This is a genomic window from Paraburkholderia kirstenboschensis (assembly GCF_904848585.1).
GTDB lineage: Bacteria > Pseudomonadota > Gammaproteobacteria > Burkholderiales > Burkholderiaceae > Paraburkholderia > Paraburkholderia kirstenboschensis.
The window spans coordinates 1-113,160 of sequence record NZ_CAJHCR010000014.1; the positions used below are offsets into that span (position 1 = coordinate 1).

General features: G+C 60.7%; 109 protein-coding genes and 4 pseudogenes (1 of these 113 only partly in view). 52 read left to right on the forward strand and 61 right to left on the reverse strand.

The annotated features are described in order from the left end of the window. From JMY24_RS27460 to JMY24_RS27470, 3 genes are all read left to right on the forward strand, one after another. Positions 1-399, forward strand: a 399-nt coding sequence (locus JMY24_RS27460) for an SRPBCC family protein (RefSeq protein ID WP_459564430.1), incomplete at its 5' end; no start/stop codon positions are given. Between the two features lie 159 nt (positions 400-558). Beyond that, positions 559-1,353 (forward strand): SDR family NAD(P)-dependent oxidoreductase, encoded by a 795-nt coding sequence (locus JMY24_RS27465; RefSeq protein WP_128598773.1) that lies wholly within the window; start codon positions 559-561, stop codon positions 1,351-1,353. A gap of 97 nt (positions 1,354-1,450) precedes the next feature. Beyond that, entirely contained in the window at positions 1,451-1,972 is a 522-nt protein-coding gene (locus tag JMY24_RS27470) for an SRPBCC domain-containing protein (RefSeq protein ID WP_236597535.1), read from the forward strand. A gap of 156 nt (positions 1,973-2,128) precedes the next feature. Here JMY24_RS27470 and JMY24_RS27475 read toward each other — a convergent pair whose 3' ends face one another. The 3 genes and pseudogenes from JMY24_RS27475 to JMY24_RS27485 form a co-directional block, all read right to left on the reverse strand. After that, positions 2,129-2,449, reverse strand: a complete 321-nt coding sequence (locus JMY24_RS27475) for a hypothetical protein (protein ID WP_201703281.1) — start codon at positions 2,447-2,449, stop codon at positions 2,129-2,131. 85 nt (positions 2,450-2,534) lie between these two features. Then, positions 2,535-2,887 (reverse strand): annotated as a pseudogene (locus tag JMY24_RS27480) (ester cyclase); the annotation flags it as partial. Positions 2,888-3,126: 239 nt separating this feature from the next. Next, positions 3,127-3,711, reverse strand: a complete 585-nt coding sequence (locus tag JMY24_RS27485) for a hypothetical protein (protein ID WP_128591398.1) — start codon at positions 3,709-3,711, stop codon at positions 3,127-3,129. A gap of 804 nt (positions 3,712-4,515) precedes the next feature. Here JMY24_RS27485 and JMY24_RS39645 point away from each other — a divergent pair. The 7 genes and pseudogenes from JMY24_RS39645 (at position 4,516) to JMY24_RS27520 (ending at position 9,111) form a co-directional block, all read left to right on the forward strand. Next, positions 4,516-4,656, forward strand: coding sequence for a DUF1524 domain-containing protein (locus JMY24_RS39645; protein WP_201703283.1), 141 nt, complete (start codon positions 4,516-4,518; stop codon positions 4,654-4,656). Between the two features lie 39 nt (positions 4,657-4,695). Continuing rightward, positions 4,696-4,914, forward strand: a pseudogene (locus tag JMY24_RS27495) (erythritol/L-threitol dehydrogenase); the annotation flags it as partial. A 333-nt stretch (positions 4,915-5,247) separates the two neighbouring features. Beyond that, positions 5,248-6,081 carry an ABC transporter substrate-binding protein gene (locus JMY24_RS27500; protein ID WP_128598155.1) on the forward strand — a complete coding sequence of 278 codons (834 nt, stop codon included), beginning with the start codon at positions 5,248-5,250 and terminating at the stop codon, positions 6,079-6,081. A 49-nt stretch (positions 6,082-6,130) separates the two neighbouring features. After that, entirely contained in the window at positions 6,131-6,850 is a 720-nt protein-coding gene (locus JMY24_RS27505; protein ID WP_128598154.1) for an amino acid ABC transporter permease, read from the forward strand. Between the two features lie 22 nt (positions 6,851-6,872). Beyond that, positions 6,873-7,520: an amino acid ABC transporter permease gene (locus JMY24_RS27510; protein ID WP_128598153.1), complete on the forward strand. Its 648-nt coding sequence runs from the start codon at positions 6,873-6,875 to the stop codon at positions 7,518-7,520. Further along, complete coding sequence (locus JMY24_RS27515) at positions 7,517-8,269, forward strand: amino acid ABC transporter ATP-binding protein (RefSeq protein ID WP_128598152.1); 753 nt, start codon at positions 7,517-7,519, stop codon at positions 8,267-8,269. Before JMY24_RS27510 ends, JMY24_RS27515 begins: the two co-directional genes overlap by 4 nt. Positions 8,270-8,349: 80 nt before the next feature. Beyond that, entirely contained in the window at positions 8,350-9,111 is a 762-nt protein-coding gene (locus JMY24_RS27520; RefSeq protein ID WP_128598151.1) for an IclR family transcriptional regulator, read from the forward strand. Between the two features lie 100 nt (positions 9,112-9,211). Here JMY24_RS27520 and JMY24_RS27525 read toward each other — a convergent pair whose 3' ends face one another. Genes JMY24_RS27525 through JMY24_RS27535 form a run of 3 tightly spaced genes read right to left on the reverse strand, consistent with a single transcriptional unit; the run spans position 9,212 to position 13,288 of the window. Next, entirely contained in the window at positions 9,212-10,864 is a 1,653-nt protein-coding gene (locus JMY24_RS27525) for a tannase/feruloyl esterase family alpha/beta hydrolase (protein ID WP_128598150.1), read from the reverse strand. 25 nt (positions 10,865-10,889) lie between these two features. Continuing rightward, a complete protein-coding gene (locus tag JMY24_RS27530) occupies positions 10,890-11,930 on the reverse strand; it encodes a hypothetical protein (protein ID WP_193425397.1) in 1,041 nt (346 codons plus the stop codon). 8 nt (positions 11,931-11,938) lie between these two features. After that, the gene (locus JMY24_RS27535; RefSeq protein WP_201703285.1) at positions 11,939-13,288 is read right to left on the reverse strand and encodes an MFS transporter; all 1,350 of its coding nucleotides are present in this window, start codon (positions 13,286-13,288) and stop codon (positions 11,939-11,941) included. 119 nt (positions 13,289-13,407) lie between these two features. Between JMY24_RS27535 and JMY24_RS27540 the strand changes: the two genes are divergently transcribed. Further along, entirely contained in the window at positions 13,408-14,316 is a 909-nt protein-coding gene (locus JMY24_RS27540; protein ID WP_128598148.1) for a LysR family transcriptional regulator, read from the forward strand. Between the two features lie 351 nt (positions 14,317-14,667). Here JMY24_RS27540 and JMY24_RS27545 read toward each other — a convergent pair whose 3' ends face one another. Beyond that, positions 14,668-15,564 carry a LysR family transcriptional regulator gene (locus tag JMY24_RS27545; protein ID WP_128598147.1) on the reverse strand — a complete coding sequence of 299 codons (897 nt, stop codon included), beginning with the start codon at positions 15,562-15,564 and terminating at the stop codon, positions 14,668-14,670. A 16-nt stretch (positions 15,565-15,580) separates the two neighbouring features. Next, the gene (locus tag JMY24_RS27550) at positions 15,581-16,474 is read right to left on the reverse strand and encodes a LysR family transcriptional regulator (RefSeq protein ID WP_128598146.1); all 894 of its coding nucleotides are present in this window, start codon (positions 16,472-16,474) and stop codon (positions 15,581-15,583) included. Positions 16,475-16,710: 236 nt separating this feature from the next. Here JMY24_RS27550 and JMY24_RS27555 point away from each other — a divergent pair, with 236 nt between their 5' ends. The 3 genes from JMY24_RS27555 (at position 16,711) to JMY24_RS27565 (ending at position 18,272) form a co-directional block, all read left to right on the forward strand. Beyond that, positions 16,711-17,475 carry an SDR family NAD(P)-dependent oxidoreductase gene (locus JMY24_RS27555; RefSeq protein ID WP_128585200.1) on the forward strand — a complete coding sequence of 255 codons (765 nt, stop codon included), beginning with the start codon at positions 16,711-16,713 and terminating at the stop codon, positions 17,473-17,475. A gap of 114 nt (positions 17,476-17,589) precedes the next feature. Then, the gene (locus tag JMY24_RS39650) at positions 17,590-17,799 is read left to right on the forward strand and encodes a CcdB family protein (RefSeq protein ID WP_164853827.1); all 210 of its coding nucleotides are present in this window, start codon (positions 17,590-17,592) and stop codon (positions 17,797-17,799) included. 197 nt (positions 17,800-17,996) lie between these two features. Continuing rightward, positions 17,997-18,272 carry a M48 family metallopeptidase gene (locus JMY24_RS27565; RefSeq protein WP_236597536.1) on the forward strand — a complete coding sequence of 92 codons (276 nt, stop codon included), beginning with the start codon at positions 17,997-17,999 and terminating at the stop codon, positions 18,270-18,272. 380 nt (positions 18,273-18,652) lie between these two features. On the opposite strand, the gene JMY24_RS27570 is transcribed toward JMY24_RS27565, so the two are convergent. From JMY24_RS27570 to JMY24_RS27580, 3 genes are all read right to left on the reverse strand, one after another. Beyond that, positions 18,653-20,110, reverse strand: coding sequence for a DEAD/DEAH box helicase (locus JMY24_RS27570; protein WP_128598143.1), 1,458 nt, complete (start codon positions 20,108-20,110; stop codon positions 18,653-18,655). Between the two features lie 394 nt (positions 20,111-20,504). Continuing rightward, positions 20,505-20,849: a DoxX family protein gene (locus tag JMY24_RS27575; protein ID WP_128598160.1), complete on the reverse strand. Its 345-nt coding sequence runs from the start codon at positions 20,847-20,849 to the stop codon at positions 20,505-20,507. Between the two features lie 2 nt (positions 20,850-20,851). Then, on the reverse strand, positions 20,852-21,775 hold the full coding sequence (locus JMY24_RS27580; RefSeq protein ID WP_128598142.1) for an NAD-dependent epimerase/dehydratase family protein: 924 nt from the start codon (positions 21,773-21,775) through the stop codon (positions 20,852-20,854). A gap of 95 nt (positions 21,776-21,870) precedes the next feature. Here JMY24_RS27580 and JMY24_RS27585 point away from each other — a divergent pair, with 95 nt between their 5' ends. After that, positions 21,871-22,512, forward strand: coding sequence for a TetR/AcrR family transcriptional regulator (locus JMY24_RS27585; RefSeq protein ID WP_236597537.1), 642 nt, complete (start codon positions 21,871-21,873; stop codon positions 22,510-22,512). A 336-nt stretch (positions 22,513-22,848) separates the two neighbouring features. Beyond that, positions 22,849-23,700, forward strand: a complete 852-nt coding sequence (locus JMY24_RS27590) for a beta-keto acid cleavage family enzyme (RefSeq protein ID WP_128598140.1) — start codon at positions 22,849-22,851, stop codon at positions 23,698-23,700. Positions 23,701-23,726: 26 nt separating this feature from the next. Here JMY24_RS27590 and JMY24_RS27595 read toward each other — a convergent pair whose 3' ends face one another. From JMY24_RS27595 to JMY24_RS27605, 3 genes are all read right to left on the reverse strand, one after another. Beyond that, complete coding sequence (locus tag JMY24_RS27595; protein WP_128598139.1) at positions 23,727-24,800, reverse strand: porin; 1,074 nt, start codon at positions 24,798-24,800, stop codon at positions 23,727-23,729. A 187-nt stretch (positions 24,801-24,987) separates the two neighbouring features. After that, complete coding sequence (locus JMY24_RS27600) at positions 24,988-26,430, reverse strand: MFS transporter (protein WP_201703287.1); 1,443 nt, start codon at positions 26,428-26,430, stop codon at positions 24,988-24,990. 236 nt (positions 26,431-26,666) lie between these two features. Then, entirely contained in the window at positions 26,667-27,590 is a 924-nt protein-coding gene (locus tag JMY24_RS27605) for a dihydrodipicolinate synthase family protein (RefSeq protein WP_128598138.1), read from the reverse strand. 186 nt (positions 27,591-27,776) lie between these two features. Here JMY24_RS27605 and JMY24_RS27610 point away from each other — a divergent pair, with 186 nt between their 5' ends. The 3 genes from JMY24_RS27610 to JMY24_RS27620 all read left to right on the forward strand — a co-directional run bounded on the left by JMY24_RS27610 (position 27,777) and on the right by JMY24_RS27620 (position 30,551). Further along, a complete protein-coding gene (locus JMY24_RS27610; RefSeq protein ID WP_128585190.1) occupies positions 27,777-28,721 on the forward strand; it encodes a LysR family transcriptional regulator in 945 nt (314 codons plus the stop codon). Further along, entirely contained in the window at positions 28,712-29,011 is a 300-nt protein-coding gene (locus tag JMY24_RS27615; RefSeq protein WP_128598159.1) for a DUF4148 domain-containing protein, read from the forward strand. The genes JMY24_RS27610 and JMY24_RS27615 overlap by 10 nt, the downstream gene beginning before the upstream one ends. 223 nt (positions 29,012-29,234) lie before the next feature. Next, positions 29,235-30,551 (forward strand): oligosaccharide flippase family protein, encoded by a 1,317-nt coding sequence (locus JMY24_RS27620; RefSeq protein ID WP_128598158.1) that lies wholly within the window; start codon positions 29,235-29,237, stop codon positions 30,549-30,551. A 693-nt stretch (positions 30,552-31,244) separates the two neighbouring features. Here the strand turns inward: JMY24_RS27620 and JMY24_RS27625 are convergent. After that, a complete protein-coding gene (locus tag JMY24_RS27625) occupies positions 31,245-32,030 on the reverse strand; it encodes a methyltransferase domain-containing protein (RefSeq protein WP_128598137.1) in 786 nt (261 codons plus the stop codon). A gap of 868 nt (positions 32,031-32,898) precedes the next feature. Here JMY24_RS27625 and JMY24_RS27630 point away from each other — a divergent pair. Further along, a complete protein-coding gene (locus tag JMY24_RS27630; protein WP_201703288.1) occupies positions 32,899-34,680 on the forward strand; it encodes a Rieske (2Fe-2S) protein in 1,782 nt (593 codons plus the stop codon). A gap of 284 nt (positions 34,681-34,964) precedes the next feature. On the opposite strand, the gene JMY24_RS27635 is transcribed toward JMY24_RS27630, so the two are convergent. Both JMY24_RS27635 and JMY24_RS27640 read right to left on the reverse strand, forming a co-directional pair. Continuing rightward, positions 34,965-35,270, reverse strand: a complete 306-nt coding sequence (locus tag JMY24_RS27635; RefSeq protein ID WP_236597539.1) for a cytochrome c — start codon at positions 35,268-35,270, stop codon at positions 34,965-34,967. Continuing rightward, positions 35,267-36,520: a molybdopterin-dependent oxidoreductase gene (locus JMY24_RS27640; RefSeq protein ID WP_201703289.1), complete on the reverse strand. Its 1,254-nt coding sequence runs from the start codon at positions 36,518-36,520 to the stop codon at positions 35,267-35,269. Before JMY24_RS27640 ends, JMY24_RS27635 begins: the two co-directional genes overlap by 4 nt. Before the next feature lie 573 nt (positions 36,521-37,093). On the opposite strand from JMY24_RS27640, the gene JMY24_RS27645 reads away from it, so the two are divergent. From JMY24_RS27645 to JMY24_RS27665, 5 genes are all read left to right on the forward strand, one after another. Further along, positions 37,094-37,966: an endonuclease/exonuclease/phosphatase family protein gene (locus JMY24_RS27645; RefSeq protein ID WP_201703290.1), complete on the forward strand. Its 873-nt coding sequence runs from the start codon at positions 37,094-37,096 to the stop codon at positions 37,964-37,966. Between the two features lie 229 nt (positions 37,967-38,195). Further along, a complete protein-coding gene (locus JMY24_RS27650) occupies positions 38,196-38,549 on the forward strand; it encodes a BON domain-containing protein (RefSeq protein ID WP_128597608.1) in 354 nt (117 codons plus the stop codon). 114 nt (positions 38,550-38,663) lie between these two features. Further along, the gene (locus JMY24_RS27655; protein ID WP_201703291.1) at positions 38,664-39,125 is read left to right on the forward strand and encodes a lysozyme inhibitor LprI family protein; all 462 of its coding nucleotides are present in this window, start codon (positions 38,664-38,666) and stop codon (positions 39,123-39,125) included. Positions 39,126-40,462: 1,337 nt separating this feature from the next. Beyond that, entirely contained in the window at positions 40,463-41,410 is a 948-nt protein-coding gene (locus JMY24_RS27660; protein WP_236597553.1) for a Vgb family protein, read from the forward strand. A 590-nt stretch (positions 41,411-42,000) separates the two neighbouring features. Continuing rightward, entirely contained in the window at positions 42,001-42,906 is a 906-nt protein-coding gene (locus tag JMY24_RS27665) for a glutamate/aspartate ABC transporter substrate-binding protein (protein WP_128588871.1), read from the forward strand. Positions 42,907-42,924: 18 nt separating this feature from the next. Here the strand turns inward: JMY24_RS27665 and JMY24_RS27670 are convergent, their stop codons facing one another. From JMY24_RS27670 to JMY24_RS27685, 4 genes are all read right to left on the reverse strand, one after another. Continuing rightward, positions 42,925-43,479, reverse strand: a complete 555-nt coding sequence (locus JMY24_RS27670; protein WP_128597611.1) for a carboxymuconolactone decarboxylase family protein — start codon at positions 43,477-43,479, stop codon at positions 42,925-42,927. Then, a complete protein-coding gene (locus JMY24_RS38525) occupies positions 43,382-44,029 on the reverse strand; it encodes an amidase family protein (protein ID WP_201703292.1) in 648 nt (215 codons plus the stop codon). The genes JMY24_RS27670 and JMY24_RS38525 overlap by 98 nt, the downstream gene beginning before the upstream one ends. A 5-nt stretch (positions 44,030-44,034) precedes the next feature. After that, positions 44,035-45,369, reverse strand: coding sequence for an aspartate aminotransferase family protein (locus tag JMY24_RS27680; RefSeq protein WP_128597127.1), 1,335 nt, complete (start codon positions 45,367-45,369; stop codon positions 44,035-44,037). A 538-nt stretch (positions 45,370-45,907) separates the two neighbouring features. Then, positions 45,908-46,768, reverse strand: a complete 861-nt coding sequence (locus JMY24_RS27685) for a MurR/RpiR family transcriptional regulator (RefSeq protein ID WP_128597129.1) — start codon at positions 46,766-46,768, stop codon at positions 45,908-45,910. Between the two features lie 386 nt (positions 46,769-47,154). Between JMY24_RS27685 and glnH the strand changes: the two genes are divergently transcribed. The 5 genes from glnH to JMY24_RS27710 are packed head-to-tail and all read left to right on the forward strand — an operon-like array spanning position 47,155 to position 51,324. After that, the gene (gene glnH / locus JMY24_RS27690) at positions 47,155-47,901 is read left to right on the forward strand and encodes a glutamine ABC transporter substrate-binding protein GlnH (RefSeq protein ID WP_128588862.1); all 747 of its coding nucleotides are present in this window, start codon (positions 47,155-47,157) and stop codon (positions 47,899-47,901) included. Between the two features lie 24 nt (positions 47,902-47,925). Then, positions 47,926-48,582, forward strand: a complete 657-nt coding sequence (gene glnP, locus JMY24_RS27695) for a glutamine ABC transporter permease GlnP (protein ID WP_128597131.1) — start codon at positions 47,926-47,928, stop codon at positions 48,580-48,582. Further along, positions 48,579-49,328 carry a glutamine ABC transporter ATP-binding protein GlnQ gene (gene glnQ / locus JMY24_RS27700; protein ID WP_128597134.1) on the forward strand — a complete coding sequence of 250 codons (750 nt, stop codon included), beginning with the start codon at positions 48,579-48,581 and terminating at the stop codon, positions 49,326-49,328. The genes glnP and glnQ overlap by 4 nt, the downstream gene beginning before the upstream one ends. 21 nt (positions 49,329-49,349) lie before the next feature. Beyond that, positions 49,350-50,402, forward strand: coding sequence for a C45 family autoproteolytic acyltransferase/hydolase (locus JMY24_RS27705; protein WP_128597136.1), 1,053 nt, complete (start codon positions 49,350-49,352; stop codon positions 50,400-50,402). After that, on the forward strand, positions 50,359-51,324 hold the full coding sequence (locus tag JMY24_RS27710; protein ID WP_128597138.1) for a MurR/RpiR family transcriptional regulator: 966 nt from the start codon (positions 50,359-50,361) through the stop codon (positions 51,322-51,324). Before JMY24_RS27705 ends, JMY24_RS27710 begins: the two co-directional genes overlap by 44 nt. 148 nt (positions 51,325-51,472) lie before the next feature. Here the strand turns inward: JMY24_RS27710 and dhaK are convergent, their stop codons facing one another. The 12 genes from dhaK to JMY24_RS27770 form a co-directional block, all read right to left on the reverse strand. Next, entirely contained in the window at positions 51,473-52,462 is a 990-nt protein-coding gene (gene dhaK / locus JMY24_RS27715) for a dihydroxyacetone kinase subunit DhaK (protein WP_201703293.1), read from the reverse strand. A 2-nt stretch (positions 52,463-52,464) separates the two neighbouring features. Further along, positions 52,465-53,106, reverse strand: a complete 642-nt coding sequence (gene dhaL, locus JMY24_RS27720) for a dihydroxyacetone kinase subunit DhaL (RefSeq protein ID WP_128597142.1) — start codon at positions 53,104-53,106, stop codon at positions 52,465-52,467. Then, positions 53,103-54,140, reverse strand: coding sequence for an ABC transporter ATP-binding protein (locus tag JMY24_RS27725; protein WP_128597144.1), 1,038 nt, complete (start codon positions 54,138-54,140; stop codon positions 53,103-53,105). The genes dhaL and JMY24_RS27725 overlap by 4 nt, the downstream gene beginning before the upstream one ends. After that, positions 54,133-55,236 carry an ABC transporter ATP-binding protein gene (locus JMY24_RS27730; RefSeq protein WP_128585349.1) on the reverse strand — a complete coding sequence of 368 codons (1,104 nt, stop codon included), beginning with the start codon at positions 55,234-55,236 and terminating at the stop codon, positions 54,133-54,135. Before JMY24_RS27730 ends, JMY24_RS27725 begins: the two co-directional genes overlap by 8 nt. A gap of 4 nt (positions 55,237-55,240) precedes the next feature. Next, on the reverse strand, positions 55,241-55,435 hold the full coding sequence (locus JMY24_RS27735) for a hypothetical protein (RefSeq protein WP_128585348.1): 195 nt from the start codon (positions 55,433-55,435) through the stop codon (positions 55,241-55,243). Continuing rightward, a complete protein-coding gene (locus tag JMY24_RS27740) occupies positions 55,432-56,385 on the reverse strand; it encodes a carbohydrate ABC transporter permease (RefSeq protein WP_128585347.1) in 954 nt (317 codons plus the stop codon). The genes JMY24_RS27735 and JMY24_RS27740 overlap by 4 nt, the downstream gene beginning before the upstream one ends. Further along, positions 56,382-57,338, reverse strand: a complete 957-nt coding sequence (locus tag JMY24_RS27745) for a carbohydrate ABC transporter permease (protein ID WP_128585346.1) — start codon at positions 57,336-57,338, stop codon at positions 56,382-56,384. Before JMY24_RS27745 ends, JMY24_RS27740 begins: the two co-directional genes overlap by 4 nt. A gap of 66 nt (positions 57,339-57,404) precedes the next feature. Further along, positions 57,405-58,736 carry an ABC transporter substrate-binding protein gene (locus JMY24_RS27750; RefSeq protein WP_128585345.1) on the reverse strand — a complete coding sequence of 444 codons (1,332 nt, stop codon included), beginning with the start codon at positions 58,734-58,736 and terminating at the stop codon, positions 57,405-57,407. Positions 58,737-58,849: 113 nt separating this feature from the next. Further along, complete coding sequence (locus JMY24_RS27755) at positions 58,850-59,869, reverse strand: LacI family DNA-binding transcriptional regulator (protein ID WP_193425311.1); 1,020 nt, start codon at positions 59,867-59,869, stop codon at positions 58,850-58,852. Between the two features lie 206 nt (positions 59,870-60,075). After that, positions 60,076-60,252: a hypothetical protein gene (locus JMY24_RS27760; RefSeq protein ID WP_164853748.1), complete on the reverse strand. Its 177-nt coding sequence runs from the start codon at positions 60,250-60,252 to the stop codon at positions 60,076-60,078. After that, positions 60,249-61,082, reverse strand: a complete 834-nt coding sequence (locus tag JMY24_RS27765) for a class I SAM-dependent methyltransferase (protein ID WP_128597146.1) — start codon at positions 61,080-61,082, stop codon at positions 60,249-60,251. Before JMY24_RS27765 ends, JMY24_RS27760 begins: the two co-directional genes overlap by 4 nt. Positions 61,083-61,220: 138 nt before the next feature. Continuing rightward, positions 61,221-61,655, reverse strand: a complete 435-nt coding sequence (locus JMY24_RS27770; RefSeq protein WP_128597148.1) for a GFA family protein — start codon at positions 61,653-61,655, stop codon at positions 61,221-61,223. A 146-nt stretch (positions 61,656-61,801) separates the two neighbouring features. On the opposite strand from JMY24_RS27770, the gene JMY24_RS27775 reads away from it, so the two are divergent. Then, positions 61,802-62,884 carry an AraC family transcriptional regulator gene (locus JMY24_RS27775; protein ID WP_236597540.1) on the forward strand — a complete coding sequence of 361 codons (1,083 nt, stop codon included), beginning with the start codon at positions 61,802-61,804 and terminating at the stop codon, positions 62,882-62,884. 107 nt (positions 62,885-62,991) lie between these two features. On the opposite strand, the gene JMY24_RS27780 is transcribed toward JMY24_RS27775, so the two are convergent. Both JMY24_RS27780 and JMY24_RS27785 read right to left on the reverse strand, forming a co-directional pair. Further along, the gene (locus JMY24_RS27780; RefSeq protein ID WP_128597153.1) at positions 62,992-63,567 is read right to left on the reverse strand and encodes a DUF308 domain-containing protein; all 576 of its coding nucleotides are present in this window, start codon (positions 63,565-63,567) and stop codon (positions 62,992-62,994) included. 79 nt (positions 63,568-63,646) lie between these two features. Then, the gene (locus JMY24_RS27785) at positions 63,647-64,261 is read right to left on the reverse strand and encodes a hypothetical protein (protein WP_128597156.1); all 615 of its coding nucleotides are present in this window, start codon (positions 64,259-64,261) and stop codon (positions 63,647-63,649) included. Positions 64,262-64,423: 162 nt separating this feature from the next. On the opposite strand from JMY24_RS27785, the gene JMY24_RS27790 reads away from it, so the two are divergent. Beyond that, positions 64,424-65,905 carry an HD domain-containing phosphohydrolase gene (locus JMY24_RS27790; protein ID WP_201703294.1) on the forward strand — a complete coding sequence of 494 codons (1,482 nt, stop codon included), beginning with the start codon at positions 64,424-64,426 and terminating at the stop codon, positions 65,903-65,905. 29 nt (positions 65,906-65,934) lie between these two features. Here JMY24_RS27790 and JMY24_RS27795 read toward each other — a convergent pair whose 3' ends face one another. The 12 genes and pseudogenes from JMY24_RS27795 to JMY24_RS27850 all read right to left on the reverse strand — a co-directional run bounded on the left by JMY24_RS27795 (position 65,935) and on the right by JMY24_RS27850 (position 75,335). Next, positions 65,935-66,276 (reverse strand): cupin domain-containing protein, encoded by a 342-nt coding sequence (locus tag JMY24_RS27795; RefSeq protein ID WP_128597701.1) that lies wholly within the window; start codon positions 66,274-66,276, stop codon positions 65,935-65,937. A 388-nt stretch (positions 66,277-66,664) separates the two neighbouring features. Next, entirely contained in the window at positions 66,665-67,513 is an 849-nt protein-coding gene (locus JMY24_RS27800) for an isocitrate lyase/PEP mutase family protein (RefSeq protein ID WP_201703296.1), read from the reverse strand. 129 nt (positions 67,514-67,642) lie between these two features. Beyond that, the gene (locus JMY24_RS27805; RefSeq protein WP_020070885.1) at positions 67,643-68,068 is read right to left on the reverse strand and encodes an OsmC family protein; all 426 of its coding nucleotides are present in this window, start codon (positions 68,066-68,068) and stop codon (positions 67,643-67,645) included. 212 nt (positions 68,069-68,280) lie between these two features. After that, positions 68,281-68,424: pseudogene (locus tag JMY24_RS39655) on the reverse strand (carboxymuconolactone decarboxylase family protein); the annotation flags it as partial. Positions 68,425-68,602: 178 nt separating this feature from the next. Then, a complete protein-coding gene (locus JMY24_RS27815; protein ID WP_128597702.1) occupies positions 68,603-69,457 on the reverse strand; it encodes a MurR/RpiR family transcriptional regulator in 855 nt (284 codons plus the stop codon). A gap of 512 nt (positions 69,458-69,969) precedes the next feature. Then, positions 69,970-70,911: a copper resistance D family protein gene (locus JMY24_RS27820; RefSeq protein ID WP_128597703.1), complete on the reverse strand. Its 942-nt coding sequence runs from the start codon at positions 70,909-70,911 to the stop codon at positions 69,970-69,972. After that, positions 70,911-71,285 carry a copper homeostasis periplasmic binding protein CopC gene (gene copC, locus JMY24_RS27825; protein ID WP_128597704.1) on the reverse strand — a complete coding sequence of 125 codons (375 nt, stop codon included), beginning with the start codon at positions 71,283-71,285 and terminating at the stop codon, positions 70,911-70,913. Before copC ends, JMY24_RS27820 begins: the two co-directional genes overlap by 1 nt. A gap of 67 nt (positions 71,286-71,352) precedes the next feature. Then, positions 71,353-71,700 (reverse strand): copper-binding protein, encoded by a 348-nt coding sequence (locus JMY24_RS27830; RefSeq protein ID WP_128597708.1) that lies wholly within the window; start codon positions 71,698-71,700, stop codon positions 71,353-71,355. Between the two features lie 64 nt (positions 71,701-71,764). After that, a complete protein-coding gene (locus tag JMY24_RS27835) occupies positions 71,765-73,060 on the reverse strand; it encodes a copper oxidase (protein ID WP_128597705.1) in 1,296 nt (431 codons plus the stop codon). Between the two features lie 2 nt (positions 73,061-73,062). Further along, the gene (locus JMY24_RS27840; RefSeq protein ID WP_128597706.1) at positions 73,063-74,565 is read right to left on the reverse strand and encodes a TolC family protein; all 1,503 of its coding nucleotides are present in this window, start codon (positions 74,563-74,565) and stop codon (positions 73,063-73,065) included. Continuing rightward, a complete protein-coding gene (locus tag JMY24_RS27845) occupies positions 74,562-74,855 on the reverse strand; it encodes a hypothetical protein (RefSeq protein WP_201703298.1) in 294 nt (97 codons plus the stop codon). The genes JMY24_RS27840 and JMY24_RS27845 overlap by 4 nt, the downstream gene beginning before the upstream one ends. Before the next feature lie 87 nt (positions 74,856-74,942). Beyond that, positions 74,943-75,335 carry a hypothetical protein gene (locus tag JMY24_RS27850; protein WP_128597707.1) on the reverse strand — a complete coding sequence of 131 codons (393 nt, stop codon included), beginning with the start codon at positions 75,333-75,335 and terminating at the stop codon, positions 74,943-74,945. A 239-nt stretch (positions 75,336-75,574) separates the two neighbouring features. On the opposite strand from JMY24_RS27850, the pseudogene JMY24_RS38535 reads away from it, so the two are divergent. From JMY24_RS38535 to JMY24_RS27860, 3 genes and pseudogenes are all read left to right on the forward strand, one after another. After that, positions 75,575-75,774, forward strand: a pseudogene (locus tag JMY24_RS38535) (YncE family protein); the annotation flags it as partial. A gap of 20 nt (positions 75,775-75,794) precedes the next feature. Then, on the forward strand, positions 75,795-77,003 hold the full coding sequence (locus JMY24_RS27855; protein ID WP_201703300.1) for a permease: 1,209 nt from the start codon (positions 75,795-75,797) through the stop codon (positions 77,001-77,003). Positions 77,004-77,184: 181 nt separating this feature from the next. After that, entirely contained in the window at positions 77,185-77,463 is a 279-nt protein-coding gene (locus JMY24_RS27860; RefSeq protein ID WP_164853787.1) for a hypothetical protein, read from the forward strand. A gap of 179 nt (positions 77,464-77,642) precedes the next feature. On the opposite strand, the gene phoU is transcribed toward JMY24_RS27860, so the two are convergent. Next, positions 77,643-78,350, reverse strand: coding sequence for a phosphate signaling complex protein PhoU (gene phoU / locus JMY24_RS27865; protein WP_201703302.1), 708 nt, complete (start codon positions 78,348-78,350; stop codon positions 77,643-77,645). A gap of 164 nt (positions 78,351-78,514) precedes the next feature. Then, entirely contained in the window at positions 78,515-78,961 is a 447-nt protein-coding gene (locus tag JMY24_RS27870) for a hypothetical protein (protein ID WP_128597845.1), read from the reverse strand. Positions 78,962-79,475: 514 nt separating this feature from the next. On the opposite strand from JMY24_RS27870, the gene JMY24_RS27875 reads away from it, so the two are divergent. Both JMY24_RS27875 and JMY24_RS27880 read left to right on the forward strand, forming a co-directional pair. After that, complete coding sequence (locus JMY24_RS27875) at positions 79,476-79,874, forward strand: (R)-mandelonitrile lyase (protein WP_128597846.1); 399 nt, start codon at positions 79,476-79,478, stop codon at positions 79,872-79,874. A 91-nt stretch (positions 79,875-79,965) separates the two neighbouring features. Continuing rightward, positions 79,966-80,664 carry a carboxymuconolactone decarboxylase family protein gene (locus JMY24_RS27880; RefSeq protein ID WP_341538026.1) on the forward strand — a complete coding sequence of 233 codons (699 nt, stop codon included), beginning with the start codon at positions 79,966-79,968 and terminating at the stop codon, positions 80,662-80,664. Positions 80,665-81,223: 559 nt separating this feature from the next. Here JMY24_RS27880 and JMY24_RS27885 read toward each other — a convergent pair. Both JMY24_RS27885 and JMY24_RS27890 read right to left on the reverse strand, forming a co-directional pair. Continuing rightward, positions 81,224-81,901, reverse strand: a complete 678-nt coding sequence (locus JMY24_RS27885; protein WP_164853803.1) for a lysozyme inhibitor LprI family protein — start codon at positions 81,899-81,901, stop codon at positions 81,224-81,226. Positions 81,902-81,981: 80 nt separating this feature from the next. Then, on the reverse strand, positions 81,982-82,320 hold the full coding sequence (locus JMY24_RS27890) for a hypothetical protein (protein ID WP_128597849.1): 339 nt from the start codon (positions 82,318-82,320) through the stop codon (positions 81,982-81,984). Between the two features lie 265 nt (positions 82,321-82,585). Between JMY24_RS27890 and JMY24_RS27895 the strand changes: the two genes are divergently transcribed. Continuing rightward, a complete protein-coding gene (locus JMY24_RS27895; protein ID WP_128586205.1) occupies positions 82,586-82,897 on the forward strand; it encodes a hypothetical protein in 312 nt (103 codons plus the stop codon). Between the two features lie 89 nt (positions 82,898-82,986). Beyond that, positions 82,987-83,235, forward strand: a complete 249-nt coding sequence (locus tag JMY24_RS27900) for a hypothetical protein (RefSeq protein WP_128597850.1) — start codon at positions 82,987-82,989, stop codon at positions 83,233-83,235. 35 nt (positions 83,236-83,270) lie between these two features. Here the strand turns inward: JMY24_RS27900 and JMY24_RS27905 are convergent, their stop codons facing one another. The 3 genes from JMY24_RS27905 to JMY24_RS27915 all read right to left on the reverse strand — a co-directional run bounded on the left by JMY24_RS27905 (position 83,271) and on the right by JMY24_RS27915 (position 87,561). Then, positions 83,271-84,449, reverse strand: coding sequence for a fumarylacetoacetate hydrolase family protein (locus tag JMY24_RS27905; protein WP_128597851.1), 1,179 nt, complete (start codon positions 84,447-84,449; stop codon positions 83,271-83,273). An 80-nt stretch (positions 84,450-84,529) separates the two neighbouring features. Next, positions 84,530-86,314, reverse strand: coding sequence for an IlvD/Edd family dehydratase (locus JMY24_RS27910; protein WP_128597852.1), 1,785 nt, complete (start codon positions 86,312-86,314; stop codon positions 84,530-84,532). Between the two features lie 191 nt (positions 86,315-86,505). After that, positions 86,506-87,561 (reverse strand): LacI family DNA-binding transcriptional regulator, encoded by a 1,056-nt coding sequence (locus JMY24_RS27915; protein ID WP_193425367.1) that lies wholly within the window; start codon positions 87,559-87,561, stop codon positions 86,506-86,508. Positions 87,562-87,815: 254 nt separating this feature from the next. On the opposite strand from JMY24_RS27915, the gene JMY24_RS27920 reads away from it, so the two are divergent. Then, positions 87,816-89,168 carry an MFS transporter gene (locus JMY24_RS27920; RefSeq protein WP_128597853.1) on the forward strand — a complete coding sequence of 451 codons (1,353 nt, stop codon included), beginning with the start codon at positions 87,816-87,818 and terminating at the stop codon, positions 89,166-89,168. A gap of 130 nt (positions 89,169-89,298) precedes the next feature. Here the strand turns inward: JMY24_RS27920 and JMY24_RS27925 are convergent, their stop codons facing one another. Both JMY24_RS27925 and JMY24_RS27930 read right to left on the reverse strand, forming a co-directional pair. Beyond that, complete coding sequence (locus JMY24_RS27925; protein WP_128586209.1) at positions 89,299-89,640, reverse strand: hypothetical protein; 342 nt, start codon at positions 89,638-89,640, stop codon at positions 89,299-89,301. 394 nt (positions 89,641-90,034) lie between these two features. Next, complete coding sequence (locus JMY24_RS27930; protein ID WP_128597854.1) at positions 90,035-90,820, reverse strand: EAL domain-containing protein; 786 nt, start codon at positions 90,818-90,820, stop codon at positions 90,035-90,037. Between the two features lie 617 nt (positions 90,821-91,437). On the opposite strand from JMY24_RS27930, the gene JMY24_RS27935 reads away from it, so the two are divergent. The 3 genes from JMY24_RS27935 (at position 91,438) to JMY24_RS27945 (ending at position 96,003) form a co-directional block, all read left to right on the forward strand. Further along, a complete protein-coding gene (locus JMY24_RS27935; RefSeq protein WP_236597541.1) occupies positions 91,438-93,648 on the forward strand; it encodes a putative bifunctional diguanylate cyclase/phosphodiesterase in 2,211 nt (736 codons plus the stop codon). A 198-nt stretch (positions 93,649-93,846) separates the two neighbouring features. Continuing rightward, on the forward strand, positions 93,847-95,415 hold the full coding sequence (locus JMY24_RS27940) for a sensor domain-containing diguanylate cyclase (protein WP_128597856.1): 1,569 nt from the start codon (positions 93,847-93,849) through the stop codon (positions 95,413-95,415). Between the two features lie 300 nt (positions 95,416-95,715). Continuing rightward, positions 95,716-96,003, forward strand: coding sequence for a hypothetical protein (locus tag JMY24_RS27945; RefSeq protein WP_201703304.1), 288 nt, complete (start codon positions 95,716-95,718; stop codon positions 96,001-96,003). A gap of 109 nt (positions 96,004-96,112) precedes the next feature. Here JMY24_RS27945 and JMY24_RS27950 read toward each other — a convergent pair whose 3' ends face one another. Continuing rightward, entirely contained in the window at positions 96,113-98,395 is a 2,283-nt protein-coding gene (locus tag JMY24_RS27950; protein ID WP_201703305.1) for an amylo-alpha-1,6-glucosidase, read from the reverse strand. A gap of 400 nt (positions 98,396-98,795) precedes the next feature. Here JMY24_RS27950 and JMY24_RS27955 point away from each other — a divergent pair, with 400 nt between their 5' ends. Then, the gene (locus tag JMY24_RS27955) at positions 98,796-99,197 is read left to right on the forward strand and encodes a hypothetical protein (RefSeq protein WP_128597091.1); all 402 of its coding nucleotides are present in this window, start codon (positions 98,796-98,798) and stop codon (positions 99,195-99,197) included. A 25-nt stretch (positions 99,198-99,222) separates the two neighbouring features. Here JMY24_RS27955 and JMY24_RS27960 read toward each other — a convergent pair whose 3' ends face one another. From JMY24_RS27960 to JMY24_RS27970, 3 genes are all read right to left on the reverse strand, one after another. Beyond that, complete coding sequence (locus tag JMY24_RS27960) at positions 99,223-100,080, reverse strand: alpha/beta fold hydrolase (protein ID WP_413231274.1); 858 nt, start codon at positions 100,078-100,080, stop codon at positions 99,223-99,225. A 198-nt stretch (positions 100,081-100,278) separates the two neighbouring features. Next, positions 100,279-101,331 carry a rod shape-determining protein gene (mreB, locus tag JMY24_RS27965; RefSeq protein WP_201703306.1) on the reverse strand — a complete coding sequence of 351 codons (1,053 nt, stop codon included), beginning with the start codon at positions 101,329-101,331 and terminating at the stop codon, positions 100,279-100,281. A gap of 224 nt (positions 101,332-101,555) precedes the next feature. Then, positions 101,556-102,215: an alpha/beta hydrolase gene (locus JMY24_RS27970; RefSeq protein ID WP_128587607.1), complete on the reverse strand. Its 660-nt coding sequence runs from the start codon at positions 102,213-102,215 to the stop codon at positions 101,556-101,558. Between the two features lie 366 nt (positions 102,216-102,581). On the opposite strand from JMY24_RS27970, the gene JMY24_RS27975 reads away from it, so the two are divergent. Both JMY24_RS27975 and JMY24_RS27980 read left to right on the forward strand, forming a co-directional pair. After that, on the forward strand, positions 102,582-104,168 hold the full coding sequence (locus JMY24_RS27975) for a DHA2 family efflux MFS transporter permease subunit (protein ID WP_128597093.1): 1,587 nt from the start codon (positions 102,582-102,584) through the stop codon (positions 104,166-104,168). Between the two features lie 105 nt (positions 104,169-104,273). Then, positions 104,274-105,188 (forward strand): glutaminase, encoded by a 915-nt coding sequence (locus tag JMY24_RS27980; protein ID WP_128597094.1) that lies wholly within the window; start codon positions 104,274-104,276, stop codon positions 105,186-105,188. Between the two features lie 126 nt (positions 105,189-105,314). Here the strand turns inward: JMY24_RS27980 and JMY24_RS27985 are convergent, their stop codons facing one another. Next, complete coding sequence (locus tag JMY24_RS27985; protein ID WP_128597095.1) at positions 105,315-106,184, reverse strand: NmrA family NAD(P)-binding protein; 870 nt, start codon at positions 106,182-106,184, stop codon at positions 105,315-105,317. A 284-nt stretch (positions 106,185-106,468) separates the two neighbouring features. On the opposite strand from JMY24_RS27985, the gene glmS reads away from it, so the two are divergent. From glmS to JMY24_RS28015, 6 genes are all read left to right on the forward strand, one after another. Beyond that, positions 106,469-108,298 carry a glutamine--fructose-6-phosphate transaminase (isomerizing) gene (gene glmS, locus JMY24_RS27990; protein ID WP_128597096.1) on the forward strand — a complete coding sequence of 610 codons (1,830 nt, stop codon included), beginning with the start codon at positions 106,469-106,471 and terminating at the stop codon, positions 108,296-108,298. Between the two features lie 133 nt (positions 108,299-108,431). Further along, on the forward strand, positions 108,432-109,964 hold the full coding sequence (locus JMY24_RS27995) for a N,N-dimethylformamidase beta subunit family domain-containing protein (RefSeq protein WP_128597097.1): 1,533 nt from the start codon (positions 108,432-108,434) through the stop codon (positions 109,962-109,964). Positions 109,965-110,438: 474 nt separating this feature from the next. Beyond that, complete coding sequence (locus tag JMY24_RS28000) at positions 110,439-111,179, forward strand: helix-turn-helix domain-containing protein (protein ID WP_201703307.1); 741 nt, start codon at positions 110,439-110,441, stop codon at positions 111,177-111,179. A 12-nt stretch (positions 111,180-111,191) separates the two neighbouring features. Beyond that, positions 111,192-111,404, forward strand: a complete 213-nt coding sequence (locus tag JMY24_RS28005; protein WP_128587592.1) for a hypothetical protein — start codon at positions 111,192-111,194, stop codon at positions 111,402-111,404. Positions 111,405-111,562: 158 nt separating this feature from the next. Then, positions 111,563-112,516 carry a GlxA family transcriptional regulator gene (locus tag JMY24_RS28010; RefSeq protein WP_201703328.1) on the forward strand — a complete coding sequence of 318 codons (954 nt, stop codon included), beginning with the start codon at positions 111,563-111,565 and terminating at the stop codon, positions 112,514-112,516. A gap of 46 nt (positions 112,517-112,562) precedes the next feature. After that, positions 112,563-113,160 carry the 5' portion of a flippase gene (locus tag JMY24_RS28015; protein WP_128597098.1) on the forward strand. The gene runs 707 nt beyond the window's last position, so only the first 598 of its 1,305 coding nucleotides appear in the window; the start codon lies at positions 112,563-112,565; its stop codon lies off the right edge, out of view.

Consider the following 113,160-nt stretch of genomic DNA (forward strand, 5'->3'; position numbering starts at 1 on the left):
GTTATCACTCCGTTCTCCTGCTTGGCGTCCAAGCAGGCAGTTGAACATGTGGGTCAATTTTCGATGCAAATTTCTAGCGGAAGTGGGTCAGTTCTATGCGCGTATCAACAGGTCGGCTTCCCGATGAGCCTCGTGGTGACCGAATACGTGCCGAACCAAAGGCTCGCCTGGGCGACCACCGTCGACGGCGACGAGACTGGTTCCAGTGCTTACCACGGGTGGGTAATCACGCCGACGGACGAAGGTTGCCACCTGCTAACGGAAGAGACGCAACAAGGTCCCTGGTTTCTCGATGTGCTCGGCCGGCAACATCCCGGTGGGCTCTATCGCTATCACCAGGATTGGGTCGAGCGCCTCGCACGAGCCGCAGAGGCGGAAGTCGCGAAGATCGCCGGGTGATGCGTCAGTTTCAACGCGCCGGTGCGTTGTGCGTTTGACTGTTTGCGTGCGGAAGCGGCAAGCCGGCTTGCTCTCAATCGAAGTCTGGTTTCGCGCGTGCCCGTATCGAAGAATCGTAACGGCGGATCTGTCTGCCATTCCTACGCGGAGAAAAAAACTATGAAGATCGAACTCAAGGGTCGCAAGGCCATCGTTACCGGCTCGACGGCGGGCATCGGCCGCGCGATCGCCGAGGGCCTCGCCCGCGCAGGCGCATCGGTCGTGATCAACGGGCGCGGAGAGCAGCGAGTAGCCGCCGCGCTAGATGAGATCCGGGCTCTCGTGCCCGACGCGGAACTGACCGGCATTGCCGCCGATCTTTCCACCGCGGAGGGATCGGCCGCCCTCGTGGCGCAGGTGCCGGATGCCGACATCCTCGTCAATAACCTCGGTACCGCCCATCTGAATGGTTTCTTCGAGCAGAGCGATAGCGAATGGCTCGACCTCTTCCAGCTCAATGTGATGAGCGGCGTGCGCGCTGCACGGCACTATCTGCCGGCCATGGCCAGGCGCGGTTGGGGACGGGTCGTGTTCATCAGCAGCGAGTCCGCGATCATGATCCCCAAGGAGATGATCGATTACGGTGTGACCAAGACGGCGCAACTCGCCGTATCGAGGGGACTTGCCGAGTTGGTGAGTGGCACCGGGGTGACCGTCAACGCGGTGCTGCCGGGGCCGACCCGCTCCGAAATTCTGGGCAACTGGATGAAAGCTACCGCTCAGGAGCAGGGCATCACGCAGGAGGAAGCTGAGCAGAACTTCCTGAAAACGATGCGACCGACCACCCTACTCAACCGGTTCACGACGACCGAAGAAATTGCCAACATGGTGGTGTATGTCTGCTCCGAGCAGGCCTCCGGTACGAGCGGCGCGGCATTACGCGTTGATGGCGGTGTCATTCGCGCGATCTGCTGAACCAACGCGTGACAGGCCTGCGCTGCGCCGTGAGCCCTGACGGCAACCGAGATTTCTGCAGTCTCGGCAAACTTCAAATCCGACCCAAATTCCAACCATGAATAGTATTTTCGAAGCGATCCATTGGCCTGCGGACATGGCGCCAAGCCGCTCACCCATCCATTTCACTAATGAGCTTGAGGTTGCCGTTTCGCCTGAAACTATCTGGTCTCTTCTCATTGATCCCAAGGCTTGGCCCCGTTTCTATCCAGGCGTCAAGGATGTCCAGCTGTTAGACGGACACGAGCTGTTGCAAGCCGACACGCGCTTTGAAACTAATCTGGCTGGCCAGGACGTCTTCGCGTCGGTACAGGAGTTCATTCCGAACGCCCGCATCGCCTGGGGCGGCGGCCCGAAGGCTTCGAAAGAATCCAGGGCCTATCACGCCTGGATCATCACCCCGACACCCCGCGGCTGCCACCTCTGGACTGAAGAGACGATGCAAGGGCCGCTCTGGATCGAGTTGGCGAAGGAAGCGCCAGATATCTTCTGGCGCACGCATGAAAAGCTTCTGGATGACCTTGCGAAGGTTGCGCTCGAGCTCGAAACACGAGCGCCGCTAGAAGCTGCCGATAGATGACGGCTGTGGAGTATCTGAAAAGGAGCCTTAGGGTCTGCTGGGGTGTCGCCGCTATACGACTCGCTCGCAACGATTGACCCCTAACGGTGCGATCAAAGATCTGCGTATTTTCGTATCGACGGGCACTCCCGCATTGCCTGACGGCATCGTCGTCGGTCAAAAACCGCCTGTGACGAGGGGCAGCACGGTGAGATCGGGATGCGTGCCGTCGACGATGCTGCGTCCCACGTGCACGCCTTCGTAAAGGGCGTCGTCCTTGCTGCCGAAATATTCTTCGCCGTCTGCGTGAAACGGCACCGCATGTCCCGGAATCGTCGGGTCTGCGCCCGGATGACAGACGTAGCCCACATACGTGTAGCGGTTCTCCACCGCGTTGGACGCATTAACTTCGCCCGGCGCATTTTTCACGAATGGCGCCACGTGAATCTCGAAGCCCTCGTACTCGACCATTTCCCAAGGTGCGGTTTCGTCGGGCATACCTGCCTCCGTCTTCGTCGCGCATATCAAAAAGTCTAGGTGATTTCATCGCGTAGCGCGCTGATGGACGGCTCGGGCAAAACCACTACGGCTTGATCGCGCCGAGTTGCCCAAGCATCGTCAGATTGTGTTCGAGATGCGAGTTTCGACCATGCGTCCATCCTTCACGCGATAAAGGTCGAATGACGGGAAGTCGACGCTCCGAACGTCGCCTTTCAGATTCTGGAACTGGCCTGTGAAATGCCCACGGAAATGCAGATGGACAGAAGCGCGGCCGCCGGATCCGAGATGGTCGTCGATTTCCGCGCGCAGGTCGGGTACCGCCGCGCGAGAGCCCTTCGACGCCGCGAGCGGACCTTCCGGACCTTGGGGCCGTCCATCGGGCAAGGTGCGGTCGACGAACGCGGGAGAGAGCGCGAGCTCAGCGTAAGACTCGTCCTCGAGGTCGCGTCTTGGCCAGCTGCGGTCACTGGCCTATCCGACAAAGCGGCCACTGAAAGGGCCGGTTCGCTCAAAAAGCAGCCCGTCGACCGGCGCCTGTGTGGGACGTTGCTAGCGTCGAAGAGTTCGAACTTGTTGCCGGCCAGTGCGCGGCAAGTGTTGCACGCCACTTCATAGTGCTTCGTGGTGACCTGGAAGCAGAGACAGGCCGCCGGAGTTGTAGCTGGGCATTGCTTTTATTTGCCGGTCACGTTTGGCATCGGACACCCCGATGCGGGCTTTTTTTGTTTAGGAGAACGAGTGCAGGTGGAAGGCATGATTCGAATCCCGCCATTCGAACAGTCGCATTGTGAACCCTCAACAACGATCTTCTCGGGTGAAGATGCGGAGGGAGTGAGATTGGGAATCCAATAGAACGGATACCGGCTAACTGTCTCTTTAGATTGATCATCCTTGGACGCCGGCAAAGCAAAAACACCCACCAACATCATAAGAAAAACCCCAACGACAAATGCAATTGCTGAGAGAGCGCTAGGCCACTTTATCTCCGGCTCATATATATCCTCCTTTTTGGGATCGTCCGGATGTCGCCCTAGACGACCTGCCATACTAAAAAGGCTCCCGACACCCATCAGAATCGCGAAGAAAAGAATGAACCATGATAACTTTACAACGGTGGCCCATCCGGCGCTTAGTTTCACCAGGAGGCTTGTTCCGAAGGTTACCTCGAAGCCCAGTATCGCAGTCGCGAGGGTAAGAATCGCCTTAATGCTCTCCAGGGCGGTTGTGTAGGCGGCCTTGGTTCTATCGTTGGCGTCCATTTTCGTTAGAAAAAAGGCCAAACATGAATGCGACGGCCTTTTATAATCAGTAATACGTTAACGTCTATTTCTCGTCGGTTCTGAAATATCGACTCTCGATGGGCATCTTCTAGAAACGATTGAAAATCTCGAAGGGCGCCTTGATACACACCGCCGCCAGGAACGACATTCCTCGCGTATAACTCCTGCAGTCCAGCATCTGCCAGTTGGTACACCTCGACCGAAGCGTCATGGCTAAAATGGAAACCACCGATAACGTGTTCATAGTCGGGAGTGGGCATGATTTTTTAGGTGCGCTTCATTTAAGTTCATCTTCCGCCGAGAACTGCGTCGGGGCTCAGACCGCTGTATCTGTGCTAACTAGGGTCGCCCCGACACAAATGAATATAGGCAATCTTCAGCAATACGCAATGACCATTCTGTGTCGCAGCTGCTCTGTCTCAGAGGCAAGATAACCTACCAACCCCGTGACTCGACGCATGACCGCTGCGCGTTTGAAAGCAGTCTTAGATCGTAAGCGCCACCGAGCGGCAGCTCCGGGTCGTCAAGACTCGTTCGCCGCTCCCGGAAGCCGACGTTCGACAACATCCCATCGCGAACCGCCGCAGGCCGCCGTAGTCACCCCACAAGGAACGGTCGATCGCGCCCGAAGCGTCCCTTCGATCGATTCGCTCGTTATTGTTAAACGATGGTTTCGCCGGTCCCGTACGGTCGGCGCTTTACTCGGTACTTGCTTCTCCAGTTGGACTTTCAGTACCGCGATCACGCCGACCGTATGCCTTTCGATCGCCGTCGGTCGAACACGTGCTTCCACAAAAACCTGCCGCAGGCAGAAAATGGCGTGCAGACTTCTCCGACGAGCAGCGCAAGGAATTGACTAACCGAATCCAGAACTCGGCGCTGACCACCGCGAAGAAGAAGAAGAAGAAGAAGCCGGCGATATAGTTCGTGACGCCGAACTGCCGGTTCGACAGCGACACGACGCCGAACAGGTCCATCATCGGCGACCGCAAGGAACTCGACGTGCGCGGCGCGCATCTCGGCCGGTATTGCTATCCGATCGCAATCGATCCGCTCGCCCGCGGGCTCGTCACGTCGAGAAGCATCGTGACGCATGGCTTCTCACTCGAAGAATGGGACAAGGCGATCAGGATCGCGAATTCGCCGGACTCGATCAAGGTGCTGCTGAAGCCACGCGTGTAATGGGCTGCAGCCGATCGCGCCGCAATCACTCCATCCGTCGACTACAGATCTCCTCCCTGCAAATCCTCGCGGCCGCAATGACGGCGCTTGGGTGCCCCTCCTCCACGAGACTTCCTCCGCGCCTCCGCACGACCACACGACGCGCGCGTATACCCGCTTGTCATCCGATTTTTTCCATGGAACACTGGGTCGCATCTGCTGTACCGGATTCGATTCCGATATACCGGACACACAGCCAGGGCTGCGATCTATCGGTTTTCACGCCGGCGTGCGGCCACAACCGCTCAGGTCGCGACTTCCGTCCAGCATGGGATTCCTTTCACAGGGTCGAAAATGAGACTGTCCAGAAAAAGCATAGGGTTCGCGTGTTTGTCCGCTGTCGTCGGCCTGCTGGCACTCACCGGTTGTACCAAGGTCGCGACGACCGGCCAGGATGTCGCTGCGGGTTCGACCTTGCAGGCCGTCCTGCAACGCGGCACGCTGCGCGTCGGCGATTGTCTGACCTTCGCGCCATTCGGCTTTTACGACAAGGCCGGGCAGCCGGACGGCTACGACGTCGATCTCGCGAAAGAACTGGCAAAGCAGATGGGCGTGAAGCTCGAAATGGTCAACACCACGAGCGCAAACCGCATTCCGAATCTGCAGACCGCCAAGGTCGACGTGGTCTTCTGCAACTTCACGCGCAACCTCGAGCGTGCCAAGGAAATTGCGTTCACAACGCCGTATGTCGTCGCAAGCGAGGCGCTGCTCGTCAAGAAGAGCAGCGGCATCCAGTCGGTCAAGGACATGGCGGGCCATACGATCGCGACCGTGAAGGGCTCGACGAACGGCGACGAAGTACGCGCGCTGGGCATCCCCGTGAAGATCCAGGAATACGACAGTTCGGAAGCCGCGATCCTCGCTGTCAAGCAGGGTCAAGCCGACGCGATGATCGAGGACAACAACTTCCTTGCCTATCAGGCGAAGCTGGACCCCGAGCTGACCGTGACCAACGAAGCCCTCGTGCCGCTCGAATACAACGCGTTCGGTGTGAAGGCGGGCGATCAGGTCTGGCTGAACTACCTGAACCTGTTTCTGTTCAACATCAACGCGTCGAAACAGAACGCGCAGCTGTACACGAAGTGGTTCGGCACCCCGCCCCGCTATCCGCTCAACCCGCAGTTCTGAACACGAACGCGCGGCGCCCGCGACGGTACGGCTTTGCGAAGGAATGGCGATGAGTTATCAATGGCTGACACTGTGGGGCTATGTGCCTGATTTCTTTCAGGCCGCGTGGCTCACGTTGCAGATCACGCTGCTCGCATTTTGCGTCGCGCTGATCCTCGGACTGCTGACGGCGCTCGCAGGCGGTTCGCATCTCGCGCCGCTTCGTGTCGTCGCGCGCGGCTATATCGAGCTGATCCGCAATACGCCCGTTTTGCTGCAGATATTCATCGTGTTCTTCGGGCTGCCGTCGCTGGGCTTGAATCTGACCGCGTACACGGCAGGCGTGATTGCGCTCGGCGTGAATGTGGGTGCGTATATGGCGGAGGTTTTCCGCGCCGGCATTCAGTCGGTGCCGCGCGGACAGATCGAAGCGGCCGGCATTCTCGGCCTGGGCCGTTCGCAGGTTTTTATCGAAGTCGTATTGCCTCAAGCGGCACGCGCCGTCTATCCCGCGATCGTCAACAACCTGATTCAACTGCTGCTCGGCACGTCGCTGCTGTCCGCCATTGCGTTGCCTGAACTGACGGGCACGGCGACCGTGATCAATGCACGCACCCTTCTCTATATCCAGACGTTCTCGGTTACGTTGATCGCGTATCTGATCTTGAGCAACTGCCTGTCATGGATCGCGGAACAGATCGGCGCGCGCGTGTTCCACCCTCCCCTCATGCTCAAGCAACACACGCGCCGCCGGCTTCTGCTGATCCCGCGTCAGGCGAACCGCACCTGAATCATCGAAGGGGAAACTGCCCATGTCAATCGAACTGCTGACCACCAGCCTGTCGATCCTGCTTCACGGACTGGTCGCGACCTTGCTGCTCTCCGCGGCATCGATTGCCGGCGGCACGCTGATCGGCCTGCTCGCCGCCGTATTGCGCACGTTCGGACCGTGGGGCAGCGCGCGCGTCGCAAAGCTCTACACCGAACTGTTTCGAGGCACACCCGTGCTCATCACGCTGATGTTCATCTATTTCGGCGTGTCGTACTTCGGCTATGCGATCGATGTGTTCGCGGCGGGAGTCGTCGGCCTAAGCGTGTACCAGGGCGCCTATATCGCCGAAGTGTTCCGCTCGGGCATCGAAGCCGTGCCTAAAGGGCAATGGGAAGTCTCGCAGATTCTCGGCCTCGGCAAGATACAGACGTTCTTCTCGGTCGTGCTGCCGCAGACGGGGAAGATTGTATTGCCGCCGCTGATCGGTCAGTACCTGTCGCTGATCAAGGATACGTCGATCGTCAGCATGATCGGCATGTCGGAATTGATGCATGGCGGACAGGCCATTGTCGATCGCGTCGGCAAGCCGGTCGAAATCTATGGACTCGTCGCCGTACTGTATTTCGTCGTGTGTTTCCCGCTGTCGCAGTGGGTGCGCCACCATGATCGTAGGAGCCTGTTGTCATGACCACATCCATCGGGTCGAAGCCGGTCATCAATCTGAACGGCGTCAGCAAGTCTTTCGGCGACACGAAGGTGCTGAAGGAAATCAATCTCGAAGTGCGCCCCGGCGAAGTGCTCGTGCTGATCGGCGCATCCGGTTCTGGAAAGAGCACGGTGCTGCGCATCATGGCCGGTCTCGAAACGGCCGATTCGGGCGAAGTCTGGGTCAACGAAGTTCCGCTGCACGATGTGCGCCGCGCGAAGGAGATCCGCGGTCATGTCGGCATGGTGTTCCAGCAGTTCAATCTGTTTCCGCACAAGACTGCGCTCGGCAACGTGACGCTCGCGCTGATCAAGGCGCGCAAGATGAGTCCCGCCGACGCGCGCAAACGCGCGATGGACGTGCTCGACCGCGTGGGCCTCGCCGATCGCGCCGAACACTATCCGAGCCAGTTGTCGGGCGGCCAGCAGCAGCGTGTAGCCATCGCGCGGGCGCTGGCTGTCGAGCCCGGCATCATGTTCTTCGACGAAGCGACCTCCGCGCTCGACCCGGAACTGGTCGGCGAGGTCACAGAGGTCATGCGTGGACTCGCGCGCGACGGCATGACGATGGTCGTCGTCACGCATGAAATGGGTTTCGCGCGCAAGACGGCAGACCGCGTCGTGTTCATGGACAAAGGCGTGATCGCCGAACAGGGCGTGCCGGAGGAGATCTTCGTCACGCCGCAGAACGAGCGGACCAGGCAGTTCCTGCACCGCGTGCTCGATCATTGATCGCGTCGCCTGTCGCGCAAGAACAAATGACAACAACACAAGAACGAACTGAGATCCCTATCGCCGACGGAGTCTACGGAATGTCTGCATCAGAATCGACACGGGCCCGGGGCGTGGACCGCGTGATCGGCATTTTCAGGGAACTGCATACTGCGCGGCGTCCACTGACGATGCGCGAACTGATCGAGGCCACGCGTGCGCCGCGATCGAGCGTCTACGAGCTGGTCACGATTCTCACGGAGGCAGGTTGGCTCGACACGGCGGCGGACGGCAGCGTGTTTTTCGGGCGCGAGATGCACTACTACGGCGCCGATTACGCTATGCACAACGATCTGATCAGTCGCGCGCATCAAACCATACTCGGTCTCGTGCGCAAGTACGACGAGACGACGCAACTGTGCATGCTGGAAGGCAACAAGTACACGGTAGTACTGTCGGAGAACAGCACGCGCCCGTTCAACATCACCTCCGATATCGGCGTGAAGGTGCCGATTCCGTGGACAGCAACGGGGCGCCTGTTGCTCGGACATCTGACGGATGACGACGTCCATGCGCTGATTCCAGACGAAGACTACGTACTGGATGACGGTCGCCGCATTGCATGCGACGACTTCATACGCGACGTTCGCGACGCGGCAGCGCGAGGCTATTGCTGCACGGAGGGTCTTTCGATGTCATTCCGGCTTTGCATGGCCGCGCCTGTGCGCGATCGTACCGGCCTGCCCATCGCAGCGCTGTGCTTCATGACGGGGCGCGACACCGACCCCGGCAAGCGTGCCGCAATGCTCAACGATCTGATTGCCTCCGCAAGATCGTTGTCGCAGCCATCCATGCGCACCTGAATCCGTCCGTCGGATCGGGTGCCTAAATGTCCCTCTCCGAGACGCTTCCCATCACGCGTAGTGGTTTCACAGGCAGCTCCACTGAAGGCACCACCCTCCATCAGCTAGTGCACTGGAAGCTCGCTGCCGCGTTCACATCGCCGCCGGTGTACTTCGGCCACAGTGGATAGCGGCACAATGGGCGCGTCCTCCCGAGCGTTGCCGCGTTAAGGTCGCTCATCGCCAGCGTTTCAGGCGCTTTGCCACTTTCCACCCATTGATCGAGTGCGGAGAGCGAATCGATGGCGGGATGAAACGGCCCCGTACCATGGCCGACGCCCGGCATCAGATAAAACCGCGCGAAGCCGTCGACCGTTCCTTGCCCGAATCGTTGCACCAGGCCGGTGTAATAGTCGGTGCTTGAATCGGTGCTCACGATCTCGTCGGCAAGACCGTGCGTCATGATCAGCTTGCCTCCTTTCGCGACATAGGCGCTCAGGTCGGTGCTCGTTGCATCGGTCAGCGCCGACACAGCCTGCACGCGCGACTCATACGCACCAGGATTGACTGGATCGAACGTCAACGAGTCGAACGTGGGCACGCGCGTGACAAAGTACTTGACCCATTGATCGCCCGTCACCCATTGGTTCGCGTCCTTCTTGCCCGCAGGATTCGCAGGCACTTTTGACTCGCCGAGATCCCGCGTCGTGTACGGCCCCGCGAACACCGAACCAGCGAGGATGTTGTACCCAGCGTAATGCGTCACGCCGTTCGCAAGCGGATAAGGCAACTGCAACGGTGCCGCGATGGTCTGAACAGTCGCGATCTGCGCATCCGACAGACACGTGTCGCCCGAGTCCGCACCGTTCGCGCAACGCACGGACGCGAGCACCGTCGCCGATTGCGCCTTGCACGCTGCCACATTTGAAACGATGCCGTCGGCGACGCCGTCGAGCGCATCACACGCGCTCATCACGGCGTTCTGCAGCAGCACCGTTTTTGCGACGTCGAGCCAGCCCGCACCGCTGTTCAGGTAAAGCGCGCGGCCCAGCACGACATTGCTCAAACGCAAGCCCGTATAGTTGAGCGCCGGGCGATTCACAACGATGCCGTCATAGTCCGCGGGCCAGCGTTGCGCTTCGCTCAATCCGTCGCGGCCGCCTGTCGAACTGCCGAAGAAATAGGTCTTGTCGGGCGCGCTCGCGTAACGCTTCCTGATGAGCGCCATCGCAACGTCGTGCGTCTTCTTCAGGCTCAGGCCGCCATAGTTCGCGAGCGATTCGTCGTTCGCGGCGAACTTACCGTCAGTGATGCTGGAACTCTGATGCCCGGAATCGTCGCCGAACGTGGCGTAGCCGCTGGCAAGCGGCGTCGGTGTGCCGGTTGGGGCCATGTCGAGCGGATCGACGCCGGTAATCAAGGCGCCGTCGAAACCGCCGCCGCCATAATGCAGCGCCTTGTGGTTCCAGTTGGTCGGCAGATTGACCTGGAACCTGATCGATGGGGCCGCCGGATCGACGGGTGCGATGGCGCCATTCACCTGGCAATATTCACCGCTGGTCTGCGCCAGCGTCGTGCTGGTGATCGTGGCGCCGCTGGTCGGCTCGGCAATCGAAGATGCCGGAATCGACAGGCCGTTCAATGCCGCGCATTGCGTTGCCGCTGAGGGCGGGGGCGGCGAGCTTGCCGAAGCGCCGCCGCCCGAACCATTGCCGCCGCAGGCGCTGATGCAAAAGCTGAGGGCGAGCGCCCACCACAACGGTCTGTTGTTCATCGTCGTCTCCTGGTTGATTTGATTGCTATTCGAGTGCGCCGCCTTGCTGCTCGATGCGACATTCGGCGAGCCGCACAGCGGGGCCGAACAATGCGCGCACACCGGCCTGCGACACGAACATCGCGTCGCCACTGTGCGCCGCGCCTTGAACTTCATGTAGCTCATGCCGCAACTGCGGATGCCGTGCGCGCAGATACGCGTAGTAGGCTCGGCCGCGCGCGAGACGGTGCGGGCCTTGCATCATTGCCTCGCACGAGCGGTCGAGAGCCGGATGCGCCGGGTCGTTGTCGTGCGTGCCGAGCAGATAGGTCACGTCGTGATCCACATAACGACGTTCGAGCGATTGCGCGTCGAGTCTGTCGGCATAACGAGGAAGTTGTTCGGTGCCGTATTTCCATTCATTGAATCGGGCGCACGCAGCTTGATCGAACGCGCCCGGCAGGTCCTCACGATGCGGCCGCCAGGCGTCGAAGTACACATACGACGAAGGATTCGCAATGACATAACGCACCTTCACACCGCGCGCGCGACTGCCTGCTGCGGCGTTGCTGAGTATCGCGTGCCGATGCGCGACCTGCGCACCACCGGAATGCCCTGCGATCACAATCTCCCGCAACTTCGGATAGCGGCCGCCCTGCACGTTCTGCACGTAATGTTCGATGAGCGCATCGAGCACATCGAATGAACTGAGCGGTGCCGGGCCGATTGCGTCGAGTCCGCCCATCCACGCGGTCCATTCCCAATGCAGACAGTCGTCTGCCAACCGATGCCGCTCGACGTCTGCCGTTGCGAGGAACTGCGGCACGGCGAGTATCACGTTGTGAGCATCGAGTGTGGACGAGCTGAGCGCATGCTGCGTCGACCGGAGGTAAGCGTCGGCGTCCCGCAGTCTGCCGTGCAACATCACGACGACCTGCGTCGCCTCCGCCGGCTCCGCGCTGCCGCCCGTGAACAGCGGCACTTTTGCTTTGCCTCGTGACGTGGAAACGATAAACCGCTCACTGGCCACAATCGTCACGGGCACTTCGTTACGTGGCCGCACCTCATGATTCAAGGAAAGATTCATCGCGACACTCACGCTCCGTCACCCGGCCACAACTCGGGTTCGCGGCACAAGCGCCGCCCGGACGCCGTCAACCCGACCAGCAGCAAGGAGACGATGCCGGCAAAGATCAGATACCACGCCGGCACGATGCGCGAGCCAGTGACGTCGATCAATGTCGAAACCGTGAGCGGCGCGAGGCCGCCGAACAGCGTGACGGCCGCGTTGTACGACAGCGCCACACCCATCGAACGCGTGGCCGTCGGAAACAGCTGCGTGAGCATGCCGGGGTGCGCACCTGACATGAAGCTGAGCACGACAGTCGCGATCATCTGCGCGGCGAAGACGCGTTCGGGCGTCGGTGCTGCAAGCACCCATGCGAAGAGCGGATACGCAGCGCATACCCAGACGATCGTCACTGGAAAGAACAGTCGATATGCGCCGAAACGGTCGGCGAGACGCCCTGCCAATGGATAACCGACAATGCCGATCAATCCGGAGATGGCCGTGCCGAACAGCGCATTCTTGAGCGGCAGATGCAACTGGTGCTCGACATAGAGCGGCATGTACGAATGCCACAAATAATTGGTTGCGGCCCCAACGATGATGACGCCCATCGCGCACAGCGCCGCATCGCCACGCTCGCGAATGAACGTTCGCAGCGACTGGCGTGGCGCATGCCCGAGCCGCTCCCGTAGCTGCACGAATTCCGGCGACTCCCCGACTTTGTGCCGGATGTAGAAACCCACTGGCCCGACCAGCGCGCCGAGCAGAAACGGCACGCGCCAGCCCCACGACACGAGCGACTCGTGCGACAGACGCGTGGTGAGCACAAACGAGCATAGGGACGACAGAAGCAGCGCGACGGCCTGCGACGTCATCTGAAAACTGCCGAAGAACATTTTGCGTCCGGGCGGCGCGAATTCCGTCAGCATTGCGGCCGCCGTCGCGAACTCGCCGCCGACTGAGAGCCCTTGCAGAATGCGCGCGCCGATCACCAGAAGCGGCGCCGCAATGCCGATAGCCGCGTAGCCAGGAGTCAGTCCCATCATCAGAGTACTTGCTGCCATTAGAAGAATCAGCAGCGACAACGTCTTGCGCCGCCCATAGCGATCCGCGCACGCACCGATTATGACGCCGCCCACCGGCCTCACCACGAAGCCGACGGCAAATGTCGCGAGCGTCAGCGTGATCGACACAAAGCCGTTGCCGACAGGAAAAAACACCTGTGCGATGGTCCGCGCAAAGTAGCCGTAGATGAGAAAGTCGAACCACTCGAGGCCATTACCGATGACCGACGCAAGCACCGCGCGGCGCAATTGCGAACGGCTTAGCGGCGTTTCAGCCAAGGCGGGCAAGGCGGGTTGCAGAACGGATTGCATGTGTCTCCCTTGGTCGTCTTCTGCCTTTTAGAGGAAGCGTACGTGCCGGTCCGGCAAATGTAAAATACATGTGAGACACGGTCGCCATATTCATTACATATACCAGAGAGAGAGAGACGATGGAACTTAGACATCTACGCTATTTTCTTGCCGTCGCCGAAGAAGGCCAGTTCACGCGCGCCGCCGCGCGGCTGCACATCCAGCAGCCGCCGTTGTCGCAACAGATTCAGGAACTCGAACAGGAACTGGGCTTCGCGCTTTTCATGCGGCAGCCGCGCGGCGTCGTGTTGACGGCGCCCGGCGAGACCTTCGCCGCGCGTGCGCGTTCGGTACTGCTCGAACTGGACAACGCCGTCGTCCATGCGCGCCGGGTGGCACAAGGACAGATCGGCACGGTGCGAGTTGCGCTTACGAGTTCGGCGGCGTTTCACCCGCTCACCCCTACCGCTATTCGCAATTTTCGGGGAATGTACCCGGAGGTCGCGATCGAGATGAACGAGGTCAATGCGGCGGAGATCATCGAAATGATGTTGAACGGCCGCGCGGATGCGGCCATTCTCCGCAAACCGGTCGAAACGCCTACTGGGTTGCGCTTCGAACTGCTCGCCGAAGAACGCATGTTGCTGGTGCTGCCCTTGGGGCACCGGCTGATCAGCAGCCGTGCTGTGCCGCTCAAACAGCTGGCGAACGAGTCATTCATCTTCGTGCGCCGGCCCGGCGCGCCCGGCATGTATGCGGATTTCATCCGGGCTTGCCAGTCGAAGGGATTCGAGCCGAACGTCGTGGAAGAGGTGCCGCGCATGGTGACGGCGATCAACCTTGTGGCAGCGGGTGGCGGCGTATCGCTCGTTCCCGCGTCGATGCATCGTTACCATCAGGAAAGCGTGCGCTACTGCCGTGTTACCGGCGATCAGGCATTCCACGCGCCGTTGCATCTCGTCACCCGGCATGATTTGCAAAGCCCTGCTGCGTCGCACTTCCGTGAAGCGTTGTTGACGTTCGTCCACCAGCACCCGTATCGCGAGTGAGTGTGAGTTGGGCAAGTACCTGTCCATCCCGTGGCAGTCGGCCCTTGGGGATCGCCATTCGTTGGGCGCGCCGGCCTGCATTTTGAAGGGGCGGCGAGCGTGCTTTCCGCGCGCCACTGCGTCTCGTCACCCGCGGTAACTCGCAGAGCTCGGCGGCTTTGCACTTCCGTCAGACGCTGCTCGTTTTCGTGCACCAGCATCCGAGCCGCGATTGTGTGTTGGACTGAGTCTCCAGCGAAATCATTTCCGGGGCCGCGGGTTATCGGGCTCGACTCCGTCAGGCTCGGGTCCTTAGGCGGTACCGGTGGGTAGTCGCCTGGGTCGTGAAAGGGCCCGCGATATTTGTGCATGTCAGTTGCGCCGATAGCGAAGCGCCTCGACGACGAGCGAAAGTGCCGGCGACGATCGACGCTGACTGGCGAAGAACAAATGAAGCCCTGGGAAGGTCGGGTACCAGTCCTTCAACACCGTTTGAAGTCGGCCGCTCCGGATATGGGGAAGCGCGAGTTCTTCGGGCATGTAGGCGAGTCCGAATCCCGCCAGAGCAGCTTCAATAACCGGATAGATGCTGTTGAAAGTCCATGAACCTTGAACCCGCACCTGCAGATTTCGCTTGCCTTTCCTGAGTTCCCACGCGTACACGCCGCCACGCGCCGAGAAGCGCGTATTGATGCACTCGTGCTCGGTGAGGTCCGACGGGCTCCTGGGCAGCGGACGCCCTTCCAGGTAGGAAGGCGCACCGACAATCACCATGCGAATGTCCGGCGAAATACGAACGGCCGTCATACCTTTGGAAATCTGGTCCCCGAAGCGAACGCCCGCATCGAAGCGCTCGGCCACGATGTCGGTAAGTCCCGGCTCGATCGCCACCTCGATTTTGAGTTGGGGATACTTCGGCTGTAGCCTGGACAACTTGGGCCAAAGGATCGTGTTCGCCGCGAAATCAGGGGCCGTGATGCGTACCGTCCCTGCAGGTTTGTCGCGTAGCTCTTCGAACGCCGCCAGTTCCTCGGCGATCGCTTCAAATCGAGGGGCTACTTTCTGGATCAGGCGTTCTCCCGCCTCCGTTGGCGCGACACTTCGGGTCGTGCGTGTCAATAAACGCAGCCCCAACCGCGCCTCCAGAGCTCGAATGGTGTGGCTGAGCGCTGACTGAGATACGCCCAACTGAGCGGCTGCGCGGGTAAAGCTACGTTCACGAGCGACTTCGAGGAAAGCCCGGATGTCGCTAAGGTTGTCACCAGACATGCGAGGTACTCCGCGGCTATGGTTGGTAGCGTAATGCTTCGACCAGCAAGGTCATCGCGCGTGAAGGCTGGCGCCGGTTCGGATAGTAGAGATGGAATCCGGGCCACACCGGGCACCAATCCTCGAGTACCGAAATGAGCTGCCCCCGCGAGACCCAGGAGCGGACCATCTCCTCTGGCAGGTAAGCCAGTCCGAAGCCCGCCTTGGCCGCCTCGAAGATGTCATAGGCGTTGTTGAAGGTGACCGTTCCCTCCACCCGGGCATTCAGCCTGCGCTTGCCCTTGGAGAACTCCCACTCGTAGAGGCCACCGTAGGTGGATGTGCGCAGATTGATGCAGACGTGCTCTGTGAGGTCGCCGGGTGTCTCGGGTCGCGGCCGCGCTGCGAAGTAGGACTTCGATCCCACCACCATGTTGCGAAGGTCCGGGCCGATCTGCACTGAAATCATGTCCTGTGCCAATTCCTGGCCGAACCGCACACCGGCGTCGTAACCGCGCGCGACAATATCGACGCGCTCATATTCGTTGATCAACTCGACCTTGATCTTGGGGAACTTCGGCAGGAACGTCGCCAGCTTGGGCCAAAGCGTGCTCCTGATGGCGTAGTCGATGGCGGTGATCCGGATCGTTCCCATGGGCTCGTCCCGAAGTTCGGCAAGCGATTGGATCTCGGCCTCGATCTCGTCGAATTCGGGAGCCAGACGATTCAAGAGACGTTGACCCGCCTCAGTCGGCGAGACGCCGCGCGCACTCCGGATGAGCAGACTAACGCCCAGCCTTTCCTCCAACGCCCGGATGGTGTAGCTCAAGGCTGGTTGCGTCACCCGAAGCTGGGCCGCCGCGCGCGTGAAGCTGCGCGCACGGGCAACGGCGATGAAGGCCAGAAGATCGCTGAAACTGTCGCGCGACATTGATGAGACCACTTTATAGGACTTCCATATTCGACGGACCGTCTCCCAAGGTTACTGCATTCATGAACGAATTTTATGCAGCCATGCGAATTCTGCCGTCTACCGCATATTCGAGCGGCCATCTAAAGTTCTCACATGCCAGGTGCGGCAGATCATCTGCCACCAGACCCACAGGCAAGGCTCCGAAAAAAAGCCCGGCAGTGGGCCATCGACATCTCCACCAGGGAAATGACATCATGAAAATCTCCTTTGAAAACCAGGTCGCACTAGTGACCGGCGCTGCGTCGGGCATTGGCCTCGCGACCGCCAAGGCATTCGCGCAGGCAGGCGCTGCTGTCGCTTTGGCTGATGTGAATGAAGACGGTGCGCGCGCAGCCGCCGATCAGATCGTAGCCGCCGGATACAAGGCCATCGGTATCGGTTGCAACGTGGCAGATCTCGAACAGGTCGAGGCGATGGTCAAGGAAACGGTCTCCGCTTTCGGTCGCCTCGATCTGGCATTCAACAACGCGGGTATCCAGAATGCCCTCGCGGAAACCGCTGACGCCACGGCCGAAGACTTCGACCGCGTGAACTCGGTCAACCTGCGCGGTCTCTGGGCTTGTATGAAGTACGAGTTGACGCAGATGCGTCAGCAGGGAAGCGGCGCCATCGTCAATTGCTCTTCGCTCGGCGGCTTGGTGGGCGGTGCGCAACGAGGCACTTATCACGCAGCCAAGCATGGCGTTCTCGGTCTGACCAAAAGTGCCGCGCTGGAATACGCTACGCGCGGTATCCGCGTCAACGCCGTGTGCCCTGGCCTGATCTGGACCCCGATGGTGCAACAAATGGTCGACTCTGGCCAGAAGGAGGCACTGGACGCGATGGTGGAAGGCATCCCAATGCGTCGACATGGCCGCCCGGATGAGATCGCCGACGCCGTGCTGTGGCTGTGCAGTTCGGCGGCAAGCTACGTGACGGGGCAATCCATATCGGTGGATGGCGGGTTCATCATGCGCTAAGCGCGCGGCGCGGGCGGATTCGCTTCCCAAGCAGCTTCTCGCTTCGACACTGCGTCGGCGAATTGAACAGTCGTTCTCAAGGATTCAACGTGACGGTAAAAGCATATGGTGCCTATGCCGGCGACAAACCACACGCATCTATCGCGCAAACCAACCGACCTGCTTCCCGTTTTCGCTGTCGACGGCGAAGAATGTTTCCTTGATACGCCCGGCATGAGCGCGGTCCCCTTGAACGTTTTCGGCAAGTGCATCGGTTCTCTTTCAGATCGACGTGAGGCCATTCTCCCGGCGCTCGACCGGATCTTCGGCCATACTGAGCGATAACAGGGCGGCTTGGTGCGAAAGGGACGACCCTCGTATCAGCGAATCAACCTCAAACCTCCAGGCATTGATCTCGCTGTTGCGCGTCACCCTTGAAACCGCCCGGGAAAACCGCGATCGGAGATGCGATGCAATTTGACAAGCAACAGGAGAGGCTCGGGCAGAGTGGCGCAACTATGCGTCCTGGTCCGCGGAGCTTATTGGCGAAGGTACTAGCCGTGGTAATAGGCGCTGCGCTGCTGGTCGTGGGGTTCGCCGTTTCGCTTGTGATGCTGGCAGTGGTGCTTGGAGCAGGGGTTGTGATCGGCGCTTTCGTCTGGTGGAAAACACGCGATCTGCGCAAACAACTTCGTGAGCAGGCAATGCGCGCACAGCAGATGCACGAACAACAGGTGCGCGAGCGCACGGGCCAGCGTATGGATAACGGCGACGTGATCGAGGATGTCGAGTTCCACGACGAGACTCGACAGAAATAAGCGCTGCATCCTGACCGCGCATGCGCCGCGGCGTTACTGCCCGCGAGAGGGGCCTCAATTTGGCTGTCGCGCAAATTATCGAATCGGGGGCGAGCGAAGTGTTGTCAGCCGATGCGTCACGATTGCAACGCTGGTGGCCCACTTCTGGCTCGAGCCGCGGCCCGGCGACGCCCGGATCCTCAGGACCTCGCCAGAGCCGACCACGATCGGACGCTCGCTACGCACGTCTTCGGCGTCCGTTCGCGCCCGAAGTCGATATTGATCTTGAACTCGGTGCGTCGTAATCCTCTGACCTCATTCACGCCGAAGCCGCGCCGCTGCCTGCCAACGGGGCCAAATCGACAGCCAGTTCGAAGGCTAGCGTTATTCACCCCTACGAATCAGGGTTGGCGTTTGCCTCGACCACCAGCTGGTCTGTCAGCCGGTTTACGCGAAGCCGCAGCTGGCTTGTTGGCTGGCTTGCTGGCTGGTTTGCTGCGTGGCTTTTGCACGCCGAACGGACTAGCGCTGGACACACTTGTGCCTTTACCCCCGGCCACAGCGCGCTGCGCCGCAGACTTGCGTTTGTTCTCGCCACTTTGCGGGCGCGGTTTTTTGCTGGGGACCTGCATGGCGCCCGACGCAGCTTGTGACACTTTGGGCTTCTTCGGCTTTTTGGGCTTTTTGATGATCTCGCCCGTCGCGCTAGTTTGCGGCACGCGGTGTTCGGCTTCAAAGCCCGGCTCTTCTTCACGGGGCAGCGTTCGCCGGATCAGCGCTTCAATCGCGGCCAGTTGCGGCGCTTCATCGGCACACACAAGTGACACCGCCACGCCGCTAGCGCCCGCGCGGCCGGTACGGCCAATACGGTGCACATAGTCTTGCGGCACGATCGGCAGATCAACGTTGATCACCAGCGGCAGGTCGTCGATATCCAGCCCGCGCGCAGCCACATCGGTGGCTACCAGCATATTTACTTCGCGCTTCTTGAAGCGCTCCAGCGCACGAAGGCGCGCGGGTTGCGGTTTGTCGCCATGGATGGTGTCGACCGCATAGCCCGCTTCATCCAGCATGGCGGCCAGGTAATCCACGCCATTGCGGGTTTTGACGAACACCAGCGCGTGCTCCCATCTGTTCTGAGCCACAAGATGCATAAAGAGGTCAGGCTTGTTCTTTTTATCCACCGGCACCACCCACTGCTTGATCCTGCTAGCAGTAGCATTGGGCGGGCTGACGCTGATATTGACCGGGTCGCGCAGAATGTTCGCCACCATGGCGCGAATATCATCGGTAAAGGTGGCAGAGAACAGCAGGGTCTGGCGCTGAGCGGGCAAGGCAGCAAAGACGGCGTTGAGTTCGCGCTCAAAGCCCAGATCCAGCATGCGGTCGGCTTCATCCAGCACCAGTGTTTGTACCTGATCGAACTGCACGGCGTTCTGGCGGTTGAGGTCCAGCAAACGGCCCGGCGTGGCAACGAGCACATCCACGCCTTTGCGCAACTTCATCATCTGCGGATTGATACTCACGCCGCCGTAGGCGGCCAGGAATCGTAAGTCCAGACCTTTGCCGTACTCGATAAAGCCTTGCAGCACCTGTTCAGCCAGTTCACGCGTGGGCACCAGCACCAGAACACGCGCGCGGTTGCTGGACACCGCCGGGCCGTGTTGCACCAGCCGTTGCAACAGCGGCAGCGCAAAACCCGCCGTTTTGCCAGTGCCGGTCTGCGCCGCAGCCATGACGTCCTTGCCACTGAGCACAGCAGGAATCGCCTTGGCCTGCACCGGCGTAGGTGTCTGGTAATTGAGGTCCTGCACATTACGCAGCAAGGGATCGATCAGGCCAAGCGAGGCAAAAGACATTGGCGTACTCCGGGCTAAAACCGCAATTCTAGCGGTTGGAGTTGGGCAGAAATGGAGGTGTTGATCCCAGGCACTCGGTGACCACCGTCGGTCGATGGATCGCGGTCGGAATCCAGCGTGCAACGATTAAGTCTGGTCGATCCCATGCGGTCGCCCGAAACCGACCCATCAGGGACAGTCGCCCCGCAAAGCGGCCGTCCGGATAGGCTCCACCGGTCGCTTCGCCGACGAAATGCCCGCTGGATTCCCAGCGCGATGATGAGGCCTCCACATGCACGGTCGACCCGAGCCCTCGCGCGACGATATCCGTGCATGCAATTCAAGTACCCGCAGCACGGATTGCCGGCGCGGCCTATTAGCGTCCCGGGCTCACTCGCCTGGTGGCGAGCAAGCCTCAAGCGCGGAGCGCCACAGTAACCACAACGAGAGCCGAGAAGATCAGCGCCGGGGCGAGATGCCCGAACGGCTCCCGATTGCGTATCAACGTGAAGAGCGCGCCGAGCATGATGGCACCGGCCAGCGTCAGGCCTAAACCCCGGGTTTGTTGTCCAGCAAGAAGTGCCGCACTCAACAGTTCGAGAGCGCCACAGACCAAACGAAACCATGCCGGGTAACCCCAGCGTGCGAAATCGCGCTTCACCGCGCCGCGTCCCGCGAGGTTGACCACCCCAGCGACCGCGAACAGAACCGCCACGATCGTCGCGAGAACCGGTTCGAAGGATGCAATGTTCCAGGCCATCGTCATGCTCTGTCGCTCTGCTGAAAGTGCTTCTGCACAGAGAGGTCCGCAATGAGGCCACGGCCTTGGGGTTCCCACGCAAGAACTTGCCGGGCATGCTGGCCGCTTACCGTCTGGTCGAGCGCCAGTGCGTCAGCAAATGGCCCAAGCGATTGGCGAGCATCGTCGAGCGGCCAGAATTCGACGCGATCGGCACCAACCGAGGCCCGAATCGCTTCGCCCATTTCGGCGACCGCAACGGCATCTTCCGCGACCACGTTGAGGATCTGTCCCGTCACTGCATCGTCTCCGCTCGCCAACCGCTCCACCGCGCTCAGATATGCAACGGCGAGATCATCGACGTGCACGGCAGGCCAGTGGTTGCGACCATCGCCGACGACTTTCACACTGCCGGTCTGACGGACCATGCCGGCAAGCATGCCGAAGACGCCGCCGCCGTAGCCGTGCACCATCGCCGGCCTGAGAATCACTGCGGCAATCGAGCGGCGTGCTGCGAGCGCCAACACGTGCTGTTCCACTGCAGGCCGCCAGGCGACGAGTGGTGTCGGGTTCAACGCCGATGCTTCGGTTGCGGGCTCGCCATTCGTATTGCCGTAGACCCAGGTGCCCGATGTATAGACAAACGCCGCGCCGGGACGCAAATGCGAGAGCATCGCCTCAACTGCGGCCTCGTCAGCAGCGGCGGCGGACGCATCGTTGGTCGACGCGGCGTGCACCACGCCATCAGCGGCACCGGCAGCCGCAGCGAAAGACCACGGCTCACGCAGGTCGCCGCCATGCAGTTTCACGCCGAGGCGCGCAAGCGCGCTCGCGCCCGCCGACCTGTCGTCGCGCACCAGCGCCCTCACCTGATGGCCGAGGCTGATTGCCTTGCGTGCGACCGCTTGCCCGATGTAGCCCGTGCCACCTGTCATGAACAGTTCCATAGCGTTTTCCTCGATGAATGTCTGCGAAGTCGATAAGTCACGAACACGAGACTGACCAGTCTCGTTTGCGCAAATCTAAACGAGACTGGCCAGTCTTGTCAACCACCGGGCGATCTGTTATTTATCGGGGGATGAACACATCCTCTCTCCCCGATCTGAGCCCCCTGCAACGCCGTAAGCGGTCCGCTATCCTCGACGGCGCAAGAACCGTGTTTTTACGCCAGGGTTTCGGGCTTGCAACGATGGACGACGTCGCCGCGGCTGCGGGCGTCGGCAAACAGACGGTCTATCGCCACTTCAAGTCGAAAGAGGCACTCTTCGTTGGTCTGGTGAGCTCGATGTGCGCTCAGGTGGGTGGAATTCTTGTCAGCGCTCAGAACGAGCAATCCGATGGCTCGCCCGACGCCGAGTTGCGCGCCTTGGGACGGGTGTTAGCACAAATCCTCATCGAGCCGGACTATCTGCGGCTTTACCGGGCCATTGTTGCTGAGGCCGAGCGTCTGCCGGAACTCGGCCAGGTGTTTTACGACAACGGCGCAAAGGTCGTGCGCGCCTTCGCGGCAAAAATTTTGCGAAAGAGATTTGATGAATCGACTGCTGCATTGCGGGCAGCGACTTTCGTTCAACTGGTGCTAGGCGACGCGTATCTGGAACTGTCGATTGGATACACGGTGCCCGATGTCGAAGCGCGCTTTGCGCTGCAGATTGACGAGGCGGTGACGGCGGCACTTCGCTAGGAGCGCTGCATGATGTGTCGAGCCACTCCATGCTGCGGTGCTGAAATCACGGATTGTTGACGATCTATAGGTAGATACGAATCGCCGAGATTGGCCGACCAGCGCCCGACAACCGGGCACGGCGATCGTCGCCGGCGCGGCCTCTCATGCAAAGGCCAAAAAGCGACCCGTTTCCGCCCTTCAGTTAGCTTCTTCGAATGTCACCACGGCGCTCACTTCAGTCGCGCGTATTTGAACTAGACTTGGAAAACATGATTCGTGCAGGTATTTCGCCGGGCACACGATCATGGGCGCTCGCCATATAGGCGAGGCGAAATCTGGAACGGAGTGTTAGCCATGAGTGAACCGTGCATTATCTCCGTTGCGATTACTGGCTCAGTTCCGCGCAAGAAGGACAATCCGGCTGTGCCGATCACGATCTCCGAGCAGGTTGAAAGTACCCAGGAAGCGTACGAAGCCGGGGCATCGCTCGTTCATCTGCACGTGCGTGACGAACAGGAGAACTCCAGTTCCGACCGGTCGAGTTTCGCCGCTCTTCAGGAAGGCATCCGGAAGCACTGTCCTGACATCATCGTTCAGTTTTCGACAGGCGGTCGCGGCCGTTCGTTCGAGCAACGCGGCGCGATGCTTGATCTGCGCCCGGATATGGCATCGCTCGCAACGGGTTCTGTCAATTTCCCGACCACCGTCTATGAAAATCCGCCGGACTTTGTGCGTGCGCTTGCGCAAATGATGCTCGACCACGATGTCAAACCGGAAATCGAGATCTTTGATCTGGCAATGCTGTACAGCACAGTGGATCTCGTCCAGCAAGGACTTCTGAAATCTCCGGTGCACGTTCAGTTCGTGATGGGTGTAAAAAATGCGCTGCCTGCGCGTCGCGAGATTCTCGAGTTCGAGGTCAAACAATTGAAGGCGCTATTGCCGGATGCAACCTGGACCGCCGCTGGTATTGGACGGCATCAGTTGGAAGTCAATCATTGGACTCTCGAAATGGGTGGACACTGCCGCACGGGTCTCGAAGACAATGTGCGCTGGGACAAGGACACGCTGGCGAAGAGCAATGCGCAACTGGTGGCACGGGTGGCTTCATTGTGTGGCGAATATGGCCGGCCGGTGGCAAGCGCTGCCAAAGCGCGTGAAATGCTAGGTCTTCCGCTACCAAAGCCTAAGAAACTGCACCCTTGATAACTGGAGCTATTGGGTGTGGCTTCCTAGAACGTGTGCCGAATGCCAACGGCAAACGTGTTGCCGATGGGATGGTCGCTCAGCTTGTCAATCGAGTAAATCGCGTAAATGTCCGTCCGCTTGGACAGCAGATGGTCGTAACCGAGAGCGGCAGTGTTGCGAAGGCTGTTGGTCGCATGCGTAGGCCCTGACCGTTGCGTGCGTGCCCACTCTGCAAGCAGGAAGTCAGCAGGTGAGAAAGGTATCGACAGACCAGCCTCGTAAGTGTGGCTACCCGTAGGCGTACTCACGTCACTCGTCATCGCCCACGCCCCGTAGAGCGTCACCACCTTGAAATCGTACGCTGCGCCCGCGAGATAGGCATACTGCGCTCCCACCGGCCCTGTTGCGGTGTACCGCACGCGCTGGCCGGACACCACTGCCGTGAGACCGTGACCTTGATAATTCAGGTGAATGCCGAGGTTACCGATGCCAGGCGAACCCGCAACGCCACCAAGGCCGTAGATTACCGTTGCGCCGAAACCCTTAAAATCCGGGGTCGTGTACTTGGCAGTATTATTCCACGCCGTATCTCCGATGATGGTGCCTCCATAATTGGCCACGAATGTCTGGACAACGAGCGGAGAAAAGACGACAGAGGAACTGAATGGATTGACGAGGGATTCTGCCGTATAGGTCGGATTTCTGTGCCGCCCCAAGGTCAGCTGGCCGAAGTCGCCCTTGAATCCCACGTACGCATTGCGTGACCAGAATGGGTCCGTCGCATTGCGACCCTGGGCGCCGTTTTGGGGCTGGAAGAAGCTCTCGAGGGCGAAGATGGCGCTGACGCGGCCGCCAAGGTCTTCGTTGCCGCGGATTCCCCAGAAGGAAGTGGTAAGTCCGCCACTCCCCATCAGTACCGTAGACTGCGGCGTGTCGCTACGTTTGACACTCCCGACATAGGTGCCGATGAGCCCATAAAGTTGGACCTGCGAGCCGCTATCTGCGTGTGCGTCGACAGAGGTCAATGCCAGACCTGAGCAGAACATCGCCGTAACTTGAAGCGTACCAACAACTCTCCGCGCGAGAGAGCGGGCCATTACCCGTTGTGCGTTTTTCATTTCGGTTGTCTCCATTCATATTTTTGTGAGCGATCTTTTCGTGCGTCAACACTAAGTACTACTGATGCACTTTCTTTGAGTGCTGGCGCGTATCGCAAGCATGTCGCCGAAACTAGCGGTATTACGAGCCACGCAGCTCCTTCCCTTGAGTCATATCAGGAGAAGGAGCCGTAAGGGACGCGCGTGGCTATGGGGAAATCTCTTCGAGAGCGCGATTGGTCGTCTCCACCATTCGCGCGGCGACGAAGAACCCCACTGCGCTGACCACGGCAAACATGATGAATACCGCAGCGATGCCCTTCCCTGTCAATACGACGCCGACTATGGCTGGCGCCGCAGCAGAGGCTGCTCGCAACCAGGAAGTCGCGAGACCAGTACCGATGGCGCGCATCCGGGTCGGATAGATTTCAGGGGTGTAAAGGTACAGAAGTACAGTCGTGGTTGCTATCACGGCGTAGGCCGACGATCCCAGGAACATCACTGACCATGCGCTGCCAGCTCCCTGAATGCCCAGAGCGGCGAGCAGTATTGCGCTGATGATGAAGCAAGCCATTGCCCAGCGGCGACGCCCTACACGGTCTATCAGCAACGCGCAGGCAAGCACCCCGCACGTACTAAGGACATTGGAGATGGACGCCATGTGAAGCGACTCTTGCAGCGGCAGATGGTAGACCGTCCTGTAAAGGCTGGGCAGCCAGTTGTTGATGCCATTGGCCACAAAATAAGAGCTCGCCCAGAGCAACCACACGACAACGGTGCGCCCTCTGTAGAACGGGGAGAAGAGTTCTTTCCAGGTCCCCTTCTTCTTCGACTGGAGTCCGTTCAGAAGGCTCACAACGCGCTCGTCAACTTCGGCCCTCTGCGTTTGCGTGTCGATGCTGCGCTTCGTCGTGCTCGCCTCCAGACGCTCGATGATCCGTTCCGCCTTATCGAAACGTCCTTTTGCAATGAGCCAGCGCGGCGATTCCGGAAGGCGTGCGATCAGGATCGCTACGGCGATGCCCGGAATTCCGCCGATAAGGAACATGTACTCCCAGCCGAAGAGTGGGACGATGAAGGCACCGAGTTGCGCGGCGGCAAGAAGACCCAGCGGGAAAATGAGTTCATACAGGATGAAGAACCGTCCCCGGCCATGGGCTTGTGAAAGTTCGTTGATGTACGTGGCCGCCACCGGCACTTCTCCGCCCACTCCGATACCTTGCAGGAAGCGCATCAAAAAAAGCATAGGCAAGTTGCCCGTGAAGGCGCAGACGATGCTCATTGCCGACATGGCGCCGACAGTTATCGTGGCGCTCGGCACCCGGCCGATGCGCTCGGCAAGCCAACCGAACACCAACGCTCCTACGACCTGGCCGAGATAGCCGGCGGCAATCAGCGCGCCAATCTGGGCGGGTGAAAGATGCCAGAGGCCGACCAGCACCGGAAGGACGAAAGCAAGCGAGAGGGCGTCAAATGCGTCAAAGAGGGTCGCGCTGCCCATGACGATGCGTGCCTTGGTGTGCCACCTGCAGAACGGTACGTTCTCTATGCGGAACAGCAGGTTCGCCGCACGCAGCTGCTCGCTGATGGGGCGCGTTTCGCTCCCGGGTTGGCCAAAGCCCACGCCGTAGGCGGTCGAAGGGGTATTCATGCTGTCTCCTGTAAGGCTGCATTTTATGGACCCTCGGTCTTTTTCTTGTTTTGAAGCACCGATCGCACGTTTTATCTTTTGTGTCGTGGCTGCGGGGCTTTTTGGGTCGTTTCACGATCCTGTTATGGGCGAGGCGCGGAACGAGGTGTCGCGCGTCGCCGTTATTTGCTAACGCTGATAGCGAAGCGGTGTATCGCATCGCTATCGTCATAGGGCTATTGGTGGACAGCCCCCCGTCAGTCGACGAGGCCCGCAGAACGAAGCGCGTCAGTGATCTCAACGTCCGCGCCTTCCGCGAGCGGCAGCAACGGTGAGCGCACCGTTGCATGCTCGAGGATGCCGCGGGCCACGAGACCGTGCTTAAGTGCAACGGTGCCTTCCATGTGCGAGCCACGGTGGTACACGCTGCGAGTCACGGGCAGAAGGCGATCATGGATCGCGCGAGCTGCCTTGTAGTCTTTCGCCTTACCCGCTTTGATCAGTTCGATGAGCGGCTCAGGGGCCAGGCCGCCGTAGCCGACGAGTGCACCGTCGACGTCGAACATCGTGTGCAGCAGATATTCGTCGTGGCAGGTCAGGATTTGCAGTTCCGGACGCTCGCGGCGAATGATGGGAATCTCCACGTCCCAGCGGCGCATGTTGCGCACGCCGTTCTTCATCGCGAATACGCCAGGCTGCGCGGCGATCTCCAGTTGTGTTTCGAGGTTGTAGGTCGCCTTGGTGGCATCCGGGTACTGGAACAGGATGAGCGGCAGGCCGCTGCCTTCGTAGATGGCGCGGTAGCGGTCTTGCGGTGCACCCTTCTGGTAGCCGAAGCGCAGCCAGCCGTGCGACGGGTACACCAGACCGGCCGACGCGCCGGCTTCTACGGCACGCTTCGCTTCTTCGACAGCCACTTCGGTGCCTTCCAGCGTGATACCGGCGATGACCGGGATCTTGCCGTCAACGGACTTCACGAAGCTCTGGATGACCTCAGCCTGTTCTTTCTGTGTGAGGAACGTACCTTCGCCAGCGTGGCCAAGAACCGTTAGACCTTTAACCCCCTCGATGCCGCCGAGCCACGAACCCAGCCGTTGAATTGCTGCGTGGTCCACCGCACCGTCGCGGGTGAAGGGTGTAACGGGTGCCGGGACCAAACCGCGCAGATCGATCGCTTTCATGACGTCTCCATCCAAATTGAGCTTTTCGGCTCCTCTGTTCGAGAGAGGAGAGCCCGCTGCTCGTTTCGCTTCAAGCCGGAACAACGGTGCATGCGTTGCAGTGTAGGGATGGACGGTTCATGCGAGAACTGTCTAACCGGACATTTCAGCTATACTGATTTGACATACCTTATCGGGGGCCTTGCGGTGGACTACGCTGCCTGGAAGCTGTTCATCGACGCCGCAGAACTCGGGAGCCTGAGCAAGGCCGCGGTTGCCTATGGGACGAGTCAGCCGCACATCAGCCGCCAGATTGTTGAGCTCGAGCAATACTGCGGTGGCCGTTTGTTTCAGCGCACCGGGCGAGGCGTGGTATTAACCGAGTTGGGGGCGCGTATCGCCCCACGCGTAAGGGCGTGGCTGGCCAGTACGGAACAATTGTCAAACGACATCCGCAGTACTGCGGGAGAGCCGATCGGTGTGGTCAGAATCGGGATCTTGCCCTCAACGGCGCATCCGCTTGTCAGCACCCTTTACCATCGCCTTCGGGAGCGTTATCCACTGGTGCAACTACAGGTGCGCGAAGGTCAAGGTGCGTTGCTGGAAACGTGGTTGGAAAACGGCAGCGTCGACCTCGCAATTCTTTTTCGAAATAGTCCGACGCCCAAAAACGGTGACGAGTATCTGGTTGAGGCGGCGACTTACCTGGTCGGCGCAGAGGGCGATCCTTTGTTAAAGCAGTCCACGATTGCTTTTTCAAAGCTCGATGGGATTCCACTGGTCTCTTTCTGCCGCCCCAACAGCTGGCGCGATCGACTCGAGCAAATTGCCGGTGAACATCGGATCTCCCTCAACTTCGCGGCGGAAGCCGACTCTTTGAGTCTGCAGGCGCATATCGTGGCCGATGGCGGAATTTATGCGTTGCTCGGACCTTACGCCATCGCCAATCTTGAAAAGGAATGCCGGCTGCAGGCATCGATGGTGGTCGACCCTCCAGTGCCTCGCTTCATTGCGCTTGCCATGTCTCCCCACGGCGAACTGACGCTTGCTTGCCGCACGGTCATGCAACTCACCAAGGAGATAGCGCGTTCGCGAAACCTTTCATCCGACCTCCAGTTGGGCGTGTCCGCAGCCTTTTTGCGATCCATTTAAGGGCGGCCGCGCTCGCGTTGCTCGCCTCTTCTCCCGTTGCTTCGTTTGCCCAAACAGGCGCTCCAGTTACGCGATCGCAAGTACGCGCGGAACTTGCTGACCTCGAACGCGCTGGGTACAACCCCGTTCCCGACGATGTGGACTACCCAGCCAGACTGAATGTGCTCTTCAATGCGATAGAGTGCGCCGAAACCCGCTCTATCTGGTCGACCACGGCACATCGGCCGTGTCGCCGTCTGCGCGTTGAGTGGCGCGTGGCCCGCACGCAGGACAGTGTCGTTGTCGGATGAATACTCCCCCAACTGGAATTGCTTCAATTGTCTTGCCCGACATAACATACTTACTCCTGTCATTTCTCGCGACCCCTTAAGTGTGCTCTGGGCGCCGGAAAGGGCAAACTAGTGGGATGGGTTCTACTCTCCTACGCGTTTCCTAATCCGGTGCGGGAGTATGTCAGCCATATTCCGCCATCGCCTGCAAGGCGAACACCAAAAAGCGGCGTCGGAGAACCAAATGGATCGACGAAAAAGCACGCAGACTATTGGGTTCGTGTATGGCGGCTACGTGATGAGGTACCTGTACCTCATCATTGTCGTGCCGTTCTACGGCAGGGTGCTCGGTGTCGAGGAATACGGTCGGGTGCTGGCATCGATGTCGCTGATGAGTGTCATCTGGATGCTTGTCGGCTATGGCTTCGTCCCCGTGGGCATGCGCGACGTGTCGAAAGCTCAATCGGCGTCGGAATGCAACGACATCCTCTCTTTGCACCTCAGCGTGCGTCTCGTGCCCGCACTCGTAGGCGGATGCGTAGGCCTCCTCGCCACGATTTTCTCCCCTGTTCTCTCCCAGACACCTCTAATCGGTGTGCTGGCCACCCTGCTCGGGATCGTGTCCGGCATGAATCTCGGTTGGCTTTTCCAAGGCCTTCACCAGTTTCGAACACCCATCCTCATTGAGGTGTTCGGCTTCGTGTTAAGCCTCGTGCTGGTGTTGACGATCGTAAAAGGACCTCACGACGCAGTCTGGGTCGTCGCTAGCTTATTGATCTCGGGCGTCGCGTCGTCGGTCATTTCATACGCACTTGCGATTTCCCAGTTAGGGTGGCCACGCATCAGATGGACGGGATCCGTTGTTCTCATGCGAACTTCGACGATGCTGTTCATTTATTATTCCGCATCGATGGTTTTGACCGCGTCGTCGACGTATCTTTTGACGCTCTTGTCGACGCCAGATCAGGTCGGCTATTTCGGCGCGGCAGAACGCTTCGCAACGGTCGGCCTGGCGCTCATGGGGCCCGCGGCCCAAGTATTTATCCCCACCATCACGCGGCAACTTGCCCAAGGCGACATACAAGGCGCGCATCAAACGACCCGGCGCGGAGCTGCTTTGTTGATTGGCTATGGGTTGCTTATTTGCTTCGGAGCACTCACTCTCTCGCCTGTTGTGCTGCCTTTAATCCTCGGTAGATCTTTTGCATTCAGCGGTCACATACTTCAAATCTTTGCATGGATGTTTCCGTTTGCTGCCTTGAACGAGTTTGTCGCCGGCTATGTGTTTCTGCCCCGAAAAAAGGATCGTCTGCTTGCCATCGTCGGCATCGCATCGACGTTTCTGAACATCCTTGTGGCCATCCTTCTCGCTCCCCGCTTTGGGGCCGTCGGACTCGCGCTTGCTCGAGTGATGGGTGAGTTGACGCTCTCGATCATATTGATGGGCGTCATGATCCGGCTTCAACTCGTTGGCCTGATACCCGGTTTCGAGCGAGCGCTCCGGATAGTTCGTGCCGCGTGCGGTCTCCGCGATCACGCGCGCGTGGCGAAGGATGACTAAATTAATCCAGGAACAGATCTCTCTGCTGCAGCGCTATTTCGATGACGGCGCATGGCAGGCCACTCGGCAACCCTCGATGCTCGCGTGTCGCCTCTAACGCATAAATGTTTGGAGCGTTCATCATTCCCGCACAATATCGAGGACTTCTTGCACTCCCGCCAATGTCCCTGGGGACGTGGCCTAAGCTGCCCCGTTCGCTTCCGGGAACGCGCAACTTCTGATCCTTTGATATTCGAAGCGATCAGCAAAGAACCGTGGACGTACATCCGGCGACAAAATTTGCAGCGAACGTTTTCACGCGGTGGTCCGTGTAGGCTGGGTAATTGCCTCAGGCAATCGGGCAGATGCTATGGAGCGCATTGAAGCGCAGCGCCCGGTAATCCTCTGCCAGAAGCGGGGCGCACGAGAGCCGCGTCGCATTCACAATAGGCGGGTTACTGCAGGGCGCTCGTCCGATATATGACAGACGCTCATTGTGGCCGGCCGCGGCTGGCCCTCCCCTCTCCCAAGACCCCGGCCCGCAGACGCACGTAATTCCGGCCATCACACGACCTCAAATCGGACTGCCGCGGTGATTTCAATGCAGCTTCGTCGGCCGGTTTCAACTTGCGCCTCTGGCATACGGACGGTCAGGCCGCCAGCTATGCAAAACCTGTATCCGGCAATGAGAAGCGCACTGCGGACAAACCGATCTCAGCGCCTTGGGGGTCGATGAATCACTCGCTCGAACGCAACGCGCGGGCCTTTCTCAATAACGATCACGCTGTCATAGAAGTGCATGCCCTGTATCTTGTCGAATTGTGCGACGAGCGCAGGTGGTACCCGCGGCCCATCGATCGGTCCAACGCCGACTGCATACCTTGTATGTTCGGAGCTCATTACGTCGATCACATCCTTGCAGAATTCAGTAAAGCTGTGAGGATTTTTGTAGCCACCGTCCGCAACTCTCGCATTGAAATAATATGAGGTATGCGTATCCTCACACCAATAGGTACCACCGTCCTTGATCAAGCCATAGGTGCGCAACAGGCTAACGATTTGATGAGGATTTTCGTGTGATCCGTCGTCTATCACGATATCGAAAAATTCGCGAAAATCGCTGAAGTTGGAATCCCAAAACGCATGACTTCCCTGATCGCCGATGTGAATTTTCAAATAATCGGTTTCAGCACATTGCGGAGCAATGTCGACTGCATGTATCAATGTCCCCTCACCAAAATACTTGCGCCACATTTCTGCGCTGCCGCCGTACTGGCAGCCAATCTCAAGAATGCGCGGGCTGTGGCCCACGTACTTCTTCAAATGTCGCTCGTACAACTCAAAATAATGCTCAAATTTGTCACATTGAAAATTCAAGTTATCGAATATTATTTTTAGCGGCGTATTACCGTTGGTAGCTTCTTTGATGTGGTCGGCGGCTCCCGCGGGATGCGTCGCCTTTACTGTGCGCAGAGTATCAAACACATCTTTGAATGTCATATTCCCTCCAGACAATCGTCAAGATCCGGCAAGTCCTAGGCCTCCGATATCGCCCCCGTTTTACTCGCGCGTCGAATGGCTGCCAACGACTTACAAGGACGACCGGACAAATGCGCCAGTCGTCGCGTATGAACAGTAGCAGGTGGTGTAGCGAATGAATGCCGATACTTCTGCGTTTTGCGCCTTGTTCCGATAGCCGTGCACGGCAAGGACAAGGACGGGGTATTCCAACCGATTGGGATTCGGTTGCTGGCACCGGAGAGTATCGCTATCAAAGACAAGAGTTCGTGTCCGGTAGATGCCCAGTTTCGGTTTGAGGACCGGCGCCCGAACCTCTGGTGGCGGGTGAAACTTCCTAGCTGGAGGGTCCTGGTTACATGACGGCGGGTCACTTCGACCATATGCCTGTTGGTCCGCTCTCCATGGCCGAACCGACTGACGTCGAGAGCGAGATGGTTAAACTCGCGCAAGCCGTTGATCCGGCGTTGGAGCATCTTTCTCCAGCGCAACTGGCGGCTTTAGACCTCGCTCACGGCCTTGGTCGGTCCTACGCGGCCAACCCCTCACGTTAGGTGGCGGCTCTTTAATGCGCTTGTGCGACTGTAGGGAAATACCTCCTGTGACGTTTTGTGCAAACGGCGGTTGACACCGCGACAGCGGAGACACCTTCAATACGGAGCCATGTCACTTCATGGCCCACCCCGATCTGACGCAGACCTCAATCGAATCGCGGATCGCAGCCGATATCCGAAAGACATACCAACCCGCTCCGTCAAACCACGACGGCATATCGTGTTTTACCCGAGAGTTGACACGAGATCGCCGGCATCTACTATGTCCCTGAAGGACGCGTGCAGGAGGTGTGCGCATGGATGCACCGAACCAGGAATTCATGCTCGTGGGCAGCCTCGAAGAGCTGAAGGCGCAGGGGCGGCTGGTTGTGCAGGGTGGTCATCGTCCGATCCTCGTCATCTACGACCGCGGGCGCGTCTTCGCCCTCGACAATCGTTGCCCCCACATGGGCTTCCCGCTCGAGCGCGGCAGCATCGAGGACGGCATCCTGACCTGTCATTGGCACCATGCCCGCTTCGATCTTGAAAGCGGCTGCACCTTCGACCTGTGGGCGGACGACATACCCGTCTGCGCGGTCGAGGTACGCAATGGCGACGTTTGGGTAACGACCACGTTTGGTCATGCCGACCCCGCGGCGCACTGGCGTCAGCGGCTTGCGGACGGCCTCGCACATGACCTCGATCTCGTCATCGCCAAGGCCGTGCAAGGTCAGCTCGCGGCCAATGTGCCGATGGCCGAGACTGTGCGGCAGGTGGCGCTGTTTGGGGCGCAGAATCGCGACGGCTGGGGCGTCGGTCTCACGATACTGACGGCGCTGGCCAATCTCTTCCCCTTCTTGCCACAGGACGAAGCCTATCTTGCCCTGTTTCATGGGGCGCGCAGCGTGGCGGCGGACTGCGCCGGCGAGGCACCACGGCGGGAACGTGCGCCGCTTGGAAGCCGGCCGGAGCCGGCCGCACTCAAGCGCTGGCTGCGCCTCTGGACAAGTGTGCGCCATCGCGAAGCGGGCGAGCGCACCCTGCTGACGGCGATTGCAGCCGGTGTCTCGCCAGCTGTGCTTGCCGATGCCCTGCTGTCGGCCGCGACCGAACGGGCGTTTGCCGACACCGGTCATTCGCTCGATTTCATCAACAAGGCCTTTGAGTGCCTCGACCTGATCGGTTGGGAGCACGCGCCGGCTTTGCTGCCTACTATCGTCGGCCAGATGGCGGCCGCCCGCGGCGCGGAGGAATCGACCGCCTGGCGCCAGCCCGTTGATCTTGTGGCGCTGTGCGAGGAATCAGCCAGCCAGATGCCGGAACTGTTCGCTGCCGCGCGCGCCGTGCGCGGATGGTCGCACCACGCGGCGCTCGCCCGGAAGCTGCTCGCAGACGACCCAGCGAAGATCATCGATGCGCTGAAGGCGGCGATCCGCTCGGGCGCAACTCCTGCTGACCTGGGACGATCGCTCGCTTACGGAGCGGTGCTGCGGGTGGCCCGCTTCGGCAATGCCAACGAGCACGCCGACTGGGAGACGGCGCACCACGTCTTCACCTACGCTAACGCGGTCCACCAGATGCTGAGGCGGATCGGGAGCGCCGACATCGACGGTTACGTCACGGCCGCGCGCGCCATAATGCACGGAGCCATGGCGCTCTACCTTGCGCGCTATCTGAATGTGCCGCCGGCCCGCATCCCAGGTGAGGACAGCGAGCAACTCGACGACCTCCCTGCCGATGTTGAGACGATCCGCGCCGCGTTGCTCGATGCCTTCGACAGGCAGCGACAGGTTGATCTTGCCGCAAGGCTGGTGGCGCGACATCTCACGCTCGGCCATTCACCACAGGCGCTGATGGCCACGCTTGCGCTTGCTGTGCTGCGCGAAGATGCTGGGTTCCATGCCTATCAGATGCTGGAGGCCGGAGTCCGGCAGTTTGCAGCGTGGGGTAATACTGACGAGGGCCGGCACGTCCTCATTGCGGTCGCCCGCTATCTCGCCGCCCATTCACCGACCGAACGCGCTGCGCTGCAGACGGCGGACATCGCCCGGCGCTTGATGCGGGGCGTCGCGATCCATGAGGGCGCTGGGGCGTCGTGACGACGCGTGCCGGTGATCGATGCCCGCAACGGCTCCGGGTACAGCGAACTGGCGCTGTCGGACCCGATGCGCACTTCAGGTTGCCGCAACGGCAAGGGCCGCATTCAAAGTGCAACGGTCATTCGCTTACGCCGAGTCGCCTGCCACTTGTCGGCCGTATCGACCGCTCGCAGCGGAACAACCACGAAATCGAGACAGAAGCCGAGCCCATCCCTTCCATGGCCAATGCTTTTTCCTCATCCTCGCCTTCCAACGCCTGTGCCAATCGGTGCTTGTATCGGCGACTACTTGTCGGTGGACTTGCCGTAGTTCTGAACGAGGTAGTTCACGATGACCTCCACGTCTTCTTTAGGAATTGGCGCACCATATACGTCGATCATCTTGGTGACAGAGGCGTTCCAGCCGGCCTTGTTTAGAAAGGGTGAGTTCATCTGGATATAGTCGAGGCTGTGGCAGACAGCACACTGCATGACCTTCTCTCTGCCCGCTCCTTCTTTAAGCATGACCTTCGATTCCTGCGCCGCTGCGGCATCGACAAGCACGAGCACAAGGGGCAATGCAGCTGCAACCATTTGCGTGAGCGTGTTCATACCACCTCCACGTACACGCGCTGGATCACGTTGTGATGATAGCCTGCCGGATTGTGAATGAGTCGCTCGACCTGTGTTTCCCCTGAGCGGCTGGTGGCGCGCGCCATCACCACCATCGAACCACGTTCGCGCGCCGGCACGGCGAATGTGAATTCGCGAAACGAGAAGCGGCCAAGGTCGCGGCCGAGTTTTGCTCTCTGCCAGCTCGCGCCCAAATCGGTCGACACCTCGACGCTGTCGATGCCTGCCCCGCCATCCCAGGCAATGCCTTTCAGTTCGATTGGCCTGCCGTGCGGAATCTGTTGCCCACTCTTTAACGAAGTGATCAGCGAGTTCACTACCATCAAGGTGATCGGCTCGTTCGCACTCGCCACCTGCGATTTGAAACTTGGCGTCTTGAACTTGCCGCGCGGCAGTCGGTACGCGGTGCTCATCCAGAAGTTCTGCTCGGGCTTGGACACCACCCTCACGCTGACCAGTTGTTTGACCCAGTACGTAGCGGTCCAGCCCGGTACGACGAGGCGCGCGGGAAAACCGTTCCAGTGTGGCAGAGGCTTGCCGTTCATTTCGAACGCGACAAGCGTATTCTCGTCGAGCGCAACTTCCACCGGTAGCGATTTGACGAAGGCGGGGGTCTTCTCAATAACGGGATGATCGGCTGCGCCAAACACCACTTCGAGTGCACCGTTCTGTACACCTGCCCTTGCAAGGATGTCCTTCAGGCGCACACCGCGCCAGACCGCATTGCCCATTGCGCCTACGCCCCACTCCACGCCCGCAACGTGCGGCTCGAACAAGCCGCGGCGGTTGCCCGAGCACTGGCATACCGCTGTAATCTCGGCCGGCTCGAAACCATTCCTGAGTTGATCCAGCGTGAATTCGAGCTCGCGTCCGGCACTTTCGCCGCCGACACTGAGCCTCCAATCGGCGGCTCGTACCTCCGGAATCCCGGCCAGGTGATAGCGCACGAAGAACGCGTTGTTCGGTGTAACCGGCGTGCGGAAATACTCAATCGGCGTCTCGAAGTTGGGCGGCCGATAAGTCTTCTTGATCAGCGGCACCTTGCCTGGCAGCGCGTACAGATGCTGTTCGGCAAGCGCACCATCGGGAATCTCGGCGAAACCCAATGCAGCCGAGCTGCCCACTTCGGAGGCCAAAATCTTCAGCGGTCTGAGCGCCGCGAGGGAGCCCGCTCCGGCAGCACCCATCAGTAGTTTGCGGCGCAATCCACTGTTCACAGACCTTTTCATAGAAGCGCTCCGCAGGCTGATCGCTGTAGGTTACTTCACGCCGATGGACGGGCAAACCAGGGTTTTTAGGTGAACGGCTCCTGACCAGCAAGCTCGTAGTGCTGCACTGCGTAAGAGCGCCGGCCCGTCGGCCGCGCCCTGTGGGCCGTAATGGCCGGCAAGCCGAACTGATCACCAGTCGGTGGTAGCCGTGCCACCTCCAGATTGCTGCCTACACTGGATCGGCCTGACTCCGTCCGATCGCTGAAGTCCGCTGTTTGAGCGGAACAGCCTCTCGAACGGGCACTTCGCGGCGATGGCGACTGGCGGCTCCTGGTCGGACAGCGACCGATGGCCGGCCGCTATCCGGCTCTGCTTGGGTTCAAACATCAGTCTGGAATGCACGTCAGCATCGGCCGGGCCGATTTGACGGCTGGAATGGCGTCACGTGCAGCGTCGCAGGGAATAACCTAACCTCTATGAAGCGCGCGCTCACAACCAGACAAACAGTTTGTCGTTTCCTGGGCATTCACGGCTTATCCGTTTGACGTCGCGGCGATAGACTGGGGATCATGGCTTCTGAAGGGGGACGTCATGCGTCTCGTCGACTGGAACATCCAGTGGGGACGCGGTGTAGACGGCCGCGTCGACCTCGCCCGCAGTGTGCGCGAGGCAAAGGCGCTGTGCGATTTCGACATCCTGTGTCTTCAGGAGGTCACGCGCGGCTTTCATGAGGGACAGGCGCAGGGGGGATTGGCAGGCGGCCCCTCTGCCGATCAGTTCGCCGAACTCGCCGCGTTGCTGCCGGACGCGACTGTGGTCGATGCGATCGGTTCCGATCTTCCGCCTATCGGGGCCGCACGACAGCGGCGTCAGTTCGGCAATGCAATCGTGAGCCGACTGCCTGTCAAGCAGGTGCTGCGTCATTCGCTCCCGTGGCCGGCCGACCCCGCCAAGCCGTCGATGCTGCGTGTCGCTCTCGAAGCGGTGATCGAAACCGATATTGGTCCGCTGCGCGTCTTCAGCACTCATCTTGAGTTCTACTCCAAAGCACAACGGCTGGCGCAAGTGATGAGGCTGCACGAATTGCATCAGGAAGCGTGCGACCATGCCCGCCGCCCCGCAAAAGCGGAAAAACTGGACAGTCCGTTCGCCGACACTGCACGTCCCATGACTGCCATCGTGTGCGGTGATTTCAACAGCGCTTTCGAAAGTTCTGCGTATTGCAGGATGCTGGAGCCGATTCCCGGCGCGCCCGCCTTCGCCGACGCATGGACCTGCGCGCACCCCGGTGCCCGGCGGGCCGCGACAGTCGGTCTCTATGATCAAGAGCAATGGCCCGACGGACCGTTCGCATGCGATTTTGGTTTCGTCACCGAGGATTTGAAGCCGCGCATCGTGGGTTGTGACGTGGACCCGAATAGCCGCTCGTCCGATCATCAGCCGCTGTGGCTCGAAATGCGCTGATCCACGATCCCGGATATGGGCAAGCCATGGCTACCGCGACCAGGGCAACAAGCGCCGAACCCCGCGGCAACCTCTCTGCAAGACGCGCGCCGGGCCTCTCGTATGCAGCCTGATGACCGCTTTGTCTGAGGCGCGAGAGGTTTCGCTTAATCGCGCAAGCAGCTTTGTTAGAAGCGGAATGTTGGCCATCTTTGACTCCCGATCTGCCAGGCCGAACAAAGAGGCAATCATGAAAGCATGCAACGTCGTGAATCTGCTCGTCGTAGTGGGATGCGTGACGCTGACGTCGAACGTCTACGCGCAAGCCAGCCACGCTATGCCTATGGCGTCGAATCCGGCTGCAAGTTCAGGCAAGGCGACGCCAGCGGACAAGACGCTGGCTCGGGATGTACGCAAGGCGTTATCGAAAGCGCCCCACTTCAACGTGTCGAACGTATTCGTCAAGGCGCGCGGAGGTGTAATGACATTATCCGGCAGCGTGTCGGACGGTCCTCAGATCCAGCAGGCCGCGGAAGTGGCGAAGGGCGTGCCGGGCATAACGTCGGTGAACAACTATCTGACGCTCTATACGAAAGGGTATTAACCCTTCGAGGCGGCGCCCCGGCGCCCTGCGCTTACCGGCGATTGACGCAACGCCCTGCAGACCCGGCATAGTCGCGCGCGGTCTTCGTACGCCCATGACAGCGAGGAATTACCCATGAAATCCCGCCGTGGAAACGGTGCATTCTCGCTCACGTCGCGAAGCGTGGCGCTCGTTGGCACAGTGCTGCTCTGCATGATGATGCAGTCCGCGCTAGCTGCCGAAACTGCCGCGACCCTCTACAAACAGTGCCGTGATAAACCCTCGACCGCTGAGCAGCGAGACTGTTATCCCGCAGCGGTCAGGCAATCAGAAATCGAGCTCGCGAGCGCCGAGAAAAAAGTGCGCGCCGATATGGTGGAACTGGAAAAGATCAGTCAGGGGAGCCGTGCAATGCATCCCGTACGCGCTTTTGACCAGGCAGAGCGTGCCTTCCGCACATTTCGCGATGCAGAGAGCAACCGTGCACTGGCCTCTTATGGCTCCGGCAATGGCGGCGGCCTTGCAGTATTCGAGACGATCATCGAGATGAACATCGCCCGCGCCAACCTGCTGACCGGTGAAGCAGGTACACGGTGAACGCCATGAAGGTCGGTTTTCTGCGGCGCAGCCGACGTTTGCGAGTGGAATGTGCGATCGTCTAATCCGTGGTGTCGACGACCTCCCCTCTCGCAATGCAAGGCGCTCGCGGGAAACAGGAGGGAAACATGGCGAAGGTAGTGCCGAATAAGCGCGGATCTGACGCTTGCCAACGCGGAGAAAGTGGTCGCTTCATGAACCGACCACTTTCTCAAAGCGCGACTCGTCTACGATAACAGCGACGCGACCGGACGGCTCGGTGTCACGGGCGGGCAAGTGACCACTTGCATGTTCTGCGAGGCATACCCATGTCGAATCGGTTATTTGCCTGCACCGGTGGACGGAACGCAGGTTAGCACGAGAATTCCGCCGTTATCATTCGCGGCAGATCTGACCGCTGCTTGATGAAACTCTCCCGACCCGCAAGACCATTCGGCAACGAAATCGGCTTTGCAAGCATTTCGACTACGAGAGCCCGCCGGCCAGGAAACCGGATAGCGGCAGGTAGCGACGGAGTTACAGTGTCGGGCCAACGCACGAGTCGAATTGCCATGATGAGCGCCACAATTCGCGCCATAAGTGCCAGATTCAATTCGTATAGGGTCAGCCAACGTGTTCATGCTCGCTCCGAAAAGACCAGCAAGCGAAAGAAGTGTGCAGATTGCTCGGATCATGATTGCCTCCACGAGTCACGGTTGCTCCGCGAAGACGGGCCGCTAGCTGAGCGCTCGCCGGCAACGACCTGCGTCCCGCAGGAAGCACGTCGCCAAGCGCGCCATTCAAGTCTAGGTTGAAAATGGATTCCACACACTGGCGGCCGCATCGCTATTTGGCCGAAGAGAATCTTCTGTTAAGCCTTTTTGGATAACTGCCCGCGCGCGCTGTCCATTGCTCACCACCTCGCGGCCAAAGGCAAATATGAAATGAGCAATATGACGATGACGCATTGGCCGCCTAAGACCGGTCATTCGCGACCACCGAGGTAGAAAGACCAGAACGCGGCGTTTGAGCGCCTGACCAAAACCCATAGCTGGACTTCGGCTCTGGGCGCGTGGCCGGGCCTTGTCTCGCCCGAACTGGAACAGTATTCGTATCGCGTCATTGCGGCCACCGAGCCACCTGGTAATCGCAGCCGAATGCCCGCCACACGTCTTGTCCGCGCCCCACGCGAGGATTCTTCCGGTTAGTGCCACAATAAGCTGGCACCAGCGTGCAGGCCAATTCTGGTTACGGAGGCGGACGTGATTCACATCGCAAACGCAGCGGCTTCGGCGACGCTGAAGGAAATCCGCGAGTCCCGGTTCTTCCGGAATTTTGCGTCGGTTCTTGTTGGCGCGATGTTAGCAATAGGTTCAGTGCGGGCTCAGTCCATTTCGTTCGACTCGTTTGCACTCCCCTCCGGCACCGCACCGCACGATGTCGCGCCAGAGCCTGGCGGCGCCGTCTGGTACACCGCGCAAGCGCAAGGCGCAGTCGGAAGGCTGGACCCGCGCAGCGGCAAGACGGAGCGGGTCCCGCTCGGCAACGGATCGGCGCCGCACGGCGTGATCGTCGGCCCGGATGGAGCAGCATGGATTACCGACGGCGGGCTGAACGCGATCGTACGCGTCGATTCGAAGACACTCGCCGTCACGCGCTTCCCGTTGCCCAAAGACCGACAGAACGCCAACCTGAACACGGCCGTTTTCGACAAACGCGGGCACCTGTGGTTTACCGGACAAGGCGGAATCTATGGTGAGCTCGACCCGGGAAGCGGCAGCATGCGTGTGTTCAATGCGCCCCGCGGGCCGGGTGCCTATGGAATCTGTGTCACCCCTGACGGCAGCTTGTACTTCGCTTCACTGGCTGGCAGCTACCTCGGCCGCGTCGATCCTGCGAGCGGCGCGGCGCAAGTCATTGAGCCACCGACACCGGAACAGGGAGCGCGCCGGGTGTGGTCCGATTCAAAAGGACGCGTCTGGATCAGCGAGTGGAACGCAGGAAAGGTGGGCGTGTTCGACCCGGCGGCGCATCGGTGGCGCGAATGGAAACTGCCGGGCTCCGATCCGCATGTATATGCGATATTCGTCGACGACAAAGACATCGTCTGGCTCAGCGAATGGAGCGCTAACGCGCTAGTGCGCTTCGACCCACAAACGGAACGATTCGAGACCTTTGCGCTGCCGCGCCCACACGCGAACGTACGCCAGATGATGGGCCGGCCGGGAGAAGTCTGGCTGTCCGAGTCTGGTACGGATCACTTACTGCGCTACCGGTCCGGCGCAGCGGTTGTCGGCAACAAGTGACGCCCCAGCGACCGTTACCGTCTCCAGGCAACTCCATGACAGAGAATTCCGACCGCGATCCCGATCCCGATTCCGATCCCGACAAACTGAAGGGCCCTGGTGGCATGACGCTGCGGCAGATCCACGAACAGGTGCGGAAATCCGTCGAGCGGGACCGTGAGGCCCGGGCCACGCACAACTTGCCCGCGCCTAAAACTCGATGGCAGCGGTGGATACGATACGTATGGGGCCGCAGCGGCAGACGCTAAGGGATGCTTCCCGGTCGCAACGTCGTTGCGAAGCTCAAACGCTTATTGCAGCACGCAGTCCGCACCCACGGAAGCACTGGTCACGCTTTCAAGGTCGCCTCATGTCCTCGTGCTGCGGAGCGGGCGAGCGGGCGCATGCTGTGCGTACGACAGTCCACCGCCTTTCAACTGCGCAACACCTGTCGACCTGCATACCACCCGGAGCAGCGCCACCTGCGTTCGGTTGAGAGAACTATCGGTAGGACAGTCGGTGAGATCGCGACCTGATTGAGGGAAAATACATATGTAGCTAAATTTTTTTATATGGCAACATATGTATCACTCACATCGACCGGAACAATCATGAAAGAAAAGCCGCTGTTCAGATCAGCTTGCGCGCTCGTTGCGCTTTCGCTCGTCGCGGGGGCGAGCTACGGCCAGGGAAGCCAGCCGACGCTTGCCAAGATTCAAAGCACCAATCTGATCGCGATCGGTCATCGAGAAACATCCGTGCCGTTTTCGTATGTCGATACCAATAACAATGTCGTCGGTTTTTCGCAGGACTTGTGCAACAAGGTGATCGACGCGGTAAAGGCGAAGACGCAGCATCCTGATTTGCGGGTTCGCTTCATTCCGGTGACGTCGCAGAACCGCATTTCACTCGTGCAGAACGGCACGGTCGATCTCGAATGCGGCGTGACGACGAATCTCATGGCGCGGCAGAATCAGGTCGCGTTTTCGGACACGTTCTTCGTCGCGACGACGCGTCTGCTTACGAAGAAGGATTCCGGCATCAAGGACTTTCCCGATCTCGCGGGCAAGACCGTCGTGACCAATCAGGGCACGACGTCCGAGCGCATTCTTCGCAAGATGAACGAAGAAAAGAAGATGAACATGAGCATCATCAGCGCGAAGGACTACGGCGAAGGACGCGTGACGCTCGAAACCGGCCGTGCGGTGGCCTACATGATGGACGACGTGTTGCTCGCAGGCGCGCGCTCTCTGACGGCGAAGCCGGCGGACTGGGTGCTGGTCGGCACGCCGCAGTCGTCGGAGGCGTATGGCTTTATGATGCGCCGCGACGACCCGGAGTTCAAAAAGCTCGTCGACGAAACGATGAGCCAGGTCATGAAGAGCCCGGAGATCAGGACGATGTACGACAAGTGGTTCACGAAGCCCGTGCCGCCGAAGAATATCAATTTCGAGTTTCCGATGAGCGAAACGGTGCAGAAGCTCTATGCCGCCCCGAACGACAAGGCGTTCGAATAACACGTCGGCGAAATCGCTTCATTCCACGAAGGGCAGATCCGTCTGCCCTTCGGCGCGCATTTCGAACGTGTTGAGCGTCATCGCGACGAGCGCGTAATAGCCCAGCAATCCCACCAGATTCACGACGACCGTATGACCAAAACGCGCGACGGCGGCGTCATACGTCGCATCGCTTACGCGCTTCATGTCGTAAAGCTCGGTGGCGAAATCGAAGACGACCTTGTCGTCGGCATCGGCGAATATCGGCGTTTGTCCTGTGCGCAGCGCTTCCGCCAGATCGGCGGGCAGGCCGGCGTCAAGCGCGATCGGATGATGAATGTGCCATTCCGCCTGCGACCGCCAGCGCGCCGCGGTGACGAGAATCGCGAGCTCGGAAAGGCGCAGCGGCAGGCCCGTGTTGTAGCGGCAGAACGCGCCGAGCTTCTGCGCGTTTTGCGCGAGTTCCGGGCTGAAGATCCAGCCGAGGAACGGTCCGTTAAGATTGCCGCGCGGGCCGCTCAGGATGTCCTGCAAGACGGCCTTCTGTTCGTCGGACGCGGTAGCGATCTGGAAGTCGGGAAGTCGTTTGTTCATGATTCGATTGATGTCCGTGAGTTATTCGTGAGGTCTCGTCCTCGGGCATGTTGATCGACTCGTACGGCCCGATGAGCGAGGGTGTTTCCTGCGAATCTGCGTAAGCGATCACATCTTGCCGGGACATTCTGCCGAAAGTCGGCTTGAGGCTCCACACGCTGCACAGCGCGGCGGGCGCGCGGATGGAGCCGTTGGTGTCGCTGCCGAGCGCGAGCGGCACGCATCGCGCGGCGACAGCAACAGCGGAGCCGCGCGACGATCCGCCCGTCATGCGATCAACGCCGCGTGGATTGCGCACCGCGCCGAAACGCAGATTCTCGCCGGTCGCGCCGCACGGGAGCTCGTCCATGTGCGTGGTGCCGACGAGCACCGCGCCGGCTTGCTTGACTCGTACGATGGCATCGGCGTCGCGGATGGCGGCGGGTGTTTCGAGCCGCGCACGCGAACCGGCGATCATCGTGTGACCTTCGATATCGAAGAGACTTTTCGCGGCGAACGGCACGCCGACGAACGGCGTCGCCGCCCATGCTTTCAGCGCAGCGGCGCGCATGCCGCCTACACGCCGATGACGCCAAGCGCGCCGTCGATTGCATCGGCAAGGCGCTCGACGATCGTCTCGATCTGCTCGCTCGACGTGATGAAGGGCGGCGCGATAAGCACGTGATCGCCGATGCGGCCATCGACGGTGCCGCCCATCGGATACACCATAAGGCCGCGCTTCATCGCCTCGCTCTTGATAACCGCGTGCAGCTTGTGCTTCGGATCGAACGGCGCCTTGCTCGCGCGATCCCGCACGAGTTCAACGCCGGTGAAGAGGCCGCGCCCGCGCACGTCGCCGATGAACGGATGATTCGCATGCCGCTCGCGCAGCAAGGCACGCAGTTGCTCGCCGCGCGCCTTCACGTTGTCGAGCAGATTGTCTTCCGCGATGACCTTCTGCACTTCGAGCGCCGCCGCGCACGCCGTCGCGTGTCCGATATACGTGTGACCGTGCTGAAAGAATCCGGAACCGCCGACGATCGTGTCAAAAATCTCATTGCTGACAAGCGTCGCGCCGATCGGTTGATAGCCCGCGCCCAGACCTTTCGCGATCGCGAGGATGTCGGGCGACACGCCGTCTTCCTCGCACGCGAACATGTAACCCGTGCGGCCCATGCCGGACATCACTTCGTCGAGAATCAGCAGCACGCCGTACTTGTCGCAGACCGCCCGGATCTTGCGGAAGTATTCGCGCACCGGCGGCACGGCGCCCGCCGTCGCGCCGACGACCGTCTCCGCGACGAACGCCGCCACCGATTCCGCGCCGAGTTCAAGAATCTTCGCTTCCAGTTCGTCGGCGAGACGTTGCGCAAAGGCTTCGTCGGTTTCGCCCGCTCGCTGCTCGCGATACGCGAAACAGGGCGAGACGTGATGCGCTTCGATGAGAATCGGCAGGAACGGCTCCCGACGCCATGCGTTGCCGCCGATCGCGAGCGCGCCGAGGGTGTTGCCGTGATAGCTCTGCCGGCGCGCGATGAAGTGCCGCCGCTCGGGCTGACCTTTCTCGACGAAGTACTGGCGCGCGAGCTTGAGCGCGGCTTCCATCGCTTCCGAGCCGCCCGACACGAAGTAGACGTGGCCGATATTTTTCGGCGCGGCTTCGATGAGCAGATCGGCGAGTGCTTCGGCGGGCTCGGTCGTGAAGAACGACGTGTGCGCATAGGGCAACTGCTGCACTTGTCGCTGGATGGCTTCGATCACGCGCGGATGGGAGTGCCCGAGACACGAGACGGCCGCGCCGCCGCAAGCGTCGATGTAGCGCTTGCCGGTTGAATCGACGATCTCGATGCCGTCGCCGCGCACGGCGACGGGCAGCGTGGCGCGCGGCGCGCGATGAAATACCGTGGTCATGGTTCCTGCCTTTCGGTGCGAATTGGGTGCGAATTGGGTATTAAGTAAGTGCGCAACATGTGATCCACAACCCCAAGATTAACACAACATATGTTGTCGCATGCAGCATATCGGAGAACGCGGTCTTGTTTCGCGTCGCGAGCGTCGCGATGGAGACAATGCCCCACGCGACCAGCGAACCGCCGTGGCACGTGCGCACGCGGGATGCGCTTCACGAGATAACCGGCGGGCACCTGAAGCAGCAGGTAGCCGATTAAGAAGAGCCCCGCGCGGACGCCGTACGCCGCTTCGGTGAGGCTCAGATCGCGCATCAGCTGAAGCTTGGCGAAGCCGACACATCTCGTTCGTCGTCGCGCTCGTCGATGCAGGGCTCGGCTGCGCGATCGTGCCACCGCTCGCGGTATCGGCGCACTTCGCGCCGAACGGTGCCGATCGGCAGTCCGGATGTGCAACGCTCGATCGGCATCGTGATGCATCGACACGTGTCGATGTGGTCCATCGCTGCCGATCTTTGCGAACTGCTGCGGGCGTCGATCGGCTAGCTTGCCGCGTAGGCGCCCTGCGAGTGCAGCTCCACTTCGGCCTGCCCCAGATTGGTAATCGCGTCCTTGCCTTCGAGCGCGAGCAGATGCGCGACGAGCATCTCGGCGAGCGCCGATGCCGCGACGAGCGATGGAAAGAACGACGGCGATTCGTGCGAGAAGATCAATGTGTGATCGGCGTTCAGCGCGATCGGGGATACGGCGCTATCGGTCAGCGCGATGAGTTTCGCTCCGCGTTCGATCGCCGCTTGCGCGACGCGAACCGCTTCGACGGAATACGGCGCGAAGCTGACGACCACCACTGCGTGCTTCTTCTCGATGCCGCGCAACTGCATTTCGAGCGTGCCGGCTTCCCCGCTAAGGAGATTCACCGATGGGCGGAAGAGGCGATATCCATAAAGCAGGCCGAACGCAACCGGATAACACGACCGGAAACCCGCGACGTGTACATGCGGCGCCTTTTTCAACGTCTTCGCCGTTTCGACGACGCTGTCGGCGTTCTGCGTCAACGTGATCTCGAGGTTGTGTGATTGCGCCTGCGCAAGATCGCGACTGAGACGGCTGTCGGAGCCGCCTTTGACCATCGAGCGGGCGCGCGTGGTCAGTGGCTCCGGGCGCGTGCGCACACGGCTCACGAAGATTTCGCGCAGCTCGCTCCAACCCGGGAAACCGAGTAGCTGCGAGAGACGGACCATCGCAGCGGGCTGGACCTTCGCGCGTTCGGCGACCTTGCGCATTGACAGAACGGCGACTTCGTCGGGGTTGTCCAGAAGAAAAGCGGCGCCTGCCTGAAATTGCGGGCTCAGATCGGGAAAGCGGTCGCGAATGGTGGCGACGAGTTCGTTGAAGGTGGGCACGGATGGGCTGCTCGGGCTCGGCGGATTGGATGCGATATTTAAGCACGGCGCGCCGCGACCGGAGTCGCCTTGTGAGCACGCGCCCTACGTGTCCGAGGCCGGCGCGTTCACGAGCTGGAGTTCACGCACTGCGCCACCCGATGAATATGGCGGATGCGCGCGTCATTCCGGTGCCCTGCTCCGCGCATATCGACGCGACCGTCTGAGATCCCCACTGAAGTCTCTCCCGTACTTCACCGCGTTCGCGGTGCCGCCACATGCGCTAGGTGTAAACCCCTAGTTGCAACCGTATTTTGATCGCCGAGACTTCGCAACTAGATTTGCGTAAAATATTAACACGCAAATATCATTGCGTATTGACCACACATTTCGACAAGGAGTCGATCATGAAACTCGCCGCAAAACTCGCCGTGGCCGCCCTCGCCGCGTTTTCTTTCGCCAGCGGTGCCGCTCGCGCCGAAACGCTGCTTGTGGCGTGCGACACCGCGTTCGTGCCGTTCGAGTTCAAACAGGGCAACGAATACGTCGGCTTCGACATCGACTTGTGGAAGGAAATCGCCAAGGACCTGAAGATCGACTACAAGCTGCAGCCAATGGACTTCAGCGGCATCTTGCCCGCGCTGCAGACGCATAACGTCGATGTCGCGCTCGCGGGCATCACGATCAAGGACGAGCGCAAGAAGGTAATCGACTTCTCCGACGGCTACTACGCCAGCGGCTTCACGCTAATGGTGCCGGCGGACAGCACGATCAAGGGACCGGACGACCTGAAGGGCAAGACGCTTGCGGTCAAGACCGGCACGTCCTCTTTCGATTACGCGAAAGCGAACTTCAAGAACACGGATTTGCGCGCCTTCCCGAACATCGACAACGCCTATCTCGAACTCGCTACCGGTCGGGTGGATGCCGCGATGCACGACACTCCGAATGTCCTTTACTACATCCACACCGCTGGCAAGTCACGCGTGAAGGCGGTCGGCCCGCAGATGATGGCGCAGCAATACGGCATCGCGTTCCCGAAAGGCAGCCCGCTCGTCGCGCAGGTCAACGCCGAACTCGTGAAGATCAAAGCCGACGGGCGCTATGCGGCGATCTATAAGAAGTGGTTCGGCGTCGAGCCGGCGAAGTCCTGACAACCCGCGCTACGGAGATTAATGATGCAGTTCGATCTTTCGGTCATCGTCGACGCCGTGCCCGCACTCATGCACGGCGCGCGTCTCACGGTGCTGATCACCATCGCGGGGCTCGCGGGCGGCCTGTTCGTCGGCCTGGTGTTCGGCCTGATGCGCGCATACGGCAACACGCTATGCCAGAAGATCGCGTTCACGTATATCGAGTTCGTGCGCGGCACGCCGATCGTCGTGCAGGTGATGTTCATCTATTTCGCGTTGCCTTTGCTGCTGCACGTGCGCGTCGATGCAATGACCGCGGCCGTCGCGTCGATCATCATCAACTCGGGCGCGTATATCGCGGAGATCGTGCGCGGCGCGTTTCTCTCGGTGCCGCGCGGTCTTAAAGAAGCCGGCCTCGCGCTCGGCATGCCGGGCTGGCGCGTGCTCGCGTTCGTGGTCGGCCCGGTCGCGCTACGGCGCATGACGCCCGCGCTCGGCAATCAGTTCATCGTGAGCCTGAAGGACACGTCGCTCTTCATCGTGATCGGCGTAGGCGAACTGACGCGTCAGGGTCAGGAGATCATGGCGTCGAACTTTCGCGCGGTGGAAATCTGGACGGCCGTCGCGCTCATCTATCTCTGCATGATCGGCGCGCTCAGCTTTGGCCTGCGCACGATGGAACGGCGGATGCGCATCTTATGAATACGATGAACCACAACGGCCACATGGTGCAATTCAAGGGCGTGACAAAGCGCTTCGGCAAGACGGTCGTGCTCGATGGAGTCGATCTGAACATCGGCGCGGGCGAAGTAGTCGTGCTGATCGGGCCGTCCGGCTCGGGCAAGTCGACGCTTCTACGCTGCATCAACGCGCTGGAGCAGATCGATGGCGGCGATCTCGTCGTCGACGGCATCAGCGTGCTCGGCGGCGCGAAGAAAATGCGCGAGATCCGTCAGGAAGCGGGCATGGTGTTTCAGCAGTTCAATCTGTTCCCGCAGATGACGGCGCTCGAGAACGTCGCGTTCGGGCCGCGCCAGGTGCGCGGGATGAGCAAGTCGGAAGCCGAGTCGCTCGCGCGCGAGCTGCTGACGAAGGTCGGACTGGGCTCGCGCGTCGGGCACTATGCGAGTGAGTTGTCGGGCGGACAGCAGCAGCGCGTCGCGATTGCGCGGGCGCTCGCGGTGAAACCCAAGCTCATGCTCTTCGACGAACCCACCTCCGCGCTCGATCCGGAGTTGCGTCAGGAAGTGCTGCGCGTGATGCAGGCGCTCGCTGAAGAAGGCATGACGATGGTCGTGGTCACGCACGAGATGGCGTTCGCGCGAAAGGTCGGCACGCGGCTCATCTTCATGGAGCACGGGCATATTACCGTCGATGGCCCGCCTGCCGAACTGCTCGATAATCCGCCTAATCAGCGCCTGCGCGATTTTCTGCAACACGTCGAATAACTTTCACGAAACACCTCGAATATGGCAGCACTCGGCTTTATAGAAATCTCCGGTTCCCCGCGCGAAGCGGGCGAAGCACTCGGCCGGTCCGGCGCGCACGCGACGCATGCGTATTTATTGAAGACCCGTGCATGGCAAACGGTCATGCAATGGCGCGGCAGCGACACGTCGAAGACGATGGCGGCGCTCGTGCGCGAGCGCTTTCCGCGCGTGTGGGACGAGCTCGAAGGTCTGGCCACTGGTCTCGGCCTGCCGTTCGAGGACGTCTTTCTCTGGAACTGCCGCGGCGATCTCTGGGCGATGTCGCCCGATGGCTGCACAACTGTGCAGCTTCCTGGCACGGATGCGCGGCGCATCAGCCATAACGAAGACGGTCTTCCCGGCTTCGCTGGGCACTGCGCGATTGCCGAATGCAGGGTCCAAGGCAACGCGGGTTTCGCGGCCTTCGTTTATCCGGCCTCGCTGCCGGGACATACGTTCGCCGTTACGAACGGCGGTCTTGCTGTGACCGTGAACAATCTGCGCCAGCGCGAAGTCGTCGCGGGCGTGCCGCGCATGGTGCTCACACGCGCGATTCTCGACGCGGTCGATCTCGATGAAGCCGTCTCCATCGTGCGTGACAATCCGCGTGCGGGCGGCTTTCATCTGACGCTCGGGGCTTGCAGCAGTCCCGCGCTGCTGAGCGTCGAATTCAGCGCGCACGATTGCTCTGTCGTCGAAGTGAAAGCGCCGTCCCTGCATGCGAACCACGCGATTCATCCTTCGATGCACGGCTTCTCGCAGATCATCACGGATTCGTCGCGCCATCGGCAGGCACGGGGCGAGGCGATGCTCGCATCGGGCGAAGCAATCGATTCTCTCGCGATCCTCGCGGATCATGAAGATTCCGCACTGCCGATTCATCGCACGCATCCGGACGATCCTGACGATGAAAACACCCTCGCTACCGCCGATATTGCCATTCGTCGATCTCACATAGAATGGCAGGTTCACGAACATCCCGGGCAGCCCGCCCGGTACCGGATGATCAATGGACACAGGCAAACAGAAGGGGCGTCACGCGAGCAAAGCTGAAGCGGGCGCGCAAGTGCCGCCGCGCAGCGTCGACGGCTTGCGCGAACTCGCGATACGCATTGGCCGCGACGAAGCCGAGGTCTCGCTCGGCAGCAAGGCGCGCACCGTGCTCGCGAAGTTGCTCGAACGCCCCGAAGAAGTGGCGGTGCGCACGATCACTGATCTCGCCGCATCGCTCGATGTCAACGCGTCTACGGTCACGCGCCTGTCCACGAAGCTCGGCTATGCGGGCTTCGCGGATTTTCAGAGCGTGTTTCGCGACAGCCTCGCCGAGCGTCATCGGCATTTTTATAGCCAGCAGGCCGAGCGGCTCGTCGCGAGCAGCAGGACGCACGCCGACGATGCCGCGCCCGAAGTTGACATGGTCGTGAAGCTCGCGCGTGAATCGATCGGCAATGTGGAAGGCTTCATCGCGCAACTATCGCCCGTCGACTTGCGCGGCGCCGCGCGCCTCATCGCCGATGCGAAGCGCGTACGCGTTCATGGCCTGCGCCAGTTCAGCGCCCTCGCGAGCTTCGTCTGCTACGGCCTTGGCATGATCCGCACGGATGTCGGCCTGCTCGATGCACAGGGGCTCGGCGTCGCGGAAGGGCTCGCGCAGCTGGAGCCCGGCGATGTCGTTCTCGTCACGAGCGTCGCGCCCTATACGCGCAGCGTCGCCGATGCTGCGATCGCCGCGAAGGAAGCCGGGCTCAATGTCATCGCGATCACCGATACCCTCGCCTCGCCGCTCGTGCCGCCCGCGCGTCATGCGTTCCTGGTTCCGCACGACAGCAGCTTCTTCAGCAACAGCATGGGCGCATATCTGGTGTTTTGCGAGGGCCTGCTGAATGTCGTCGCGGCGCATCTCGGAAAGCGCTCGCTGCAGGCGCTCGAACGGCGCGAGCGTCTTATCACGACGCTCGGTATCGAGATGTCCTGACACGGAACACGGGTGATTCGCGCGGAGCGGCAGTCGGCAGATAACGTTTGTGGGTCCTCGAGGGGGAAGTCGGCCGCGCGAAGAACGCCTCCCCGTAGGCGTTCGTCGTCGACGCCAACGCAGGACGCGCCAGCTGGGCCGCCCTCTTCTATACGCCCCACCTCAGCGCCGGCGTATGCACCGCGCTGTCCCAATGCTTTGTCATTTGTTCGTCGAGCATGCAAAGCGTGATCGAAGCGCCGGCCATCTCGAGAGACGTGGTCAGCGCCCCCACCTGCACGCGGGCAATTTTCAGATCGCGCTTTTCGAGCCACGCGCGCGTCGAGTTGAAGAGCAGGTAAAGCTCGCCAAGCGGCGTGCCGCCAAGGCCGTTCACCAGCACCAGCAAGCCCGCCCCCGCAGGCGGCTTCAGGTCGTCGACTATCGCGGTCAGCAACTCCGCTGCAATCGTATCGGCCGATGCAAATTTCGCGCGCCGCCTGCCCGGCTCGCCATGTATGCCGACGCCGACTTCTATTTCATCGTCGCCGATCTTGAACGTCAGCGTGCCGGCTGCCGGCACCGTGCAACTGGAGAACGCGACACCCATCGAAGCCGTGCGTTTGTTGATGCGATCGCCAAACGCCTTGCATTCGTCGAGGCTCGCGCCGCTTTCCGCGAGGCTGCCCACCAGTTTCTCGACGATGACCGCGCCCGCAACCCCACGGCGCCCGGTCGTGTAGCTGGAGTTCTCCACCGCGACGTCGTCGTTGATCAGGACCATCGCGTTGGGCACCTCGGACATCTCCGAGGCCATTTCGAAGTTCATCAGATCGCCCGAATAGTTCTTCACGATGAACAGCACGCCCGCGCCGGTATCGACGGCCTTGGCGGCCGCCATCATCTGGTCGGGTGTCGGCGATGTGAAGATCTGGCCCGGGCACGCGGCGTCGAGCATGCCGTGGCCGACAAATCCCGAATGCAGCGGTTCGTGCCCCGAGCCGCCGCCCGAGATAAGCGCGACCTTGCCGGGCTTCAGGTTCTTGCGCCGCACGAACACCGGTTCGCGATTCAGTACGACCAGGTCGGCATGCGCCGCGGCGAATCCCGCCAGACTTTCGGCGAGAAAATCGTCCACATGATTGATGAATTTTTTCACCGTCACGCTCCTTGTCCATTGTGTTGCGCGAGCCGCGCGCATACCGAGGCAATCATGATCTGACTGGAGCGCGCGCCCGGATCGATATGCCCGCGCGAGCGCTCGCCGAGAAACGATGCGCGTCCCTTGGTTGCCAGCATGTCGCGGGTTGCGAGCATGTTTTCCTCGGCGACTCGCGGCAAGGTGTCGAGCACCGCTTGCGCCGCTGCGCTTTCTGCCGCCAGCTGCTCGAAGCGCTGCGCGACCGGTATCAACACGTCCATCATCGTCTTGCTGCCGACGCCGGTCTTGCCTCGTTGTCCAACGGCCTCGACCCCCGCCGCAAAGACGCGGGCGAAGCCAGCCACATCCATTGCATTGTTCGCGGACGCTTTCGCCATCCCGTTCAGCAACGAGAAGAACAATGGGCCCGACGATCCGCCCACCGTGGACAGCACTTTGGCCGCCGCGATCTCGAGCGCGGGGCCGAACGCTTGCGCCTCGATCTCCGCGCGCACCGCAAGGAGCGCTTCCATGCCGCGCAGCAGATTGAAAATGTGATCTCCATCGCCGATCTGCTGGTCGAGCGAAGCGATCTCGTCGGTATGCTCCTTCAACGCCGCATACGCGGCGTCGATGCACGTCATGACCGTTTTGCCGTTCATGTCGGGATCCTCCTGCCGTCAGCATGGAAATATAAAAGGCTGCGTGGGGGCAGCGACACGCCGACCCGTTGCCCCGGCGAGAAACTGCGCTCCGTGACGGTCGTCGCGACCACGGCGGTTCCGGCGCGATCGAGAATCAGCAGATGACGCAGCGGCGAATATTCGAGGACCGTCAGATCGAGTGCATCCTGTGCGCCGCTCGCGTGGCCTTCAGACGGGTCGTGCAGCACGATGTCCTCGGGACGGATCGCGACGGTCGCCGTGCCCGCCGGCATGTGAGCCGAGTCGAACAGTGCGGGCGGCAGCAGGTTGATCGGCGGGGAGCCGAGCCGTTGCGCGGCGCTGAGCGACACCGGATTGCCGTACACCTCGCGCGGCGTGCCGAGTTGCACGAGACGCCCATGATCGAGAATGCCGATGCGGTCCGCGAGCGTGGTCGCTTCGACCTGGTCGTGCGTGACATAGACGATGGTCGCACCGATCGTACGATGCAGGCGCTTCAGTTCGATGCGCAACTCCTCGCGCAGCTTCGCATCGAGCGACGACAGCGGCTCGTCCATCAGAAACACCTTAGGCTGCCGCACGAGCGCGCGCCCGATCGCCACACGCTGCATTTCGCCGCCAGACAGATGCGTGGCCATGTTGTCGAGTTTCGCTTCCATATGCAGCATTTCGGCGACCGCGTGAACACGCGCACGCACGTCCGCCTCGCTGCTGCGCCGTCGCGGCGAGCGCAGCGGAAACGCGAGGTTGCCAAACACGGTCAGATGCGGATACAGCGAGTATTGCTGGAAGATAAAAGCGACGTCGCGGTCGGATGGATGCACGCCGGTCGCAATCGCTCCGTCAATCAGCACGTCGCCCGCGTCGGGCCGTTCCAGCCCGGCGATCAGACGCAGGGTCGTGGTCTTGCCTGCGCCGCTCGGTCCGAGCAGCACGACGAACTCGCCGTCGGCCACATCGATCGAAATATCGTCCACCGCGGCGATGTCGCCGAACCGCTTCGACACATTGCGCAACTGGATTTCAGCCATGAGCTTCTCCCTGTGCAGGAATCGTGCGAGCGGCGCCCGGCAGCAGCCGGCCGCTCTGCGCGTCGTACAGCAGCGTGCGGTCCTTGCGAAACGACAAACCGACCGGTGATCCGGCCGGCAGGCCATCGTCTTTGCCGACCCGCACCCGCACTACGCCCAGCGCGGTCTCGACCACCAGCACCTGATGCGAACCAAGGTATTCATCGGCGATGACCTTGCCGCGCAGCGGGCCGCGCTGATCGACCGTCACATGCTCGGGACGAATGCCCAGCAGCACGCGTTCAGCGCCAGCGTGAGAGCGCGGCACCGGCACTGCTGCGCCGTGCAAATGGACCTGTTCGTCGCCAGCGTCCACGCCGCCATCTGCCGCGAGGAAATTCATTGGCGGACTGCCGATGAAATTGCCGACGAACACCGTCGCCGGAAAGTGATAGATCTCCTGCGGCGGACCGGCTTGCAGCAACTCGCCCTTGTTCATCACGACGATGTCGTCGGCCATCGCCATCGCTTCGCTCTGATCGTGCGTGACATAAACGGTCGTGGCGGCAAGCGCGTTATGTAGCTTCCGCAACTCGAGACACATCAGCTCGCGGAAATCCGCGTCGAGCGTGCCGAGTGGTTCGTCCATCAGGAACGCCTTAGGCTGCCGGACGATCGCGCGGCCCAGAGCCACGCGCTGCCGGTCGCCGCCGGACAGACCGCCCGTCTTGCGATCCAGAATGTTCTCGATGCGCAGCATGTGGGCGGCGGCATCCACGCGCGCCGCGATCTCCTTGCGCGACACATGCTCGTTCCTGAGCGGAAAGGCGATGTTGTTGCGCACGGTCATATGCGGATAGAGCGCGAACATCTGGAACACGAATGCGATGTCGCGCTGACGTGCGCGCAATTGCGTCACGTCCTCACCGTCTATCAGGATCTGGCCGGAGGTAGGCAATTCAAGGCCGGCTATCATGCGCAGCGTCGTGGTTTTGCCGCAGCCCGACGGACCGAGCAACACGACGAAGCGCCCCGCGCCAATAGTCAAGCTGGTGTCGCGCACCGCGACGAAGTCGTCGAAACGCTTGTGAAGGTTGGCAAGAACGATCGTCGACATGGCGTCAGTCCGGGAAATGACTGGTCACGACAAACGCCAGCGCACCGACCAGGACCACCGGAAACGACCACGTGAACAGTGTCAGCGAAAATGGCTGCACCAGCATCGCCATGCCAAGACCGATCAGTGCAGTCGACACTGCTTCGCTGTAGCCGCGGCGCAGATAATGTCTTTGCGGCAAAACGGAGTCTCGTTTCATTTGCGCACCGCTCCGAAGGTGATGCCGCGCAACAGATGTTTGCGCAACACGACAGTGAAGATGAGGATAGGCAGCACGAAAAGCGTCGTCGCGGCCGCGACGGCCGGCCAGTCCTGCCCGCCCTCGCCAATAATGAACGGAATGAACGGCGGCATTGTCTGCGCATCGCCGCTCGTCAGCAGGGACGCGAATGCATACTCGTTCCACGCGAAGATCAGGCAGAAAATCGCAGTCGCGGCAATGCCGGTGATGGCCTGCGGCAGCACTACCTTGACGAAAGCCTGGAGCCGCGTGTAGCCGTCCACGAGCGCGGCCTCTTCGTACTCGCGTGGAATCTCGTCCATGAAACCCTTCAGAAGCCAGACCGCCAGCGATACATTGACCGCCGTATAGAGCACGATCATGCCGACATAGCTGTCGCTCAGGCCGAGCGCCCGGTACATCAGGTAAATCGGAATGGCGACTGCAATCGGCGGCATCATGCGCGTCGACAGAATGAAGAACAGCAGGTCGTCGGCGAGCGGCACCTTGAAGCGCGAGAACGCATAGGCCGCCAATGTGCCGAGAAATACCGCGAGAAAGGTCGAGCCAAAACCGATCACGAGCGAATTCACGAAGCGCGGCAAAACTTTCGACGGCCCCGCAATCACCATGTTTCGCTTGCGTACATCGCGCTCATACCAGGTCTGCGCGGGCGGCAGACTGGCGATGAACTCCGGCGTTTGCCGCGAACGGATCGTGAACAGGTTCACATAACCTTCCATCGACGGTTGAAACAACACGACAGGTGGATAGGCGATGGCATCTTCCTGCGTTTTGAAGCTGGTCAGGCAGATCCACAGCATCGGCAAGGTTGCGAGCAATGCGTAAGTGATGACAACCGCGGCGGCAAAACGCTTGCCGCGTGGCGAAGAAGCCACCACGGAATGTTGTGCGGTAGTCGGTCTCATCGCTGTTTCACCCGGTTGAGCGCCTTGACGTAGATATTCGCCGCACCGAATACCGTCACGAACAGAATGATTGCCAGTGCGGAAGAGTAGCCCGTCTGCCATTTCTCGAAAGCGGCGCGCTTCAGTGTGATCGATACGGTTTCGGTCACCGAACCCGGGCCACCCGAAGTCAGCAGGTTCACCATGTCGAACATCTTGAAGTTCTCGATGCCGCGAAACAGCACGGCGAGCATCAGGAACGGCAACGTCATGGGCAACGTGATCGACCAGAACTGCCGCCACGGTGTGGCGCGATCCACCTCGGCGGCTTCGTAGATATAGTCGGGAATCGAGCGCAGACCCGCGAGGCAGATGAGCATCACGTACGGCGTCCACATCCACGTATCGACCATCACGATGGTCCACGGCGCGAGCGACACGTCGCCGATCATCTGAAACGAGCCGGGCGCAATGCCGGTGAAGAAACCGACAATATCGTTGAACAGCCCCGTTTGCGGTTGCAGCAGAAAGGTCCAGAAGTTGCCGACCACCGCGGGCGACAGCATCATCGGCAGCAGGATCAGCGTGGTCCAGAAGCTATGGCCGCGGAACTGCCGGTTGATCAGCAACGCGAGGCCGAAACCCAATAGCACTTCAAGGCCGACCGACCAGAACACGAAGCGCGCCGTTACCTGCATTGCGTACCAGATGTCTTCGTCGGTGAGAATGTCGACGTAGTTGTCGATTCCGACAAAGCGCGCCGGCACACTCGGCATATTCGACTTGAAGTTGGTGAACGACAGACGCAAGGCCCAGATCAACGGAAAGATGTTGATCGCGAGCAGCAGCAGAATTGTTGGAAGGATGAACAGCCACGCAATGCTTCTGTCCGACAATCCGGTCAGACGCGTGTGCGCGCGCGCCGCCGCCGGGGACTTCAGCCCCGCCGACGAAAAAGGCTTGTTTGCCAGCATGCCTCGCTCCTTTAAAGGCATCGGCGGCATCCGTGCAGGCGCCGCCGGTCCCGTCCTCGATACGCGCTAGTTCTTGCCTTCGGCCTTGAAGACCTTGTTCCAGTCTTTGACGAGCAAGTCCAGCGCTTCCTTGGCCGTGCCCTTGTCGGCCACCACGTAGTCATGCACGCGCTTTTGCATGTCGAGCAGCAGTTCCGCATACGTGGGTTCCGCCCAGAAGTCTTTGACGATCGACATCGACTTTAGGAACGCCGGCGCAAAGGGTGCGCTCTTCGGAAAGTCGGGCGCGTCGACCACTGACTTCGCCGCCGAATAGCCGCCAAGCTGCCACCACTTCTTCTGGACGTCTGGCTGCGCGAACCATTTGATGTACTCGAGCGCATCGTCTTTATGATCCGAATAAGCGACGACAGAAATGCCCTGCCCCCCAAGCTGCGTGTACTGCTTCGTTTCGCGCGGGTTGACGAAGAAACCGATCTTGTCGCCGCCGACATTCGGGTCCTTGTAGAGTCCTGGGAAGAATGCAAACCAGTTCATCTGCATTGCCACCTGGCCGGACTTGAAGGCGTCCAGTCCTTCCTGCATGTACGCGTTGGTCATACCGGGCGCCGTGCAGCACTTGTAGAGCGCCTTGTAGTACTCCAGTCCCTTCACCGCGCCGGGCGAGTTGACGAAGCCGTCGAGGTGATACGGCTTCTTGGGGTCCTGATACTCGAAACCGAAGTTGTAAAGCGCGTTGGTCACGCCCATTGTGATGCCTTCGGAACCGCGCTCCGTGAAAATATAGACACCGTAGACCGTCTTGCCGTCGATCTTGCGGCCTTGAAAAAACTCCGCGGTTTGCTTGAGTTCGTCCAGTGTGGTGGGCGGTTCGAGTTCGCGTTTATATTTCTGCTTGAATTCCGCGCGCAATTCGGGACGAGCAAACCAGTCCTTGCGATACGTCCAGCCCACTGCATCCGCCATGGCCGGCAACGCCCAGTAGTTAGGGGTATTCTTCGGCCACTCCGCATAACCCACCACAGTCGCCGGCACGAAGTCGTTCATCGAAATCTTGTTCTTCGCAAAGAAGTCGTTGAGCTTCACATAGTGACCGTTGACTGCCGCGCCGCCGATCCACTGGCTGTCGCCAATGATGAGGTCACATAGTTTGCCATGCGAATTAAGTTCGTTGATGAAACGATCCGCGTAACTCGTCCACGGCACGAACTCGAACTTCATTTTAATACCGGTTTTCGTGGTGAAATCTTTCGACAATTCGACGAGTGCATTGGCCGGGTCCCATGCTGCCCAGCATAACGTCAACTGCTTGTCCTGTGCCCGCGCGCCGGTTGCCATGCCGAGTCCGAACGCGATCATGCCCGCCGCTATTACCCTTGCTGACGTAAGACGTAACATTTGTCTTCTCCTTGTCTTTCCCGGGTCTCCAACCTGCTATGGAACAGCGCCCATGCGCCGGGTGCTGTATTTCAGCTCAGCGGATTCGGACTGCAATCCGCGTGTCGCGAGCTTCAGGCATGCGCATTCTCACGAAGATAAATTCTGGTTTCCGGCGTTGGAATGGCGAGCGCGCCACGTACGTCGTTAAGACAATTGACCGCGACGAGGCCCGACCAGTGGACGATGCCGCGCACGTCCTGATCGAGGATCACGTCGATAGCGCGCTCGGATAACTGCGTGCGGGTCGCCGCGGTGCATTCATGGCCGATCAGGACGAGACGAGCCTTGTCGCCGGATTCCTGCAATGCTTTCGCGATGCCCGAAATGCCGCCACCCGTCGCATAAACCCCGACCAGATCCGGGTGACGCGCAATGAGACCCTGCGCGGCGAGACCTGCGCCGTCGTCGTCTTCAGTGAAGTCCGGTTCGGCGATCCAACGCAGATTGCGGAAGTCTTCTTCGAGCACCTGTGAAAACCCGGTACGCCGTTCCAGTTGATCGTGCAGGCGTGATGAACCCGACAGCACCGCCACCGTGCCGAGCCGCGCACCGAGAAAGCGGCCCATCAACGCTCCTGCGGTGCGTCCTGCAATCCGGTTATCCACTCCGACATAGGCTGCGCGGCGACTGGCAGGCAAATCGGAGAACACAGTGACGACGGGCACCCCTGCATCGCTCGTGTCTTCGATCAGACGTTCGACCGCTGGGTAGTCGAGCGGCACGAGTACCAGCGCGTCGTAGTCGATCGCCTGCTGCGCGAAAGCAATAGTGTCGCGATGAGAAGAGAAGTCGCACCGGTAGAACGACGGAATGATGCGGTGCTCGCGAAAGAAGCTCGCAGATAGCGCGATGTCGCGCTCGACATGATCGAGAAAGCGCGAATTGACCTGAGGAAGAACGAAGGCGACGCGATAGGTGTTGATCTTAGCCGGGCGACCGCGACTCGCGCGGTCGTCGCGCAGCGCCGAGAGTGCAAGATGCACGCGCTCTGCCGTTTCGGGACGCACGGCCTGGTCGTCGCGCAACACACGATCGACCGTGGCAACGCTCACGCCCGCGCGACGCGCAATCATCATACGTGTAGCCGGCATGTGTCTCCTCCGCTGCCGAGCCCGAACTGCTTTGTTTAATCAAGGTAGTTTTTCCCGCGCGAAATGCAAGTTTTTTTGCAGTGGTAAACGCATCATTTTTGACGGCATCAATGATGGTGCGTTTGCGCATGCGTGGCATGAGGAAATAGATTGGCTTTACCGCGCGCGAAGGCGCGGTAAAGCAGCGGATTGCAATGGAGCGGCAGTCAAGCCGGAAGACCCAGCACCGTCAGTACGAACCGAAGACCGAAGAAGCACGCCGACGAGCACAGTGGCAACGCAACCATCACCGAGCCGTGCCGCAGACCGATCAGGCAAGCGATCGACCAGAGGCGCGAGGCGGATCCGAGCAGGACGGCGACGCTGCGCCCGACGCCGTTCATGATCGTTCCACCACCACTTCGAGGTACTCGCTTGGCAGCACGAGCGTCGCGTCGCCGGACCGGTTGCGGCTTTTTATCAATGTCATCAGATCGTCGAGAAGCGCCGCTTGCCGCTCGCCTTCGAGTGCCCCGAATGCCTTGTTCACCGGCCCGTAAAACGTGCGGAAAACTTCCACGAAATGTTCGGGCGAGCGGTAACGGAACGTGAAATGGCGGCTGTTCGCGACGATCTTCCGGGTCTTTCCTTCGAACAGTGTTTCCAGCCGCGCCTTCGTTCCCCACAGCGCCGGAGATGCCACGCCCGCAGGTGGCGGAATGTGCTTGGCAATTGTCTTGAACATCTGTCCGATGAAGCTATCCGGCGTCCAGTTCGCGAGGCCGATCCGCCCGCCCGGCTTGCACACACGAGCCATTTCAGCCGCTGCCTTCGCCTGGTCCGGAGTGAACATCACGCCGAACGTCGACATGACGATGTCAAACGAGGCGTCCGCGTACGGCAGCGCTTCCGCGTCCGCTTCCTGAAACTTGACGGAAAGACCTTCCGCTTGTGCGCGGGCACGGCCGGCGTCCAGCAGTGAGGCGACATAGTCAGTGGAAGTGACATCGCACCAACGGCGGGCGGCTGCCAACGTTGCATTGCCGTTGCCGGCTGCAACGTCGAGCACGCTCGAGCCGGCACGCAGGTCAAGCGCTTCGCACAGAGTTTCTCCGACGATCTGCAGCGTCGTGCCGACGACAGCATAATTGCCGGTCGACCACGCGGCCTGTTGACGGACCTTGACGGCAGCGAAGTCTGCGACGGGCGAAAAAGAAGAATCGACTGCGGACATAAACGACTCCTGAGAACCGAGGGCAGCAATGAGTAAATGCTCGGAGTTGCTGCCATTCAGATGACGCCGCGAACTTGCACTGCGAGAAGGCCCGCGCGACGATCGGGCGAATCGAATCGGAACCGCGAGATGCGATGGCTATTCGGCGACGCTGATACCAGAGCCGCCCATTTCCGCCGGCAGATCCTTCTGCTTGGGCAGACCGTCTTTCATTCGAAGGCGCGACTCCGGGTAATGAACGTGCACGCCGGGTTCATAGGGGAAGTCCGCGATGACCGCGGCGTACACGTCGATCAGTTCGAGCCCGGGATGCTCGGTGAAGAGATGTCCGCCACACGACTTGCACCACTTGCGGTAGCTATGAGGCGTCTTGTTGTAAGTGCCGATATCATCAGCGCCGCGAGTAACGTGCAGCGCCTCCGGCTTCCACAGCGTGAACGCATTGACGGGCGCCCCCGACCATCTGCGGCACGATTCACAATGGCAATAGCCCATACCTGCGGGTTCCCCGCTTACCGTGAATTGCACTGCGCCGCAAAAGCATTGACCGCTATAAGTCTCTGGGTAACTCATGTCGTTCTCCTGATGGTGTGATTCAGCGCGCTACCGTTCGTTGTTGCAGATTCGCGTGAGTGCTAGTATCGGGACGCAAGCCATATCGGTGAATGACCGGCCGTCCAGATGTTTTGCGCAGGACGCCGAAACTGATGGACGACGCCATGGATGCTCTTTCCGACGTACTTCGCCTGGTGCATCTCAGTGGAGCGGTGTATCTAAGCGCCGACTTCACTGCACCCTGGTGTGTTTTCGGCGAGGCGACCCGGGAGTTGTGCGTCTCGTTTCTGCCGCGTGCGGAGCGCATCGTCTCCTATCACCTCATCACGGAAGGAAGCTGCCGCGCACGACTCGTCGACGACCCCTCTTCCGCCATCAGCGTCGATGCGGGAGAACTTCTCGTCGTGCCGCAAGGTGAAGCGCATCTCATGGGCAGTTCGCTCCAACTCGAACCGGCGCCCTCCCACGAAATGCTGTCGCAGTATCTGGAAACCACGCCGGGCGATGTGATCAGGTTGAGCTACGGTGGCGGCGGCGAGAAAACGCGCCTCATTTGCGGCTTTCTCGCCTGCGACGACACGCTGACCAATCCGGTGCTGTCGGCATTGCCTCGTATGTTCAAGATCGACATGCGCAACGACGCGAGATCCGCGTGGCTGGAGTCATCGTTGAAACTCGCGGCTGTCGAAGCAGCCGAATGGCGCGTAGGCAGCGCGATTGTGCTCGGCCGTTTGTCCGAGCTGCTTTTCGTGGAGGCGGTACGGCGTTGTGTCGATGCGCTGCCTGCGGATCGCAAAGGATGGCTGGCTGGCGTCAGCGATCGTTTCGTGGGGCGATCGCTCGCGTTAATGCATGCGCAACCGGCGCATGGATGGACGGTCGATGAACTTGCGCGCAAAGCGGGCCTTTCGCGTTCGGCGCTTGCACAGCGCTTCACTCAATTGCTTGGCCAGCCACCAATGCAATATCTGGCGCGCTGGCGTCTGCAAATAGCGGCACAGGCGTTACGTGACGGAGCGCAGCCGCTTACGGCTATCGCGGAACGAGTCGGCTATGAGTCGGAGGCGGCGTTCAATCGCGCATTCAAGCGGGAATTCGGCTTGCCGCCCGCCAGTTGGCGACGCAGCCACTCGACGACGGACGGCCACGATTCGTTGTCCGATACTGCCGATACCCGTTTTCTCTCAAGCGAACGTTCGGCCGACGTCGGCGGCAAGGCCGGCGTCAGCGGAATTTCTCCTCTATAAGGCGGTTCCGGGCGCGGCGCAAGAAGATCATCCGGCCAATATCGAACGCCTCATGAAGCACATGCAGAGCGAGGGGCGTCGCGAGCATTGCCAGTTCTTTCAGCCGTTCAAGCGACCTTGCGGCGCAGCCGGCGTGCATGGAGCCACAACCCGGAAACCAGATAATAGATTGCGCCCACCGCGGCGTAACCAGCGACGCGCGAGATAGCCGGGGGCATCGACACACCGGCTTGCATGATGAAGTACGCGCCTGCCAGTGCCGATTGTCCGCCGCTGAGAACCATGGCCCATTGCGCAGAAGAGCGCTTCCAGCGGCGCAGCGCAGTTCCGAGTTGCAAGAGCCCTGACAGTATCGCCCACGCCCCGAAGACGCCAAGCACCCAGCTCATACTGGTTCTTAACGCCACAATGACTGCGATCGCCGTGATGACGCTGATGACAATGTTGATTGCCTGCGTGCGGCTTTCCGCCATGCCGCCGCTACGCGACATGTCGAAGTAATTGGCAAGCGCGTCCCATGCGGGATAAACAAACAGTAGAGCCGCTGTCGCCTCCGGTGAGCGTTGCCCGACCGAGAAAGCAAGCGCGACCCAAACCGCTGAAAACGCGGTCCGCATAAAGTAGTAACGCGTTAGCCAGCGTTCTTCGCGAACGCTATCGGTATTCATGGGGTGTTCATTCATTGCGACTCCTTTTCTGATCTTCGCTACTGTGGCGGCTCGTCGGCGGTCATCATAGATAACGCTCGTTCGACAGTCCGACTCACATTGGAGGCGCCAGCCCGTCCTTCTCTACGACAACCTGCAGCCCTTTGTAGGCGGCGCCTGCGCCGTGCGTTGCGACGACGAACACTTGCTTGCCCGTCGTCAGTTCGTCGCGTGTAGCGGGAATGAGCGTCACGACCGGCGCGTTCGCGGGCACCGTGACGGTGTTACTGCCGCCCTTGTACGAAAGCTTGAGGTCGCGACCGCTGGTACCCTGCACTACCGTATCTACGTTCGCGTTTGTCATCGAGCTATTCGCGCCCAGGTCCCATGAATAGTGACCCTCCGCAGTTCCGCGCGCGGCTTCGGGAAACACTAGGACCTCCTTCGCCACGAGCTTGCCGTCGGCGCCCGGCATCGCGGCGGCCCCGACGTAGGTGCCAGGCTTGATATCCGAAAGCTGTACGGCTTTCACGGCATTCAGGCCGGTTGAATTGTCTACTGCAATACTGACCGTCTCGCCGCTGCGCCGGTGTACCTGTAGCATGCCGCCTGAATACGACTGGATGGTGCCCCTGATCCGTTCAGGCTTGTCCGCAGAGGGTTGAGCGAACGAGGCGTTAGCGAGCGTGAGGACAATCGCCGGAATGACGAGTTGGAACCGGAAGGACATGAATGCTCCGTATATGGTCGGGTCTGGTCGGTGGTAAAGATCGCATGTCAGGATCGCATCCTGCCCTCTTCGGCGGCATCGGTCAGATGACCGACCCTCGCCAATCGCGCGATCGCATATAGTTATCAGTCGTTCCCAAAAGTGATTGTTCACGTGATCCCAATGATCGACGACGATGCTAGCCACACGCCCCTGCGCGTGTTCGACTCGGTGAAGGCGCTCGCCTTCATCGGCGATCTGAGCATGGGCCAGCCAACCGACCATTCGCTGCGCACTGGATGGCTCGCGGCGCGCCTCGCGCAAGCCGCCGGCATCGACGCGACAGCATGCGACACCGTCCGCGAAGCGTCGATGCTGCGCTGGTCAGGCTGCACGGCGAACGCTGCGGGCTTCGCCGACGTTTTCGGCGACGACATCGCAAGCCGCGTTGCGATGCTCGAAGGTCGCGTTGACTGGATCGAGCCGCTCGAGGCGCTAGGCGGCGTCGCCGCGGTGCTCACGCCGCTCGCACAAATTCACTGTGAGGTGTCGGGAGAAATCGCGCGCATGCTGGGCCTCGCGCGCGCAACCGAAACTGCGTTGCGCCACATCTTCGAAACGTGGGACGGCAGCGGGCTGCCCGCACATCTCGAGGGAGTGGCGGTGCCGGTTCCCGTGTACGTGGTCGCCCTCGCGGGCGATCTGGAGGTCTTCTCTCGCACGTATGGTATGGAACGGGCGCTCGGATCGATTGCACAACGCGCCGACGCCCGCTACCCGGCGCGGCTCGTCGACACCGCCGCGCGCCATGCGCCCTCGTGGCTGACGGAACTGGATCAGCTGTCCCCTGCGGATCTCGACGCCGCGCTGACGACGTCTCGAATGCAACAGACGACGTCGGCCGAATTGATCGCCGACGTTATCGATCTGAAGCTGCCGTGGATGACCGGCTTCTCGCGCGCAGTGGCCGCGACGGCAGCTGCAGGTTGTGCGCGGCTCGCGCAAGATGAAGCGGCGCAACGGCGCGTCTATCGCGCGGGGCTGATTCACGGTATCGGCCGCGCGGCGGTTCCCAACAATGTGTGGAACATGGCGAGAGGCTTGCCCCCGAGCGCCTGGGAAAAAGTGCGCCTCGTCCCTTATTGGACCTGGCGCGCGGGCCAGCAGGCCGGGGCGCTCGGCGAAGCGGCCGAACTTGCGTCGCATGCGTACGAACGCCTGGACGGTTCGGGCTATTTCCGTGCGGCGCGCGATCCTGCGTTATCGCTCGAGGCGCGTGTGCTGGCGGCGTCGGTGGCATGGGTCGCGTTGCGCTCGGCGCGTCCGTGGCGCGCGGCACTCTCCGCCGAAGCAGCCGCGAAGCAGTTGCGTGACGAGGCGGCAAGCGGCCGGTTGGACGGCCACGCGGTGGAGGCGCTGCTTGGTGACGGCACGGCCCTGGCTAGACGCGCAACGAGCAGGACGCCTCAAGGCGCACGCCTCTCTGCACGGGAGATCGACGTGCTGCGCGCCATTTCGCGGGGCGCGAGCAACAAGGAAGTCGCGCAGGAGTTGGCGCTCAGTCCGAGCACGGTGCGTACGCACGTGGAGAGCGTGTTTCGCAAGCTCGAATGCTCGACGCGCGCCGTAGCTACGCTTAGGGCATCGGCAATGGGCTTGCTATGATCGCTCGACTCGCGCAGCGGCTCCGGCGCTCAATCAGGAGCTGCGGCTAGCACGATATCCGGCGCGCCTCCCGCCTGAACCATGATGTACACCACGTCTTCTTCCGTCTCGTTCTTGACGTGATGAACGACGCCCGGATCGACATTGTGAAAGTCACGCACTTTTGTGCTCTTGACCAGCCCGTCGATTTTCGTCTCCACAGTCAGGACTCCGCGGACTACGAGAAAGCGATCACTGACATTGCTGTGGTGATGCCATTGTGTCTCGCCACCCGCGCGGACAGTCGTTTTAGCGACGGTGTAGCCACTCTCCCGGAGCAAGGTTTGATATTCAACCTTGCTATTGGCAAGAGGAATGTCCTTATCGTCCATCCTGATGATCCCGCTGAAGAGTTAGAAGAGAAAAGTCAGCACGGTGACCCGGCCCCGCCTGTTAGTCCGGCAGCGTTGATCGAGTCGCGATGTCTAGCCGTGCGGGGTGTGTAGTCGCCCTGCTAGCTACAACCAACCTTGTTTCAGGGCAATTTCGAAAGCCCGTTCGCGAGTGGCTTGAAGAGAAGGATCGCATGTCGGCGGCCGCAACGGTACCGGTCAAACGACCGATAGCCGAACCATGCGCGGCCCGTCTCTGCCGACAACAATGGGATGTTGTGTTCCCGACTTCTCGCCCCGTGTGGTTACAAAGCGTCTCGCCATTCCACTTCGCGTGCAATTCCCGCATCGCCGTTTCCCCGACCTTCGAGCACGGACAGTCGCCCTTCTAGCCCGGCGTCGGCCACTTTTCTTCAGCCTTGGCAAAAAGCTGGTTGAGTTCGTTGCCGCTCGCCGCATCTTTCGTGTATCCGAAGGTGCCGTGATCGCGTATCTCATGCGCGGCGCGCAAGAACGCGCCAAGTGCCGCGCGCGCCAGCGAGCCGCCGACACTCACGCGCCGCACGCCCATCGCGCGCAATTCGTCGACGCTGAGAAGGACGCCCTGCAAGCCCATCAACACGTTGACGGGACGGTTGAGCGCGCCGACCACCGCGGCAATTTCCTCACGCGTCTTGAGGCCTGGCGCGTACAGCACGTCGGCGCCGGCGTCCTGAAAGGCCTGCAAGCGGCGAATCGTGTCGTCGAGATCCGGACGGCCAACGAGGTAGTTCTCCGCGCGCGCGGTCAGCGTGAAAGGAAACGGCTGGGCGCGGGCCGCTTCGACGGCGGCGCGCACGCGTTCGACAGCGGCCTGGAATGGGTAAATAGGTTCGTCGGCCCGGCCGGTCGCGTCTTCGATCGAGCCGCCCACCACGCCCGCCCGAGCCGCCTGGCGGATGGTTTCCGCGCAGTCTTCAGGCGCGTCGCCGAAACCGTTTTCCAGGTCGGCGCTGACCGGCAAATCGGTCGCGGCCGCAATTTCGGCGAGGTGGATCATCATCTGCGCGCGGCCCACGGCGCTATCCGGCAAGCCGCGCGAAAACGCGTAGCCGGCGCTGCTGGTCGCGAGCGCCTTGAAGCCGGCCAGCGCGAGCAACCGCGCCGAGCCGATGTCCCACGGGTTAGGAATAACGAACGCGTCCTGCGCTGTATGCAGCGCCTGGAATTGTGCTGCTTTTTCGGCTTGGGATGTCATCGCGGTGCCATTGGAGAAGCGCCGCGCCGGCACAAGATGCCGGCCCTGCGGCGTGGGTTGCGCGGAAGTTTCAATGCGCGGCGAACGATGCAGGGCAGCATCGCGCGCCGCCAGTTGCCGATGCCCCGCTCAGGTTTCGAGCTTCGCATCCATCGTGATGGTGGCGTTCAGCACCTTCGACACCGGACAACCCGCCTTGGCGTCCGCGGTGGCTTTGTCGAACGCCGCCTTGTCGCCGCCGGGAATTTTCACCGCTACGTCCAGATGCACGGCGGTAATCGTGAAGCCGCCGCCGTCTTTGTCGAGGGTGACCGTTGCAGTGGTACCGATGCGTTCCGGCGAGATTCCCGCCTTGCCCAGTTCCGCCGACAGCGCCATCGAAAAGCAGCCCGCGTGCGCAGCCGCGATCAGCTCTTCCGGATTCGTGCCGATGCCGTCCGCGAAACGCGTGGAAAACGAATATTGAGTCTCCTTGAGGACGCCGCTGTCGGTGGAAATGGAGCCCTTGCCGTCCTGCAGACCGCCTTGCCAGACTGCTGATGCCTTGCGCTTCATCGTTCTCTCCTGTTTTGCCCTGCTTCACGCGCTGCACGACTGATAGCGATGCCCGCCGCAACGGTCCAGCCCGAATGTTCCGCGGCTTTGGCATGGGTCGCGAGTGCGGCGCTGCGTGACAGGCGCGGACGTGGACCGACCTTCATCATAGGCGCTTCCGTGTGCCAATGCCGTGACGGTGACATGCGCCGCCATGCCGCGACCGTTGCAGGTTACTCGGCGAACGGAAAGCTTTGCTGGCCGACGGCGCTCATGCCGAACACGTTCAGCGTCATCGCGACGAGCGCGTAGTAGCCGAGAAGCCGAACGAGGTTGCTCACCACCTTGCGCCCGAAACGCTCGACCGCCTTTGCCGAGAAACGGTCCGTTCAGATTGCCGCGCGGACCGGACAAAATCTCGTCGGGAACGGCCTTGAATCGGGGCAAACGCTCGGTTATTGTCGGTCTCGCAAGTCGACGGTGAATGGCTCCGATGGTCGACGGTGGATAGCGGCATGCGCTGGCTACCACTGGCGATTTCACAAAGGGCTTACATCAAGGCACGTACGCGCCTTTCGCATGCAGCGACTGCTCGGCAATGCTCAACTGTTCGACGGCGTCCGCGCCTTCTAGTGCGAGCAGATGCGCAACGAGCGATTCAGCGATCGCCGTGGCCGCGACCAGCGATGGGAAGAAAGACGGGCTCTCGTGCGAGAAGATCAGCACCTTGTCCGCGTTCAGTGCGATCGGCGAAACGGCGCTGTCGGTAATGGCAACGAGCTTGCTGCCTTTTTCGAGCGCGGCTTCCGCGACGCGCACGGCTTCGACCGAATATGGCGCGAAGCTGATGACAATGGTGGCGCTATCGCGCTCCACCGTGCGCAGTTGCATTTCGAGCGTGCCGGCCTCGCCGTTGAGCAGCGACGCTGACGAGCGGAACAACCGGTAGCCGTACAGGAGCCCAAACGCGACCGGATAGCACGAGCGGAACCCCGCCACATGAACATGCGGCGCGCGCCGCAGCAGTCGCGCCGCCTCCACGATCACGCGGCCGTTGTGTGCCGCGGTGACTTCCAGATTGTGTTGCTGTGCGACGAGAAGATCGTTGGCCAGCGCGTCCTTCGATTTGACTAGCGAGCGAGCCCGGCTCGTGAGCGGTTCGGGCCGCGTGCGCACGCGCGCGACAAACAGGTTGCGCAGTTCGTTCCAGCCGGGAAAGCCGAGTTGCTGTGACAGACGCACGAGAGACGCTGGTTGCACTTGCGCACGCTCGGCAACCTTGCGCATTGACGAGACCGCGACCTCGTCCGGATGGTCGAGCAGGAATCCCGCGCCCATCTGGAATTGCGGACTCAGTTCGGAGAAGCGCGCCCGGATCAGGGCGGCGAGCTGGTCGAAACTGTCTGGCATGCGATGGCCCCGAGCAGAGTTGAGAGAGTGGGAGGCGTGACAACAAATGTTACCACTGAGGTCTCTGTACTTCGTCGTCGTGGCGGAGGCCGTCGCCGCTGCGTTGACACGCAGCTTGAGCCCACGTTTCTTGCCGCCAGTGTGCGCATCGATGTCAGCGGTCGTTAGACGGTGTTCTGCCATCCAGCTCCTGATCTTCTTGATAACAGCGCTCGACTTTTTCGAGAGCAGCGCGTCGGCTTGCGCCTGCAGTCTCTAGATACTTGCTTGCAAGGATTCCAAGGTCGCCATTCGGTGTTTCGCGCCAGTGCTGTAAGCCAAATGGTTCTCTCGCCGGACCTTGGCTACGGAGAATTGCAGTGAACAATCACACATAAAAAAGAGGACCCGGTTTTGCGCGGGTCCCCGTAAAAGATGGCCAATGCCTCAGGTGGGTAAAGACAAGAATCTGTCTTCATGGACAACCAGCGGCGACCATCTGCGTGGACATTGCCTGCAGGACTGGTTGCCCCTCACATGGTCCCTGGCAAAGGACTGGAGACCAGAACGGCGGCAGCGACCAGCACACCAGCCAGTACGACGGACTCGACATGCAGAACAGCGGCAAACCGTTTCAACCGAGGAACGGCGACTTCCGGGCGGGCGTCTCCTAACGAGGCGAGCAGTCGCGGCATCTCGATAAAGCGGTTATGTCCGCCGAGCGCGGCGGCGATGAGCACGAGCGCGAATTTGAGCAGCAGCACCTGACCGTACACAGACGTCATGAGGCTCTCTGGCGTATCCACACCGCGCCACCCACTGTATCCGCCGGTGACGAAAAGAATAACCAGCGCGAGCGTGGCGGCATCGGAGAGCGACTGAACGAACGCCACGCTGTTCGCCCGCTCCGGGACGGGCGCGTCGAACATGCGTGGCAGAACGACATACGTTGTCACGAGGACAAGTCCGACCCATATGCTGATGGCGAGCAGATGTATCCAGTCGACCCACACGGGAAGACTCAGCACGCCCGCATCGACGGGATGACCGGCGTGGCTGCGTGACAATGCAACTCCCGCAAGCGCGAGCCAGATTGCCGGCTTGAAGCGTATCGGACGTGCAGACTGCGCGAGCGACAGAATCATCACTATCAGCAAGAAGCCTGCGCCTGCCAGCCAGGCGTAGCCAAAGCCGGTTTCCATCAGCATCGAGCGGACAGCGGGTCCTGCGTCCGCGAGCGTTGATTCGCTCATCTGTGCGCAATGAATCCAGAACGCAATGGTACTGGCGACAAGCGCAGTGAACGAACCGATGCGCAAGGTGAGAAGCAAATGCCCGCTGACCCTGGTCTGCCATCGCGATGTGCTGCGAGCCAGCCACGTGTCACACAGCAATGCGCCCACAAGAATGGTAAAACTGACGTTCTGGAACGCCACGAACGCCAGCCGCAGAACACCGAGGAAACCGTCGTTCATCAGTTCACCGCAAATGTGTAAGTGCCTTTTGTCTTGTGAGCGTCATGTGTCATGACGGCCCATTGCACGGTATACGAGCCGGAAACAAGCTTTGGAACCGTAACCGTCAGCACGCGCGCGTTCGACGAGTCGACCTTGGCTTTTTCTTTAGTCGCGAACGCGCCGGATGCATCCACAACCTTAATCGTGCTGAACGAAGACTCGAGGTCCTCGTTGAAAGTCAGGCGGAGTGACTCTGGCGATGTATCGACTGTGCTGCCAGCCGATGGCGTTGCACTCTCCAGTCTGCCGTGGGCAAATGCGAGCGCAGGTGAAAGCACGAAAGCAGCAGTTGCCGCTGCACAAACCAGGAGTTTGCGCGTATTGGTGTTCATGACTGTTACCTCCCTGGATTGATTCGGGGCGCGCTGCTCGCTATACGGCTGGCGCCCCATTGCATCTTCACTGCTTCTGCAGCTTCGTCACGGTGAGCGCGCCATTAACTTCTTCTGCGACGAAGTCAATCTTGTCGCCGACCTTCACCTGGGACAGCATGGCCGGGTCCTTGACCTTGAACACCATCGTCATCGCTTCCATGCTGAGGTTCTCGAGCGGACCGTGTTTGATAGTCATCTTTCCGGCGGCGGTATCCACCTTCTTCACCTCGCCATGCGACATGCTGTTCTTCGCGTCGGCGTCCTGTTGCGTGCCGCTCGCCGTATCCGCATTGCCCGTACCGCCGGCGGCATAGGCGTTAGCCGAAACGGCAACAGCACAACCCATCACAATCGAAGCAATTGCTTTTTTCATAACCTTCTCTCCTGCAGTTGATGTAACAAATATCAGCCGGAGCCGGGTCCGGCTGTCCACCAAATCAGCCATCCGGCAGTTCACCGGTGTACTCGTACGCGACGGTCCCCTTCGGGTGTTTGAACCAGCCCGGGTCGCGGTAGTCGTTGCGGCCGAGCCCCTCGCGCACCTTCACGACAGTGAACATGCCGCCCATTTTCAGCGCGCCAAATGGCCCAGTGCCCGTCATCATCGGCAGCGTGTTGTCCGGCAGCGGCATCTCCATATCGCCCATCGAACCACCCGCGCTGCCCATTGCCATGTAGTCCGGTACAAGCTTGTTGATGCGTTTCGCGAGGTCCTTCTGCGGTACACCAATCAGGTTCGGAACCTGATGCCCCATCGCATTCATCGTGTGATGGGACTTGTGGCAGTGAAACGCCCAGTCACCGGGACGGTTTGCGGTGAACTCGATGGCGCGCATCTGTCCGACTGCGACGTCGGCCGTCACTTCAGGCCAGCGTGCGGCGGGAGGAATCCATCCACCGTCGGTTCCTGCGACCTCGAAGCTGTACCCGTGCAAATGGATGGGGTGATTGGTCATCGTCAGGTTGCCGAAGCGGATGCGAACTCGGTCTCCTGCTCGAACGGGGAGCGAATCTATGCCCGGAAAGACTCGCGCATTCCACGTCCACATGTTGAAGTCCGTCATTTCATTGACCCGCGGCGTGAAGCTGCCCGGGTCGATGTCATACGCGGACATCAGAAACACGAAGTCGCGGTCCACCGGCATGACGCCACGGTCCTTCGGGTGCACGATGAACGTGCCCATCATCCCCATGGCCATCTGCACCATCTCGTCGGCATGCGGGTGATACATGAAGGTGCCGTGCTTCTCGAGCTGGAACTCATAGACGAACGTCTTGCCAGGCGGGATGTGCGGCTGCGTGAGACCGCCGACGCCGTCCATTCCGGATGGCACCAGCATCCCGTGCCAGTGAACCGTGGTGTGTTCGGGCAGCCTGTTGGTCACGAAGATGCGGACCTTGTCGCCTTCGACAGCTTCGATGGTCGGGCCAGGCGCCTGGCCGTTGTATCCCCATAGATTCGCTTTCATGCCGGGAGCCATTTCGCGCACCACCGGCTCGGCAATCAGATGGAACTCCTTCCAGCCATTCTTCATCCGCCACGGCAGCGTCCAGCCGTTCAGCGTGGCGACGGGCGTATAAGGTCGGCCATTGGGCGGGACGAGCGGCGGCTGCGTAGCCGTTTTGTCCATAGTCGGCGCCTCTGGAAGCGAAGCGGCGCCAGCCTTGCTGACCAGCGCCGCGCCCAGGAGTGCAGCGCCCGAGCCGCCGAGAAAATTTCGACGTGAAACCATGTTCATTTACCTTCTGAATTCGTCGGCGACACCGGCTGGGTCGCGGGAGCAGGCAACGGCGAAACCTGCGCCGCGGCCGGTTGGGCTTGCATCGCGGGAGCGGACGTTGCGCCGTGTGGTGCGCCCGGGGCTTGCGACATGGCAAGCGGAGGCAGACGGCCACCGAGCGACTGTTGCAGGTCAGTCTCCGCAAGCCAGTAGTCTTTCAGCGCGTCGATGTATCCGTTGACGGCTGCCACCTGGTCCCGCGAATCCGCAAGCAGCTCAAACACGCTTGCGAGCATGCCGTTGTAGCGAAGCAGCATTTCGTCTGAGATGGTTTTGCGTATGGGCACGACCTCGTCGCGGTAGTGCTTCGCAACGTCGTAGCTCGTCACGTAGCCGGAGTACGACTCGCGTACTTCGGAGCGGGCGTCAATCGCTGTCTGGGCAAGCCGGTTTGCCGATTGCATATAGATGGACTCGGCGCGTGCGACCTTCGCGCTGCCCCAGTCGAAGATAGGAATCTCGACGCTGATTTCGTACCCGCGCTCATGTCCCTTATCGGTCTCAAAGTTGTCGAGATAGCCAACATCGAGCGCGTTGATGAATCGGGTGGCCTTGCTGAGTCCCAAAGACGTTGCGACGCTTTGTGTCTTTAGCTTCGCCGCCTGAATGTCCAGGCGGTTCTGCATCGCAAAGCTTTCGAGGTCGTTCAGTTGCGGCCTGTCCTTCGGCAGGTCGGGCAGGCGCTCCGGCAGCCTGTATTGCGTTCCGGAGCCCCACAGGCCCATCGTGCGCGTCAGCTTCTCCCGGGCCATGACCGATTGCTGCCGGGCCTTGGCCAACTGTGCGGCCGATTCCGCGTAAAAGGCCTGCTCGCGCGCATAGTCGAGCTTGCTGAAATTGCCTGCCTGGCGCATGCGCAAGGCGAGTTCTGCCCCAGCCTCGGCGGAGTCCTTGACCTGAGCGGCGTAAAGAGCCGCCTGCTCCGCGGCCACGGCATTCACGTAGGCCTTTCGCGCGTCGGCAGCCGTAGCGAGCATGGCGTTGGCTGTCTCAAGCTTCGTCTGTTCAAACCGTCGGCTCTCCATGCGCGTCGCCAAGGGTAATGTGAGCACGGCCAGCACACCCATTGAAAACGTGCGACTGATGCCGAACCCGTCGCTCCAGTGCGTTCTGCTAAAGGTGAAAGCGGGATTTGGCAGGCGGCCCGCCTGCACGAGGTAAGCCTCGGAAATACCGAGCTCGCCGTAGGAGGCCTGAAGTCCGCGGTTGTTCAGCAGCGCCACCTGGACCGCGTCGTCCATGCTGAGCGGCTTCGACAGAAGCTCCTGTGTGCGCTTGAACGCAGCGTCGCGGTCTTCGTCGGTTTTGACGAAGAGCGCATCCTTGCCAAGCCGCTCGGAAGCAGTCGTCGATACGGCGTTGAATCCGCCGTCCTTCGAAAACGTCGTGCAGCCGGCCAGGAATATGGCCGCGATGGCAATGGATGCCACGCGGCTCGGGGCGAGATATCGAATCATTTTGACTCGCCTCCGTGCTCGTGACCGCTCATCCCGTCTGATGTCAGCTCTGGCTGCTGACCATGTTTCGTCCCGGTCACGCCTCGGCTCGACGCAACAGCACGGTTCAGTTGTTGCCAGCTAGGCGCTTCGCCGTCCTGCCAGGACTTGTAACCGTCGAACGCAGATTGCACGGTGATGGCCGGAACCGATGCCGCTGTATCCGTTGGATCGGGAACGGCAGTCGCAGCGTGCGCGAGCAACGGCAATACTGCGCCCGCGCCCAGGAGCGCCGCAGAAATTGTTCGCATGAATTTTTCTCGTCGTGAATCATCCAGCGTCCCTGACGGGCGCTGGAAAAATTTGCAGGTCGCAGCGAATAGCTGCGCGTGCGCGATTTAGACGAGAATGGGCCGGGGCGGCCGTTCGATGCCGCTGGTCAGGAACAACACGACACCGGCGTTGGGAGGCAATGGGGCGGAGAATTGAGTCTGGTCAGCTGATGCGGAAACAGCACGCGTGACCGGTAGCGCTGCACCGACACAGCACGACGCACACGTCAGGCACGCGTGAACATGGTGCCCGCCGTTATGGTCGTGGTTCTGGTGGTCATCGCTGGCGGCGACAACAGCATGTGCGTCCGCCAGCTCAGCTTGATGGAATTGTTCGGCGGTCGCTTCGTCATCCACCGCTTCCCACGGAGCGCAAGTCATCGAGACGGCCGCAAACGACTGAACCGGAAGGCTCAGTGCAAGCAGCACGACAAGAAAGAGTTTGCGCCAGTAGGACATGGGGGCAGAGTCTAGCACGGGGTTAAGACTTCTGTAATCCTGCAGAAGTGTCCGTCTGTAACGGCAAAGCGGCTAGACGGCGGTCGCTCTGCTCGAGCGCGCGAGTTTGCGGATAATCGATACGTTCGTCAACGCAGCCGCCGCGTCGTTCTCTCGCGCCAGCGACGTCGTTCCTGTTGACATTGCCACCGTGGGAAGGCGCAAGCTGTACAAGTTCTAACGGGCAGAAAATGGAATTCAACGTTGGGACGATTACGGGCCTACTACCAGGTCCACATGACATGGAACTGACGCCGGACGAACGAGACCTCTGGGTCACCTTCCGTTTCGCGCGCTACGTCGGCGTTATCGATATGACAACGCTGAAGCCGGTCAACGCTATCAAGGTTGGCAAATCCCGCACGGAATTTACTTTTCTAGCCATGCGCCGCTTGGCTAGAAACGCCAAAGGAGGTTGCGATGGAGATAGTCACCGCGGTCGGTCATGCGCTTTGGATGGCCTTCACGATGCTGTGGCAGATTTTTTGGGGGCTGAGCCTGGGCTTTCTGTTCTCCGCCGTGATTGAAGTTGTCGTCTCCAAGTCGGAGATGTCGAAGCTCCTGCCCGACGCGTCGCCGCGCTCGCTGACGGTCGCCAGCCTGCTTGGAGCAGCGTCCTCCTCCTGTTCTTACGCCGCAGTTGCCATGGCTCGCTCTATCGTGCGCAAGGGCGGTGACTTCACCTCCGCGATGGCGTTCCAGTTCGCAGCGACGAATCTCGTGCTCGAACTCGGCGTGCTGATGTGGGTGTTGATTTCCTGGCAGTTCGCTGCGGCTGAGTTCATCGGCGGCCCAATCATGATTGTTGTTCTCGTACTGCTCTTCCGGTTTTTTCTGAGTGACTCTCTGAAGAGCGAAGCTATCGAGCAGGCGAACAAGGGTATCGCAGGCAGCATGGAAGGTCATGCGGCCATGTCGATGGGCGAGCAACACGGGACCTGGAAACAACGTCTCATATCGAGAGACGGATGGATTGCAATCAGCCACAGCTATGTGATGAACTGGGCCATGCTGTGGCGCGACATAGCGATTGGCTTGCTTGTCGCTGGGGCGCTCGGAGCGTGGGTGCCCGACAGCTTCTGGCAAAAATTTTTCCTTGTCAGTCATCCAACGGCGGCGATGATTTGGGGTGCATTCGTGGGTCCGCTGATTGCGGTTGCGTCGTTCACCTGTTCCGTTGGCAATGTGCCGCTCGCCGCAGTGCTCTGGAACGGTGGTATCAGTTTTGGCGGTGTCGCTTCTTTCATCTTTGGCGACCTCATCATCCTTCCTATCCTCAACATCTATCGCAAGTACTACGGCGGCAGGATGACCTTGTTTCTCGCCGTTACTTTCTACCTGTCTATGGTCGCTGCCGCGCTAGCGGTCGAAGCTCTGTTTCAGATACTTGGTTGGGTACCGAAGGAACGGCATACGGCAGTCGTCGACGCCGCCATCAGCTTCAATTACACGGCCGTTCTCAACATTGTCTTTGGCGCCGTATTCATCGCGCTGACCGTCCTGTTTCTCAGAACTGGTGGTCCAAAGATGATGCAAATGATGAAGAGTGGTGAGCACGACCATGGCGCACCCGGCCATATGGGCTCGCATAAGCATGCGCACCCTGAGCACCCTGGCCACTCCGAGTAGTCGTATCCAAAAAGAGATTCGAGATGAGAGACTTTTCTGTGGAGCGCGCCGCGCGCGTTTGCGCGGGTCTGGCACTGGCAGTTGCGACGTTTCCCGCTAGCGCGAAGCAGCGTGCTTCGATGCCGGGTATGAGCACATCCAACTCGGCCGATAGCGGGTCAGCCCGGCGCGGAGAAATGCCATGAACCAGGCGGAATATGAAGGTGCAATCGATCGGTTGATTGCAGCGGCAGAACTGGTGGTGTCTGGTGCGTCGAAAGAGCAGAGACTGGATGCTCTCGGGATGCTGGCGTTCTTCCGACTCCGACGCACACGCATCGGCGAGCAGGGCCTTCCACAAATATCGGACGAGGACCTCTTTAGGGAAACCGCGACCGCGGCACTCGCGATGGCGGGGCGTAAGGAGCTTCTCGCGGCATCCGCGCTTCTCGACCAAGCGCGGATGCTTGTTGAGGGCTAGCTAGTCTCCAGCGGTTGTTACAGCCCGGGCGGTTCTTTGGTCTCTCGCTCTGCAGCCCTTGTCTCTGAGGACATGACGCATGTAACTTATAAAAAATTTGCACCTTCTCACTATTGCAGATAGTGGGCGCCTTTGTGGAACCAAGCTCGTGTCGGTGTGCTGTGGGCTTGGCAGCCTGGTTATTCGCTGAAGGCTTCGTGTTCGAGTTGTTCGCGAGAAACATGGCGCACGTCCTTGCCCTTGACGACGTAGATGATGATTTCCGCTATGTTCGTCGCATGGTCGCCAATGCGTTCAATGGCCTTCGCGATGAAAAGGTAGTCCAGCGCAATGGCGACCACTCGCGGGTCGTCCATCATGATAGTCACCAACTTCTGTATGACAGCACGAAATTGTTCATCGATCGCGTCATCGTCGCGGACGATTTGTGCGGCGGAAGCTGTATCGAGGCGCGCTAACGCATCAAGCGTACGGCGGAGAATAGCTATGGCCATCTCACCGGATAGCGCGATTTCCGTGATATTGATGGCCTGTGCATTGCGGTCTTCTGCAATCCGTCGAGTCCGCTTCGCGACCTTCCGCGCTTCGTCCCCAGCACGCTCGAGGTTCGTCACGGTCTTCGAAATGGCCATCAGCAGACGCAGGTCGCGTGCAGCCGGCTGGTACCGCGCGATGATGTTGATGCACTCTTCATCGACTTCCGCTTCGAGGGCATTGAGTCGACGCTCGTCCATGTTGATTCTGTCGACCAGGTCCAAATCGAGGTGGTTCAGCGCCTGCATCGCATTGATGAGTTGCGATTCGACGATGCCGCCCATTTCGAAAACCTTGGACAATATCCCGTTGATGTCAGCGTCGAATCGACTGGAAAGATGGTTATCGGGCATCGGAACTCCTGTCAGCCGACTAGCTGCATTTTAGTTGCCCCTCGGTTTCATGACCACTGCAGCACGTAAGGAACGGTGGCGGAAGCTCCACGAAAAGTGCGCAGGCATCCGGCGCAGCGGTGAAACGCGGGCTGCAGGGGCGGCCCGCTCGGAGCGTGGTAAAGCTACGACTTTGCTGGTCGACCGGTTTTGACGGTTTCGACCGCGGAAACAGCTGCCAGCAAACTCTCTGCGGTGGGAGCCGAGTCCAGTAAAAGCAGCCCAGCGCGAAGAAGCTCACTCTTGCTCACCGAGACGCCTGCGTCGAGACACTTCCGTTTCAGCGCTGCGATTTTCTCGTAGTCGGGCTTCGGCATCGTGAAGCTGTCGCGCACGACCTTCTCCTTCTTCGCGCGTTTCGCTTTCACTTCTGTTCCTGGACTGACCTGTGCGGTTTCAACGGGTTTCGCACGCTTCTGTTTGTCGGCCTTAGTCGGGGCCGGCTGGGCATCTCGTGCGGCAGCCGCGCTCTTTTCATCCGCCGGCTTCTCATCGGCTTTTGCATGGCCGTTGGCATTCTTCGGAAAGTGAAAGGCCTTCTTCGTCGGTTTCGCCACGCTGGGTTGACTCATGACTATCTCCGGACTGGTAAACGGTATAAACAGTATATACCGTTATCTTCAAACTGCCAGACTGCATTGGAGATGCCACCCTCATACCCGGACCACCGAGTTGTCCACACAATCTGTGCCTAAGGCTGTGGACAATTCCCGGGCAAGCGGGACAAGTAGCTGAAAAGAATGATTTTGTGCGGTGCGCGCCGAACATGCGCATTTCGCAGTTCATCTGTGCCGGGCACCAAGCAGTGGAGTAAGCGCACCCGTGGTCGGCAGAACGGTGCAAGACAGAAAGTACAACGTCCCGTACGACCGCGCAGATTGGCCGGCTCATGGCGTCTTTCCAGCGAAATTTCTTGCAGACCGGGGCGAGCCACCAAGACCACCCCATGGTTGCAGTCGTCCATCGATTAATGCACCACAGCATAAGACCATGCCAGTTTTGCCAGCTAGTCGCATGAATGGCGAGGCGCTAGATTACGGCTAGCCGCATGACGCATGCATCGAAAAACTTGATGGGAAAAATGTTATGGAACTGAAACGCGCGGGCTCGCAGCCCTCTATGAAAGGTCCCGAAGAATGGATCACGGGCACGGTGCGGATCGACCCGCTGAACGCTCCGCCTCCTCCGGCGCGAGTGTCCTGTGCAAGCGTCACTTTCGAGCCCGGCGCGCGCACTGCATGGCACACGCACCCGCTCGGCCAGACGCTGCTTGTGACGGCCGGCTGCGGCTGGACCCAATGCGAAGGCGAAACGCGCGCCGAGATCCGCGCGGGCGACGTCATCTGGTGCCCGCCAGGCCACAAGCACTGGCACGGCGCGACATCGACGACTTCGATGACGCACATCGCCATTCAGGAAGCGCTCGACGGCAAGAACATCAACTGGCTCGAACATGTCACCGATGAGCAATACAGCAACCCGTAACAACAGAATCCGCCAACTGTCACAGCACATTGCCGCGGCAGGTCTCGCGACTCTTGCTTCCGGCTGCGCTCATACGCAAAGGACTCAAACCATGCAACCGCCGTCCCTCGCCGACTTGAAGTCGGTTTCTCCCGCCTTCGAGCGCTATACGACGCAGACTGTGCTCGACGGTCTGTGGAAGCGTCCGCAACTTTCGCCGCGTGACCGAAGCATCGTGACGCTTTCGGTGTTGATCGCTCGTAGCCAGACTGTCGAGATGCCGTTTCATTTCAGGCTTGCGCTCGATAACGGCGTGAAGCCCGCTGAAATTTCGGAGATGATTGCGCACCTCGCCTTCTATTCGGGGTGGGCCAATGCAACCGCCGCTTCGGGCGTCGCCAAGCACATCTTCGATGAACGCGGCATCGGTCCTGATCAGATCCCGCCCGCCGATGTGACGCTGCTGCCTTTGAATCAGGCCGCCGAGAACCAACGCGCGCAGATGGTCGGAGAAAACTTCGGCGCGCTCGCGCCTGGCGTGGTCGAGTACACGACCGATGTACTGTTCCGCGATCTCTGGCTTCGTCCAGGCCTCGCGCCGCGGGACCGCAGCCTGGTGACGGTTAGCGCGCTCGTCGCAAACGGTCACGTGGCACAGATCCCCTATCACCTGAACCGAGCGATGGACAATGGGCTGAGCCAACATGAAGCGTCCGAAGTGCTGACGCAATTGGCGTTCTACGCGGGATGGCCGAACGTCTTTTCGGCGATGCCGGTGTTCAAGGACGTGTTTTCAAAGCGTCCGGCATGAGGCAGCGGTGCAGCGCGTGATCCACATTGAACGGTTCTGACCGGTGAGTGCCGACTGGACGACAGTTCAACGGCGCGCCATTTCGCGTCCCTGCTTGCGCTGCCGGTGACGCTGAAGGACTCTACCAAGACGCACTCGTTTCTGAAAAAATGACGGCCGCTGGCGATCCAGGCGATTCGCGTCAATGCTGTCCGGCGTTCAGTAGCATCCAGATCTGTTTCGTCGGCGGACCGGCGAGGATTCGCGCAAACACACCGCGACAACGAAGGCACGTGTAGTGTTCCTCGGCTCGCGCATCTTTAACGGCGCCCGCGCCGTTGAGCGTAAGGTCTTGATGCGGGGGTTCGGTCGCCGGCATCCCGTAGAGGTCGGCGCACCGTGCACAGGGTTGAATCCAAAGGTCCATTTGTCAGTTGTCGGTGATTTTCGAGGAGTCGCGCGGGCCGCCCATGCTCGTGGCAAAGGCTGTTCTCGCCTTGAGAAGGCGAGGCTGCGCATCCGCAAGCTTACTCGGGTGTCGAGGCGCGCGGCTTCATGACGGTTTCCTGGCGACGGTTTCTCAGTGACGCTTCGGCGAGCCACCACTTCGCTTGCGGCGGATGACGAAGGCGCCAAGTGCTGCCGCAATCAGGACGAGCACCGTCAGTGCTGTTGCTAACCCTGTCGCACTCCGAGGTTCGTGAGCGCCAGTGGCAACCGCAGCGGCCGCCGGCGACGACGCCTGGCTGGCGACAGGTTGCGGGAGCGCTACGCCGGCCGCGCTGCCTTGACGCACCAGAGATGCCTCGGATGTCGGCGATGCCTGCGATGCCTGCGATGCCTGCGACGCAGGTAAAGTACCTCCGGCCGGCGGGAAAGCACCTGCATCAGATGCAGGTCCGACCGGAGCAAAATCCGTTGACGAAGCCACAACGGGAGCAGCCACGGCGTTCGCCGCAATGGACTTCACCATCGTTTTCCATTGCGCGAACACTGTGTCGATGCAGTGCACGTCGGTGCAAGCGTTCCGCACTTGCCGCCATTGCGCGAGTTGCCCGGATGATAGCTTCCCGCTGCTGAGCAGCGCTTGCTGCTGAGCGGCGATATCGTCGTACTCGTTATTCAGAATGGCGTGGTCGCATATGACGCGCTCTGCCGGCTGCCGGGTTGCAGCGCATTGGATGTCACTCGCCCACGCTCGCGTCGAACCGATGGCTGCCACGAACAGCAGCAGGCCGAAATACTGTCTCAAACGCACCAAACCTCCTTTAGCCAATCAGGCGCATGACGCCATTGAAACGATAACAAAGCGTTCCAGCTCGATGGCAATGAGCAACGTCATTCGGTCGAAAACACCACAGCCGCCATGCCGTCCACCTCGGTGAAGCTGCGTGCGAAGCGATACGTTTGACCGTCGATTTGCATGAGATTCACCCCTGAAGAAGTCGACTCGAGCATCTCATTGGCAAGCGCCGTGGATATCGCGCCGATCTGCTTGAGTTCTTCGCGCGGGCCCTCAGGATTACCCAGATAAACGGTGCAGAGCTCGTTCGTGTGCCGGATCATGACGACGCTGCTAGCTCCGTCAAGAGACCGTTCCAGGTATCCAGCCAGTGTCTGGAGCGCTTCCGGTTCCTGCGCTGACCGGTTGCCCAACAGGTTGTCATCGTTCGTCACTTTTTGCCTCCCTTGCCCGATTGGCCATGTGACCGTCTTGCGCCTTCTTTCCTGTTGCCATCATGGCACATCGGCGGGGGAAAGTTGTGGCGCCGTGACATTACATTGCAACAAGCTTCTGCGACGTGTGCCGGCAGTGACGATCTGCGCGTAATGCCGTGTTACCAATCTCGCACAGCCGTTGCACCTGTGTCTGGCGGCGTCTCCTACACTTCGAGCCATGTTCACCGACACGGCACGCAACGCGTGCAAGGGAGTAGCGAAAATGAATAAGAAGATTTTCGGCGTAGTACTCGGTCTGACTGCATTGGCAGCGTCAACGGCCGCGTCGGCTCACGTCGACATCGGCGTTGGGATTGGCATCCCGGTCGGAGTGTATGCGCCGGCGGAACCGGTGTACGCACCGCCGCCTCCTGTCGTGTATGCTCCCGCCCCTGTCGCCGTCGCATACGGGGACTATGACGGCTGGCGTGCGCGTGAATGGCGTGAGCGTCGCGAATGGCGTGAACGTGAATGGCGCCGCCACGAATGGCGTGCGCACGAATGGCGCGAGCGCCATGATTGGCGCGGTTATTGAAACGGCGGAAACGACGGAAACGACGGAAACGGCGGAAACGGCGCCCGAAGGCGCCCGATCCAGAACATCCAACCTGTGAGTATCTTCGAATGAAAGCTAGCCCGATAAGAATCGCCCTCATTGCAACCACGCTGATCTTCGCGACGGCAGGCACGGCAAACGCCGCGGGCTGCCTCAAGGGTGCGGTAGTGGGCGGCGTCGCTGGGCATTACGCGGGACACCATGCGGTCGTCGGCGCGGTCGGCGGCTGCATGGTTGGCAGGCACCTCGCCAAACAGCACGCCCAACAACAGGCCCAACAACAGTCCGCGCAACGTCACGCCACCCAGGCGCAATAACACGTCGTCGGCTTCGTGCGCCCGCGCGAAGCCGCTTAAAGCGCGCCCCGGGAAGCCAGATTGCGATAAAGCGCGCGCACACCGAAAGTCCATGGCGCGATCTCCGTGCTCAATCGCACGGTATTGATTAGCGCACCGAGTTCCGGTGTCGAAATGGTCACCTTGTCGCCGAGGTGATGCGTGAAGCCGCCGCCCTTCGTGTCGCGGTCCTTGATCGGGGAGAACATCGTGCCGAGGAACAGCATGAAACCGTCCGGATACTGGTGATGACGTCCCCATGTCTGCGCGACGAGGTCAGCCGGATCCCGACTGATTTCGCTCATGTGGCTGACACCTTCCAGGACGAAGCCATCGTCCGCACCTTCCACGCGCAGGGAAACACTGGCCTTGCGAACGGAGTCGAGGTCAAACGAGTCGTCGAACAGACGCACGAAAGGACCAATGGAGCATGACGCGTTGTTGTCCTTGCATTTGCCCAGCAGCAAAGCCGAGCGCCCTTCTATGTCGCGCAGATTGACGTCGTTGCCTAGTGTCGCGCCGACAACCTCGCCACGGCTGTTCACCGCAAGGACGATTTCAGGCTCCGGGTTGTTCCACTTCGACGCCGCCAGCAGGCCGACATCCGCCGCGAAACCCACTGCGGACATCGGCTGCGACTTCGAGAAAACTTCGGCGTCGGGCCCAATGCCCACTTCCATGTACTGGGACCATGCGCCGCGTCGTTCGAGTTCTGCCTTGAGTTTCATCGCTGCTTCCGAACCCGGCTTGATTTTCGACAGGTCGGTGCCGATGGTGGCGGCGATGGTTCCTCGAACCTCTTCGGCTTTAGCAGGGTCTCCGCCCGCCTGCTCTTCAATCACCCGCTCGATCAGGCTAACTGCAAACGTGACGCCACACGCCTTGATTGCCTGAACGTCGTTCGGTGCAAGCAACCGGGGCGCGTGCTCTTGCACTGCGCCCAGGTTTGCTTCGACCAGTTTCTCAACCGAGCCAAGCGCCTCACCTGCAACCGTCCGGGCAAACTGAGCGACGTCTTCACGGTCGAACAGGTCGGCAGTTGTCGGCACACTCGCGGTTATATCCAGCACCTCGCCGTTGCGGACTACTACGACCGACGGCCCTTCGTAGGCGGCCGTTTTGCGCCAGACGCGACCGACAAGCAGCGCGCGCTGCAAATCGTCAGGCAGATAGCTGGTGGGGTTTTGTGAAGTCATAATGAGGGTTGTCTCCGGTTCACACAGGCAGATCGAGTCGGCCGGACTGGCATCACCAATTGAATGCCAGCGCTGCCGGTTTAGTGGGAATGTCGCGGATTGCCGCGTTCTGCTATGACTTTCAGATAGAGCGTTGCGGGCTCGAGGCATCCGCCAGTGGATAACTGACCGACAGTCTGTCGATATAGCTCTTGCCACGGTGTCTGCGCCGGCGGAATCGCGAAGCTCACCGTCTCACGACGGCGTGCAAGCTCGTCTTCATCGACCAGCACGTTCACAGTCCGCGTATTCAGATCGACGCGGATTCGATCACCCGTTTGCAGAAGAGCGAGCCCACCGCCAATAGCCGCCTCCGGCGACATGTTCAGAATCGACGGGCTTGCCGACGTTCCGCTTTGCCGGCCGTCGCCCATGGTGGGCAGCGACGTTATACCTTGACGCACAAGCTCGGCAGGAGGAGCCATGTTGACGACCTCGGCACTGCCTGGGTAGCCCACGGTGCCCGCACCGCGAATGACCAGAATGCAATGCTGGTCGATGTTGAGCGACGGATCATTGATGCGGGAGTGATAGTCCTCGGGCCCGTCGAATACGATTGCCCTTGTTTCAAAGGTGTTTTCTGCACCGGGTTCGCTCAGATACGTGTTTCTGAATGCCTCACCGACCACGGACATCTTCATGATGGCGCTGTCGAAAAAGTTTCCGGACAGCACGATGAATCCAGCGCCGTGCTTCAACGGCTCGTCGGTCGTCTTGATGACCTCGCGGTCGGGTTGAGCCGCATTGTCAGCGATAGCGCCGATGACCTCGCCCGACACGGTCAAGCAGTCACGATGCACAAGCCCAGCGCGGTCAAGCTCGCGCAGCACCGCCGGAACACCACCTGCGCGATGGAAGCTCTCGCCCAGATACTCGCCGGCCGGCATGCAATTCACGATGAGCGGCACCTTTTCGCCGACACGCTGCCAGTCGTCGAGGCTCAACTCGACGCCCATATGACGAGCAATCGCGATGAGGTGCGGCGGGCAATTGGTCGATGCGCCGAGCGCCGAAGCCACGACAATCGCGTTCTCAAACGCCGCCTTCGTCATAATTTTCGACGGCCGCACGTCGTCTCGCACAAGATCGACGACACGCTTGCCGGTCGCATACGCCATCTGTCCTCGCTCCCTGTACGCTGCCGGAATGCTCGCACAACCCGGAAGCGACATACCCAGCGCCTCGGCGAGACTGTTCATCGACAACGCGGTTCCCATCGTATTGCAATGCCCAATGGACGGAGACGACGCGGTAACGAGTTCCATGAACCCCTCGTAGTCGATCTCGCCCGCCGCGAGCAGATTGCGCGCGTGCCAGATGACCGTTCCCGAACCCACTCGCTTGCCTTGATGCCAACCGTCCAGCATCGGACCGCCTGACAACACGATGGCCGGCATATCGACCGTTGCGGCGGCCATCAGGCAGGCGGGCGTCGTCTTGTCACAGCCTGTTGTCAGCACGACGCCATCCAGAGGAAATCCATGCAGGATTTCAACAAGCCCGAGATATGCGAGATTGCGGTCAAGTGCGGCGGTGGGACGGCGGCTCTGTTCCGCGAGCGGGTGAACCGGAAACTCCATTGGAATGCCGCCTGCGTCCCGAATGCCGGCCTTGGTGCGCGCCGCGAGTTCAATATGGTGACGGTTACAAGGCGCCAGGTCGCTGCCCGTCTGCGCAATACCGATGATGGGCCGCCCGGACTGCAGCTCCTCCCGCGTGAGGCCATAGTTCATGAAGCGCTCTACGTAAAGCGCGGTCATGTCCGCGTTGGCAGGGTCGTCAAACCATTCCTGGCTGCGCAAGCGCCTGGCATTGAGCTGAGTCATGCGTTGTACTCCGTCGTGTCCATGTCGTGGCGATGTGGTGCAATCTGTTAGCGACTATCGCCATTGCTGCGACAGCGTTAGCGCCTTCGGGGCGCTCGCTGCGGTTTCCGTGCAGACAGATCCGGTGAATCTGTTATCGGTAACATCCATTGATGTTATCACGCTGCGCAGATGCTGTGCACCAGGAAAGGTTACGCGCTTTCGCGCGAAATCACCGTGTAATCGATAGTGAACTTACGGCGCTCGGGTACCGCGCGCGGTGTGGCCGACGCGACCGACGACAGCAATAGCTGCCCCGCGCGTGAGCCGATACCGTAGGCGTCGACCGACACGGTCGTAATCGTCGGGTTACAGCAGATGGATACTTCGAAATTACCGAAGCCCGCCACTGCAATATCTGCGGGAACGCGAAGTCCGCGACGGTGGCATTGCATGATGGCGCCAAACGCCGACATGTCACTCACGCACATGACAGCATTGGTATCGGGCCATCGTTCGAGAAGAGCATCGAGCGCGGGAGCGCCGTGACTCATGGTGATGGGCGATTCGCCAAAGCGAATCACCCGGGGCTCGCCGAGCCCTTGTGCTTTCATCTCGTGCTGGTAGCCCTTCAGGCGTTCGAGACCGCGCCGATCGAGGTCACTCGCGCCGGCCAGAAAACCGATCTTCCGGTAACCGCGGTCATTGAGATATCGCACCATCTCACGCGCTGCCCGGGCGTTCGAAAAGCCGACCGCCATGTCGATCGGATTGGCTGGCAGGTCCCACATTTCCACCACGGGGATGCGCGAGCGCTCAAGTACTTGCCGGGTTCCTTCAGTATGCTGCGACCCGGTCAGCGCGATGCAGCGAGGCTGATATCTGAGCATCGAGCGAACCAGTCGCTCTTCGCGAGCGAGGTCGTAGTCGGTATCTCCCAGAAGGATTTGCAGCCCATGAGGCTCCAGCGCGGCGGATAGCCCACGCACGGTATCCGAGAAGTTCGAACTCGCGAGAGACGGGACAAGCACGGCGACGAATTCCGACTTCCCGGACGAGAGCGCGCCTGCCGCGGCGTCGGCCACGTAGCCGAGGTCGTCGATTGCCTGCTGCACGCGCTCCCGAGTTGCTGGCGCCACGCTGTGCCCCGCCAGTACGCGAGACACCGTCATTTTCGAAACGCCCGCGATACGCGCAACGTCCGACATGCGAGGTGGACCGGCATGCGGGTCGCTGACGATACGGTCGTTGATGCGGATATTGCCCATCGATCTCTGGGTGGTTTGCTTTCATGAGCGAGTCGGCGCGAACGTGGCATAACCGACTTGCAACGACTCAGCATGATACGGCAGTCGGTATAGCGCGCCTAGGTAGATTCCCCTGGCTTGCCGTTGGAGCGTGCATCATGCTACCTTCGTTACCGATAACATTTTCCCGTGCGGGAAAGTTTTGCCTGCCGATGTTATCGGTAACAGCGAGCCGGGCATTTCTCGCAGAGGACATACCAAAAGGAGACAGTCCCATGCCAACCCTTACTCAGGCAGCGGCGGCGCCCGCCGCAGCCAGCGAGGTCGAAGAACAGTTGTACCGGAAGGTATTGAAGCGCATCCTGCCGCTGCTGCTTCTATGCTACGTGGTCGCGTACCTCGACCGTGTCAATGTGGGATTTGCGAAACTGCAGATGCTCGATGCACTTGGTTTTAGCGACAGCGTTTACGCCGTGGGCGCCAGCATCTTCTTCTGGGGGTATTTCCTCTTTGAAATGCCCAGCAATCTTCTTCTTCACAAATACGGTGCGCGGTTCTGGATTGCACGCATTATGGTGACGTGGGGCATCGTGTCCTCGTCACTGGCATTCATCTCCCCTCTTTCGCATTTCTTCCATGTCCAGACCTCGACGATGTTCTACATTCTCCGGTTCCTGCTGGGAGTGTGCGAGGCCGGGTTCTTCCCTGGGGTCATCCTGTATATGAATTACTGGTTCCCCGCCAGGCGCCAAAGCGTGGCCATGTCGGGGTTCCTGATTGCTATCCCGGTCAGCCTGACGCTTGGTGGCGTCATCTCGGGCTGGTTGATGGAAAACACGCACGGTCTGCTCGGCATGGGAGGCTGGCAATGGATGCTCCTGCTAGAGGGCATTCCTTCCATTCTGGTCGCTTTCGTCGTGCTTTTCCGCATGGGGAACGGGATTCAATCGGCGACCTGGCTGACGGCTTCTGAGAAAGCTCTGCTGCAAAGGAATCTTGAACAGGAAAGCTCCAGGAAGACCCACAGCGTTGCAGCTGCGCTGAAGAGCCCGCGTGTCTGGTTGTTGACCTTTATTCTTCTCACGTTCAACACTGGCTTCTACGGCTTAGCCTTCTGGCTGCCTTCTATCATCAAGGCTTCTGGTGTGAAGAGCACTTTGAACATCGGCCTGTTGACCGCTATTCCGTACCTCAGCGCGGTTGTGGCGATGATCTTGAACGCCTGGCACTCGCGCAAGACCGGCGAGCGCAGATTGCACGCGGCTATTCCTGCCTTTATTGGCGGCGTCGGCCTGATCCTGAGTGCGGCGTTCGCGAACAACGTTGCACTGTCGATTGTGTTTCTGACTATTGCCACGTGTGCGATTCTTGGTCTGATGCCGATTTACTGGACGTTCCCCGGACAGATTCTTTCGGGCACTGCCGCTGCTGCCGGCATTGCACTCATCAATTCCGTTGGAAACCTGTCTGGCTTCACCGGTTCGATGATTACCAGCGTAGCGAAAGACCTGACCGGCAATATCAACAATGGCACTTATGCCCTTGGCGCGTGCTTGCTCGTCAGTTGCATCCTTATTCTGTCGATTCCGCGAAGTATGCTGAACAAGGATTCAGTCGAGCGCGCGTGAGGAAATCGTAGCGAGTGCGGTTGCGAACAAATTGACGCAGTTCACCGCGAGCGGCCCACCATACGGTGGGCCGCTGTTCTTCTGCAAGGCGTCAGAGCCACGAACCTGCGCGGGCGACGCTAAAGGCCGCTCACTGCGCGCTGGAGGCTGCCGTATCGGACGCGCCCTTGGCCTGCGCGCCCTTTTGCGGCTTGCGGGTAGGCGCCATTGTCGAATGGGAACCCTTTGACGAGGACTTTGCTCCCCCGCTCCCACCCGCATTGGGCGCACTCATCCCTCCACCACCTTGGCCCGCCCCGTTCGCGCCACCTACGCTAGATCCGCCTGCCCCTACACTGGTGCCCCCGGTGCCGCCACCGCTGCCGCCACCGTCACCGCCACTCCCGCCGCCACCCGCGCCCTGCGCGAACGCGGTGCCGATAGAAGCTGCCACCAGTACTGAACAGAGCATTGCTTTCTTCATTGCTTCCATGATTACCTCCCTGAGTATCGCGAACGTCCGAACCAGTCTTCAGATCGGCGCTCCTTTCATGCACGTGAGATAGCGCCGTCGGTACAACCCCGACATTGCGCGTCGTCGACCCATTGGCCGCGGTGGTACTTTCAATGACCCGGCATGCACCACGTCGCATGGGCCGTAAGCGATACGCAACCGCTATGCCCGCCATGGAAAGCGGTGCAGTGGCGCCGGAGTTGAGGCGGGCATGTGCATCGTGGAGAGAAGCGCCCGAGGTCTGCAAGTCGTTTGTGAGCGAGGCGCGGGCGTGTCGCATCGAAAAAGCAACTGGGAGGTCGGCGCAGGTACGCCGCTTGCGGACGCTAGCTAATAGGGTGGCGCGGCAACGTCGGGCTGAGTTGCATCACCGCTACCTTAGATATGCGGTCTCATCGACTGTCGGAATAGATCTGAAGCCCGGTTTTGCGAAGAAATAACCTTGCATGAGACTGACGCCATGGGCGATGAAAAAGTCACGCTCTCCCCTGGTTTCGATGCCCTCCGCGACCACGCGAATGCCTAAATCCTCACATATCGACAGGACGCCTCGCACAATGCGCTGACGCACGTGATCAGTATCGATGCCGCGTAAAAGGCCCATGTCGAGCTTGATGATGTCAGGCTGGAAATCGACCAACAACGAGAGTCCCGAATAACCGGCTCCGAAATCATCTATTGCCGTCAGGAAGCCGAACTCCTTGTACGTCCGGAAAATGTCGACGAGATGAGTGCGATCAGTCAAATGCTCACCTTCCACCGTCTCGAAGATGATTCTCTCGATGGGAAAGCCATGGGTTCGCGCTGCATCAAGGGTGCTCCTGATGCAGACCTCTGGCTTATAGACCGCGTTGGGCATGAAATTGATGGACAGAAATGCGTCGAGACCCAGCGCGGCCGCACTGGCAATGGCGACCTGCCGGCAGTGCTGGTCAAACTGATATTTGTTTGCATCGTCGACTTGCGACAGCACCGAATAGGCAGATTCGCCATTTGGACCGCGCACGAGCGCCTCGCACGCGAACATAGTGCTGGCGCTTACGTCTACGATGGGCTGAAAAGCGAACTCGATCTCGATGGGCGGGCGCGTTGTGTCCCGGCACCCCGAACATTTTTGCGGCTGCTCGGCCGCGTGGTCGTGAATCTTGAAAGAGGTCATTTCGTATTTACCGTCATTGTCTGCTTCGGCGTCGAGCCGATAACGCCAAAAGGGACTGCATCTCGCCGCTCGGCGTTGAGCTTCGCTCGTTCGCTTATCCGCACGGCTTCCGACTCGTTGTTCATTCTCAACCCATGCACGCATTCATGCATCTTATCGGCGGCCGGTTACGGATCTGTAGAGCGGCGTTTCAACAAAGCTGGGGCACCTCGACAGGCCCGGCAAGTTGCCAGGATACTCGCCTCCGGTTGCGCGCTACAACCGGCACAACGGCACGCGCTCAACGCGCCCCGACGAAGAACCGCCCGTTCCCCGCCGCGCCGCCATTAAAGATTCGTCCAAATGGACCGTAATAGTAAAGACGTAGTGACACGCGGCGTTCGAGCGGTCGCGCGAACAGGTAGTCGGAGAACAGCGTGAGATTCAAAGCGCCATGGCGCCCTAAACATTCCAATTTCGATCGGTCGGGGGGCGATGCTCACGCAAGCGCCACTAGCTCGTCGGCCCGCAACCAGCAGTTCCTTTCTTATTTTCTTGGTCAGTACGGTCAACGCAGCACTTTACCGCTAGCAAGTCTCCTCATTGCTGTCGCCGCTGGTGTCGGCATAGGAACGCTGGTGCATCGCGCCGCCAGTGAAGCGGCGACTACCTTGCGTCTTGCATTGGCACTGGCCGCAGGCGTCGCCGGGCTCGTGGCTATTGGTCGAAAGCTGGCTTCTGACCACGCCCGGCAGCGCGCCGCCATTGCACTGGCGAGCGGGCTTCTGAACGCGAATCGCGACTGCCTGAAGGTGCTCGATACCGATGCAAAAATGCTGCGTGTGTCGGAGCATGGGGCCGCGTTGATGGAAGCGGACTCTCCAGAACAACTCGCCGGCGCGGACTGGCTCAATTTCTGGAGCGGCGACGAGCGCACAGCAGCCGAGCACGCCTGGCGCGCTGCTCTTGCGGGAACGAGCACGTCTTTCACTGGAAGTTGCCCTACGACCAAGGGACGCACCAAATGGTGGAATTCGACGCTCTCACCCGTTACTGGTGAGAACGGCGCAGTGGTCGCGCTTCTGTGTGCTTCAGAAGACGTCACTCAGCAGTGCGAGTTGCTAAAAGCACTCCGCGAGCGGAATCAGCTCATGCATGAGATGGAGTCGCATGTTCGGCTCGTGTTCTACTCATACAGCGCGCATTTCGAACACTTTCATCATGTGAGTGCGGGCGTTGAGCCCGTGTTCGGCATTAAGGCTCACGAGCTCATCACGAGGCCCTCGGCGTGGCTCGATCTGGTATTGCCTGAGGACCTGGAGCCGTTGCTGGCGGAGATGCATCGCATCGCGTCTGAAGGGGTCGAAGGCCGCTCTGAATACCGCATCCGGCGCCCCGATGGTTGCCTGCGTTGGATCAGAAGCACGGCCTATCCGGTCCGCGATGAGTCCGGAAACGTGGTGCGCATTATCGGCGTTAGCGAGGACATCACGTCGGAACAGGAACGCCTCGCGGCGCTCGACCGTTTAGCCCACACCGATGGACTTACCGGTCTCGCTAACCGTAGCGCCCTCGTTCGGCGGATGAAAACACTTTGCACGCAGAACGTTCCGTTCGGTCTCATGTTTATCGACCTGGACCGATTCAAGGTGCTTAACGATACGTTGGGCCATACGGCCGCCGACCGTCTGTTGCAGGACATCGCGAATACCATTCAGCAGGCACTGCCTTCCGACGCATGCATTGCGCGCCTCGGAGGAGACGAGTTCGCAGTCATCATCAGCGGCGAGACTGACAAGGTTGCGTTAGCAACGTTGGCGCAGTCTCTTCTCAACGTCTTTTCGTGCGACGTTCGGAAAGACAACGCTACGCCATTCGTCACGGCATCTATCGGCATCTCTCTCTTTCCTGAGCATGGCCGGGACCACGAGGCGCTCCTCACGAGCGCGGACATCGCAATGTATGCGGCAAAAAAGGGTGGCCGCAACGGCTTCCGCTTTGCCGACAAAGCGTCGAGCGATGTACTTGGCGATTTCGAACTGGAGCGCAGCCTGCCTATGGCGCTTGCGTCCGAGCAGTTCGTCCTTCATTTCCAGGGCATTCATGAGCCGGCTTCATTGGCGGTGAAAGGCGTTGAAGCACTTGTCCGGTGGAATCATCCAACGCGAGGAATGGTCGGACCGGGAAGTTTCATCCCCATACTGGAAGAAAGCGGATTCATCGTTGAAGTCGGGGCTTGGGTCATGGATGCAGCCCTCGCGCAACTGGCAATCTGGCGCGCTGCCGGACGAAGGGGGCTTTGCATGTCGGTGAATGTGTCAGCGCGTCAACTCAGGGACGACACGATAGTCGCCGTGGTCGACCACGCGCTGCGCAAGCATGCATTGCCGCCACGTTGTCTCGAGATCGAGTTGACCGAAAGCGCATTGATGGAAAACCCGTCGCTTGCGCAGCAAACGCTCATGGCGCTCAAGCGCCTCGGCGTGCGCATCGCCATTGACGATTTTGGAACCGGTTACTCCAGCCTGCGCTACCTTGCCGATTTCTCGCCCGATACGGTGAAGATCGACCGCTCGTTTACGGCGGGGCTGGGTCGCGACACAGCCACCGCGTCGATTATCCGGGGCATCATTCAGATGTCGCACGAACTAGGCATGCAAGTGACGGCCGAGGGTGTCGAAACGGAGCAGCAGCTACGCACGCTGCGCGACGCAAGCTGCGACCACGTCCAGGGGTATTTCCTGACGAAGCCGATGGATGCGGAACACCTTGTGGACGCCTGTCGTTCACTCGTGATGCGTCACGGCCCAAGCTCCGTATCGTTGTTCGCGACGCAACGCAGCGACTAACCGTGGCAACTCGTTGCGTAGCCGATGACGAGAGCTACTCGTCAACGCAACTTCGACGGGAACGAGTCAGACCACTTTACGTTTGCAAGCCCAAAGAGCCGCGAGCGCGGCCCTCGGGCAATTCCCCATAAAGAACCGCTGTCCCCCGCCGTTAAGACAGGGAATGCAGCTCCGCCCCGCACTGACCCCAGCGGCACCATGGCAGTAAATCTTTCCGTTTCAAAGTCGATTCTCGCGACTCCGCCCGAACTTGGCGCAGCCGTATCGCCGTCTATCCGTGCCCGGCTATTGTCGACGCTTTTCGACAACAGGTGGCCTCTGCTGATGTCAGTGGTTGCCAGCGCTTTCGTCGCCGCGGTGGCCTACACGCGCCTGCATCAGCCGTGGGCGATTCTCTGGCTGCTCGCGGATGCGTGGGTTTTGCTAGGACGCCTGAGCATCATCCACGCGTACACATCGCATAACCGGAACAACCCGCTCAATCCGCGTCCGTGGGCCGCGGCGTACGCTCCGTTGTGCCTCGCTACGAGCCTCATGCTCGGACTGGGGACGATGGGATGCGTCGGCACCGCCGACACCACTCTGGCATCGCTCGCCATCATGGTCGCATCGGGAATTCTCGGGGGAGTCGCATCGAGGAACGCTGCGGTACCGCGCCTCGCGATCGCTCAGATATGCCTCGTGTCGATACCAATCGGGTTGGGCGCCCTGCTCTCGCCTATCGACGGTTCGTGGGTTCTCGTGCCCCCTCTGCTGCTCTACGTCGGCGCCATGATGTCTATCGTGCAGCGCCATTACAGGGGGCTCGTCGCCCTGATGATCGCGGAGCAGAATCATGCCGAACTCGCAGTTCGCTTCGATGCCGCGCTCACTCACATGCCGCATGGGCTTTGCACCATCGACCGGTCGGGAAAGGTGGCCATTGCGAATAGCCGCACCGCCCAGTTGTTCGGCGCGACGCTCGACACGCTGAAACTGAACGTGCCGCTACCGGAGTTCATCGGCCATCTCGCCTTTGCACACTTCGGCGAACGGCTGCGTCAGCAGTTCACGGAAAAATGCACCGCGTGGCTGCATGAAAAACGGCGCCCTCTCGCACTGGCGCTGCCCAACGGCCGCCAGCTGGAATTGACACGAAATCCTGTCCCGGACGGCAGCGCCGTCGTGATTATCGAAGATGTGACCGAGCGCAGGCACAGCGAAGCCAAAGTGCTGTATCTCGCTCGCCACGACTCGCTTACCGGACTTGCAAACCGGCGCGAGCTGCGCGAGCGTCTTGAGAAGATTCTTTCGAGCGCGCGCCGCGGCAGCGATACGCGGACCGCCGTGCTGTACATGGACCTGGACGGCTTCAAGCAGGTCAACGACAGGCACGGCCACACCGCCGGCGACGAAGTTCTGGAAACAGTCGCGACGCGCCTTACGCAAACTCTGCGGCATGGCGAATTTGCCGCGCGCCTCGGCGGTGACGAGTTTGCCGTGATCGTCGAGAACGCTGCGCTGCACCCGGTCGTTGCGATCGCGCAGCGCGTGATCCGTGAAATAGCGAAGCCGTATGCGCTAACGGCGGGCGGCACCATCGTTATCGGCACGAGCATTGGCATTGCGCTGGCGGAGACGCAAGAACCCGTCGACGACCTGATCAGGCGCGCCGACGAGGCAATGTACAACGCAAAAAAGGCGGGCAAAGGCACCTACCGAATTTCGAGCGCGGATTGCGAGCCGGAACCGGACGCAGATCGGGATGCGAGCGTCGATACGGCGTGAGCGCGCACGACGCGTAGATACTGACTCGCGTGATGGTCCCGCCCATTTTCACGGAGACTAATGCCGCCCGTGTAAGACCTGGCGTCCGCAGCGCTCGCACCTCCGCAATCCGCATGCCGCTGTGCGGGCGCAACGTGCCGGGGCCTGCCTGCCGTGCCCGTGCGGCGTGCAATCAAAACGGAGTATTTCCCCCTGATTGACCCACCCTCCGGGCTGGGCTATGAATTCGATATGCATATCCGGCGATGCACATGCGTACCGCCGTGCGCTATCGCCACATTCAGACGGAGGGAAGCCGTCATGTCCACGAGACTCGTCGCAATCGCAGCATTGGCGCTCGCGTTCGCAGGGACAGGACATGCGCAGGGCGGCACCGCGGGCTCAGGGACCAGCCGCCCCCGCGCGGACACAAGCTCGGCGGGCGGCGCGAAGCCACCAGCGCCAGCTTCCGCGCCGGCAACCGGCAGCACGTCGCTGCCGGTCGGCTCGGGCATTATCGTTGCCCCAGACGAAGGCGCCCGGCCGCCGCGTCCCGAGGCATCGCCCGGCACGCCCGCCAATCCAAGCGGCCTGAAGAAGCCCGATTGAGCCGAGGCCGGTCAGCGGACGCAGTCAGAGGGCAAAATCAGCTGACGACCGGCGGCGGGCCATACCGCCGCGAACGGGCCGCGAACGGGCACGAACGGCGCGGGCTACGTCACAGAAGCGCCACGACCCGGACATCGCCCTGTTCGGCGGAGGCCACCACCTTCTCGCCGATGCGGCGGAAGGTGATCGACACCGACGCGTCACCGACCCGCAGATCGCCAACTTCCAGCCAGTCGATGCCTTCAGGCAGCATGGGCTGCTCGATCAGCACTTCGCGGCGTTCGGCGTCGATCGTGATGCCAAGGCACGCCTCCAGCATCATGAACGGCGAACCCGCTGCCCACGCCTGCGGCAGGCAGGCGACCGGATAGGCGGTGGGCGGCTCGCCGCGTCGGCGTGGGAACCCGCAGAACAGCTCGGGCAGGCGCATGTCGAAATTGACCGCCGCCTGGAACAGCGCCTGCAACAGTCGCACCGCCGCTGCCTTGCCGCCGTAATGCGAAAGCCCGCGCGCGCAGATTGCGTTGTCATGCGGCCAGACCGAGCCGTTGTGATACGCCATGGGATTGAAACGCGACTGGCTCGCGGCCAACGTGCGCACGCCCCAGCCCGTGTGAAACAGCGTGGAGTCGAGCGCGCGCACCACCGCTTCGCCACGCTCACGCGAAGGCAAACCGAAAGCCAGCAGGTGGCCCGCATTCGACGCCATCACACGGCACAGCTCGCCGTGACCGTCGAGCGCGATGCCGTAGAAGCCGGACTCTTCCATCCAGTACTTTTCTTCGACGCACTCGCGCAGTCTCTTCGAACGCGCCTTGTATTGCGCGGCTGCGTCGTGCAGGCCGCGCAGTTTTGCATGGTGGGCCATGGTGTCGAACGCGGCGCTCGCATAAGCCTGCACCTCGACGAGCGCGATCGGACCATCCGGGAAGCGGCCGTCGGCATGAAACACGGAATCGTGGCTGTCCTTCCAGCCCTGGTTTGCGAGGCCGCCGTCCGACTCGCGCTGATAGTCGAGCAGCCCATAACGATTCTTGTCGCATACACCCGCGACCCAGCCGGCCGCGCGCTCCAGCGCCGGCCACAGTTCGTCGATCAGCGCAATGTCGCCCGTGCGAGCCGCATAAGCGCCGGCCAGTACGATAAAGAGCGGCGTGGTGTCGACGCCGCCGTAATACAGTGCGAACGGCACTTCGCCGGTGGCCGCCATTTCGCCCTTGCGCATCTCGTGCATGATCTTGCCCGGCGCGGCGTCGCGAAACGGCGAGTTCTCGCGTGCCTGATGCTCGGCAAGAAAACGCAGCACGCCGGCCGCGAGTTGCGGCTGCAACCAGAGCGTCTGCAACGACGTGATCACGGCATCGCGCCCGAACGGCGTGGAGAACCACGGAATGCCCGCATACGGATACGGTCCGGTCGCGAGGTCGGTGGTCAGCAGGCCGAGGTCGGCAAGCGAGCGGTCGATCCACGCGTTGAAAAGCGGATTGCTCGAACGCACGCGCGCGGTCACGCGCCGCCGTTCGCGCATGACGAGGTGCGCATCGACCAGCGCGGCGCGCACCGCGGCACGGCCGACGCGCGGCCGCTCGGTGTCGATCTGCGACATATGCGCTTCGCTCAGCGGATGAGTCGGCGACGACACGCCGGCGCTCGGCGCATCCGGCGTTTGTGCGACCACCTGAACCGCGATCGACAGATAGATCGACACGCACGCCTGGGCCGGCAGTTTGATCGTGTAGTCGGCGCGGTCGGCGAACAGCTTGTCGGGCTGCGGCGCGAAAGCGATCTGCACATTGCGCGCCACGTCGTCGAGGCCGACGTAACCGAGCAACACTTCGTCGTTCTCGACGCGCGGCGCCTCGACGCGCCCCTGGTTCACGCGCTTCAGGCCGCGCACCTCGAACATGTCGCGAAAGTCGCTGCCGAAAGAAATGGACAGCGGAACGATCGCGTCGCTCGCGCCGTAGTTGGTGAGTTCGATAGCTTCGTTGAGCACCGTGCCCGACAGCACGCGCACACGCTCGACGTGGATCACGCCCTCAGGCGTGCTGTCGCCGCCGAGCGGGGGCAACGGACGGTTGGTCAGATGCGCGGTAAACGACGTGTTGTCGCTGCTGACGCTGCCCGACAGCAGCGACGGCGCGCGGCCTCCGAACGTGAGACGCAGTTGCGAGAGCACGCGCGTATCGTTGACGAACAGGCCGTCGTCGTGTCCGGTGATATCGCCGAGAGGATCGTTGACGATGAAGGTGTCGCCCGACTTCAGCACGTGCTGCGTAGCGCTCGCAACGTTGAGGTTTTCCGTCGGGATGAATACGCCGTCTGGCTCGGGTTCGCGGTGATCGATTCCGCCCGAGTGGGACAGGCCGCCGAGGGCTTCAGGCTGCTGCATCAGGGTCGCTCCTATGGTTCGCTGCTGCGTTTCGCTTCACTTGCGGTTGCGGCGGGTGGTGCCCGGTCGCTTCCGATTGTAGAAGGTCTGGTCTCCTCAGACGAACTTCTCGCGGGGGAGTTTCGCTTTTTTTCGATGGCACAGGACGTGCAGAGAACTCCGCGTTCCGGCGCGCGTTGCCCACACGTTGTACCCGCAACCTCGCGCTCGCGTGAGCTTCATGAGTCGCTGCCTTGGGACGCTAACAGCAACAATGTTTTGCTTTGGCCGGGCTGAGTGCGCAGCGGCTCTTCTGCGATACTGAATTCGTGTTCTGCTTGCCCGGCGGACACATCGCTGTCTTGGCCCGCCGCGCTTAGGCGGGCCTTTTTAATCAGCTGGAAGAACAGGAAGAACCCGAATGAACGCCTCTCTTGAAACGCTTTTTCCGGACCACGTCCATAGCGAAGACAGCGCCGTCAGTGCGCTGAACCATCAGGACATCGTCGTCGCGCTGTCGGCGGCTTTGAAGACGCAGGACGTCGCAGTGCTGCACATGCTGTATCCACGCACCGACGCGCGCACGCATCGCAGCCTCGACGCGCTCGTCGACGTATTGCATGGGCACGGCCTGCACGAAGTCGCCGATCTGATCGCGCATGAAGCGCACTACCTGCTGTTCAAAGATCCGGTCAAAGCGTGGAAAGCCTTTCACGAAATCCGCAACGACTCGCTCGCGATCGGCGTGCATCTCTATTATCACGGTCTCGTTGGCGAAGCGGCGGAACGCGCGCTCGACAAGGACGCGCATCGCAAGGCGTAAGCAATCCGTTTGAAAGATCCGCCGGTCATCTGGCGTTCGTCGCGCGAATGAATTCGTCGATGTAACGATTGAAGGCCGATGGATGCGCGAGATTCATGCCGTGCGACGCGCCGCGCACCGTTTCGCGGCGTGCGTCGGGCAACCACGAGTGCAGCGCGGCCGCAGTGCGCCGAAACATCTCCGGACTTTTTTCGCCGTCTATCAGCAGCACGGGGCAACGCACCTCGGCGGCTTCCTGCGGCACGTAGGCCGGCAACGGATCGCGCAGTTGCAGCGGCAGCGTGGCCGCGTTGTCGGTTGCCATGCGTCGAAAAGCCGGCGTGCTCATCGCCCAGAAACCGGGGCGGCTCACCGAATCCACGAACAATTGTAAGCCCGCCTCCACCTCGCCGGATTCGATTAACTGCGCCGCCCGCGCTCGCAACGCATTCACCGTTTCCGGCACGGTTGCGGGCGGGCGTCCGGCTATCTGCAACGGCCCGCCCGGATCGGCGAGGGTCAAGGTGCGTACGTGCTGCGGGTGGCGGCGCGCGGAATGAAACGCAACGCAGCCGCCGCGCGAATGACCGACCACGTGGGCCGCTCCCATGCCGAAACGCTCGATGAACTGCGCGACCTGATCCGCATGCGCGCTCCAGCTGAACGGCGCGCCAGGCTCGGTATCGGTCATCGGCCAATAGTGCGTGAGACTCACCGCTACGCAACGGTAATGCTTCGAAAGGCCGGCGAGTTGCGGCTGCCAGTAACGGTAATCGCACAGGGAGCCGTGCACGAACAGCAGCAATTCGCCCTCGCCAGCCTCGACATAGGGCATGCGCAAACCGCCTTGCAGTTCGATGAAGGAAGCCGAAGCAACGGAGGAAGCCGAAACGGATCGATTCACGGATGGTTCGCGACCGCGCCGCAACGCCGGTCGGATGAATTGAGTAGGCGGATCGAGCGCTTGCAGGAATCTGCAAGCGCAACGCGACATGTATTGTCACATAGCCGCATCATGCGCGTGCCGGTCGATACGTTCGCGGCTGGCGCGCTGCGCGAAACGCCTGCGTTGCGCGAAAGAACGCGGCAGGCTACGGTCAACTCACTCGTAAGCGAACTCTTCCAGCAAGCCGGCGGCGGCTGCCGCGCCCGCGCCGCGCACCGCGCACGTGAGCGGCTCGTCGGCCACGCGCACCTCAAGGCCGATCTCGTTCGAGAGGCGCCGCTCCAGATTCGCGAGCAGCGCACCGCCGCCCGTGAGCACGATGCCGTTGTGCGCGATGTCGGTGGCGAGTTCGGCGGGCGCCATTTCCAGCCCGCGCTTCACGGCGCCGATCACCTGGCGCAGCGGTCCTTCTATCGCGTCGGCAATATCGTGATTGCTCAGTTGCACCGTGCGCGGCAAACCGTCGTCGACGCTGCGCCCGGTCGCGTTCATGTGCTCGGCCGGCACATCGCGCACAGCCGAACCGATGTTCTTCTTCACATGCTCGGCGGTTTGCTCGCCGAGCAGCACGCCATAGAGATTGCGCACGTAACTGATGATCGCCATGTCGAAGGTGTCGCCGCCCACGCGGATCGAGCCGCTATACGCGGTGCCGCCGAGCGTGATCACGCCGACTTCCGTGGTGCCGCCGCCGATATCGACGACCATCGAGCCGGTCGCATCGGACACCGGCAAACCCGCGCCGACAGCCGACGCCAGCGATTCGCCGATCAGACTCACCTTCCATGCGCCGGCCGCGACAGCCGCTTCCTTGATCGCGCGACGTTCGACCTGAGTCGCGCTCGCCGGCACGCACAGCGTGAATGCTGCGCGCCGGCTGAACAATTGCCGCGGACGTGCCATATCGACGAACTGCCGGATCATGTGCTCCGCGGCTGAGAAGTTGGCGATCACGCCATGACGCATGGGCCTTACGGCTTCCAGATTGCGCGGCGCCCGGCCGAGAAGCTGGCGCGCCTCGGCGCCCACCGCCGTGACGCGTTTTGGGCCGGTTGAGTGATCTTTCTCGAAGCAGACAACCGACGGCTGATTCAGCACGATGCCGCCGTCGTCGGTGTAAATGAGGGTATTGGCCGTGCCGAGGTCTACCGTCACGGCCTGGCGGAACAGTCGGTCGAAAAGCGGGTGATGCGGCGTCGGTCTGGCCATAAGAAGGCTCTGTTGTGTCGCTCAGTAGCGTCGCCTGGTGGCGTCGCTCAGTTGCGTCGCTAGTTTGCGTCGTTAGCGCCCATGCACGACAGCGTGAAAAGTGCGCCCCCGGTCACCCCTGCCGTGGGCACTGCGCAGTCCCGCGGCCGGCGTGATTTTCGTGCTATGAGCAGTTAACGGCAAACAGATCGATATCTTTAGGGCCGCTTTTCAAACGAGCCGTATCATTCGCGCGACAAAGCGCCCAGCGTGCGCTCCAACGCCTGCTCGCCGAGCGCGACGCCGTCCGCGCTGATCGTGTGGCCGACGCCCGGCAACGCATAGGCGTCGACGGTGTAGCCGGCCGCGCTGAACGCGTCGGCGGCGTATTCGAGCTCCTGCACTGGGATCACCTCGTCTTCCTCGCCGTGAATCAACGTGAGCGGTGTGCCGTTATTCGCGGTGACGGGCGAAGCGAGCCGCCCCGAGTAGGCGACGACGCATGCGGCGCCCTCCGCGCTCGTTGCCGCATGATGCAGCGCCATGATGGAACCTTGCGAAAAGCCGACGAGCGCAAGCCGTCCGAAAGCAAGCTGCCAATGCGCGAGTTCAGCCTCGAGCATGCGGCGCAGGGCTGCGTAGGCCGTCGCCGCGCGCGCTTCGCGGTTGCCTTCGCTAATGTCACGCAAACTGAACCACTGACGCCCGCCGAAACCGCCATCGAACGGATCGGTGCCGTCGAGCGACGTAAAGGCGACATCGGGCAAACGCTCGCTCCAAATATCTGCGAGCGGCATCAGATCGCGCGCGTTGCTGCCCACGCCGTGCATCAGCACTACCAGTCCCTTGGCAGGCGCAGTCAGTGGCGCGCGCCGCCAGCCGTGTTCGAATTGCTCCCAGGCCATATTGCGTTCCTTTGCTCTCTTTGAATTGCGGTTGATGGCGGCCGCCTGCTACATCGCAAACTGCGGCAAGATGCAGTCCGGTTCGGCCCTAGCCGCGAGCATACGCTGTCGGCTTTGCTCGTGCCGCGTCGGCTTGCGCGCGTCGGCGACGTCGAAAGATGAATACAGGTATCCTTTTGCGAGCATCCAGCGGGCCCGCGTCACTGTGTGTCGTTGGCTGTCGCTGGCTGTCGCCGCATGTCGCATGAGCGGCGCATTGGCGGCGCATTGGCGACACGTTAGCGACACACAATCGACGCATGCCCACGCAGCAGCGCGGGCGTACCGGCGCGCGAGGTCCGTGGCACATCGATCCGGGAGAATGTCTTGAGCCAACCACCGTCCGCAGCGTCTTCTGCGCCTGCGTCCGCTCCACCCGCCCCTCCGCCGCCTCTGCAAGGCGGGCAACTGGTGCTCGCGACCATTGCCGTCGCGCTCGCCACATTCATGAACGTGCTCGACACGTCGATTGCGAACGTCGCCATTCCGACCATTTCGGGCAACCTGGGCGTTTCCGTCGACGAGGGCACCTGGGTCATCACCGTGTTCGCCGCGGCCAATGCCGTTTCGATTCCGCTCACCGGCTGGCTCACGCAGCGCATCGGCCAGGTGAAGCTGTTTGTCGGCGCGATCCTGATGTTCGTGCTCGCCTCGTGGCTGTGCGGCATTGCGCCGACGCTGCCCATACTGCTGCTCGCGCGGGTTTTCCAGGGCGCGGTGGCCGGCCCGCTGATTCCGCTTTCGCAAGCCATTCTGCTCGGCTCGTATCCAAAGGAGAAAGCGTCGACCGCGCTCGCGCTATGGGCGATGACCGCCACCGTCGGTCCGATCGCTGGCCCGGCGCTCGGCGGCTGGATCACCGACAGCTACAGCTGGTCATGGATTTTCTACATCAACATCCCGGTGGGCCTGTTCGCCGCCGGCGTCACGTGGATGATCTATCGCACTCGCGAGTCGCCCACCCGCAAGCCGCCAATCGACGTGGTCGGGCTCGGCCTGCTGATCACGTGGGTGGCTTCGCTGCAGATCATGCTCGACAAGGGCAAGGATCTCGACTGGTTCGCGTCGCCGGTCATCGTGATCCTCGGCATTACCGCGCTTATCAGCTTCGCATTCTTTCTCGTGTGGGAATTGACAGAAGAGAACCCGATCGTCGATTTGCGGCTTTTTCAGCAGCGTAACTTTCTCGGCGGCACGATTGCCATTTCAGTTGCGTATGGCGTCTTTTTCGGCAATCTCGTGTTGTTGCCGCAGTGGATGCAGGAGTACCTGAATTACCGCTCGGTCGACGCGGGTCTCGTCACCGCGCCGCTCGGGATTTTCGCCGTGATTCTCGCGCCGGTAATGGGCCGCGTGCTGCCGCGCTCGGACGCGCGCATCATCGCGACGATGGCTTTCGTCGGCTTCGCGATCGTCTTCTATATGCGCTCGAAGTACGTGATTGAAATCGACACCTGGCACCTCGTGATACCGACGCTATTGCAAGGCATTCCAATGGCGCTCTTCTTCGTGCCGCTGACGTCGATCATTCTCTCCGGCCAGCCGCCCAGCAAGATTCCGGCGGCGGCCGGCCTGTCGAACTTCGCTCGCGTGTTTTGCGGCGCGGTGGGTACTTCGGTTGCGGGCAATGCCTGGAACAACCGCACGGTGCTGCATCATGAAAGGCTCACCGAACGCGCTTCCGTGAACAACCCGGTGTTCAACCAGCAGATCGATTCGACGCAGTCGCTGCTGCATATGAACACGCAATCGGCGCACGCACTATTCGATTTCACTGTGAATACGCAGGCGGCGATGATGGGCCTGAACGACATCTTCTTTGTATCGGCGGTCATCTTCATTCTGATCATTCCGCTGATCTGGATCACTCGACCCGCGAAGGGCGGCAGTCAGGACGCAGCCGGCGCGCATTGACGGCAGCGCGGGCGCCGCTGCGGCTCTCGAAGCTCCGCGCGGCGCCCGCGTCAACACATTGCGGATGCTTGCCAGTAGAATCGCGGCTCCACAGGGTTGAGCCTCATGAACTACGCATCCATCCTCGAACAGATCCATCGCGACTTGCGGCCTTTCCTCGGCACCGGCAAAGTCGCCGATTACATTCCGCAACTTGCGACGGTCCCCGCCGACAGCTTCGGCATGGCGATCGTCACTGCATCCGGCGAAGTATTCACCACCGGCGAAGCGGACACGCGTTTTTCCATTCAAAGCATTTCGAAGCTATTCGCCTGCACAATGGCGTTCCGGCTGCTCGACGACGAGTTGTGGCAGCGTGTCGGTCGCGAACCGTCGGGCAACGCCTTTAATTCACTGGTTCAACTGGAAGCGGAGCACGGCAAGCCACGCAATCCGTTCATCAATGCGGGCGCATTGATCGTCACCGACGTGCTGTGCCGGCGCTTTGTGCAGGCGGAAACCGCGCTCGTCGAATTCATGCGGCGCTTAACAGGCGAAACGAGCATCGACTACGATTTGAGCGTCGCCCAATCGGAGTTGCAGCACGCCCACCGCAATCGCGCGATGGCGCATTTCATGGCGAGCTTCGGCAATATGGAAATGCCGCCGGAGGTCGTGGTCGATGCGTATTGCCGCCAATGCGCGATTTCCATGAGCTGCGTTGAACTCGCGAAAGCGGCACTGTTCCTGACCAATCATGGCGTGGCGCAGTCCACTGACGAGCGCATTCTCGACACCAGTTCCGCGAAACGTCTTTCCGCCCTGATGCTAACGTGCGGCACTTACGACGCAGCCGGCGATTTCGTTTACCGTGTCGGCTTGCCTGCTAAGAGCGGCGTGGGCGGGGGAATCGTCGCGGTGTTGCCCGGAGAAATGGCAGTGTGCGTGTGGTCGCCCGGGCTCGATGCGAATGGCAATTCACTCGCCGGAGTTCTCGCACTCGAATGGTTGACGACCTATACGGGCCAGTCAATTTTCTAATTGAGAATGAGCGGCAGCGCACAGACATTCGTGGTGAATTAACGCATTGCGAATAGCGCGTCACCATCTGGTTTTAAAACATTGCGCAGCGCTATTCGCCGTTTGCGTTTGCATCCTCCTCACCGACTAGCCAGCGCGCTTGACGAGTTCGGACAGCACTGTCTCATAGGCAGTCTCGCCGACCACATGCTCGTTGACGCCCGGTTCGAAATCGATCCAGCCGGAGTTGAAGCCGTCGATCATTTCAATGCGTGGCGCGGGCCACGCCGTGCCTTGCGCCTGAAACAGCGCTTCCCATTGATCGCGCGGCACCGCTTGTGCCTTCACGTCACGCTTTAGCACCCGCCCAAGCAGCGCCGCGATTTCGTGCTGTGTGTAGCGCTGCGGACCCTCGATCTCGATCACGCGCCGCCCTTGCCACGACTGTGCAAGCGTATCTGCGATGACCTGGCCAATATCGGCCGTCGCGACCATCGGATACGCGAGTTCGAGCGGCTGAAGAAAACTCGACATGATGCCGGTGTCGCGCGCCGGCGCGATGTCCCACAACGAGTTTTCCATGAACCAGGCGGGCCGCATAATGGCGGTGGGCAGCGGCAGGTCCGCGAGTGCCTCTTCGAGAATATGTACCTGCGTGATGAGCCCGAGGCCCGACCCACGCTGGCCGCCAACCGAAGACAACGCCGCAACGCGCTCAGGCCGCGCCTGAGTCAGTGCTTCTTTCAGTACCGCGGCTGCGGCGTGTGCGTTTGGATAACCACGCTGCGGCGCGAAGTTCGGCGCAATCATCACGAATACGCCTGCGGTGCCGCGAAAGGCTGCGGCGAGCGCATCGGCGTCTTCAAATGATGCTATCGCCACATCGGCGCCACGCTCCTTCCAATGCGCCGCCTTCTTCTCGTCGCGCAACACAGCGCGCACTTCATGTCCCGCAGCTAACAATGCACGTGCCGCCGCGCCACCAACCTGCCCTGTCACACCGGTAATCGCATACATGTTCGATCGCTCCTTAAATGTAAATGCGGTAGTGCGACGCATTCTCACCGTTTAATACGCATTGCGCGATAGCATCAATATCATTTGCTTAATGACAGAACGGCATGATTATGTTTCAAGGTTGTTGCGCCCGAAAACTGCATGCCTATTTACCGGACAACGGTTCAACGTTTCGCGCCGCGCCCGGCGCGGTTCGTATTGCGGTGTCTATGCTTGGTTGCAATGCAACAGACCTGATACTTCAGTCCGTTGGTGTCCGAACCGCTGCGAATAAGGGGTCTTCCATGTGCGGAATAGTAGGAGCAGTGGATCGGCGCGATGTCACTTCGATGTTGACCGAAGGATTGCGGCGGCTCGAATATCGCGGCTACGACTCGTGTGGCATCGCCGTTCTTCAGCAAGGCGCGCTGCGGAGGGTGCGTAGTGTCGCGCGCGTTGCGAATCTCGCCACCGAAGTTGCGCAAGCAAACTTATCCGGAATGATCGGTATCGCACATACAAGATGGGCCACTCATGGTGCGCCTGTCGCGAGGAATGCACATCCGATCTTCTCAAGCGGCGAAATCGCCATCGTCCATAACGGCATTATCGAAAACCACGAGTCGTTGCGCGAAGAACTGAAAGTACTGGGCTACCTGTTCGAATCCGAAACGGACACGGAAGTCGTCGCTCATCTGATTCATCATGCGTGGCAAAAGGAGGCCTCGGGCGACCTGCTTTCGGCCGTGCGGCATGCCCTTGCACGGCTGCAGGGCGCGTACGCCATTGCGGTATTCGCGAGAGATGACCCGCACCGCGTTATCGGCGCTCGGGCGGGCTCCCCGCTCGTCGTCGGTCTCGGCGACCAGGGCAACTATCTGGCGTCGGACGCAATGGCGCTCGCCGGTACCGTCGAGAAGTTCATTTATCTGGAAGAAGGCGACATGGCGGAATTGACGCTGGACGGCGTGCGAGTCGTCGATCAGCGCGGCAATACCGTCGAGCGCGAAGTCAAGCTCCAACACTCGAACACCCACGCGGTGGAGCTCGGCCCCTACCGGCATTACATGCACAAGGAGATCTTCGAGCAGCCCAGCGTGATTGCCGACGCGATCGAGGCGGTGCATTCGATCTCAGCTGACTTATTCGGACCTGGCGCAAGGCACGCCTTCCGCGAAATCGACTCGCTGCTGATCGTCGCGTGCGGCACGAGTTATTACGCGGGCATGACCGCAAAGTACTGGTTCGAATCGCTTGCCAAAGTACCGACGCAGGTGGAAGTCGCCAGCGAATACCGGTATCGCAGCAGTGTCGCCAATCCTCATACGCTAGTGGTGGTCGTGTCGCAGTCGGGCGAGACGGCCGACACCCTCGCGGCTCTGAAACATGCTCAATCGCAGGGTCACCGGCACACGCTGGCTATCTGCAACGTCGCAAGCAGCACGATGATGCGCCAGGCGCAATTCCAGCATCTGACGAGTGCGGGACCGGAAATCGGCGTTGCGTCGACGAAAGCCTTTACGACACAGCTCGTCGCATTGTTCCTGCTGGCGCTTACGCTCAGCAAGCAGCGCGGGCGCCTTCCGGCGGCGCAGGAGGCCGAGTATCTGGACCAACTGCATCACTTGCCGGCACGCCTGAACAGCGTACTCGCGCTGGAAGCGCAAATCATTGCCTGGGCTGAAGCGTTCGCGCGCACCGAGCATGCCCTCTTTCTCGGGCGCGGCCTGCATTATCCGATTGCTCTGGAAGGCGCATTGAAGCTGAAGGAAATCTCATACGTACACGCCGAAGCCTATCCGGCCGGCGAATTGAAGCACGGACCGCTCGCGCTGGTGACGAGCCAGATGCCCGTTGTGGCGATCGCCCCTAACGACGCACTACTCGACAAGCTGAAATCGAACATACAGGAAGTGCGGGCGCGCAGCGGCCAATTGTATGTATTCGCAGACGAAGATTCGCGCATTGCGAGCGACGATGGCCTTCGGGTAATCCGCATGCCAAAGCACTACGGCTGTTTGTCGCCGATTCTCCACGTGGTGCCGATGCAGCTGCTTGCGTACCACACGGCCTGCGCGCGCGGCACCGATGTCGACAAGCCGCGCAATCTGGCGAAGTCAGTCACTGTCGAATGAGGCGTAGCGCACAGATGCACCGACAGTTTGTGTGTACAAGCAAACGGATGCATGACAACGATCGTGCGTCGCAAATGCAATTGGGAATTGATTAAGCCAGCCACAACCGGCTTGATAGCGCGAGGAAGCGAGCATGCAGATTTATCCGATCAATCCGAGCTTCACTGCTGGAACGTGCTTCGAACTTGCCGTGCAGCCGAACACGCGCTTTAGCGTCGCCATCTATCAGCAACAGGACGACGACTCGCTCACGAGTCTGTGTGGCGTGGTCGTCGCAGGCAAGAACGGTGTGACGGCAACGTTGAAGGACGGCAAGTACTTATTCGAGTCCGCGGGCAATAACGTGCGGATGCGCTTCGACGAGGACTGGAACTGGCCGACAATCACAATCCGGCCGAACATGACCGACTTGCAGACCGGCGCATATGTGGCGATCGCCTATGAAGTCGACGCCGACGGCAAGCCGGCTCACGAGCTCGGCCAGGCGTGCGCCGCGCACCGGCCGATATTCGCAGCCCGCCCCGACAGCGACAGCATGGCGCTTGTGATCGCCCGTCCGCGCACTCCGACGGCGGCACTTGCGTATATCGTTCCGACGGCCACTTATCACGCTTATAACTCGACGGGCGGCGCCAGCTTCTATGACGATCGCGTCCACCGCTATCGGGCTGCGAACAAAGTCAGCCTGCGCCGCCCCGGCGGCGGGCTAGGTGCACGCCTGGGCGAACCGGTCGATCCGTACGACACGCGCTCGACCCGTCAACAGTTCGCACATTGGGACGCCAAGTTCATCCGATGGCTGCGCAAGGAAGGCATTGCTTGCGACTTCTACACGGATCTCGACCTGCACAGTGCGACAGCCCTCGACCTGACACACTACCGCTGCATGCTGAGCGTGGGTCATCACGAGTACTGGAGCGAAGAAATGCGCGCACACGTCGCGTATTTCGTCACGCAGGGCGGAAACGTCGCTGTTTTCAGTGGCAATACGTGTTACCGACCAGTGCGGTTCATCGGCTCGGAGCCGGGTCAGCTCACCGAGATGCGCAAGCTCTCGGACAACTGGGACGTGCTCAAAGAGCGGATCGACCTCGATCCGCGAGTAAGCGGCAATGAAAGCAATCTGATAGGACTGACTTATAAGCACGGAGGCGGCCACTGGGGCACGTGGTCGCGCTGGCGTCGCCGATGGGTCAAATGCGAGCGTCGGGCAGTCGGCTTTACCGTCAAGCGGCCAGAACATTGGGTATTCGCCGGTACTCAGTTGCAAAAGGACGAGACGTTTGGTGCGGAAGATCGGCTCGTCGGATATGAAGTCGACGGCATGCCGCCCGAATGGACCGATGATGCGTTCGAAACGCTAGCGGTTACAGATCGGCTCGTTGGCTGGGAGATGGGCGGAGCGGGCGCGATCGGTATATTCCGTCCGCTGCTTCGTGACGGCCGCCGCAGCGAAGGAGAAGTCTTTAACGTAGGCACGACCGACTGGGCCCGCGCGCTAATGGATAGCGCGGCGAAGAGCAATGGTGTAGTCCAGCAGATCACCCGCAACGTGATCCGGAAATACGCAGGACTCGAAGCATCAAACGCGTTGCAGCGGCACTCTTCGCTGAACGAGACGCCCAGCTCCACAAAGGAGGCGGCATTGCACACCGACGCCGGTTGAGCGGTACCGTGTGCGGAATGAAAGTACTGACCGATACACACCCGATGTTGTCGGACGGTGACACGATCGGGTAATACCTGGCTTACTCATGCAGGGTGGCAACTTATTTCGTTTTCCTACTCATATTTCTTTAAGATTTATTGATGAGGCGGTCTTCTCCCCGCTTTTGCAGAGAATTTAGGGGCTTTTTCAGGGTAATCAAGTTGAACTTTCAACGCCTCGGCGTTCGCTCTCCCGCACTGAGCGGCACGCTATAACGCACGTCTGCGTTGTCAGCCAAGGTTGGCTGTTTGAGGCTGAATTTAGGTGAGCACGCAACCAGCCATACAGCGTATCCTTTCAATCAACTCCAACGAAGAAAGATTGCGTAAGCATCGTCCTCGACGCTTCTTCGCCCACGTCCCTATAAAGCACTGTCATACCTGACCGGCATTCAATCAATAAATCGTTAGACCTTGAACATCAGGAGACAGCATGAATAAAGTCGGCCCCGCTAGTTGCCTCCTACCAATGGATAATGCGGCGCAAGTGCTTCGTCTAATTAATACGAATGCACATATAGATATCGTTTCCAGCCGTGATCTTGAAGCCGGCTTTGACGAAACGAATCTCGAAAGAGTCGCTACCGGAAGTACTGCGCCTATTCGCCGTCGCGTACATGGCGGCACCGATCAGCTGCAGATGCTTATTGCGCCGGATACGGATGCAACGCTTGCATCTATCGTGAGGTCCAGTCTGGATTGTCAAGACTTAATTGCGCCGGTATGGATCCTTGACCACACAGATCATGGCGCAGTGATTGCCCGACCTGCGGAAATACGCATCAGCTTTTTTCCGTACGTAAGTCCCCGAAGTTCTGCGCAGTCGGGAAAGCCGAAAAGGGAAGACGAGAAGATCCACGCTTCCGCGCAATGGCTCACCGAAAACTGCGAGCACGACATCTCGATCGCTGAGGTCGCTCAAGCCGCTGCTATGAGCGAGCGGACTTTTCTGCGCAGATTCCGGCACCAGATAGGCACGACACCCTCCGAGTATTTGCTGAGGGCTCGCCTCGAGCGCTCGTGCCGGCTGCTGGCCGAGTGCGACCTGCCCGTCGACAAGATTGCTCGCCGCAGCGGCATGGGCAACGGATCGCAACTCGCGAAGCTATTTCGCAAACGTTTCAAGGTCTCACCAACGGAATTCCGCCGCCGCGCACGCACAGGTTCCGCCTGAGCGGGAGCGACCATGCAAGAAGGCGGTCCGCATGGCAATTGGCGTGACCTGCCGTTGGCATCGCGTGCCGAAAGGTTCGCGTTCACGTCGATATTGATTGGGTTTGCAACTGTTTATGTTTTGGCTGTGATCGTCGTTTTCGTCGCCGTGGCGATCGTATTGATTCCGCTGCGGATCGTCTCGACGATTGCAGCAGCTGTCAGGGCCGCAATGCGGCGTGAATGACGGCGTTTGAGAGGGCCGCGTATTGGCGATACGCGACAAGCAATTGGCGGCTGTACCGCCGATCAAGCGGAAGTTTGCCCAATCCGCTGTTACTACAATGCAGCTATCGCCCGACCGGCTATGTGCATTTGATAAATACATTGGGAGCCCTAATCGTGATGGATCTTGTTGAATTCTCAAGTCTGCGCGTCAATGAGAAACTCGACTACTCACAACCGTCGAAACACATTGGCCTTCTGGTGTCCCAGAACTTCTTCACGGCGACCGCGGGCGCCATTGGGGACGCTTTCCGCCTGGCTAACGCGGCAGAACTCGCCCGGGGCAAACAGGCGCCCTACCGTCTGACCGTATTGTCGGACCAGGGGGGCCTCGTCACCAGCTCCTGCGGCATCTCGATTGGCACGGAACAACTTAACCATTACAGCATCAGCGACTTTCATGCGTTCTTCGTGGCGTGCCGCGACACGACGGTGACAACGGAGCCGACCGATCGCCTTCATTCGTGGATTACCCGTCAGGGGGCCATTGCATCGCTTCGCATCACGCAGGGCTCCAAGCTCGCGGTGGTTTATAAAAACGCCTCGCGGCTGGCAGTACCCGTCGTTCTGTTCGACGATGAGGTTGCGGGCCCTCGCGCGAGCGGCGCGACACCGGCTGAATTGGCCGTCGCCCAGATAGAGCGCGATCTCGGTCCGCAGACTGCGCGCAAGGTCGCCATCGACCTGCAGACGAATGTGGTCAAGCCCACGAGGCCCCGCGAAGGCGACGCGAAATCGCTCACAACAACGAGCAAGGTTCGAGAGTCAGCGCGCTGGATAAAAGAAAACTACAGCAAGCCGATTTCCGTTGCACAGGCAGCGGATTCCGCGGCAATGAGCAAGCGCAATTTCCGGCGTCGTTTCAAGCAGGAGTTCGGCATGACGCCGTTGGAGTACCTGCTGCGCACGCGGTTTGAAGTTGTCCGCACAATGCTGAGTTCCACCAACATTCCTATCGGAAAGATTGCACGGCGGTGCGGAATGGGCGACGGCAACCGCCTGGGCCGTCTTTTCAAGGAAAGGTATGGCATGTCGCCCACCGAATTCCGCGCGCAGCGGCACCTGATCCTGTAGAGCGGTTCACGCATGAGGAAAGCCACATCGCATCAGACCAATTTTTATGACTACTCCGATTCGTAAGACGCTGCTTTATCTCATTCTTATCCAGGGCGGCAACTATATCGTACCGTTGCTGATGTTGCCGTACCTGGGCCATGTACTCGGTGCAAGAGAGTTTGGTGTACTGGCCTATTGTCAGGCGGTTGCGCAATACATGGTCTTATTGACCGACTACGGCTTCAACTTCACGGCAACGAGGCTCGTCTCTGTCAGCCGCGGCGACCCTCATGGACTGGCCGAGGTCTACACGAGTACGTCGGCTGCGCGGCTCGTGCTGGTGGTGGGAGCACTTCTGCTGATCGTTGCAGGTGTGTTGTTCGTGCCAGACCTGCGAGAGCATGCGGACGTGCTGGCCGCGCTGTTTCTCGGCATCGTCGCCAACGCCGTCACGCCGATATGGCTGTTTCAAGGCCTCGAACGCATGCGCGCGTTAGTCTTGCCGACGTTTCTTTCACGGCTCGTCGGCCTCGCTTTCGTGTATCTCGCCGTAAGAGGTCCTGGCGACGCGGCGCTCGCAGCACTCGGCGTGAGTCTCGGCAATGTGCTGCTCGCGATTTGTGCGCTGTGGATTCTCCATCGCAATCGACTGGTGAAACTCG

Coding starts and splice junctions, on each gene's coding strand:
- JMY24_RS28000 (WP_201703307.1), top strand. CDS start 110,439: ATGAATAAAGTCGGCCCCGCTAGTTGCCTCCTACCAATGGATAATGCG.
- JMY24_RS27555 (WP_128585200.1), top strand. CDS start 16,711: ATGAAAATCTCCTTTGAAAACCAGGTCGCACTAGTGACCGGCGCTGCG.
- JMY24_RS27635 (WP_236597539.1), bottom strand. CDS start 35,270: ATGAACACGCTCACGCAAATGGTTGCAGCTGCATTGCCCCTTGTGCTC.
- JMY24_RS27745 (WP_128585346.1), bottom strand. CDS start 57,338: ATGCTGGCAAACAAGCCTTTTTCGTCGGCGGGGCTGAAGTCCCCGGCG.
- JMY24_RS27910 (WP_128597852.1), bottom strand. CDS start 86,314: ATGACTCAGCTCAATGCCAGGCGCTTGCGCAGCCAGGAATGGTTTGAC.
- JMY24_RS28010 (WP_201703328.1), top strand. CDS start 111,563: ATGGATCTTGTTGAATTCTCAAGTCTGCGCGTCAATGAGAAACTCGAC.
- JMY24_RS27950 (WP_201703305.1), bottom strand. CDS start 98,395: ATGCAGCAGCCTGAAGCCCTCGGCGGCCTGTCCCACTCGGGCGGAATC.
- JMY24_RS27880 (WP_341538026.1), top strand. CDS start 79,966: ATGCAACCGCCGTCCCTCGCCGACTTGAAGTCGGTTTCTCCCGCCTTC.
- JMY24_RS27785 (WP_128597156.1), bottom strand. CDS start 64,261: ATGTCCTTCCGGTTCCAACTCGTCATTCCGGCGATTGTCCTCACGCTC.
- JMY24_RS27540 (WP_128598148.1), top strand. CDS start 13,408: ATGGAACTTAGACATCTACGCTATTTTCTTGCCGTCGCCGAAGAAGGC.
- JMY24_RS27575 (WP_128598160.1), bottom strand. CDS start 20,849: ATGGCCTGGAACATTGCATCCTTCGAACCGGTTCTCGCGACGATCGTG.
- JMY24_RS27930 (WP_128597854.1), bottom strand. CDS start 90,820: ATGACCTCTTTCAAGATTCACGACCACGCGGCCGAGCAGCCGCAAAAA.
- JMY24_RS27530 (WP_193425397.1), bottom strand. CDS start 11,930: ATGAATCTTTCCTTGAATCATGAGGTGCGGCCACGTAACGAAGTGCCC.
- JMY24_RS27605 (WP_128598138.1), bottom strand. CDS start 27,590: ATGAAAGCGATCGATCTGCGCGGTTTGGTCCCGGCACCCGTTACACCC.
- JMY24_RS28005 (WP_128587592.1), top strand. CDS start 111,192: ATGCAAGAAGGCGGTCCGCATGGCAATTGGCGTGACCTGCCGTTGGCA.
- JMY24_RS27845 (WP_201703298.1), bottom strand. CDS start 74,855: ATGCGAACAATTTCTGCGGCGCTCCTGGGCGCGGGCGCAGTATTGCCG.
- JMY24_RS27505 (WP_128598154.1), top strand. CDS start 6,131: ATGAGTTATCAATGGCTGACACTGTGGGGCTATGTGCCTGATTTCTTT.
- JMY24_RS27895 (WP_128586205.1), top strand. CDS start 82,586: ATGAATAAGAAGATTTTCGGCGTAGTACTCGGTCTGACTGCATTGGCA.
- JMY24_RS27640 (WP_201703289.1), bottom strand. CDS start 36,520: ATGAAAAGGTCTGTGAACAGTGGATTGCGCCGCAAACTACTGATGGGT.
- JMY24_RS27650 (WP_128597608.1), top strand. CDS start 38,196: ATGAAAGCATGCAACGTCGTGAATCTGCTCGTCGTAGTGGGATGCGTG.
- JMY24_RS27500 (WP_128598155.1), top strand. CDS start 5,248: ATGAGACTGTCCAGAAAAAGCATAGGGTTCGCGTGTTTGTCCGCTGTC.
- JMY24_RS27980 (WP_128597094.1), top strand. CDS start 104,274: ATGAACTACGCATCCATCCTCGAACAGATCCATCGCGACTTGCGGCCT.
- JMY24_RS27630 (WP_201703288.1), top strand. CDS start 32,899: ATGGATGCACCGAACCAGGAATTCATGCTCGTGGGCAGCCTCGAAGAG.
- JMY24_RS27595 (WP_128598139.1), bottom strand. CDS start 24,800: ATGAAAAACGCACAACGGGTAATGGCCCGCTCTCTCGCGCGGAGAGTT.
- JMY24_RS27590 (WP_128598140.1), top strand. CDS start 22,849: ATGAGTGAACCGTGCATTATCTCCGTTGCGATTACTGGCTCAGTTCCG.
- JMY24_RS27655 (WP_201703291.1), top strand. CDS start 38,664: ATGAAATCCCGCCGTGGAAACGGTGCATTCTCGCTCACGTCGCGAAGC.
- JMY24_RS27860 (WP_164853787.1), top strand. CDS start 77,185: ATGAACCAGGCGGAATATGAAGGTGCAATCGATCGGTTGATTGCAGCG.
- JMY24_RS27940 (WP_128597856.1), top strand. CDS start 93,847: ATGGCAGTAAATCTTTCCGTTTCAAAGTCGATTCTCGCGACTCCGCCC.
- JMY24_RS27545 (WP_128598147.1), bottom strand. CDS start 15,564: ATGTCTGGTGACAACCTTAGCGACATCCGGGCTTTCCTCGAAGTCGCT.
- JMY24_RS27620 (WP_128598158.1), top strand. CDS start 29,235: ATGGATCGACGAAAAAGCACGCAGACTATTGGGTTCGTGTATGGCGGC.
- JMY24_RS27805 (WP_020070885.1), bottom strand. CDS start 68,068: ATGAAGCGCAAGGCATCAGCAGTCTGGCAAGGCGGTCTGCAGGACGGC.
- JMY24_RS27580 (WP_128598142.1), bottom strand. CDS start 21,775: ATGGAACTGTTCATGACAGGTGGCACGGGCTACATCGGGCAAGCGGTC.
- JMY24_RS27525 (WP_128598150.1), bottom strand. CDS start 10,864: ATGAACAACAGACCGTTGTGGTGGGCGCTCGCCCTCAGCTTTTGCATC.
- JMY24_RS27680 (WP_128597127.1), bottom strand. CDS start 45,369: ATGACCACGGTATTTCATCGCGCGCCGCGCGCCACGCTGCCCGTCGCC.
- JMY24_RS27625 (WP_128598137.1), bottom strand. CDS start 32,030: ATGACATTCAAAGATGTGTTTGATACTCTGCGCACAGTAAAGGCGACG.
- JMY24_RS27820 (WP_128597703.1), bottom strand. CDS start 70,911: ATGAACGACGGTTTCCTCGGTGTTCTGCGGCTGGCGTTCGTGGCGTTC.
- JMY24_RS27770 (WP_128597148.1), bottom strand. CDS start 61,655: ATGAGTTACCCAGAGACTTATAGCGGTCAATGCTTTTGCGGCGCAGTG.
- JMY24_RS27510 (WP_128598153.1), top strand. CDS start 6,873: ATGTCAATCGAACTGCTGACCACCAGCCTGTCGATCCTGCTTCACGGA.
- JMY24_RS27905 (WP_128597851.1), bottom strand. CDS start 84,449: ATGACTTCACAAAACCCCACCAGCTATCTGCCTGACGATTTGCAGCGC.
- JMY24_RS27550 (WP_128598146.1), bottom strand. CDS start 16,474: ATGTCGCGCGACAGTTTCAGCGATCTTCTGGCCTTCATCGCCGTTGCC.
- JMY24_RS27830 (WP_128597708.1), bottom strand. CDS start 71,700: ATGAAAAAAGCAATTGCTTCGATTGTGATGGGTTGTGCTGTTGCCGTT.
- JMY24_RS27600 (WP_201703287.1), bottom strand. CDS start 26,430: ATGAATACCCCTTCGACCGCCTACGGCGTGGGCTTTGGCCAACCCGGG.
- JMY24_RS27995 (WP_128597097.1), top strand. CDS start 108,432: ATGCAGATTTATCCGATCAATCCGAGCTTCACTGCTGGAACGTGCTTC.
- JMY24_RS27755 (WP_193425311.1), bottom strand. CDS start 59,869: ATGCCGGCTACACGTATGATGATTGCGCGTCGCGCGGGCGTGAGCGTT.
- JMY24_RS27945 (WP_201703304.1), top strand. CDS start 95,716: ATGTCCACGAGACTCGTCGCAATCGCAGCATTGGCGCTCGCGTTCGCA.
- JMY24_RS38525 (WP_201703292.1), bottom strand. CDS start 44,029: ATGCGCGCCGCTGCGCTGAAAGCATGGGCGGCGACGCCGTTCGTCGGC.
- JMY24_RS27470 (WP_236597535.1), top strand. CDS start 1,451: ATGAATAGTATTTTCGAAGCGATCCATTGGCCTGCGGACATGGCGCCA.
- JMY24_RS27790 (WP_201703294.1), top strand. CDS start 64,424: ATGATCGACGACGATGCTAGCCACACGCCCCTGCGCGTGTTCGACTCG.
- JMY24_RS27800 (WP_201703296.1), bottom strand. CDS start 67,513: ATGACATCCCAAGCCGAAAAAGCAGCACAATTCCAGGCGCTGCATACA.
- JMY24_RS27920 (WP_128597853.1), top strand. CDS start 87,816: ATGCCAACCCTTACTCAGGCAGCGGCGGCGCCCGCCGCAGCCAGCGAG.
- JMY24_RS27520 (WP_128598151.1), top strand. CDS start 8,350: ATGTCTGCATCAGAATCGACACGGGCCCGGGGCGTGGACCGCGTGATC.
- JMY24_RS27665 (WP_128588871.1), top strand. CDS start 42,001: ATGAAAGAAAAGCCGCTGTTCAGATCAGCTTGCGCGCTCGTTGCGCTT.
- glnH (WP_128588862.1), top strand. CDS start 47,155: ATGAAACTCGCCGCAAAACTCGCCGTGGCCGCCCTCGCCGCGTTTTCT.
- glnQ (WP_128597134.1), top strand. CDS start 48,579: ATGAATACGATGAACCACAACGGCCACATGGTGCAATTCAAGGGCGTG.
- JMY24_RS27970 (WP_128587607.1), bottom strand. CDS start 102,215: ATGGCCTGGGAGCAATTCGAACACGGCTGGCGGCGCGCGCCACTGACT.
- JMY24_RS27750 (WP_128585345.1), bottom strand. CDS start 58,736: ATGTTACGTCTTACGTCAGCAAGGGTAATAGCGGCGGGCATGATCGCG.
- JMY24_RS27955 (WP_128597091.1), top strand. CDS start 98,796: ATGAACGCCTCTCTTGAAACGCTTTTTCCGGACCACGTCCATAGCGAA.
- JMY24_RS27925 (WP_128586209.1), bottom strand. CDS start 89,640: ATGGAAGCAATGAAGAAAGCAATGCTCTGTTCAGTACTGGTGGCAGCT.
- JMY24_RS27670 (WP_128597611.1), bottom strand. CDS start 43,479: ATGAACAAACGACTTCCCGACTTCCAGATCGCTACCGCGTCCGACGAA.
- JMY24_RS27900 (WP_128597850.1), top strand. CDS start 82,987: ATGAAAGCTAGCCCGATAAGAATCGCCCTCATTGCAACCACGCTGATC.
- JMY24_RS27840 (WP_128597706.1), bottom strand. CDS start 74,565: ATGATTCGATATCTCGCCCCGAGCCGCGTGGCATCCATTGCCATCGCG.
- JMY24_RS27730 (WP_128585349.1), bottom strand. CDS start 55,236: ATGTCGACGATCGTTCTTGCCAACCTTCACAAGCGTTTCGACGACTTC.
- JMY24_RS27735 (WP_128585348.1), bottom strand. CDS start 55,435: ATGAAACGAGACTCCGTTTTGCCGCAAAGACATTATCTGCGCCGCGGC.
- phoU (WP_201703302.1), bottom strand. CDS start 78,350: ATGCCCGATAACCATCTTTCCAGTCGATTCGACGCTGACATCAACGGG.
- glnP (WP_128597131.1), top strand. CDS start 47,926: ATGCAGTTCGATCTTTCGGTCATCGTCGACGCCGTGCCCGCACTCATG.
- JMY24_RS27870 (WP_128597845.1), bottom strand. CDS start 78,961: ATGAGTCAACCCAGCGTGGCGAAACCGACGAAGAAGGCCTTTCACTTT.
- glmS (WP_128597096.1), top strand. CDS start 106,469: ATGTGCGGAATAGTAGGAGCAGTGGATCGGCGCGATGTCACTTCGATG.
- JMY24_RS39650 (WP_164853827.1), top strand. CDS start 17,590: ATGCCGGCGACAAACCACACGCATCTATCGCGCAAACCAACCGACCTG.
- JMY24_RS27875 (WP_128597846.1), top strand. CDS start 79,476: ATGGAACTGAAACGCGCGGGCTCGCAGCCCTCTATGAAAGGTCCCGAA.
- JMY24_RS27985 (WP_128597095.1), bottom strand. CDS start 106,184: ATGTATGCGATTACCGGTGTGACAGGGCAGGTTGGTGGCGCGGCGGCA.
- JMY24_RS27780 (WP_128597153.1), bottom strand. CDS start 63,567: ATGAATGAACACCCCATGAATACCGATAGCGTTCGCGAAGAACGCTGG.
- JMY24_RS27855 (WP_201703300.1), top strand. CDS start 75,795: ATGGAGATAGTCACCGCGGTCGGTCATGCGCTTTGGATGGCCTTCACG.
- JMY24_RS27645 (WP_201703290.1), top strand. CDS start 37,094: ATGCGTCTCGTCGACTGGAACATCCAGTGGGGACGCGGTGTAGACGGC.
- JMY24_RS27850 (WP_128597707.1), bottom strand. CDS start 75,335: ATGTCCTACTGGCGCAAACTCTTTCTTGTCGTGCTGCTTGCACTGAGC.
- JMY24_RS27475 (WP_201703281.1), bottom strand. CDS start 2,449: ATGCCCGACGAAACCGCACCTTGGGAAATGGTCGAGTACGAGGGCTTC.
- JMY24_RS27570 (WP_128598143.1), bottom strand. CDS start 20,110: ATGTCTTTTGCCTCGCTTGGCCTGATCGATCCCTTGCTGCGTAATGTG.
- JMY24_RS27815 (WP_128597702.1), bottom strand. CDS start 69,457: ATGCCAGACAGTTTCGACCAGCTCGCCGCCCTGATCCGGGCGCGCTTC.
- dhaL (WP_128597142.1), bottom strand. CDS start 53,106: ATGAACGGCAAAACGGTCATGACGTGCATCGACGCCGCGTATGCGGCG.
- JMY24_RS27775 (WP_236597540.1), top strand. CDS start 61,802: ATGGATGCTCTTTCCGACGTACTTCGCCTGGTGCATCTCAGTGGAGCG.
- JMY24_RS27535 (WP_201703285.1), bottom strand. CDS start 13,288: ATGCAATCCGTTCTGCAACCCGCCTTGCCCGCCTTGGCTGAAACGCCG.
- JMY24_RS27795 (WP_128597701.1), bottom strand. CDS start 66,276: ATGGACGATAAGGACATTCCTCTTGCCAATAGCAAGGTTGAATATCAA.
- JMY24_RS27660 (WP_236597553.1), top strand. CDS start 40,463: ATGTTAGCAATAGGTTCAGTGCGGGCTCAGTCCATTTCGTTCGACTCG.
- JMY24_RS27915 (WP_193425367.1), bottom strand. CDS start 87,561: ATGGGCAATATCCGCATCAACGACCGTATCGTCAGCGACCCGCATGCC.
- copC (WP_128597704.1), bottom strand. CDS start 71,285: ATGAACACCAATACGCGCAAACTCCTGGTTTGTGCAGCGGCAACTGCT.
- JMY24_RS27765 (WP_128597146.1), bottom strand. CDS start 61,082: ATGTCCGCAGTCGATTCTTCTTTTTCGCCCGTCGCAGACTTCGCTGCC.
- JMY24_RS27485 (WP_128591398.1), bottom strand. CDS start 3,711: ATGGACGCCAACGATAGAACCAAGGCCGCCTACACAACCGCCCTGGAG.
- mreB (WP_201703306.1), bottom strand. CDS start 101,331: ATGGCCAGACCGACGCCGCATCACCCGCTTTTCGACCGACTGTTCCGC.
- JMY24_RS27725 (WP_128597144.1), bottom strand. CDS start 54,140: ATGGCTGAAATCCAGTTGCGCAATGTGTCGAAGCGGTTCGGCGACATC.
- JMY24_RS27760 (WP_164853748.1), bottom strand. CDS start 60,252: ATGAACGGCGTCGGGCGCAGCGTCGCCGTCCTGCTCGGATCCGCCTCG.
- JMY24_RS27740 (WP_128585347.1), bottom strand. CDS start 56,385: ATGAGACCGACTACCGCACAACATTCCGTGGTGGCTTCTTCGCCACGC.
- JMY24_RS27710 (WP_128597138.1), top strand. CDS start 50,359: ATGGACACAGGCAAACAGAAGGGGCGTCACGCGAGCAAAGCTGAAGCG.
- JMY24_RS27515 (WP_128598152.1), top strand. CDS start 7,517: ATGACCACATCCATCGGGTCGAAGCCGGTCATCAATCTGAACGGCGTC.
- JMY24_RS27465 (WP_128598773.1), top strand. CDS start 559: ATGAAGATCGAACTCAAGGGTCGCAAGGCCATCGTTACCGGCTCGACG.
- JMY24_RS27835 (WP_128597705.1), bottom strand. CDS start 73,060: ATGGTTTCACGTCGAAATTTTCTCGGCGGCTCGGGCGCTGCACTCCTG.
- JMY24_RS27705 (WP_128597136.1), top strand. CDS start 49,350: ATGGCAGCACTCGGCTTTATAGAAATCTCCGGTTCCCCGCGCGAAGCG.